This window comes from Salimicrobium halophilum, assembly GCF_900100295.1.
Taxonomy (GTDB): Bacteria; Bacillota; Bacilli; order Bacillales; family Halobacillaceae; genus Salimicrobium; species Salimicrobium halophilum.
Window position 1 is genome coordinate 115344 of the sequence record NZ_FNEV01000006.1, and the last position, 115343, is coordinate 230686.

106 protein-coding genes, 1 tRNA gene, 1 pseudogene and 3 riboswitches (2 of these 111 cut by a window edge) are annotated in these 115343 nt (G+C 48.2%); of the genes and pseudogenes, 28 read left to right on the top strand and 80 right to left on the bottom strand.

Annotation, left to right across the window (positions count from 1 at the left end):
• Together BLQ44_RS10675 and BLQ44_RS10680 are read left to right on the top strand one after the other, a co-directional pair.
• Positions 1 to 776, top strand: the 3' portion of a protein-coding gene (locus BLQ44_RS10675) for an alpha/beta hydrolase family protein (protein WP_093193887.1). It extends 25 nt beyond the left edge of the window; the window shows 776 of its 801 coding nt (coding positions 26-801); its start codon lies off the left edge, out of view; its stop codon occupies positions 774 to 776.
• Between the two features lie 12 nt (positions 777 to 788).
• Positions 789 to 1712, top strand: coding sequence for an AEC family transporter (locus BLQ44_RS10680; RefSeq protein WP_093193888.1), 924 nt, complete (start codon positions 789 to 791; stop codon positions 1710 to 1712).
• 405 nt (positions 1713 to 2117) lie between these two features.
• On the opposite strand, the gene BLQ44_RS10685 is transcribed toward BLQ44_RS10680, so the two are convergent.
• Complete coding sequence (locus BLQ44_RS10685) at positions 2118 to 2582, bottom strand: divergent PAP2 family protein (protein WP_093193889.1); 465 nt, start codon at positions 2580 to 2582, stop codon at positions 2118 to 2120.
• 141 nt (positions 2583 to 2723) lie between these two features.
• On the opposite strand from BLQ44_RS10685, the gene BLQ44_RS10690 reads away from it, so the two are divergent.
• Positions 2724 to 3125, top strand: coding sequence for an RDD family protein (locus BLQ44_RS10690; RefSeq protein WP_093193890.1), 402 nt, complete (start codon positions 2724 to 2726; stop codon positions 3123 to 3125).
• A 26-nt stretch (positions 3126 to 3151) separates the two neighbouring features.
• Here the strand turns inward: BLQ44_RS10690 and BLQ44_RS10695 are convergent, their stop codons facing one another.
• From BLQ44_RS10695 to BLQ44_RS10715, 5 genes are all read right to left on the bottom strand, one after another.
• Positions 3152 to 4252, bottom strand: coding sequence for an NADH:flavin oxidoreductase (locus BLQ44_RS10695; RefSeq protein ID WP_093193891.1), 1101 nt, complete (start codon positions 4250 to 4252; stop codon positions 3152 to 3154).
• 77 nt (positions 4253 to 4329) lie between these two features.
• A complete protein-coding gene (locus BLQ44_RS10700) occupies positions 4330 to 4920 on the bottom strand; it encodes a hypothetical protein (protein ID WP_093193892.1) in 591 nt (196 codons plus the stop codon).
• 68 nt (positions 4921 to 4988) lie between these two features.
• Positions 4989 to 7022, bottom strand: a complete 2034-nt coding sequence (locus BLQ44_RS10705) for a putative bifunctional diguanylate cyclase/phosphodiesterase (protein WP_093193893.1) — start codon at positions 7020 to 7022, stop codon at positions 4989 to 4991.
• A gap of 159 nt (positions 7023 to 7181) precedes the next feature.
• A complete protein-coding gene (locus BLQ44_RS10710; RefSeq protein WP_093193894.1) occupies positions 7182 to 7469 on the bottom strand; it encodes a hypothetical protein in 288 nt (95 codons plus the stop codon).
• A gap of 115 nt (positions 7470 to 7584) precedes the next feature.
• Entirely contained in the window at positions 7585 to 7950 is a 366-nt protein-coding gene (locus BLQ44_RS10715) for a VOC family protein (protein ID WP_093193895.1), read from the bottom strand.
• Positions 7951 to 8179: 229 nt separating this feature from the next.
• Here BLQ44_RS10715 and BLQ44_RS10720 point away from each other — a divergent pair, with 229 nt between their 5' ends.
• Complete coding sequence (locus BLQ44_RS10720; protein ID WP_093193896.1) at positions 8180 to 8908, top strand: hypothetical protein; 729 nt, start codon at positions 8180 to 8182, stop codon at positions 8906 to 8908.
• Positions 8909 to 9059: 151 nt separating this feature from the next.
• On the opposite strand, the gene BLQ44_RS16575 is transcribed toward BLQ44_RS10720, so the two are convergent.
• Both BLQ44_RS16575 and BLQ44_RS10725 read right to left on the bottom strand, forming a co-directional pair.
• Complete coding sequence (locus tag BLQ44_RS16575; protein WP_176757505.1) at positions 9060 to 9233, bottom strand: hypothetical protein; 174 nt, start codon at positions 9231 to 9233, stop codon at positions 9060 to 9062.
• Positions 9234 to 9397: 164 nt separating this feature from the next.
• A tRNA-Ala gene (locus BLQ44_RS10725) sits at positions 9398 to 9470 on the bottom strand.
• A 151-nt stretch (positions 9471 to 9621) separates the two neighbouring features.
• Between BLQ44_RS10725 and BLQ44_RS10730 the strand changes: the two genes are divergently transcribed.
• The 3 genes from BLQ44_RS10730 to BLQ44_RS10740 are packed head-to-tail and all read left to right on the top strand — an operon-like array spanning position 9622 to position 11263.
• Positions 9622 to 10047, top strand: coding sequence for a DMT family transporter (locus BLQ44_RS10730; RefSeq protein WP_093193897.1), 426 nt, complete (start codon positions 9622 to 9624; stop codon positions 10045 to 10047).
• A 15-nt stretch (positions 10048 to 10062) separates the two neighbouring features.
• The gene (locus tag BLQ44_RS10735) at positions 10063 to 10758 is read left to right on the top strand and encodes a Crp/Fnr family transcriptional regulator (RefSeq protein ID WP_093193898.1); all 696 of its coding nucleotides are present in this window, start codon (positions 10063 to 10065) and stop codon (positions 10756 to 10758) included.
• Positions 10759 to 10771: 13 nt separating this feature from the next.
• Positions 10772 to 11263: a DMT family transporter gene (locus BLQ44_RS10740; RefSeq protein WP_093193899.1), complete on the top strand. Its 492-nt coding sequence runs from the start codon at positions 10772 to 10774 to the stop codon at positions 11261 to 11263.
• Positions 11264 to 11269: 6 nt separating this feature from the next.
• On the opposite strand, the gene BLQ44_RS10745 is transcribed toward BLQ44_RS10740, so the two are convergent.
• Positions 11270 to 13432 (bottom strand): ATP-dependent helicase, encoded by a 2163-nt coding sequence (locus tag BLQ44_RS10745; protein WP_093193900.1) that lies wholly within the window; start codon positions 13430 to 13432, stop codon positions 11270 to 11272.
• A 409-nt stretch (positions 13433 to 13841) separates the two neighbouring features.
• On the opposite strand from BLQ44_RS10745, the gene katG reads away from it, so the two are divergent.
• Positions 13842 to 16058: a catalase/peroxidase HPI gene (gene katG, locus BLQ44_RS10750; protein WP_093193901.1), complete on the top strand. Its 2217-nt coding sequence runs from the start codon at positions 13842 to 13844 to the stop codon at positions 16056 to 16058.
• 49 nt (positions 16059 to 16107) lie between these two features.
• Here katG and BLQ44_RS10755 read toward each other — a convergent pair whose 3' ends face one another.
• Positions 16108 to 16842, bottom strand: a complete 735-nt coding sequence (locus tag BLQ44_RS10755; RefSeq protein ID WP_093193902.1) for a MerR family transcriptional regulator — start codon at positions 16840 to 16842, stop codon at positions 16108 to 16110.
• A 77-nt stretch (positions 16843 to 16919) separates the two neighbouring features.
• On the opposite strand from BLQ44_RS10755, the gene BLQ44_RS10760 reads away from it, so the two are divergent.
• From BLQ44_RS10760 to BLQ44_RS10770, 3 genes are all read left to right on the top strand, one after another.
• A complete protein-coding gene (locus BLQ44_RS10760; protein WP_093193903.1) occupies positions 16920 to 17600 on the top strand; it encodes a CPBP family intramembrane glutamic endopeptidase in 681 nt (226 codons plus the stop codon).
• A gap of 139 nt (positions 17601 to 17739) precedes the next feature.
• Complete coding sequence (locus BLQ44_RS10765; RefSeq protein ID WP_093193904.1) at positions 17740 to 18270, top strand: DUF420 domain-containing protein; 531 nt, start codon at positions 17740 to 17742, stop codon at positions 18268 to 18270.
• Between the two features lie 116 nt (positions 18271 to 18386).
• Positions 18387 to 18839 carry a staygreen family protein gene (locus BLQ44_RS10770; protein WP_093193905.1) on the top strand — a complete coding sequence of 151 codons (453 nt, stop codon included), beginning with the start codon at positions 18387 to 18389 and terminating at the stop codon, positions 18837 to 18839.
• A gap of 58 nt (positions 18840 to 18897) precedes the next feature.
• Here the strand turns inward: BLQ44_RS10770 and BLQ44_RS10775 are convergent, their stop codons facing one another.
• Positions 18898 to 19236, bottom strand: a complete 339-nt coding sequence (locus BLQ44_RS10775) for a hypothetical protein (protein WP_093193906.1) — start codon at positions 19234 to 19236, stop codon at positions 18898 to 18900.
• A 96-nt stretch (positions 19237 to 19332) separates the two neighbouring features.
• Positions 19333 to 19605: a hypothetical protein gene (locus BLQ44_RS10780; protein ID WP_093193907.1), complete on the bottom strand. Its 273-nt coding sequence runs from the start codon at positions 19603 to 19605 to the stop codon at positions 19333 to 19335.
• A gap of 123 nt (positions 19606 to 19728) precedes the next feature.
• Here BLQ44_RS10780 and BLQ44_RS10785 point away from each other — a divergent pair, with 123 nt between their 5' ends.
• The gene (locus BLQ44_RS10785) at positions 19729 to 20682 is read left to right on the top strand and encodes a calcium/sodium antiporter (RefSeq protein ID WP_093193908.1); all 954 of its coding nucleotides are present in this window, start codon (positions 19729 to 19731) and stop codon (positions 20680 to 20682) included.
• A gap of 182 nt (positions 20683 to 20864) precedes the next feature.
• Here BLQ44_RS10785 and BLQ44_RS10790 read toward each other — a convergent pair whose 3' ends face one another.
• The 3 genes from BLQ44_RS10790 to BLQ44_RS10800 all read right to left on the bottom strand — a co-directional run bounded on the left by BLQ44_RS10790 (position 20865) and on the right by BLQ44_RS10800 (position 23097).
• Positions 20865 to 21734 (bottom strand): hypothetical protein, encoded by an 870-nt coding sequence (locus tag BLQ44_RS10790; protein ID WP_093193909.1) that lies wholly within the window; start codon positions 21732 to 21734, stop codon positions 20865 to 20867.
• A gap of 184 nt (positions 21735 to 21918) precedes the next feature.
• Positions 21919 to 22593, bottom strand: coding sequence for a hypothetical protein (locus tag BLQ44_RS10795; protein ID WP_093193910.1), 675 nt, complete (start codon positions 22591 to 22593; stop codon positions 21919 to 21921).
• Between the two features lie 6 nt (positions 22594 to 22599).
• Positions 22600 to 23097: a hypothetical protein gene (locus tag BLQ44_RS10800; RefSeq protein ID WP_093193911.1), complete on the bottom strand. Its 498-nt coding sequence runs from the start codon at positions 23095 to 23097 to the stop codon at positions 22600 to 22602.
• Between the two features lie 322 nt (positions 23098 to 23419).
• Here BLQ44_RS10800 and BLQ44_RS10805 point away from each other — a divergent pair.
• Together BLQ44_RS10805 and BLQ44_RS10810 are read left to right on the top strand one after the other, a co-directional pair.
• Positions 23420 to 24543 (top strand): annotated as a pseudogene (locus BLQ44_RS10805) (IS3 family transposase).
• A 221-nt stretch (positions 24544 to 24764) separates the two neighbouring features.
• Positions 24765 to 26092, top strand: a protein-coding gene (locus tag BLQ44_RS10810; RefSeq protein ID WP_093193912.1) for an IS3 family transposase whose coding sequence is annotated in 2 segments (ribosomal slippage) — positions 24765 to 25137 and positions 25137 to 26092 — 1329 coding nt in all. Because the reading frame shifts where the segments join, the coding sequence is not laid out codon by codon here.
• A 144-nt stretch (positions 26093 to 26236) separates the two neighbouring features.
• Here the strand turns inward: BLQ44_RS10810 and rlmD are convergent.
• From rlmD to BLQ44_RS10870, 12 genes are all read right to left on the bottom strand, one after another.
• Complete coding sequence (gene rlmD / locus BLQ44_RS10815) at positions 26237 to 27619, bottom strand: 23S rRNA (uracil(1939)-C(5))-methyltransferase RlmD (protein ID WP_093193913.1); 1383 nt, start codon at positions 27617 to 27619, stop codon at positions 26237 to 26239.
• Positions 27620 to 27740: 121 nt separating this feature from the next.
• A complete protein-coding gene (locus tag BLQ44_RS10820; RefSeq protein ID WP_093193914.1) occupies positions 27741 to 28640 on the bottom strand; it encodes a diacylglycerol kinase in 900 nt (299 codons plus the stop codon).
• 110 nt (positions 28641 to 28750) lie between these two features.
• Complete coding sequence (gene gatB / locus BLQ44_RS10825) at positions 28751 to 30181, bottom strand: Asp-tRNA(Asn)/Glu-tRNA(Gln) amidotransferase subunit GatB (protein WP_093193915.1); 1431 nt, start codon at positions 30179 to 30181, stop codon at positions 28751 to 28753.
• Complete coding sequence (gene gatA / locus BLQ44_RS10830) at positions 30181 to 31647, bottom strand: Asp-tRNA(Asn)/Glu-tRNA(Gln) amidotransferase subunit GatA (RefSeq protein WP_093193916.1); 1467 nt, start codon at positions 31645 to 31647, stop codon at positions 30181 to 30183. The genes gatB and gatA overlap by 1 nt, the downstream gene beginning before the upstream one ends.
• A gap of 12 nt (positions 31648 to 31659) precedes the next feature.
• Positions 31660 to 31950 (bottom strand): Asp-tRNA(Asn)/Glu-tRNA(Gln) amidotransferase subunit GatC, encoded by a 291-nt coding sequence (gene gatC / locus BLQ44_RS10835; protein ID WP_093193917.1) that lies wholly within the window; start codon positions 31948 to 31950, stop codon positions 31660 to 31662.
• A gap of 680 nt (positions 31951 to 32630) precedes the next feature.
• Entirely contained in the window at positions 32631 to 34145 is a 1515-nt protein-coding gene (gene putP, locus BLQ44_RS10840) for a sodium/proline symporter PutP (RefSeq protein ID WP_093193918.1), read from the bottom strand.
• A gap of 875 nt (positions 34146 to 35020) precedes the next feature.
• Positions 35021 to 36160, bottom strand: a complete 1140-nt coding sequence (locus BLQ44_RS10845; protein ID WP_093193919.1) for a CamS family sex pheromone protein — start codon at positions 36158 to 36160, stop codon at positions 35021 to 35023.
• 10 nt (positions 36161 to 36170) lie between these two features.
• Positions 36171 to 38174: an NAD-dependent DNA ligase LigA gene (ligA, locus tag BLQ44_RS10850; protein ID WP_093193920.1), complete on the bottom strand. Its 2004-nt coding sequence runs from the start codon at positions 38172 to 38174 to the stop codon at positions 36171 to 36173.
• Between the two features lie 14 nt (positions 38175 to 38188).
• Complete coding sequence (pcrA, locus tag BLQ44_RS10855) at positions 38189 to 40402, bottom strand: DNA helicase PcrA (RefSeq protein WP_093193921.1); 2214 nt, start codon at positions 40400 to 40402, stop codon at positions 38189 to 38191.
• Between the two features lie 7 nt (positions 40403 to 40409).
• On the bottom strand, positions 40410 to 41087 hold the full coding sequence (gene pcrB, locus BLQ44_RS10860) for a heptaprenylglyceryl phosphate synthase (RefSeq protein ID WP_093193922.1): 678 nt from the start codon (positions 41085 to 41087) through the stop codon (positions 40410 to 40412).
• A gap of 169 nt (positions 41088 to 41256) precedes the next feature.
• Positions 41257 to 41559 carry a YerC/YecD family TrpR-related protein gene (locus tag BLQ44_RS10865; RefSeq protein WP_093193923.1) on the bottom strand — a complete coding sequence of 101 codons (303 nt, stop codon included), beginning with the start codon at positions 41557 to 41559 and terminating at the stop codon, positions 41257 to 41259.
• A 44-nt stretch (positions 41560 to 41603) separates the two neighbouring features.
• Positions 41604 to 43349 carry an adenine deaminase C-terminal domain-containing protein gene (locus BLQ44_RS10870; RefSeq protein WP_093193924.1) on the bottom strand — a complete coding sequence of 582 codons (1746 nt, stop codon included), beginning with the start codon at positions 43347 to 43349 and terminating at the stop codon, positions 41604 to 41606.
• Between the two features lie 76 nt (positions 43350 to 43425).
• On the opposite strand from BLQ44_RS10870, the gene BLQ44_RS10875 reads away from it, so the two are divergent.
• Positions 43426 to 43626: a YgaP family membrane protein gene (locus tag BLQ44_RS10875; protein ID WP_093193925.1), complete on the top strand. Its 201-nt coding sequence runs from the start codon at positions 43426 to 43428 to the stop codon at positions 43624 to 43626.
• A gap of 682 nt (positions 43627 to 44308) precedes the next feature.
• Here BLQ44_RS10875 and purD read toward each other — a convergent pair.
• The 19 genes from purD to BLQ44_RS10970 all read right to left on the bottom strand — a co-directional run bounded on the left by purD (position 44309) and on the right by BLQ44_RS10970 (position 66369).
• On the bottom strand, positions 44309 to 45547 hold the full coding sequence (gene purD, locus BLQ44_RS10880; protein ID WP_093193926.1) for a phosphoribosylamine--glycine ligase: 1239 nt from the start codon (positions 45545 to 45547) through the stop codon (positions 44309 to 44311).
• A gap of 11 nt (positions 45548 to 45558) precedes the next feature.
• The gene (gene purH, locus BLQ44_RS10885) at positions 45559 to 47091 is read right to left on the bottom strand and encodes a bifunctional phosphoribosylaminoimidazolecarboxamide formyltransferase/IMP cyclohydrolase (protein WP_093193927.1); all 1533 of its coding nucleotides are present in this window, start codon (positions 47089 to 47091) and stop codon (positions 45559 to 45561) included.
• Positions 47060 to 47668 (bottom strand): phosphoribosylglycinamide formyltransferase, encoded by a 609-nt coding sequence (purN, locus tag BLQ44_RS10890; protein WP_093193928.1) that lies wholly within the window; start codon positions 47666 to 47668, stop codon positions 47060 to 47062. Before purN ends, purH begins: the two co-directional genes overlap by 32 nt.
• A complete protein-coding gene (purM, locus tag BLQ44_RS10895; RefSeq protein WP_093193929.1) occupies positions 47665 to 48672 on the bottom strand; it encodes a phosphoribosylformylglycinamidine cyclo-ligase in 1008 nt (335 codons plus the stop codon). Before purM ends, purN begins: the two co-directional genes overlap by 4 nt.
• A 6-nt stretch (positions 48673 to 48678) precedes the next feature.
• Positions 48679 to 50091 (bottom strand): amidophosphoribosyltransferase, encoded by a 1413-nt coding sequence (purF, locus tag BLQ44_RS10900; RefSeq protein ID WP_093193930.1) that lies wholly within the window; start codon positions 50089 to 50091, stop codon positions 48679 to 48681.
• Positions 50067 to 52292 carry a phosphoribosylformylglycinamidine synthase subunit PurL gene (purL, locus tag BLQ44_RS10905; RefSeq protein ID WP_093193931.1) on the bottom strand — a complete coding sequence of 742 codons (2226 nt, stop codon included), beginning with the start codon at positions 52290 to 52292 and terminating at the stop codon, positions 50067 to 50069. Before purL ends, purF begins: the two co-directional genes overlap by 25 nt.
• Positions 52276 to 52959, bottom strand: a complete 684-nt coding sequence (purQ, locus tag BLQ44_RS10910) for a phosphoribosylformylglycinamidine synthase subunit PurQ (RefSeq protein ID WP_093193932.1) — start codon at positions 52957 to 52959, stop codon at positions 52276 to 52278. Before purQ ends, purL begins: the two co-directional genes overlap by 17 nt.
• Entirely contained in the window at positions 52960 to 53205 is a 246-nt protein-coding gene (gene purS / locus BLQ44_RS10915) for a phosphoribosylformylglycinamidine synthase subunit PurS (protein WP_093193933.1), read from the bottom strand.
• On the bottom strand, positions 53193 to 53909 hold the full coding sequence (purC, locus tag BLQ44_RS10920) for a phosphoribosylaminoimidazolesuccinocarboxamide synthase (protein WP_093193934.1): 717 nt from the start codon (positions 53907 to 53909) through the stop codon (positions 53193 to 53195). Before purC ends, purS begins: the two co-directional genes overlap by 13 nt.
• Before the next feature lie 66 nt (positions 53910 to 53975).
• Complete coding sequence (purB, locus tag BLQ44_RS10925; RefSeq protein WP_093193935.1) at positions 53976 to 55271, bottom strand: adenylosuccinate lyase; 1296 nt, start codon at positions 55269 to 55271, stop codon at positions 53976 to 53978.
• 12 nt (positions 55272 to 55283) lie between these two features.
• Positions 55284 to 56396 (bottom strand): 5-(carboxyamino)imidazole ribonucleotide synthase, encoded by a 1113-nt coding sequence (purK, locus tag BLQ44_RS10930; RefSeq protein ID WP_093193936.1) that lies wholly within the window; start codon positions 56394 to 56396, stop codon positions 55284 to 55286.
• Positions 56383 to 56877, bottom strand: coding sequence for a 5-(carboxyamino)imidazole ribonucleotide mutase (gene purE / locus BLQ44_RS10935; RefSeq protein WP_093193937.1), 495 nt, complete (start codon positions 56875 to 56877; stop codon positions 56383 to 56385). The genes purK and purE overlap by 14 nt, the downstream gene beginning before the upstream one ends.
• 71 nt (positions 56878 to 56948) lie before the next feature.
• A riboswitch (purine riboswitch) is annotated at positions 56949 to 57049 on the bottom strand.
• 83 nt (positions 57050 to 57132) lie between these two features.
• On the bottom strand, positions 57133 to 57330 hold the full coding sequence (locus BLQ44_RS10940; RefSeq protein ID WP_245688153.1) for an NETI motif-containing protein: 198 nt from the start codon (positions 57328 to 57330) through the stop codon (positions 57133 to 57135).
• A 51-nt stretch (positions 57331 to 57381) separates the two neighbouring features.
• Positions 57382 to 58716 (bottom strand): NCS2 family permease, encoded by a 1335-nt coding sequence (locus BLQ44_RS10945; RefSeq protein ID WP_093193939.1) that lies wholly within the window; start codon positions 58714 to 58716, stop codon positions 57382 to 57384.
• Between the two features lie 94 nt (positions 58717 to 58810).
• Positions 58811 to 58912, bottom strand: a riboswitch (purine riboswitch).
• A 1-nt stretch (position 58913) separates the two neighbouring features.
• Positions 58914 to 60452 carry a glutamine-hydrolyzing GMP synthase gene (gene guaA / locus BLQ44_RS10950; RefSeq protein ID WP_093193940.1) on the bottom strand — a complete coding sequence of 513 codons (1539 nt, stop codon included), beginning with the start codon at positions 60450 to 60452 and terminating at the stop codon, positions 58914 to 58916.
• A 101-nt stretch (positions 60453 to 60553) separates the two neighbouring features.
• A riboswitch (purine riboswitch) is annotated at positions 60554 to 60655 on the bottom strand.
• A gap of 26 nt (positions 60656 to 60681) precedes the next feature.
• Positions 60682 to 62883: a transglutaminase TgpA family protein gene (locus BLQ44_RS10955; protein WP_093193941.1), complete on the bottom strand. Its 2202-nt coding sequence runs from the start codon at positions 62881 to 62883 to the stop codon at positions 60682 to 60684.
• Positions 62880 to 64133: a DUF58 domain-containing protein gene (locus BLQ44_RS10960; protein ID WP_093193942.1), complete on the bottom strand. Its 1254-nt coding sequence runs from the start codon at positions 64131 to 64133 to the stop codon at positions 62880 to 62882. Before BLQ44_RS10960 ends, BLQ44_RS10955 begins: the two co-directional genes overlap by 4 nt.
• The gene (locus BLQ44_RS10965) at positions 64130 to 65095 is read right to left on the bottom strand and encodes an AAA family ATPase (protein WP_093193943.1); all 966 of its coding nucleotides are present in this window, start codon (positions 65093 to 65095) and stop codon (positions 64130 to 64132) included. Before BLQ44_RS10965 ends, BLQ44_RS10960 begins: the two co-directional genes overlap by 4 nt.
• Before the next feature lie 104 nt (positions 65096 to 65199).
• Positions 65200 to 66369, bottom strand: a complete 1170-nt coding sequence (locus BLQ44_RS10970; RefSeq protein WP_093193944.1) for a pyridoxal phosphate-dependent aminotransferase — start codon at positions 66367 to 66369, stop codon at positions 65200 to 65202.
• A gap of 114 nt (positions 66370 to 66483) precedes the next feature.
• Between BLQ44_RS10970 and BLQ44_RS10975 the strand changes: the two genes are divergently transcribed.
• Positions 66484 to 67260, top strand: a complete 777-nt coding sequence (locus BLQ44_RS10975; protein WP_093193945.1) for a carbon-nitrogen family hydrolase — start codon at positions 66484 to 66486, stop codon at positions 67258 to 67260.
• Positions 67261 to 67797: 537 nt separating this feature from the next.
• Here the strand turns inward: BLQ44_RS10975 and purU are convergent.
• The 8 genes from purU to BLQ44_RS11015 form a co-directional block, all read right to left on the bottom strand.
• Positions 67798 to 68700 carry a formyltetrahydrofolate deformylase gene (gene purU / locus BLQ44_RS10980; RefSeq protein ID WP_093193946.1) on the bottom strand — a complete coding sequence of 301 codons (903 nt, stop codon included), beginning with the start codon at positions 68698 to 68700 and terminating at the stop codon, positions 67798 to 67800.
• A 63-nt stretch (positions 68701 to 68763) separates the two neighbouring features.
• Positions 68764 to 70062, bottom strand: coding sequence for a methyl-accepting chemotaxis protein (locus tag BLQ44_RS10985; protein WP_093193947.1), 1299 nt, complete (start codon positions 70060 to 70062; stop codon positions 68764 to 68766).
• Between the two features lie 159 nt (positions 70063 to 70221).
• The gene (locus BLQ44_RS10990) at positions 70222 to 71208 is read right to left on the bottom strand and encodes a ring-cleaving dioxygenase (protein ID WP_093193948.1); all 987 of its coding nucleotides are present in this window, start codon (positions 71206 to 71208) and stop codon (positions 70222 to 70224) included.
• Positions 71209 to 71277: 69 nt separating this feature from the next.
• Positions 71278 to 71937, bottom strand: coding sequence for an SOS response-associated peptidase (locus BLQ44_RS10995; protein WP_093193949.1), 660 nt, complete (start codon positions 71935 to 71937; stop codon positions 71278 to 71280).
• 338 nt (positions 71938 to 72275) lie between these two features.
• A complete protein-coding gene (locus BLQ44_RS11000; protein WP_008588184.1) occupies positions 72276 to 72473 on the bottom strand; it encodes a cold-shock protein in 198 nt (65 codons plus the stop codon).
• 176 nt (positions 72474 to 72649) lie between these two features.
• Positions 72650 to 74011, bottom strand: coding sequence for a hypothetical protein (locus BLQ44_RS11005; RefSeq protein WP_093193950.1), 1362 nt, complete (start codon positions 74009 to 74011; stop codon positions 72650 to 72652).
• Positions 74012 to 74312: 301 nt separating this feature from the next.
• Positions 74313 to 74567 (bottom strand): hypothetical protein, encoded by a 255-nt coding sequence (locus BLQ44_RS11010; protein ID WP_093193951.1) that lies wholly within the window; start codon positions 74565 to 74567, stop codon positions 74313 to 74315.
• Positions 74568 to 74769: 202 nt separating this feature from the next.
• Entirely contained in the window at positions 74770 to 75966 is a 1197-nt protein-coding gene (locus BLQ44_RS11015) for an ornithine--oxo-acid transaminase (RefSeq protein WP_093193952.1), read from the bottom strand.
• A gap of 195 nt (positions 75967 to 76161) precedes the next feature.
• On the opposite strand from BLQ44_RS11015, the gene BLQ44_RS11020 reads away from it, so the two are divergent.
• Entirely contained in the window at positions 76162 to 77523 is a 1362-nt protein-coding gene (locus BLQ44_RS11020) for a sigma-54 interaction domain-containing protein (RefSeq protein WP_245688154.1), read from the top strand.
• 49 nt (positions 77524 to 77572) lie between these two features.
• On the opposite strand, the gene BLQ44_RS11025 is transcribed toward BLQ44_RS11020, so the two are convergent.
• The 4 genes from BLQ44_RS11025 to BLQ44_RS11040 all read right to left on the bottom strand — a co-directional run bounded on the left by BLQ44_RS11025 (position 77573) and on the right by BLQ44_RS11040 (position 80679).
• On the bottom strand, positions 77573 to 77923 hold the full coding sequence (locus BLQ44_RS11025; RefSeq protein WP_093193953.1) for a hypothetical protein: 351 nt from the start codon (positions 77921 to 77923) through the stop codon (positions 77573 to 77575).
• 128 nt (positions 77924 to 78051) lie between these two features.
• Complete coding sequence (locus BLQ44_RS11030) at positions 78052 to 79587, bottom strand: BCCT family transporter (protein ID WP_093193954.1); 1536 nt, start codon at positions 79585 to 79587, stop codon at positions 78052 to 78054.
• A gap of 177 nt (positions 79588 to 79764) precedes the next feature.
• Positions 79765 to 80064: a rhodanese-like domain-containing protein gene (locus tag BLQ44_RS11035; protein WP_093193955.1), complete on the bottom strand. Its 300-nt coding sequence runs from the start codon at positions 80062 to 80064 to the stop codon at positions 79765 to 79767.
• A gap of 75 nt (positions 80065 to 80139) precedes the next feature.
• Complete coding sequence (locus BLQ44_RS11040) at positions 80140 to 80679, bottom strand: 3-dehydroquinate synthase II (RefSeq protein ID WP_093193956.1); 540 nt, start codon at positions 80677 to 80679, stop codon at positions 80140 to 80142.
• 79 nt (positions 80680 to 80758) lie between these two features.
• Here BLQ44_RS11040 and BLQ44_RS11045 point away from each other — a divergent pair, with 79 nt between their 5' ends.
• Positions 80759 to 81433, top strand: a complete 675-nt coding sequence (locus BLQ44_RS11045; protein WP_093193957.1) for an HAD family hydrolase — start codon at positions 80759 to 80761, stop codon at positions 81431 to 81433.
• 79 nt (positions 81434 to 81512) lie between these two features.
• On the opposite strand, the gene BLQ44_RS11050 is transcribed toward BLQ44_RS11045, so the two are convergent.
• Complete coding sequence (locus BLQ44_RS11050) at positions 81513 to 82940, bottom strand: aldehyde dehydrogenase family protein (RefSeq protein ID WP_093193958.1); 1428 nt, start codon at positions 82938 to 82940, stop codon at positions 81513 to 81515.
• A 272-nt stretch (positions 82941 to 83212) separates the two neighbouring features.
• On the opposite strand from BLQ44_RS11050, the gene BLQ44_RS11055 reads away from it, so the two are divergent.
• A complete protein-coding gene (locus tag BLQ44_RS11055) occupies positions 83213 to 84178 on the top strand; it encodes an L-lactate dehydrogenase (RefSeq protein WP_093193959.1) in 966 nt (321 codons plus the stop codon).
• 78 nt (positions 84179 to 84256) lie between these two features.
• On the opposite strand, the gene BLQ44_RS11060 is transcribed toward BLQ44_RS11055, so the two are convergent.
• From BLQ44_RS11060 to BLQ44_RS11125, 13 genes are all read right to left on the bottom strand, one after another.
• Positions 84257 to 84862: a hypothetical protein gene (locus BLQ44_RS11060; RefSeq protein ID WP_093193960.1), complete on the bottom strand. Its 606-nt coding sequence runs from the start codon at positions 84860 to 84862 to the stop codon at positions 84257 to 84259.
• Between the two features lie 211 nt (positions 84863 to 85073).
• Positions 85074 to 86525 carry a UDP-N-acetylmuramoyl-L-alanyl-D-glutamate--2,6-diaminopimelate ligase gene (locus BLQ44_RS11065; RefSeq protein ID WP_093193961.1) on the bottom strand — a complete coding sequence of 484 codons (1452 nt, stop codon included), beginning with the start codon at positions 86523 to 86525 and terminating at the stop codon, positions 85074 to 85076.
• A gap of 365 nt (positions 86526 to 86890) precedes the next feature.
• Positions 86891 to 87112 carry a hypothetical protein gene (locus BLQ44_RS11075; protein ID WP_093193963.1) on the bottom strand — a complete coding sequence of 74 codons (222 nt, stop codon included), beginning with the start codon at positions 87110 to 87112 and terminating at the stop codon, positions 86891 to 86893.
• Between the two features lie 140 nt (positions 87113 to 87252).
• Positions 87253 to 88536, bottom strand: a complete 1284-nt coding sequence (locus BLQ44_RS11080; protein ID WP_176757506.1) for a CapA family protein — start codon at positions 88534 to 88536, stop codon at positions 87253 to 87255.
• A 26-nt stretch (positions 88537 to 88562) separates the two neighbouring features.
• A complete protein-coding gene (nfsA, locus tag BLQ44_RS11085) occupies positions 88563 to 89309 on the bottom strand; it encodes an oxygen-insensitive NADPH nitroreductase (protein WP_093193965.1) in 747 nt (248 codons plus the stop codon).
• The gene (allB, locus tag BLQ44_RS11090) at positions 89306 to 90724 is read right to left on the bottom strand and encodes an allantoinase AllB (RefSeq protein ID WP_093193966.1); all 1419 of its coding nucleotides are present in this window, start codon (positions 90722 to 90724) and stop codon (positions 89306 to 89308) included. Before allB ends, nfsA begins: the two co-directional genes overlap by 4 nt.
• A gap of 17 nt (positions 90725 to 90741) precedes the next feature.
• On the bottom strand, positions 90742 to 91656 hold the full coding sequence (locus BLQ44_RS11095) for a dihydroorotate dehydrogenase (protein ID WP_093193967.1): 915 nt from the start codon (positions 91654 to 91656) through the stop codon (positions 90742 to 90744).
• Positions 91653 to 92435, bottom strand: coding sequence for a dihydroorotate dehydrogenase electron transfer subunit (locus tag BLQ44_RS11100; RefSeq protein ID WP_093193968.1), 783 nt, complete (start codon positions 92433 to 92435; stop codon positions 91653 to 91655). Before BLQ44_RS11100 ends, BLQ44_RS11095 begins: the two co-directional genes overlap by 4 nt.
• Positions 92432 to 93685 carry a Zn-dependent hydrolase gene (locus BLQ44_RS11105; protein ID WP_093193969.1) on the bottom strand — a complete coding sequence of 418 codons (1254 nt, stop codon included), beginning with the start codon at positions 93683 to 93685 and terminating at the stop codon, positions 92432 to 92434. The genes BLQ44_RS11100 and BLQ44_RS11105 overlap by 4 nt, the downstream gene beginning before the upstream one ends.
• Before the next feature lie 99 nt (positions 93686 to 93784).
• Positions 93785 to 95395, bottom strand: a complete 1611-nt coding sequence (locus BLQ44_RS11110; RefSeq protein WP_093193970.1) for a PucR family transcriptional regulator — start codon at positions 95393 to 95395, stop codon at positions 93785 to 93787.
• A gap of 11 nt (positions 95396 to 95406) precedes the next feature.
• Positions 95407 to 96684 (bottom strand): TRAP transporter large permease, encoded by a 1278-nt coding sequence (locus BLQ44_RS11115; RefSeq protein ID WP_093193971.1) that lies wholly within the window; start codon positions 96682 to 96684, stop codon positions 95407 to 95409.
• 12 nt (positions 96685 to 96696) lie between these two features.
• Positions 96697 to 97194, bottom strand: a complete 498-nt coding sequence (locus tag BLQ44_RS11120) for a TRAP transporter small permease (protein WP_093193972.1) — start codon at positions 97192 to 97194, stop codon at positions 96697 to 96699.
• 85 nt (positions 97195 to 97279) lie between these two features.
• Entirely contained in the window at positions 97280 to 98344 is a 1065-nt protein-coding gene (locus BLQ44_RS11125; RefSeq protein ID WP_245688155.1) for a TRAP transporter substrate-binding protein, read from the bottom strand.
• Between the two features lie 435 nt (positions 98345 to 98779).
• On the opposite strand from BLQ44_RS11125, the gene BLQ44_RS11130 reads away from it, so the two are divergent.
• The gene (locus BLQ44_RS11130; protein WP_093193973.1) at positions 98780 to 98965 is read left to right on the top strand and encodes a hypothetical protein; all 186 of its coding nucleotides are present in this window, start codon (positions 98780 to 98782) and stop codon (positions 98963 to 98965) included.
• 73 nt (positions 98966 to 99038) lie between these two features.
• Here the strand turns inward: BLQ44_RS11130 and BLQ44_RS11135 are convergent, their stop codons facing one another.
• The 3 genes from BLQ44_RS11135 to BLQ44_RS11145 all read right to left on the bottom strand — a co-directional run bounded on the left by BLQ44_RS11135 (position 99039) and on the right by BLQ44_RS11145 (position 101841).
• Positions 99039 to 100127, bottom strand: coding sequence for a flavin monoamine oxidase family protein (locus BLQ44_RS11135; protein WP_093193974.1), 1089 nt, complete (start codon positions 100125 to 100127; stop codon positions 99039 to 99041).
• A gap of 95 nt (positions 100128 to 100222) precedes the next feature.
• Positions 100223 to 100888, bottom strand: coding sequence for a serine/threonine protein kinase (locus tag BLQ44_RS11140; RefSeq protein WP_093193975.1), 666 nt, complete (start codon positions 100886 to 100888; stop codon positions 100223 to 100225).
• Positions 100885 to 101841, bottom strand: a complete 957-nt coding sequence (locus BLQ44_RS11145) for a glycosyltransferase (RefSeq protein WP_093193976.1) — start codon at positions 101839 to 101841, stop codon at positions 100885 to 100887. Before BLQ44_RS11145 ends, BLQ44_RS11140 begins: the two co-directional genes overlap by 4 nt.
• 161 nt (positions 101842 to 102002) lie before the next feature.
• On the opposite strand from BLQ44_RS11145, the gene BLQ44_RS11150 reads away from it, so the two are divergent.
• The 4 genes from BLQ44_RS11150 (at position 102003) to BLQ44_RS11165 (ending at position 105365) form a co-directional block, all read left to right on the top strand.
• On the top strand, positions 102003 to 102968 hold the full coding sequence (locus BLQ44_RS11150; protein WP_093193977.1) for a glycosyltransferase family 4 protein: 966 nt from the start codon (positions 102003 to 102005) through the stop codon (positions 102966 to 102968).
• A gap of 70 nt (positions 102969 to 103038) precedes the next feature.
• Complete coding sequence (locus BLQ44_RS11155; protein WP_093193978.1) at positions 103039 to 103737, top strand: galactosyltransferase-related protein; 699 nt, start codon at positions 103039 to 103041, stop codon at positions 103735 to 103737.
• Positions 103734 to 104423, top strand: a complete 690-nt coding sequence (locus BLQ44_RS11160) for a glycosyltransferase family 2 protein (protein WP_093193979.1) — start codon at positions 103734 to 103736, stop codon at positions 104421 to 104423. The genes BLQ44_RS11155 and BLQ44_RS11160 overlap by 4 nt, the downstream gene beginning before the upstream one ends.
• 15 nt (positions 104424 to 104438) lie before the next feature.
• Positions 104439 to 105365: a GT-D fold domain-containing protein gene (locus tag BLQ44_RS11165; protein WP_093193980.1), complete on the top strand. Its 927-nt coding sequence runs from the start codon at positions 104439 to 104441 to the stop codon at positions 105363 to 105365.
• Between the two features lie 26 nt (positions 105366 to 105391).
• Here BLQ44_RS11165 and BLQ44_RS11170 read toward each other — a convergent pair whose 3' ends face one another.
• Together BLQ44_RS11170 and BLQ44_RS11175 are read right to left on the bottom strand one after the other, a co-directional pair.
• Positions 105392 to 106306, bottom strand: a complete 915-nt coding sequence (locus BLQ44_RS11170) for an NAD-dependent epimerase/dehydratase family protein (protein ID WP_093193981.1) — start codon at positions 106304 to 106306, stop codon at positions 105392 to 105394.
• 104 nt (positions 106307 to 106410) lie between these two features.
• Entirely contained in the window at positions 106411 to 106911 is a 501-nt protein-coding gene (locus BLQ44_RS11175) for a CotY/CotZ family spore coat protein (protein WP_093193982.1), read from the bottom strand.
• Between the two features lie 386 nt (positions 106912 to 107297).
• Between BLQ44_RS11175 and BLQ44_RS11180 the strand changes: the two genes are divergently transcribed.
• Entirely contained in the window at positions 107298 to 107711 is a 414-nt protein-coding gene (locus BLQ44_RS11180) for a hypothetical protein (protein WP_143004714.1), read from the top strand.
• A gap of 174 nt (positions 107712 to 107885) precedes the next feature.
• On the opposite strand, the gene BLQ44_RS11185 is transcribed toward BLQ44_RS11180, so the two are convergent.
• Complete coding sequence (locus BLQ44_RS11185; protein WP_245688156.1) at positions 107886 to 108719, bottom strand: DUF7164 domain-containing protein; 834 nt, start codon at positions 108717 to 108719, stop codon at positions 107886 to 107888.
• A 9-nt stretch (positions 108720 to 108728) separates the two neighbouring features.
• Positions 108729 to 109589, bottom strand: a complete 861-nt coding sequence (locus BLQ44_RS11190) for a glycosyltransferase (RefSeq protein WP_093193985.1) — start codon at positions 109587 to 109589, stop codon at positions 108729 to 108731.
• A 108-nt stretch (positions 109590 to 109697) separates the two neighbouring features.
• Here BLQ44_RS11190 and BLQ44_RS11195 point away from each other — a divergent pair, with 108 nt between their 5' ends.
• The 3 genes from BLQ44_RS11195 (at position 109698) to BLQ44_RS11205 (ending at position 113629) form a co-directional block, all read left to right on the top strand.
• The gene (locus tag BLQ44_RS11195; protein ID WP_093193986.1) at positions 109698 to 110684 is read left to right on the top strand and encodes a DUF3794 domain-containing protein; all 987 of its coding nucleotides are present in this window, start codon (positions 109698 to 109700) and stop codon (positions 110682 to 110684) included.
• Between the two features lie 112 nt (positions 110685 to 110796).
• Positions 110797 to 112341 (top strand): glycosyltransferase family 2 protein, encoded by a 1545-nt coding sequence (locus tag BLQ44_RS11200; RefSeq protein ID WP_093193987.1) that lies wholly within the window; start codon positions 110797 to 110799, stop codon positions 112339 to 112341.
• A 19-nt stretch (positions 112342 to 112360) separates the two neighbouring features.
• Positions 112361 to 113629 (top strand): nucleotide sugar dehydrogenase, encoded by a 1269-nt coding sequence (locus tag BLQ44_RS11205; protein WP_093193997.1) that lies wholly within the window; start codon positions 112361 to 112363, stop codon positions 113627 to 113629.
• A 110-nt stretch (positions 113630 to 113739) separates the two neighbouring features.
• Here the strand turns inward: BLQ44_RS11205 and BLQ44_RS11210 are convergent, their stop codons facing one another.
• Positions 113740 to 115343 carry the 3' portion of a restriction endonuclease gene (locus tag BLQ44_RS11210; protein ID WP_218119006.1) on the bottom strand. 70 nt of this gene lie beyond the right edge of the window, so the window shows 1604 of its 1674 coding nt (coding positions 71-1674); the start codon falls outside the window, past its right edge; the stop codon is at positions 113740 to 113742.

The following is a 115343-nucleotide window of genomic DNA, read 5'->3' on the forward strand; positions in this document are numbered from 1 at the left end:
AGAAAGACCACTTCGGAGAGCTTCGACTTCCCGACACAGAAGGACCTTATCCTGTAGCCATCGTCATCCACGGCGGCTTCTGGAAATCGGAATACGGACTCGAGGAGACGAGGGAAATCGCAGAAGATTTGACCGCGGACGGATGGGCGACGTGGAATATCGAATATAGCCGGGTCGGTCAGGATGCAGGAGGATGGCCAGGTACGTTTCTGGATGCGGCACAGGCTACCGACGCTCTTTTCGTTCTTCAGCATGATCATCCTTTGGACTTGAAACGGGTGGTCACCATCGGTCATTCAGCAGGAGGTCATCTTGCGCTCTGGCTCGCAGGAAGGAAAAATCTACCCGAAACGAGCTACCTCTATAAAAGGAGCCCGCTTCCTCTTGCTGCAGCCGTCAGTCTAGCAGGGGTGAACGAGTTGAAGACCATGCATGACGTGCACCGCTTCCGGGACGATACATTGAACAAATCTCCGGACAACCCTACAGCCGACTTGCTCGGAGGTAGCCCTGAAGAGGTGCCGGAACGGTTCAGAGATGGTTCGCCGAAGGAATTGCTTCCCCTTTCAACGATGCAAATCCTTGTCCACGGTGCGCTGGATATAAACGTTCCGGTCGGTATCAGTGATGATTACCAGGAATGGGCGGAAAATATGGGAGACCCGGTGAAGTATGTACGAATGAGCGACGCCGAACACTTTATGCTTACGGATACCTCCACACGGGCCTGGAAGAGAGTAAAAGAAGAAATGGATCTTTTGCTCCGCTATATGTAAGGAGGAATAACGTTGGCAGAACTCGCTACCATACTCGTCGACATTCTGCTCCCTGTCTTCATCATCATGGGGATCGGATTCGTTCTCGAGAAAAAATTCCAGCTCGATTTGAATACGCTGGCCAAACTCAATATTTATTTCGTCGTGCCGGGTTTCATTTTTGTGAAGCTTTACGAAACGGAGTTCGCGCCCGGTCGATTCCTGACCGTTATCGGCTTCATCGGCCTTTATGTGCTCCTCCTGTTTCTTCTTACCAAACTATGGAACGCATTAAGAGGGCTCGACGCCGCCAAAGGGACGACGGTCTCGAACAGCGTCATCTTCTTCAACTCCGGCAACTATGGGGTGCCGGTCAACGATCTCGTATTTAAAGGAGATCCGTTCGCGATGTCCATTCAGGTGGTCGTGCTTACGATGCAGAATATCCTGACATTTTCCTACGGCATTTTCGCCCTGCAATCGATACATATCGGAAAATGGCGCGCCATCGCCGGCTATTTCAAAATGCCAGTGCTGTACGCCCTGCTCGCCGGAATTTTATTGAATGCGGGCAACGTCGACGTTCCTTCGTTTCTTTGGGTTCCGTCCAACTATATCGCGGATGCGATGATCGCCATCGCCCTCCTGATGCTCGGGGCTCAGGTCGCCAAGATCGAATGGACGATGAATTTTTCCTCGGTGTATATGAGCCTGCTGCTTCGTCTGGTGATAGGACCGATGCTCGCGCTTGGAATGATTTTTGTGTTCGGTCTGGAAGGAACGACAGCTCAGGCGTTATTCATCGCTTCCGCCATGCCGACGGCCGTCAACAGTGCCGTCATCGCTCAGGAATACGACAACTACCCGGAGTTCGCGGCGCAGATCGTCCTGCTTTCCACCATCTTTTCCGCCGTGACGGTGACGCTGGTCATCTACTTTTCCCGGATCATTTTTTAAAGAGACGGAATCAGGCTTTATCCTTCAATGATTTTGTGAAAGTGTGAAAAAGTGTCTCATAACTAGTTGTATCACGTGTTTTCTCTAGCTCGCCCGAGAAAAACTGTCGCATACCGAATGTTATGAGGCACTATCTATCTCAACACTTATCAAAAGCACCTCATAATTCCTTAAACTCCCGAATACGACCCGGACGGTGTAATCATTCAATAATTTCATGAAATGATGGAAAAGTGTCTCATAATTTTTGTTATAGAATATTTTCTCCAGAGACTGCTCGGAAACTATCGCATACATAATTTTATGCGACACTTTTCGTCACCAGATCATTCAAAAGCATCCCATAAATTCAGGAACAGCCAGCAAAATAAAAACCCCGGTCGCCATACACGACCGGGATCACTCCTATTGTTCAATTCTTGCAGAACACACGCCAAGAACTCCTCCTAAAATCGCTCCTCCCAGCACTTCCATAGGCTGGTGACCGAGAAGCTCCTTCAACTCGTTCTCCCTCTCGACGAACGGAAGGCTCGGAAAGTCTACGGTCAGTTGAGCGACATTATCCTCGAGATCATTAACTAATTTCGCGATTTCTCCAGTATGTCGGCGAATCCCCTGAGCATCATACATGACGATCACACCGAACACTACTGCAAGGGCGGTCTCCGTGTGGCGTGAACCTTTGTTGGACGCTATGTAAGAAGCAAGAGACGCCACTCCTGCCGAATGGGAACTCGGCATTCCTCCGGTCGTAGCCAACTGTTTCACGTCCCACTTCCCTGTATTTCTGTGATGCGTCCATATTTTCGCTGCCTGGGCGATGCCAATGGAAGCAAGTGCTGTAATGATTCCTCTATTCATTTGCTGCATCGGTCCTCCACTCCTTTCTTATCATTTTTTACCCTTCCTCTGTATCGAGTATGCTTGTTTTTCACATATAGAAGAATGAAACCTTTTTCATATCCGTAACGTAGACCTTAATGTACTTATCACACTAAGGGAGGATTGCACATGAAGCCGATTACGAAGAAACGAACCTGGGCGGTGCTCATCGATATGGTCGCGTCCAGCCTGGTCACCAGCGCACTCGAACCGGTACTCCGGAAAAAAGTGAAAGACGAAACCTTGCGTTACATCGTCATTCCCACTTTCACTACATGGGGACTGGAGTATGCTCAGTTGAAATGCAGTGGTCAGACCATAGGATATAAAGCGATGGGACTGAAGCTTGAAAGCGAGGACGGAGCGCCGCTTACATCCAATCAAATTATCAAACGGATCGCCTACCGCGATTTTGCAAGTACCATCGCTTATATGAAAGATAAAGAGAATTTCTCCCAGCAGGATGGACGAAGTCTTGCCCAGGACCGCTTCTCCCATACTATCGTTACATCAAAAAAACAGGCGCCCTGATTCATAGGGCACCTGTTTTTCCATCTTTAATACAATTTCTTCAATGCTTCTTTATTAAACGCCAGCAGATCGTTCACTCTGCCTTCATGCACCTTCTTCACCCATGCCGGGTCCATCAATAGCGAACGGCCGATAGCTACAAGGTCGAACTCATCACGATCAAGCTTTTCCACCAGACCGTCCAAACTTGAGGTACCGGCGCCGGAGAAGTCCGTAAAGACACCATCAAGACCGACGGAACCGACGGAAATGACCGGTTTACCGGACAACTTTTTCGTCCAGCCGGCAAGATTCAAGTCGGATCCTTCGAACTCAGGCTCCCAGTATCTGCGGGTGGAGCAGTGGAAGATATCGACACCGACATCAATGAGCGGCTGCAGGAAGCGCTCCAACTCATCCGGAGTGGTCGCCAACTTCGCCTGGAAATCATTCATCTTCCATTGGGAGAAACGGAAAATGATCGGGAAATCTTCCCCGACTTCACGGCGGCACGCCTCAACGATCTCCACGGCAAACTGCGTACGCTCAACGAGATCCCCACCATAACGGTCGGTACGTTTATTCGTATTTTCCCAGAAGAACTGGTCGATCAGGTACCCATGAGCACCATGGATTTCAATCGCATCAAAACCGAGGCGCTTCGCATCTTTAGCTGCCTGGGCATAAGCTTCCACCAACGCTTCCACTTCTTCGGTAGACGGGGCTTCGTTCACTTTCTCTCCGTCCAGGCTCAGGCCTGAAGGACCCACGGGCTCGGCTTCCTCATTCGGAAGATCCCCTTTCTTGCGGGTCATTCCTACGTGCCATAGCTGAGGAGCTATTTTGCCGCCGGCTTCATGCACTTGTTCCACTACATCGGCCCAGCCTTCAAGCGCCTTCTCTCCATGAAACACAGGAATGCCCGCACCGGATACAGATGCCGGATGATTGATCCCTGTACCTTCTGTAATGATCAGCCCGACTTCATTCTCGGCACGTCTGCGGTAATACGCCGCCACGTCCTCATTCGGAACGTTCCCGGGTGAGAATCCGCGTGTCATCGGTGCCATAACGGTACGGTTCGGAAGTTGTAATTTATCCATACTAAAGGTTTCAAATAAAGGTTTGGTTGTTGTTTGATTCGTCATAAATCTGCCTCCCTTTTTCAACGATGTATGTAATTATTACAGATGAAAAAAGGAGATGAAAGAAATATGTTTGTGCCCTACCACAACTTCCGTACCATCCCTTCCACCGTCGGAGGGTCGACTTTGTGGTCGTGTTTTCCCCATGTGAAGAATACGACAACGAGCATGATTCCCCCGAGCACCGCGACGGACGTCGCATAGTTGGACAGTCCTTCCGACTCCCCGTACGCCCGCATGGCCATGGCATAAAGTCCCCATAGCGCCATGTGGATCAACAGATAGACAGAAGCCCTCCCGAAATGAATCCGGTAGAACCGCCGGAACCCTTTTTCAAGAAACATCCGCCAAAAGCAGAAGGACACGACGAACGCTACGGGGCTGACCAGAGAAAGAATCAGAAACGACGCTCCCTGAAGCCACAGGAGATCCACCCCCGCATTCACGGCAAAAAACAAGAGAAGAATGATCAGCGCATGCCGGTTCACATGATCGATTTTCCGGAACATATGGTGGAACCAATAGTCCCTGCGGTTGATCCATATCACGAGACCGAACGGTATTACGACCTGGAGAAAAGCTTTGCTGACAACGACGAACGCCGTACCGAACGCCCCCATCCCTCCGAGGAGAGCCACAAAAACGAGCAGCACCACAACGGTCCTTTTCATCCAATCCCTCCCGGCCTATGAGAATCTCTTGACTTCTACCTGTTTCTTCCTATTATATCCGACTTTCCCTATCCCTTCATCGATTTCGACATCAGCATATTGTTGATCTGATCGGCGTAGACGGGATGACTGAAATAGAATCCCTGGACTTCATCGACACCGATGACCCGCAGTACGTCCATCTCACTCTCTTCCTCGACCCCTTCCGCTACGACCGTCATGCCGAACGACTTACCGAGAGAAATCACCGCTTCCACGATTTCTTTATCATTCGATTCTTCAGAAATCCCCTGGATCAGCGAACGGTCCAGCTTAAGCACGTCTACGTTGAACTTCCGGAGGTAAGCGAGCGACGAATACCCGGTCCCGAAGTCATCCAGCGCGATCCGGAATCCTTCTTCCCGCAATCGACTGAGCAGGTTCTGGACCACAGATTCATTTTCAATCAGCATACTTTCCGTGATCTCAAGCTCAATCCAATCATGAGGAATATTGTAATCCCTGAAAATACCGAGCATCTTCGAAACGAAATTCGACTGAAGCAGCTGATTCGGCGACAGATTCACCGACACCGGCAACGGAGACAGCCCTTGCCACTTCCACTGTTGGAGCTGTTTGCTGACGGCACGAAGCACCCACTCCCCGATGGCGTTGATCATCCCCGTTTCTTCCGCAAGCGGAATGAACTCTCCAGGTGGAATATTGCCATGTTCCGGGTGGTTCCAGCGGATCAATGCTTCAAATCCTTCGATCTCCAGATCATCCGGACTCACTCTCGGTTGATACACCATGTGGAACTGATTCTTATCCAGCGCTTTCCGGAAACCATTCTGTATATCAAACAGTCGACCGGTACTTTCCTCTGTCTGTACGTTAAAGAAATGATAATGGTTCTTGTGAGCCCCCTTCACCCGGTACATTGCAAGGTCGGCATGCCGCATCATCGTCTCTGCGTCTTTTCCGGATTCCGGATACGTCGTGACTCCGATACTTCCGGTCACATGCAGTTCGTATTGATCAATGAGGAAAGAATGACGGAACCCTCTCAATATCTGCTCTGCCCGCTCTTTCATCTGTTCCGGGGCATCAATGTCACTGATGAGAATAGCGAACTCATCCCCGCCGATCCGGGAGACGATCCCGTCTTGTCCGATCATCGTCGCCAACCTGTTCCCGACTTCGACCAAAAGACGGTCCCCGATCAGGTGGCCCAGGGTATCATTGACGTACTTGAACCCGTCGAGGTCGATGAACATGACACCGAAACGCTTCGACGTCCCACCTGCTTCTTCTACAGCTGCCGTCAGCTGTTTGTCGAACATCCGTCGGTTGGGTAGACCGGTCAGATGGTCATAATAGGCCATATGTCTTATTTTCTCTTCGTTTCTTTTTTTATCCGTAATATCGTTACGAATCGCAAGGTACTGCACCGGCTTTCCCTCTTCATTGTGGAGAGGAACGATGGTCGTATCCACCCAGTAGTAAGTGCCATCCTTGGACTGGTTCCGCACCTCCCCTTTCCAGACCCCTCCGAACCCGATGGTCCTCCACATTTCCTTGAAAAACTCACGGGAATGATAGCCGGAATTCACGATGCGGTGGGTACCCCCGATCAACTCTTCTTCCTCGTACCCCGAAATTTCACAGAACTTATCGTTAATATATGTAATTCGTCCCTGACGATCGGTGATCGCTACAATCGAAGACTGATCCAGCGCATACTTCATATCCTCCAGATTTTTCAGGGTCCGGGACAGTTCCCGTTCTGTCTCCACTTTCCGTGTCCGATCTTCTACAATTCCGATGGCATACTCCGGAGACAATACGTCCACGTAAATCGTCAGGCGTGCGGCATCTCCATCCGGCGCCGCGATCGATGTCTCTATTTCTTTCTGACCGCTGCCTTCCCGCAACATTTCCCGCAACTCGTCGTAAAATTCGCCTCCGCCCATTTCTTCGAGAAAACAAAGCAGAGACGTCCCATTCAACTCTTCCGTATATACCCCCGTGAGATTCCCGTTCACACAGGAGACGATCCCCTTCTCCACTACGAACATGTCACGCTTCATGTCGGTGAATCCTTTCATTTCCGCCGCTTCCATCCCTGGTCCCACCTTTCTGATCTGATACTATTTTACTACTATCCTATGTCATTTGTAACCGTTCCCCTGAAGATTCTTCGACAATTTTCCCCAAAAAAAGATAGAAGTCCCCGACACATCAGAAACTTCTACCCTATCCATGGTATCCAGTAAAAACCCTTACACGAGAGCAGGCTCTCTCACATAATAGAAACTCTCTTTCCGTTCCGAAGACATATCGAAAATCCCTTCCTCAATCGCAACGATCCGATTCATGAGAAAAGAACGCGTCGGATCATCCAGTCTCAGAATCTCGGACTGTTTCACGATTCTGTAGTGGGACACCCCCTCTTCCTCATAGCACATATGTATATGACGTTCCCCATAAGAATCGATACAGGCAAAAGCGATCGTCGACGGCCTCTCAGGATAATTCCACTTGAACCCGTAACCGGAATCTACGTACATGTATTACTGCCTCCTTTTCTACTACATTTCTACACGTTACCATTAATTCCTTCTACAAAAATCGATATTACTAAAAAAAGACCGGGCCACCCAGGACAGTCCTTCTCCTCCTTATTCACGCACAGATCATCAACTTATTCCCATTTAAGTCCTTGATCACAAAAAAATGACCATGCTGGATTTCTGTCACCAGCTCCACCTCATTTTCCTTCATAAAGGCATAAGACGCCTCGATATCATCGGTACCGAACTGGATGACCGGAGCTTCCAGAACAGGAAGATTCCCCTGGTCATCCCGCCAGAGGGGCATGGAATCAAGAATCACTCCAGCCTCCCCTTCCATATCGGCAATAAACAGGTGTTCATTATGGGTTTCTCCTTTGATTCCCAGTATGTTCTGATACCACTGCGCGGATTGTTCCAAATCATTCACAGGAATGAAGACAGTGTTCACTTTGCTTTTTACCGGGCTTTGGGTCATATGCGTGTCCTCCTTGTGTATGGCTACTTACCATTTTCTACAAAAGGAGAAGATTTCCTTCCTGAAGCAAGTTAAGGTGACATAAGGGAGCAAATGATTAGTTTTTAAAAAGATGAATATCTTTTTATATGATGCAGGAAATATATTCAATCGATGCGACTTTTGGTGTAGAATTATGTTGTAATCGACCTAATATTTACAAAAAATAAATGAACGAGGAGGAACGGACATGAAGAAGTACGTAATGATTTTGATCGCTTCATTCGCAATCATTTTATCGGCGTGTGGTGGAAATGGAGAGGAATCCGAAACATCCGGAGACGGTACAGAGGATAATCAGGCGGAGGAGACCGAACAAAACGAAGAAACCACTTCGGAAGAGACGGAACCTGCGGAGGATGAAGAAAGTGAGCAAGATATGGAAGAAGAGTCACCCAGCGAAGAGGACGGCACGTTAACAGAGGTTGGCGAATCAATCGAAGAAACGAATTACACCGTAGAACTCATGAAAATAAATGATGAAACGACCACACTCACTCAGGGACCTCTGGAAATCACCATCGATAGTGCCAAAGTATTGAAAATATCCGATATGTCTGATGGCTTCAAAGAAGAGACAAGCATGTACGCCCAGCAGGAAATTGGAGACGAATACCAGTACCTGCAGCTCGTATACAGCGTGGAAAACACCGAAGATAAAGACATTATGTGGAACGGTCTAAAAGATATCGTGACCGACCAGAAAGAACAAGTCAGTGTCCAAATGAATGATATGTTAGTCGATGATTCGGACATGGAATCTGATTTTCTCGGAAAAGTAAAAAGAGATTACCTGGACGGGGTGATCCTTGAGAATCCTGATATCAGCAACCTGCGTATTATTTTCGGCAATGTCATGAATGCGGACTCCTATGAAACGATAAGCGAGGAAGTAGAACACGAAATGACTTTTGAATGATTGACCCAAAGGCTGCCGAACATCGGTGGTCTTTTTTGTCTTGAAAGAAAACAACTGACCTTCTGTTTGCCAAGTTTAAATTCGGTGAAACCTCGTCGACCAGATTCTTCAAAAGAAGAGCAGCCCCCTTGGTGACTGCTCTGTACCTCTATCAGATGAAGCTGATGATTTCCACTTCTTCTTCGTTGATATTCAATTTTTCACATAGCATCGTTTTGATTTCCTCGTGATTATCCGACTCTGTATCGAGATCGATTTTCCTCTCTACAGTATCTATCGGCTCTTCACTCACTTCATTCTTCTTGTGGAAACGGACTCTTCTCAATCTATAAGCCTCCTTTTGTAAAGAGATTCGACAAAAGGGAAAGATTTCCTGCTAATTCCTGAGAAGAATTTTAGCGTTGAAGTAAGCTTGTACTGTTTGAAAAGGATAAGTCGGTCACAATAAACCATAAAAAACCCTCTTGCTATGCAAGAGGGTTGAAGTAGTGGAGCATGCCGGGCTCGAACCGGCGACCTCATGGCTGCCAGCCATGCGCTCTCCCAACTGAGCTAATGCCCCGTAATTAAAATTTCCGACAAGTAATATTATAATGGTCGATCCTCCCTTTGACAAGGAAAAATTTCTACCCATTTTCCTATTTAAGGACATATGTCCTTTTCTCTTCTCGGCATTTATTATTCAATGGTATAAGATAAGGATGAACGCCGTTATGAAAGGAATATTATTCGCTATAATCGCAGGCTTCTGCATCACGCTGCAGGGTATCTTCAACTCCAGTATGAACCAGGTGCTCAGTGGCTGGCATACGACCGTCATCGTCCATCTCCTCGGCTTCACGATCGCCCTCGTGATTTACCTCATTACAAGAGATGGAGATATGAGACAGATTACTTCCATTCGCCCCCTGTACCTTACAGGTGGAACGTTCGGAGTGATCGTCATCTTCTCGGAACTGGTCGCTTTCAATGAACTGGGACCCGCTTCCGCTATCGCTATTCTTCTCACCGCTCAATTGCTCGGAGCGTTCATCGTAGAAATCAAAGGATGGTTCGAAGAGAAGAAACGGCCGATCAAAGGCTACCAGCTCGTCGGCGTTACGCTCATGATCGCGGGCGTCGTTTTATTCAAAATGTAAGAACGGAGGACCATTATGAAAACCGTAAGAGATCCTGAACGATTCCAGACGTATTTGTCCCGCTTTCTGAACGATACGTTTTCTCCTGCATCGATAGAAACGATGACCCTGCTGAAAATGGATCAGGGCCAAGTGCTATGGGAAAAAGGAGATGAATTGGATCACCTCTACTTTCTCGTCGAAGGGAAAATCAAAATCCATACAAGCTCCGCCGAAGGAAAAGGACTCATCCTCCGCTTCAAAAATCCGCTTGCGGTCATCGGCGACGTGGAGTATGTCAAAGGGACGGAAGTCTTCCATACCGTAGAAGCTGTGACGGACGGGTACTTTCTCGCGATCCCTTTTCAGCAGCTGAAACAGGAAGAACAAGAGAACCGCTCGTTTCTCCACTTCCTGCTCGACGTCATCACCCATAAATTCTATACGGAGGCCCATGCTTCGACGCTCAACATGCTTTATGACGTCGATGTACGTCTTGCCAGCTACCTTCTCAGTCTCACCGATGACGGGAAGGGATCGATGTTCCATGAAGAGATGCGCACCAAGACGCTGAAAGAAACGGCGGAAGTCATCGGCACGAGCTATCGCCATTTGAACCGCGTGCTCCGGGAATTCCAGAACGAAGGCATCCTCGACAAACAGCGCGGCACGATAAAAATCAAAGATATCGACCTGCTCCGCGAGAAAGCGGAAGGCAACATCTACGAATAAGGAGGAACCACCCATGATCGGCATTTTCTTTTCTATCATCGCAGGGGTCCTGATCAGCACCCAGAACATTTTCAATACACGCATGAGCATGAAAATAGGCTCGTGGGGAACGACGACGGTCGTCCTCGGTCTCGGACTCATCGCTTCACTAATCGTATTCTTCTCGGTTGAAAACACACCACTATTCGCATTCGGCGACCTGAATAAAATCTATCTTATCAGCGGCGTCTTCGGCGTATCGCTCGTCTACTGCCTGATGCGTGGAATGGCTATTCTCGGCCCGGCTTACACCGTCTCGATCACGATGGTCTCTCAGCTCGCCCTAGCTTCTGTCGTCGACACCTTTGGCCTGTTCCACTTCGAGGCGGTCCCTTTCACTTGGAACAAAGCTGTCGGACTTTCTATGCTCGTAGGAGGAATTCTCGTATTCAAACTCGGTCACCGCATCCCTTTCTTCCAGGAGAAAAAAGCTCCACAAACGGAATACGTTCGTGAAGCCAAATAAGGAGCACTACGCTCCATCTTCTTTTTGCAGCAGCCCGTTTTCGATACACGTATCCAAAAGCAGCTGCTTCTCTCCCGCCTTCTCGAAACGGATGTGAATCAAGTCTCCCCCATACTCCTTGATCACGCCGCGTCCGAAGGTATCATGGACGACGCGGGTGCCGGGTTCCATGTCTTTGATCTCCGGCGTCGGGCTGTACGTCTTCCCTTTTCGGTGCTTCACTTTTTTCACCGCTCCGGTAATATTCCGGACATTCGTGACGAACATTGATTCCGTCACGCGTTCATTCCCGAGATAATGGTACGTCAATAGCTCCAGACGGGACCTTGCTCTCGTCATCCCTACATAAAACAGGCGCACCGCTTCTTCCATCGTTTCGCCCTTGCCGTTCTGGTAGTCTTCGATGTCTTCCCTGGAAGGCACTACACCGTTGATCAGATCGATCATGTAGACGGAGTCGAATTCCAGTCCTTTGGCGCTGTGGAACGTCGTCAGCGTAAGCGTGCTTTCATTCGACCTCGAACTCTTCACAAGCTCCTCCAGTTCCTTCAGGCGCCCAGCGAACCCTCGCAGTGAATCACACCCCTCTGCAATCCTCTCCAATACATCGAGCGTTCCGAATAGCTGATCGGAGCGGAATCCGAAGTTATCCACCATTTTTCTAAGAACCCTGTCATACCCGAGCGTATCCCGGATCGTCCGTATCGCTTGCGCCGGAGGCATCTGATTGATCTCCTGGAACGTCTTCTTCGCTTTCGGGATCGTCTTCTTCTGGTAATCTTTGATATCGAGCTCCAACAACTGATCGAACAACGACTCTCCCGTGTGCCGGGCTTTCAGCATCGTCATCTGTTTCTTGGAAATATAGGCGTTGAACTTCATATGGATCTTCTCGAGGATATCGATCCGCGAATCTTTATAGGAAAAACGCAGGAAGTTCAGCATATCTTCGACGATCCAATGCCTGAAAAATTTCGCCTCCATATCCTTCATATAGAAGTCGACACCTCCGCGGTCGAGCTGATCGACCAGAGGGATGACCGAGGAATTGTTCCGGTACAGCACAGCAACCTCTTCGCCGGGAGCTTTCTTCTTAATTTGATCCACGACGTAATCGAGTTGCTTCTCATCATTAGAGAACGTGTGGATTTCAACCGGAGCATGCGCATCGTTCCCTGTCGTCATCTCTTTTTCATAACGATCGTTATTCCGTTTGATGAAGCGATTCGCAGCTTCCACGATTTCTTTCGACGATCGGTAATTCTCCGTCATCGTAAGGACCGTCGCATTCGCGTACGTCTGTTCAAACTCCAGCAGCTTCTCCACATCCGACCCGCGCCAGCGGAAGATCGACTGATCATCATCTGCCACCAGACACAGGTTATGGTCAGGAGCCGAGAGCATCTCCATGATTTCGTGCTGCACGATTGAGTTATCCTGGCTTTCATCGGTCAGGATATATTTGTATTGCTGTTGGTACTTGTTCAGAATATCTTCATTCTCCCGGAGAATCTCGTGGGCGAAGGTTAGCATATCGTCAAAGTCGAGCAACAGGGCTTCTACGTAGGTTTGTTTGAACGATTCATAAGCCCGGTACACTTCAGGAGCATTCGGCACCTGACAGTTCTGTTTCGTCAGCTCATTCCCCTCTAATAAGCGGTTCTTCGCAAAACTGATGAACGTCGTCAGCTCGTCCATCTCTTCTTCCGTGGGCTGTGCTTTATTGATATCTTCGAAGACTTTTTTCAAAATGAACGTCTTATGCAGCGGCATGCCCGTCTGAGGGTCCTGCTTGTGACCGCCTCCTTCGATAAGCTGATAAGGAAGACTCTCCCTCCCCATGAACTCCCGCACCACTTTGAAGGCGAAGCTGTGGATGGTGGAGAAATGGATATTCTCGTCGCCCCATCCTGAAAAGAATTCGGCGAAACGCTTCGACATATCCTGGGCTGACGCCTTACTGAACGTCACCGCCATGATCTCATCGGGGCTGATCTGTTTCTCGAACATCAGGTAGGCGATTTTCATCGTAAGGGTCGTCGTCTTGCCGGCTCCCGGGGAAGCTAGCAGAAGCAGAGGACCACTCGTATGCAGGACCGCCTGCTTCTGTTCCTCATTCAGTTCGACTCCGGTCTGCTCCTTCATTGCTTGAAAAAACTGTTCAGACATACGCGTTCTCCTTTATGTTGAAAAGCGGAAGCGCCTTGACCTCTTCCGCCTACGTTTATTTATCCATCGTGAAAAAAGTGCATCAGAAAGAATTTCATCTCTCTGACACACCGTTATCGTCCGTCTTTTTACCATCATACCATGGATGACAGACGTATACATATCCCGTCTATCCGTAGCGTGTAAAAATTTCCGGGGCTGAAATTATCTTATTTGTCCAAGGTTTGTTAGAATGGAAGATGGAAAACCTCGCAAGTTATTATTTTTTAATCATCCTCGTCAGAATATTCTAACCCTTCCATCTCAGAAAAAAGATATAGTTATCGCTTTCCTTTTCTATTTTTATTTATTATAATTATAATCTAAGAGTTGTTATAATTTCTTAATCCTACCTAAGGGGGAAAAACATATGGACAAGAATGAAATCAATGAAACCCAGGCTGCTGGCGGTCAATGCCCAGTAACCGGCAAGACTTCAGAAGGTAACGCCGTTACGACGACCAAAGTCGGAACGAAGAACAAAGACTGGTGGCCGAACCAGCTGAACCTGGACATTCTTCACCAGCATGATAAGAAGCCGAATCCGATGGGGGAAGACTTCGATTACCGCGAAGAGTTCCAGAAACTCGACTATGATGCACTCAAACAAGACTTACATGAACTGATGACAGATAGCCAGGAATGGTGGCCTGCCGATTACGGCCATTATGGACCGATGTTCATCCGTATGTCCTGGCACGCAGCAGGTACGTACCGTACAGGAGATGGCCGTGGTGGCGGCGCAACGGGTAACCAGCGTTTCGCTCCACTGAACAGCTGGCCGGATAACGTCAACCTCGATAAAGCACGTCGCCTGCTTTGGCCGATCAAACAGAAGTACGGAAACAAGATTTCCTGGGCGGATCTGCTTGTACTTACAGGAAACGTAGCGCTTGAATCCATGGGCGTGAAGACATTCGGTTTCGCCGGTGGTCGTGAAGACATCTGGCATCCGGAAGAAGACGTCTATTGGGGTAACGAGAAAGAATGGCTCGAAGACAACCGCTATTCCGGAGACCGCGAGCTAGAGAACCCGCTTGCGGCTGTGCAGATGGGACTTATCTATGTAAACCCTGAAGGCCCGAATGGTAAGCCGGATCCTCTTGCAAGTGCGCAGGACATCCGTGAAACATTCGCCCGCATGGGAATGAACGACGAAGAAACTGTAGCGCTCGTTGCCGGTGGTCACACTTTCGGTAAAGGACACGGAGCCGGAGATGCAGAAGCTCACGTCGGCGAAGCACCGGAAGCTGCGGACATCGAAGACCAGGGGCTAGGCTGGAAGAGTACACACGGAAGCGGAAAAGGCCGCGACACGATCTCCAGTGGTGTCGATGGTGCCTGGACAGCTACTCCTACTCAGTGGGACAACGGCTACTACGACCTGCTACTCGGCTATGACTGGGAACTTACAGAAAGCCGCGCAGGTGCGTACCAATGGAGACCAGTGAACCCGAGAGAAGAAGATCTCGCACCGGATGCGGAAGATTCCAGTATCAAAGTGGAAACGATGATGACGACAGCGGACATGGCGCTGCGTGAAGATCCTTCGTATGCGAAGATCTCCCGTTACTATCACGAGAATCTTCAGGAATTTCATGACGCTTTCTCCCGTGCATGGTTCAAGCTGCTTCACCGTGACATGGGTCCTAAGACAAGATACCTCGGACCGGAAGTACCGGACGAAGACTTGATCTGGCAGGATCCTGTACCGTATGGCAACTATGACCTGACGGATGCAGATATCGAAGACGTGAAAGCGAAGATCCTCGATACAGAACTGACAACGAGCGAACTCGTGAAAACGGCATGGGCAGCAGCAAGCACGTACCGCGGTTCTGACATGCGTGGTGGCGCGAACGGCGCTCACATCCGCCTCTCTCCTCAGAAAGACTGGGAAGTGAACGAGCCGGAGAAACTTCAGAAAGTATTGGCTGTCTACGAAGACCTTCGTAAGGATCTAAGCAAAGACGTAAGCCTTGCTGACCTGATCGTTCTCGGTGGTAGCGCAGCTGTGGAGAAAGCAGCGCAAGACGCTGGTGTCGATGTGAAAGTTCCATTCGCACCAGGACGCGGCGATGCATCTCAGGAACAGACGGACGAAAACAGCTTCGACGTTCTGGAACCGATGGCAGACGGCTTCCGTAACTACGAGAAGAAAGCTTACACGCTGAGCCCGGAAGAACTTCTCGTGGACAAGTCCCAGCTTCTCGGCCTTACAGCGCCAGAGATGACGGTACTCGTCGGTGGTATGCGTGCCCTCGGAGCGAACTACGAAGACACGAACCACGGCGTATTCACAGACCGCGTCGGTACCCTGACGAACGACTTCTTCGTCAACCTTCTTGATATGAACATCAAGTGGGAACCGGTCAACTTCAACGAATACCAGGGACTGGATCGTAAGACAGGCGAACACGTATACGATGCGACGCGCGTTGATCTCGTATTCGGTTCCAACTCGGTTCTACGTTCCTACGGAGAAGTTTATGCTCAAGCGGATAACCACGAGAAATTCGTGCGCGACTTCGTCGATGCATGGGTGAAGGTTATGAACGCTGACCGTTTCGACCTTGAAAATAAATAAGTAATACAGAACCCTCCTGCCTTTTAAGCGGGAGGGTTTTTTACGTTTTCTATGTAGGCTCGCCACTCACCTTAAACGCTTCCTCTAAAAACTGTAACACTTCTTGGGACACAGGATACAAACCCGCCTGTTCCGAACTCTCTTCCGATTTACGAACCTCCCAGAACTTCGCCGCAAGCTCTTCGTCTCCCCCGAACATCTGCTTCGACAACAGCTGGACATCCGAAGCGATCAACTGCGCCTCCTGATCGGACGGCTGAATCCCTTTTGCGATGCATAGTTCAATCCGTTTAATCACGTTCCCCCATATCATCGTCTGCTCTTCTTCCATTTTTGGAACGCCCGCTGCAAGCCGTTCCCCTTCATCTCCTGAGAAAAATTCCTGCCATACATCTTCATGATCCCTGTCTTCAAAGGATTGGATCAGAGCATTGATCTCCTTCCAGTCAATCTTCCCATGAAGCTTATGAAGCTGCAGCAATCGTTGCGTCTGCTCCATGGATTGAGTCATCTTCTGCTGCTCTTCCTTCAGCATACGATAGTGCAACGTCAAGAGGTGATCCACTGTCATTTGATCGATGATATCCGCGATTTTCGATAGCGGCAGCGCCAGGGATTTCAACCAGGTAATACGCGTCAACTTCTCAACGTCATCCTCAGAATACAACCTTTTTCCAGAAGAACTCTTCTTCTCAGGCGTAAGCAACTCAATCTGGTCATAATACCGAATCGTCCGAACCGAGATACCCAGCTTTTCTGCTACTTCCCCTGTCGTCCAATACATGCCATCCCACCTTTTTTCAAATTAATCCTTGCAGGTTACGCCACGTCACCTTCTACACTAAGTATCGAGGTGATGATATGGAAACGTTACAGAAATGGTCCTTGAAAGAATTGATTTACTTACTCATTCTGACATTAGTGCTCTGCCCTATCCTGATCGAAACCTATGCCCAAAGCCTGCTTCAAGATCTATTCCAAAACAAACTCTACAGCGGTACCGCAACCGGTGCCCTCCTGGCCATCGTATTCACCACAGGAGTCTATCTGATCGCACTGAAACCCCATGGTTATACATTCCAGGGTCTCGGCCTCCGTTCCCCCACTAAACCCTATTACCTGCAGACAATCGGTTGGATTTTCGTCTCCATTACCGCAAGCATCCTGCTCGTCGTCATATTGGAAATCATCGGGGTCGGCGCTGATAATGAAAAAACCGAGAGTCTCAACAACAATATGAGCACCTCTTCGCTGCTAATCGGACTGATATCTGCTGCTGTGGTCTCTCCTGTGTATGAAGAAATTTTCTATAGAGGGTTCCTATACCGATGGTTCCGTAGGTATGGGGTGGGCATAGCGATGATAGTGAGTTCGACGATTTTTATGATTGTTCATATTCCGACTTACAGTGTGCTGCCGCTCACTTTTGTGAATGGTCTGATCTATAGTTGGATGTATGAGAGGACAGGGTCGATTGTACCCGCTATGATTGTTCATGGTGGGGTCAATGGCATCGGAGTGCTTGTCAGTGCTTTAATCTAATAAAATTTTTCTATTATCATAGTAATGGAAAACGAATTCCATTTACAAGATTCCCAGTTCTGTCACGACATCTTAGTGCACTGCCCTTCCTCTTCTACTATACTGAAATAGAACCGTTTCAGAGAGATGGAGGATTAATGTGACTACCAAAAAAGAATTCAACTATGTACCATGGGTGATCGGCTTATCGATTGCTATCAATGCTATCATCGCTATCCTTTTATTCACCCCTGAATTTGGAACACAGGCCGAATTCGATGTAACAATCTTACCGTTGCTGAACGCCGTACTGAACTCGTTTACGTTCGTATTCCTCTTAGCAGCGCTCTATATGATCTTGAGAAAAAACATCACCTGGCACAAACGCTTCATCTTTGCTGCCTTCACAACAACATTCTTATTTCTCATCTCATACTTAACCTATCATTCTATGGCATCCTCCACATCCTACGGCGGAGAAGGTATCCTGCAGATGATCTACTACTTCATCCTGATCACTCACATTGTACTCGCAGCCGTAATAGTTCCGCTTGCCCTGTTAACATTCGCCCGCGGAATCACCATGAAAGTGGAGAAACACAGGAAAATCGCCCGCTGGACTATGCCGCTTTGGCTGTATGTGAGTTTAACCGGAGTCATCGTGTACTTGATGATCTCCCCTTATTATTGATGAAAAAGACTTTCCACTGGTATTGGGAAGTCTTTTTTTAGATGATGAACAAAATCAGAGAAAGGTCATAACTTACAATAATACAGGTTTCGAAGCTTCAGGAAGAGGTGAAGGATATGACGTTCGATCCGCAAAAATTATCGGTGACCCTCGTGCCTTCCGTAACGGAATCCCAGCCTATTGAGAATAGAAAATATACCCTTACCCACTCGGACATTACAGGGGAACTGTTCCTGACTGTAGGCACGGAATTTGATATAGCGGCCATCGATCCCGTTATGCGGGACGAAGTGATTGCAGAGTGGAACAAAGATAACCAGAATCGCTACGTTCTGGCAGGAAACGTACACGTGGATGGCAGCAACATGACCAAAGCATCCTCGATGGTCCGCTTTAACATCTTTCAAAGAGAAATGGATACGGCACTTAAGGGAATCATTTATGGGGATAGGGCTTTTTTCGCTGAACATCCTTACCTCCTGGACGCTCCTATCTTTATTCAGTTCGATTCGGTATACCCGGAATTCAACCGTATTCTCTACTTTGGTACGCCGAGACAATACCTGTGAGAGATTAATCCACAGTAAGAAAAGCCATCCCTTTTTAGTGAGATGACTTTTCTACCTTTCATTCTTCGATTTTTCCGAGCTTCACAAGTCTCGCTTTGATTGATGCTTTCGTTCTACCATGCGCTTCGCACAATTCATGGATGGATCGTCCTTGATCAAACCCTTCAGCGAGCAGCCCGTCTTCTTTCTTCTTCCACGCCTTCCCTGCATTCTCAGGCAGGGCTTCCTTCCGCTGCTCATACTTCTCCATCCGTTCCAACCCTTTCACCGCCAAAAATAATGCTCTTACCGTGTCTGGATGCTGGTAGGGGCTATCTGCGGAGAACACTTCTCCTGTATGCGGATCAACACCATCGCTCAGTAATGTGACGATTTCATTCGCTCTTCTCGTTTCCATTTCTCCATTCCCTTCATGAGGAAGATAAGTGGGGGGGGATTTTTGGTGGGGTACGTTATTATTATTCGACAAACCCTGGAGAAACCCTCTTTTTCCCTACCACACAGTAGGATCCAACAGGAAACTGACTGCAACAATCACGAGTATAATACAACTTCCCGCAACAAACGTCTTCCCCGCAGCCTTGTGAGAGCCGTCCTGTCTCTCATGCCTTCTCAGATAACTCCACAGGAAGTTCAGGAACAAAATAATCACCACAGCGGCCCCAGCGTAAGGAATGTCGTTGAATGCAAAAACAAGAACAACGATCAAAGCTGCTAATCCTGCAATCGTATCCTGCCTCTCTTGCTTGTCTTCACTTTCACTCACGCAGACTCCCACCTTTCTACAGTCCGATAAAAATTTTTCTCATTGGTTCTTATTTCCCCCAAAACGGGTATATAACAGCATAGATAACCCAGTTAAAATTACAAAGGAGTTTGAGGATCACTTATGTCATACGTCTTATTGCTCGTCGGCTTCGCTTTATTGATCAAAGGAGCCGATCTATTCGTCGATGGAGCTTCAAATATCGCCAGGCTACTACGCGTCCCCCCTATTCTGATAGGACTGACGATCGTCGCATTCGGGACAAGTTCGCCGGAAGCAACCGTCAGCATCATCGCCGCCTTGCAGGACAACGCGGCCGTATCCCTCGGGAACGTGGTAGGAAGTAATGTTTTCAACGTCACGCTAGTGGTAGGCGCCGCAGCCTTCCTCTATCCACTGGTGGTAGAGAGTGAAACCATCAAAAAAGAAATCCCCTTCACCCTGCTGGCAAGCGTAGCTCTGCTCGTACTGATCAGTGATATGGCATTACAGGGAGTAAATGATAACCTACTAACCCGCAGCGACGGCATCATCTTCTTATTGTTTTTGTCCATTTTTATGTATTATGTGATTGAAATCGGTTTGAAAAGCCGGAAAGAAACCGCCCATGAACTCAGCACTTCCTCTATTAAGCGAGGCAAGAACATCGCTCTGACATTAGCCGGCTTAGCAGCCATCATTTTCGGCGGAGACCTGGTAGTAGATAACGGAAAAGAGATCGCCTATAGTCTTGGCATGAGTGAAACATTAGTTGGACTGACCATCATCGCAATCGGCACTTCCCTCCCTGAACTCGTAACCTCCATCTCCGCTGCATTGAAAAAAGAAAGCGGCATCGCGCTCGGGAACATTGTGGGGAGTAATATCTTCAATATTTTATTCGTTCTTGGTGCTTCAGCTGTCATCACGCCTTTATCTGTAAACGGAAAGATTTTCACTGATGTACTGATCATGATTGCACTGAGTTTGCTGTTGTTTGTCTTTTCAAGAACGAATCATACGGTTGGGAAAAAAGAAGGTTTGTTTCTTGTGGTGTTGTATGTCGTTTATCTTGTTTATATTATTTTGAGGAACTGAATTATATTAAAGCAGGGCTTCTCACCTGCTTTTTCACTGGGGAAAAATTTTCGAATTTAAATTAATGTTTTGTAAGGTCCAAGATTTTTATTCTCTTTGACAGGTAAGTTGTAATAGTTTCTATATAAAGATTTACGTTACATCTCCTATATTAATGGGATAGACTGCTAAAGGATAAACTTTCAGCCAGCTAAATCTTTTCCCTTTAATTTCTGTGAAAGTACTTCATTTAAATCTCGAAACGACGTGGCACGTTTTTGCTTAAGTATAGATAAAGCTATTTCCAGTTTCTCTGTATTTAGAAAGCAATTTTTAAAAATAATCATTAACACAATTGATTTCTTAAAAGAATTACTTGCTAGGTTAGACTTCATTTTTATCCAAACAAGAACATTGTTGTAATATATAGCATATTTAATAAACAATAGTACTGGAATATGTGCAAGCAAAAGCAGTTCCAAAAACATTTTTTTCCAAAAAATCACCTGTTTTATGTCGTTAATGTTGTAAAAGAAAATTGTAAATGCATGGAAAGCTATATAAATACCTATTAGCGACACCATCCAACTAACTAGTTTTTCAACTTGAAAGTATTTCTGTTTTGTACCAGCAACTGCTAATAGTACACCCAAGAAGGATAAAACCGGTACTAGAATTAGTTCGATATACAAATTAAATGTATACTCATTAATGATAAACATTGGTATTATGCTGAATTTAATCAATCCCGTGGCCATATTAGTTATATTTATTTCACGGTAATTATTTACTACCGTATTAACCATGGGCATAAAACCAAACAGTATCATCTTTATGTAATCTTTAATTAGATTACTACCTATAACTTCTAGATACCAAAGCAAAGCAGATATAGCTACTAAAAAGATCAAGATGATTATTGCAAGCGGTGTCTTAAGCAAATTTAAAAAAGCACTCACTACATTTTTTAGTACTTTTTCATTACCTTCCCTCTTCAAATAAAAGTATAAAAAAATAATCGTAATGACTGTCCATACAATAATTGCAATTTCTCTGTTATTTAAATCAAACATATCATGAATACTTCCTTTTATTAATGGTAATCATAAATATATTTTTGCCCTAATAAGAGTAATCTTTGACATACGAGTCATTGTTCCTACCCATTTGTCTAAATGATCACTTGGAGGTCCTAAATCACGACTAACTTGCTTTTCACTATACTTAGAAGTCTTATGATGATGGTTTTATTAACAATTAACCCAACCATTTTTTTAAATCGTCCATAAGTGCATGTACAAACAACTCTTCTTCTTGACTCTTAGGAAGCAAACCACCATTGAATCTGGGTCGATTATCCTTACCTGAACAATACTTACTTATATTTTCAGCTTCTTTGTTAGCAAGAAACCTTGATATATGTAAAGAACCCATGTCATCTTTCAATCCAACAAATGTTCTTATTAGTGCTGTACCTAAGTGTGTTGAATAATACTTACATTCGAATATTGATTTTGTATATTGGGCTTTAGGATTAATAAGATTAACTCTACAATTCTTGCAATGCGAATGTTCTATGATAGATACATCAACTTCGTGCCTTACATTTGAGGTACCATCATGGAAAACACCTAAATGAACTTCGTAAGATTTCTCGTTGTAATGTACCTCTGCATGGCCGAAGTCGTATGTCCTCGAATGAATATTTCCAGGACTACCTCTAAATAAAAACGTGGTAGGAGATTTACCGTTTGTATTATTAATAGATCTTAAATATACTTTTCCTCCTATGCGGGAAAAAGCCTTTAAGATTAGAGAGAAAATAAAAGCTTCATAAACTGAATCTTCTACGTTTCTTCTATAATCTATTTTAGTCTTCATAGTTGTATTTATTAGTTTATCCACGGATTTCTTAAGCTCTGACTTACTCATAAATTATTACTCTCCCTTCAACTCTATATTATCTAATTGTTTTTCAATTTCATTAATTATTTCTTTGATTTCGACTAAGTCTTTTGGAAATAAATCTCCAGTATCAGCTTTTTTAAACTCCAGTCTCAACTGAGCCGCCGTTTCATCCCCTTCAATATTGGAAGGGGGTAAAAGGATTTTTGGTTTTATATTTTCGTTATCAATATCCATTAGGTTTTTCTTTGTATAATCCCAACACTCAGGTAAATAAACTAAAAAGTCTTTTAATACCTGAATGTACAATTTCAAAGCATCTAATTGAGTTTGTTTTTCATCAATAGAAAGGTTAAATTCAAATGAAATTTGTGTATGATGTTTGTTTTTATTATTTGTTTGTTGCAATACATTTTCTTCTACTTCTTTATCTACAATATCTATAATTCTCTTCCCAAAACCCTCTTGTTTAAGTAACCAGACTCTTAAGCTTTCGATAATATCAACATAATTTACATTAGAATTTGACATAAGACACACCTTTGTTAACTTAGTTTACACTTAGCGCCTGAATTACGATAATTCACTCCTTTAAATGACAGCTCCCTTCATTTTTCAAAATTTATGCATATTGGATAAATTCTACTAGAGCGATTTCTTTCTAATCCATACTACTTAAGTACATATATTTAATTATAGTAACAAAACCGACTACTTTCTACATAAATATATACAATTTTTAGATTTGAAAGTACTAATAGGATAAAGCATTAGATAGGCTACACTTGATTGGAAAATTTCGTTAAGGTCCCTTTACACTTTACGAAAATCGAACGTCGAAGAGTGCCAAACCATGACCAAACGAAATCATCGTAGCTTTACCCCTGAATTCAAAAAAGAGATTGTCCAGCTTTACGAAGGTAAAAAGCCAAGACAGGAAATTATCCGAGAGTATGAGTTGACGTCTTCTTCTTTCGACCTTTGGGTGAGCCAATATCATGATTCCGGTTCGTTCAAGGAAGAAGATAATCGTTCGCCGGAAGAGAAGGAATTGATCAAGCTTAAAGAGAATCAACGGCTCAACATGAAGAACGATATTTTAAAGCAAGCGGCGCTGATCATGGGACGAAAGTAGATGTAAGCCGGGAAACCGTCACAACTACTCGGTATCAGCAATGTGTGCCATCCTGCAACTTCAGAAGAGTTCGTATTATTATGAATCGAAAATAAAAGATACGTCCGTAGAAGATAGGCTGACAGCCAAGAATTTAGATATCTTTCACCGAAGTAGAAAGAACTTTGGAACCCGGAAAATCAAGCATGAGATTCAAATAGAAGGACGTAAGGTGTCTCGTCGCCGGATCGGCCGCATCATGAAAGAGCAGGGGCTGGTGTCCAAGTATACGATGGTTCAGTTCAAGCCGATGAAAAGCACATGCAACGAGTCAGATCAGGGAAACACGTTGAATCTTCACTTTGACCAGGATCAGGCTCGCAGGGTTGTCGTCAGTGACCTGACGTATGTTCGCGCAGGCACCAAATGGATCTATATCTGTGCCATCCTCGATTTGTATAACCGGGAAATCATCGGTTACACGGTGCCGGTGCTAAAAAAGATGCAGCCCTTGTCCAGAAAGCGTTCGCTTCCATCCAGGGCGACTTGAAGGACATTCAACACTTTTATACCGAGAGAGGCAACGAGTTTAAAAACCAGCCATCGAAGAACTGCTTGAAACCTTTAATATTGACCGTTCCCTGAGTGAAAAAGAATGCCCTTATGATAATGCCGTTGCGGAAGCTACTTATAAGGTCCTGAATACGGAATTCATCTATGGCTAAACATTCGAGACGCTTCAGGAGTTGGAGCTCGCCTTATTCGATTATGTCCGCTGGTACGATAATATCCTCATTTACGGGGCATTAGACCACCTTATCCCGGTCGCTTATCGCCGGAAACACCTTAACAAACTTGTCTAGTTTTGTGTTGAAGATCCATATTAACTTTCATCAATATAAGCATATGCCATAAAAAAATCTCTAATAAAAGTCATCAAATAAAACCACACTTTTCTTACAATGAACTATACCCCGAATAATGGACACGAATAAAATAGTGTCCATTATTCGGGGTTTTTTGTGTTTTATGACCTCGGATAACCTTTATAATTAAGATAACTACGAAGAGCGAGGTTATAACCATGTCCAAAATAATGTTTACGGAAGCACAAAGAAAAGAATTGGAAACCAACCCGAACGTCATCAAAGTTTCTGATCGTTCCATTACGTATGCGCCGGAATTCAAAGTACAGGCTGTGAAAGAAAATGAAGAAGGAAAAAGCCCGTACCACATTTTTGTGGATCATGGATTTGATATGGCTCTAATCGGTTCGAAAAAACCTAAACAGTGCGTGAGGCGTTGGCGGGAGACATTCAAAAAATATGGAGAAGACGGGTTTTATACGGAGAGACGGGGAAAAGGTTCCACAAGACGACCTTCCTCAAAAGATCTATCTTCCGAAGATCAATTGAAAAAGGCAGAAGCACGGATTGCGTATTTGGAGGCAGAATTGGACTTCGTAAAAAAGCTCGACGAACGCGAAAGGCAGGCGAAGAAGAAGAAATAACGACATCAGAGAGATTTCAGATCATTGAACACGTGGTGCGAACGCATGGATTCCCACATTTAATCCAGTATTTCTGTGCCATCGCTAAGGTAAGTCGGTCGGGGTATTATAACTGGTTGAATGCAGAGGATGCCCGTCAAAAGAGAGAACGAAAAGATGAGGCAGACTATGAAACCATCAAGAAAGTATTCGATAAACACCAGGGAAAAGTCGGAGCTCTTCAAATTAAGATGATCATAGAGAACACCGAACACATCGTGATGAACCACAAACGCATCCGACGTATTATGAAGAAATATAACCTGGTGTGTAAGATTCGCAGAATCAACCCTTATAAACAAATGGCTCAAGCGACGAAGGAACATCAAACGTGCGAGAACAAACTGGAGCGTCACTTCGATCACCAGGAACCACAACGAGTCCTCTTGACGGATATCACATACATCTATTATGCGAAGGGGCAGAAAGCTTATCTCTCAGCCATCAAAGATGGAGCGACCCGTGAGATTCTGGCTTATTACCTTTCAACATCTTTACAGATGGACCTTGTATACACCACGCTTGATAAGCTGATGGCACGAGAAGATTTCATTTCTCACCCGGACTGTTTAATTCACTCGGATCAGGGTGTGCACTATACCCACCCTGAATTTCAGAAGAAAGTGAGGGAACTTGGCTTGGATCAATCGATGTCCAGACGTGGTAACTGTTGGGATAACGCACCGATGGAATCTTTCTTCGGCCATATGAAAGATGGTATCGACTTCAAAGCTTGTGCCTCCCTAGCTGACGTCGAACAAGCAATTGAAGCCTATATGGAGTATTACAATAACAATCGATACCAGTGGTCCTTAAAAAAGATGACCCCGGCCCAATACCGAGGTCATCTCATAGCAGCTTAGCACTTTCTATTAAACTGTCCATTTTTGGGGTTACAGTTCATACAAAGAGGTAGTCCCCTCGGAAGTTAGAGCGAAAAATGCTAACTTCCGAGGGGACTACTTCTTTGTCACTCAAATGCCTGCTCTTTTAAATACACATAAGACTTACCTTTCTTTCTTATCCAACCACGTAACACACTCTACATGGTTAGTCTGTGGAAACTGATCCACCGGCTGAACTTCCTGTGTCTCATATCCTCCATCTTCAAGAATCCGAAGATCACGGGCGAGGGTGGATGGATTACAGGAAACATACACGATCCGCTCCGGTTCCATCTCAAGCATCGACGTAAGTAACGCTTCGTCACAGCCTTTTCTCGGTGGATCCACGACAATTACGTCCGGGCGAAGCCCTTGCTTGCGCCACCATGGCATGATTTCTTCCGCTTGTCCTACATAAAACTCTGCGTTGTCGATGTTATTTAGGCGAGCGTTCTTCTTCGCGTCTTTTACTGCATCCGGTACAATTTCCACGCCGTACACTTTCTTCGCCGCTTCCGCCAAAAATAGCGAGATGGTTCCGATGCCACAATACGCATCGATGACCGTTTCTCCTCCGCGCAGATCCGCGTATTCCAGCGCTTTGTCATACAGCGCCTTCGTCTGGGTCGGGTTGACCTGGTAGAACGATTTGGCGGAGATCATGAATTTGATGTCGCCGATGGTATCGTAAATGTACTGGTCGCCGTAGATGACGTTCGTTTCTTTTCCGAGGATGACGTTCGTCTTGTCCTTGTTCACGTTGTGGACGATAGATTTCACGTTCGGGTAGGCTTCCGTGATCCGTTCGATCAGTTTGTCCTGATGCGGAAGCTTTTTCGTACGTGTTACGAGTACGACCATGATGTCTCCTGTTTGCTGGCCGGTCCGGACCATGATGTGGCGCAGCACTCCACGGTGGGACTCTTCATGGTAGGCATCGATGCCGAGCTCCGTAGCAATGCGGCGCACCGCTTCCACCATGCGGTCATTCGGTTCGTCCTGGATGAGGCACGTGTCCATGTCGATGATGTTGTGGGTGCGTTTCTGGTAGAAGCCTGTCTTGAGCTCCCCGTTTTCTTTTTCGCCGACAGGGATCTGGATTTTGTTCCGGTATCTCCATGGGTCGTTCATACCGATCGGGTCATGGACAGGAACGTGTTCCAGGTGTCCGATTTTCTTCATGACGTTTTCGACCTGGCCCTTCTTCATCGAAAGTTGACGGCTGTAGCTCATATGCTGAAGCTGGCACCCGCCGCACTGGTAGTAGACGTCACACGGTGGCGTTACACGGTCGTCGCTTTCCTCTTCCACTTCAATGAGTTTGCCGAAGCCGAAGTTCTTCTTCACTTTGATGACTTTCACCTGGGCTTTTTCGCCGGGGAGGCCGTACGGGACGAATAGCGGGTAGCCATCCACTTTCCCTACGCCGTTTCCTTCGTGGGTCAAATCTTCGAATGTCAGCGTGATCGTTTCGTTTTTCTGTACGGGCGGTTGTGGTTTCGGCATTGGTCAGCTCTCCTTTTTTTATAAAAGTGACTCCATGCGCATAAGTAGGACTACGGATACGGGCCGTAATGCTACTTATAGGCAAGGAGTCAGAAAAAGCCGCTCCCGTTCAAGAAGCAGCTTATTTCTCTTTTTCCTTGGGCATGAAGAATTCGATGTGGCGATACAGGTTCATGAACTCCCCGGGCAGGAGTCCTCCGTATTCCCCGTCGATATTCAACTGCATTTTCTCTTGGGTCTTCACTTTGACGTGACTCGCTGTCATGTGAAGGAATTTCGGATGATCGAGATGCGTCCCCTGGATCGCCATCGTCGCGAGGCGTACGAATTCAGCGATGTTCATCTTCTCGATGATCATCAGGTTGAAGACCCCATCATCCATGCGGGCGTCGGGCGCCAGCTTCTCGAGTCCTCCGACAGAGTTCGTGTTCGACACGAGAAATAACATGATCTCCCCTTCGTACACTTTGCCGTCGTATTCAATCTCGACGTAGGTCGGGCGGAAAGAAGGAAGCATTTCGATTCCCTTCAAGTAATAAGCCAGTTGACCGATCATCGTCTTCATTTTACTCGGTACTTCATACGTAAGCTCGGTGATTTTTCCGCCACCGGCGATATTGATGAAATACTTGTTGTTCACTCGTCCGATATCAAGCGGTGCCGCTTCATGGTTCAAAATGATATCGACGGCTTTATGGATATTGTTCCGCGGAATGTGAAGCGCACGTGCAAAGTCATTGGTCGTCCCCGTCGGAATAATCCCGACTTTCGGACGGTGCGGTTGTTCCGCGAGACCTGCGACTACTTCATTAATGGTACCGTCCCCGCCGGCAGCGACGACGACATCGAATTTACGCTCAGAAGCGATTTTGGCCGCTTCCGTCGCGTCCCCGGCACAAGTCGTTGCGTGCGTCGAGGTTTCGTATCCCGCTTTTTCAAAACGCTGCAGGATGTCCGGCAGCATCTTCCTTATCAATTCTCTTCCAGAGGTCGGGTTGTAAATGATTCGGGCCCGTTGCATCAGGATCCCCTCCATCCTATCGTTCGCTTAGACATTTAAGATTCTCTCTGTAATTATAATAACTCATTTTCAGAGAGAAAAGCACGCAAGACCTGCGTGCTTCCTCATGTTTATCGCTTATTGATCTCTTCGATTAACAGTTCGTTGACCATTTTCGGATTGGCCTGTCCTTTGGTTTCTTTCATGATCTGGCCGACGAGGAAGCCGATCGCTTTATCTTTTCCGTTTTTGTAGTCCGTAATAGACTGCTCGTTCTGATCGAGGATATTCGTCACGATTTCACGTAGCTGTCCTTCATCGGAAATCTGGACGAGACCACGATCTTTGACGATTTTCTCAGGGTCTCCACCTTTTTCTACAAGATCCGGGAGAATCTTCTTCGCGATTTTCGAAGAAATTGTCTCTTCTTCAAGCAGCTTGGTAAGCTTCGCAAGCGCATCCGGTGTCAGCGCAAGGTCGCCGATCTCTTTCTGGTTCTTGTTCATGTAGGCGGAAATGTCACCCATGAGCAAGTTGGACGCTTGTTTGATATCGCCGCCCTGATTGATCGTTTCCTCGAAGAAGTCGGACAGGTCCTTGTTGCTCGTGAGAACGCCTGCATCATATTCCGGCAGACCGAGTTCTTCGATGTAGCGCTTCTTACGGGCAGCCGGCAATTCTGGGATATCCGCTTTGATGCGCTCTTTCCACGCTTCATCGATGTGAAGGGGAACGAGGTCCGGTTCCGGGAAGTAACGGTAATCGTCGGAGCCTTCTTTGACACGCATGAGAACCGTTTCTTTCGTCTTCTCATCGAAACGACGCGTTTCCTGAAGGATTTCGCCGCCTTCTTTGAGTACTTCTTCCTGACGCTTCTCTTCATACTCGAGACCTTTTTGGACGAAGGAGAAGGAGTTGAGGTTCTTCAGTTCCGTCTTCACTCCGAATTCTTCCTGTCCTACCGGGCGGATGGAAAGGTTGGCGTCACAACGGAGCGAGCCTTCTTCCATCTTACAGTCGGATACTTCCGTGTACTGGATGATATTTTTCAGCGCTTCAAGGTAAGCATATGCTTCTTTCGGCGTACGGATGTCCGGCTCGGATACAATCTCAACAAGAGGAGTCCCCTGGCGGTTGTAGTCGACGAGGGAATAGCCGTCATCTTTGTGCGTCAGTTTCCCTGCATCTTCTTCCATGTGGAGACGGGTGATGCCGATACGCTTCGTCTCCCCGTCCACTTCGATGTCGATGTAGCCATTTTCCCCGATCGGCTGGTCGAACTGGGAAATCTGGTACGCTTTCGGGTTGTCCGGATAGAAATAGTTCTTACGGTCGAACTTCGTATGGCTCGCGATATCACAGTTCAACGCGAGCGCCGCTTTCATGGAATAGTTGACCGCTTCTTCGTTCAGCACGGGAAGAACGCCCGGGTACCCGAGGTCGATCGGGTTGACGTTCGAGTTCGGTTCATCCCCGAACATGTTCGGAGACGGGCTGAAGATCTTCGACTTTGTTTTCAATTCGACGTGGACTTCAAGTCCGATGACTGTTTCGAAATTCATTATGCGTTCCCTCCCAACTGAGGACGTTTCTTATGGTGATCGGTCGCCTGTTCGAAGGCGTGAGCCGCACGGTAAACGGTGGACTCATCGAAGTGTTTCCCGATGATTTGAAGTCCGATCGGCAGACCGTTTTCTGCAAAGCCGCATGGTACAGAGATTCCCGGTACACCTGCAAGGTTTACAGGGATGGTCAGGATATCGTTCGCGTACATCGTCAGCGGGTTGTCCATCTGTTCTCCCACTTTGAAGGCAGGTGTCGGAGCTGTAGGACCGATAACAACATCATAATCTTCGAAGATTTTATCGAAATCGTTCTTGATCAGCGTACGGACCTGCTGGGCTTTTTTATAATAAGCATCGTAATACCCGGAACTGAGGGCGAACGTTCCAAGCATGATACGGCGTTTCACTTCGTCACCGAACCCTTCGGAACGGGATTGCTTGAACATATCGATCATCGTCTCCGCGTTGTCCGCGCGACGTCCGTAACGCACGCCGTCGAAACGGGCAAGGTTGGCGGATGCTTCGGATGACGAAATCAGGTAATACGTAGATAGCGCGTACTTGGAGTGAGGCAGGGATACTTCTTCCCATGTAGCTCCGAGTTCTTCGTACTTCTTAAGAGCTGCGCGTACAGAGGCCTTCACTTCTTCGTCGACACCTTCCGCGAAATACTCTTTCGGCACGGCGATTTTCAGATCGCTCACATCTCCTGTGAGGGCATCTGTATAGGAAGGAACTTCTACATTGGCAGAAGTCGAATCCATCTTGTCGTGACCGGCGATTGTCTCGAGGACATAGGCGTTGTCTTCGACGCTTTTCGTAAGAGGTCCGATCTGGTCCAGAGAGGAAGCGAAAGCGATAAGACCGAAACGGGATACACGGCCATATGTAGGTTTCAACCCTACAACACCGCAGTAGGAAGCCGGCTGGCGGATGGAGCCACCAGTATCGGTACCAAGAGAGAATGGTACTTCGCCTGCTGCTACAGCCGCTGCAGAACCACCACTGGAGCCACCTGGTACGTGATCCGTGTTCCACGGGTTACGTGTCGCCTGGAAGCTGGAGTTCTCGTTGGAGGAGCCCATCGCGAACTCGTCCATGTTGATTTTACCGATTGTGACTGCTTTTTCGTTCTGGAGCTTCTGAACGACTGTCGCATCATAAAGCGGGTCCTCGAGATTGCTGAGGAGCTGACTCGCTGCTGTCGTACGAAGGCCTTTCGTCACGATGTTGTCTTTGATACCGATCGGCAGGCCGAAGAGTTTTGCCTCGGCATCCGCGTTAGCTTCAAGCTCTTTCGCCTGCGTGCGCGCACCTTCTTCATTAAGGGTAAGGAAAGCCTGGACTTCCCCGTCCACTTCTTTGATGCGGGCGTAGGATTCTTCTACAAGGTCGGTGACGGTGATTTCTTTGTCATTCAGCTTTTGGGTGAGTTCTTTTAACGAGTGTTCAAACAAAGACACGGGCGGTCCCTCCTATTCCAAGATTGATGGCACTTTGAACTGACCGTCCTGCTGCTCGGGAGCGTTCTTCAGTGCGTCTTCTTTTTTGATCCAGTTCTTAGGTTCGTCTTTTCTCATGACATTCTTCAAGTCAAGGACGTGGGTCGTCGGCTCCACACCTTCCGTGTCAAGTTCATTCAACTGCTCGGCATATGTAATGATATCGTCGAGCTGCTTCGTGAAGGTCTGCGCTTCCTCTTCTGTAATAGAAAGGCGTGCCAGATTCGCCACGTGTTTTACCTGATCTTCACTGATTCTGGACATAACCGTTCCTCCTCTATGAATTAGCATATTTATTTATCATATCAAACATTTAATGTACGTACCACACAAAGTCCATCATAGCATAAAACCCGTGGAGAGCGGAAGCGTCCGCTTAGAAATACTGGCAAAAGCAGACCGGTCTGACAAAGGTGCTCTTTCCTTTTTCTGATCCGGTCTGCTTATGGCACGAATTTCTGGACGCTGCAGCTGGATCACGAACGGAAAAGCGGAAGGACCCCGCAGCACTTTGCGCGACGTTCACGAAAGAAAAAGCCGCTCGAGTGTCCCGCAAACTACACAGCCACCCACTCAGAAACAATCGACGCCCTGAGTGTCCACGTACGAAATTAGCGCGACACTCAAGATCAGAAAGAGATCACGAGTGTGTGGCAACCAACGACTCTTTCCCTAAGCCCTTCCCTGCCCCGCTCTCCGGGCAGGGAAGCAAGGGCATTATAATCATTTTGCACCGTTCACTAGAAGAGAACCTCTTCCGAGTGTACCGCAAATTCAGAAAGGCACCACTCACTACCTAAAACAGACGCGCGAACGGCGCAATCCAGCAAAAACGAACCACTCACCCAAGAATCAGAGCCACGAATGTACCATAACCCGCCAAAATGAACCCACAAAAAAAACATCCTCTCCCAAAAAGGAAGAGGATGCTTTCGTATAAGTTATTATTTTTTAGCTGCCGCTTCAAATTCAGCTTTCACTTCCGGAGAAGGTTTGCCGAACATACTGAACACGACAATCAGAATCGTACTGATGATGAAACCAGGAACGATTTCATACAGGTCGAAAATTCCGCCGGAGAGGAAGTCTCCCCAGATAACAACCGTCACGGCACCGGATACAAGACCGGCAACGGCACCTGCAGTTGTAACGCCTCTCCAGAAAAGGGAAAGGATCATGATCGGACCGAATGCTGCACCGAACCCTGCCCATGCATAGGATACAAGTTCAAGCACGGAGCTTTCCGGGTTCTGTGCGATCAGAACAGCGATCAGGGCGATGCCTGCCACTGCGAAACGGCCGACCCATACCAATTCTTTCTCCGAAGCATTACGACGGAAAATCGCTTTGTAGAAGTCCTCTGCCAGTGCAGAAGAAGATACAAGAAGCTGGGAGTCGATCGTACTCATGATTGCAGACAGGATCGCTGCCAGCAAGATACCCGCGATGATCGGGTGGAACAGAATCTGAGACAAGGAGATGAAGATCTTCTCTCCATCTGCCAGCATCTGCATGCCACCATCTGTCGTATTTACAACGGCACCGATGGAATCAAGCGTAGCTGTGTCCGCAGCGTTAATGTATGCAAGACCGAAAAGACCTGTAAAAATCGCGCCGTACAGACCGACGATCATCCAGCCCATACCGATGAAACGGGCTTTCGGTACATCCTTCGCAGAACGAAGCGCCATAAAACGGACAAGGATATGTGGCTGACCAAAATAACCTAGACCCCAGGCGAGCGAGGATATGATCGAGATCACTCCTACTCCCTGAACCATGTTCAAGTAGGATGGGTCGATGTTTCCGACTGCATCTACAGCTGAGTTCCAACCACCAAGTTCACTTACCGCTACTACAGGAACAGCAATCAGAGCAAGGAACATTAGAATACCCTGAACAAAGTCTGTCCAGCTTACGGCCAGGAACCCGCCGAGGAACGTATAGGAAATCGTTACAATCGCACCGATCCAAAGTGCTGTAGAGTAACTTAGGTCGAACGAGGATTCAAATAGCTTTGCGCCTCCGACCATTCCTGAGGAGGTATAGAAGGTAAAGAATAAAAGAATTACTATTGCGGATACTACGCGCAGCACGCGTGATTTGTCATGAAAACGGTTCTCCAGATAGTCCGGAATCGTGATGGAATCATTCGCCACTTCCGTGTAATTACGAAGACGGCGTGCTACAAATTGCCAGTTCAGGTAAGCACCGACAGCGAGACCTACCCCGATCCATGCTCCTCCGAAACCACCGGCATAAATCGCACCAGGAAGACCGAGCAATAACCAACTACTCATATCGGAAGCTCCGGCACTAAGTGCAGCGACTCCCGGGCCGAGACGGCGTCCTCCTAATACATAATCGGATAAATTACTGGTTAGGCGGTATGCTGCTACCCCGATACCGAGCATACCGATCAAATAAACAATGAACGTTATTAACGTCGTTGTACCCATGTCAGTTAATTACTCCTCTCTGTGAATAAAGTGATAATTGATAAGATAATCAGGATTGGCATCGGAACAAACATCCAAAACCACGTTGCTCCTGACAGACTGTGGGATGAAGCTGTTAAAAGCACATCTAACAATCTTTCCACCTCCAATGAATGAAATATGCACCTACTATACACTTCTCTTTCCCTACTCGTTTTATGCTTTCATGTAAAAATCAATGAAACATTTCTGGAGAGGAGCGAATCCTGACGAATGCCGTAGAATCCTTCTCCGCTCCCGAGCGGCAAAAGAATTGATATAGAACACAGGTGCAACTATATCATACAATATTGTTACGAACATTACAAAGTTTCTGACAACTATTTTCACATGTATTTTTATTCATATCCTATTCAAATAATTCGTATATAGCGAAAATTTCGTGATATCTATTCACTATAAAGAATAAAAAAAAGTTTCACTGATTTGTCACAATGACTCTTTACCCCTTACTTTCGGATCAAAGATGCGTCATAGCAAGAAGGTCAGGAAGAATCCCCTTTTCCACCCCATCCGCGATGGAATATGTCTCATCAGCGTCTCTCTATGGGGAAATAGCCCCACTCGGAAGCTACCAATGGTTTTGAGTGGGTGGGAACCTGTTTTGCGGGACACTCAGGCGCTTCTTTCACCATGAGTGTCCATCAAACGAAAAAAACCCGCTCAGAGTGAGGGGGTTCCTCTTCTGAACGGGCTTCTCCGCTTTTATTCGATCTAGCTGCATCACCCAGAAACCCGAGCCATAAGCAACCCGGATCAGAGAAAGGTTAGAGCGCCTTTCATCTGACCGGCCCACTTATGCCAGTATTTCTAAACGGAAACTGCCGCTTTTCTATTTAATCATAAACATAAACGTAAGGTTCTTCTTCCCCTCGTTCTCTTACAATCAGGCTTTCCTGGCGGTTGAGGCTGTGGATCCGTACTTCTACGCCGTAGTGGTCGGAGAACATTTCTCTGACCAGGCTGTGTACGTATTGGGTGAAGCCGTCGATTTCCGCCTGGGAATTGAACTCTACCGGGATTTCCATCTTGATGTTCCTCAGTTCGTCATTCACATAGAATCCCTGACCGATCACTCCCACGAAATCGGGGAAGTAATCGGAGATTTTCGTGCGGAACTCAGAGAAGACTTGAGCGTCATCGAAATGATTCTCTGTCGCTTCTTCCGACGGGAATAGTACATAGTCCTCTTTCACTCTTTCAAAGTTTCCGAGGGTGTTCCCTTCCGCATAGGATTTCGCGATGAAGTTCCCCGGTACCTGGGACTCATTTCTTTCTTCTTCGTAAAGTGCAAACATGATCGGTACATCAGGGACCTCTTCCATTTCGCGGAGACGGTTCAGAATCGTTTCTGCGTATTGCTTCCCTTTTTGAAGAAGCTCCTTCGTCGTGTGATTCTCCGTCATTTCCCGGTTATCCACCGTGAAATTATATTCAGAACGAAGCGCGATACCGATGGTGATCCCTCTCGTTTCCACAACGTCCTCTCCGTTCCGTACGAGGTAATCCTGTTCCACGATATTGGAAATATATCGCGGGGCGTTCCGAAAGTCTTCCTCGGTCGCCGCTTCTTCATCCAATTCCGGGTTCAGGCCTTCTTCGTTCGATTCAGACGAACGGCTGAGCCACTCGTAAAGAACCCCGCTCGTCAGAAACTGTCCCTGCTGGAAGAAATATTCGTCCGCCGGGAAATATTCTTTCGAGTGACGCTTCAGTCCGTTTTCGAATTCAGCGATATCCATGCGATTATTCATCTGGTTCGTCGTTACCCCGCGACTGGCAGAAGTCTTCGGAGCATCTTCCGTCAAAATCACCCTGTAATCCGTTCCGGATCCGCTGAAGCTAGGGATGATCGCTGTATCCTGATTGGTTTCATCCGTCGTCTCCCGGACCACTTCATCGGTACGCTCATACACAGGCGTGCAGGCCGTCATCAGAACGAGCATCACTCCTGTAAACGCCAACCATTTTTTCATTGTGTCACTCCTACTCCTGTAAGGCTTCCGCAAACTGTTGTTCATTCCATATCTCCACGCCGAGCTCTTCGGCTTTCGTATACTTCGAGCCGGCTTCTGCTCCGGCGATCAGGAGGTCCGTGTTTTTGCTGACGCTGCCGGTCACTTTCCCGCCAAGGGCTTCCACGTGCTTCTTGGCTTCAGACCGGGAATAGATCTCCATTTTCCCGGTAAGTACGATCGTTTTTCCGGAAAATAAGGAATCCGATGCCTGTTCGGATTTCTTCATGCCTTTGTACTCCATATTCAGACCGAGGTCCGATAGTTCCGATAGAAGCCGGGTGACTTCTTCCCGCTGGAAATACCGGTGGATGGAGTCCGCCATCTTCTCTCCGATTTCAGGAATGGCTTCGAGTTCCTCCGCCGAAGCTTTCTGCAGGCGGTCCATGTCTCCGAAATGCTCGGATAGCGTTTTGGCCGCTTTCGTTCCGACGTAGCGTACCCCCAGGCCGAAGAGCAATTTCTCCATCGAGTTCTCTTTCGACTGTTCGATTGCTGTAAGAAGGTTGTTCACGGACTTCTCTCCCATACGATCGAGCTCCAGCAGGTCTTCCTTCTTCAGTTTATACAAGTCGGCAATATTGTGGATCAGCTCTTCATGGAAAAGGTGGGCAATCACTTTCTCCCCGAGTCCTTCGATATCCATCGCGTTTCTCGAAACGAAGTGGATCAGTGCTTCTCTCAGCTGAGCCGGACAGTTCGGGTTGATGCAGCGTAGCGCTACCTCTTCCTCGAGACGGACGAGGTCACTGCCACATTCCGGGCACGTCTCCGGCATGGAGAACGGCTCCTCGCCTCCGGAGCGCTCATCTTCGACGACACGTAGCACTTCCGGGATGATGTCTCCGGCTTTTTTAATGACCACGGTGTCTCCGATACGGATGTCGCGTTCTTTGATCAGGTCTTCATTGTGCAGCGACGCACGCTGGACCGTCGTTCCCGCCACACGGACAGGGTCCAGAATCGCTGTCGGCGTGACGACACCGGTTCGTCCGACAGTGAGGTGGATGTCTCTCAGCTTTGTCACTACCTCTTCAGCCGGAAACTTATATGCCGTTGCCCACCGCGGGCTTTTCGCCGTGAAGCCGAGGGTTTCCTGCTGATCCAGCTGATCGACTTTAACGACGATGCCGTCGATTTCGTAATCGAGGTCCTGACGGCGGTCTACCCAGCTCGTCACGTAATCGATCACTTCTTCGATATCCTTCAGGCGGCGCCATTCCGGGTTCGTTTTGAGCCCCAGTTCTTCCAGATAGTCGAGACGGTCACTATGCGTTTCTTTCCATTCATCTTCCCACAGGCCGACACCATACAGGAAGATATCCAGATTCCGGCTGGCGGCGATCTTCGGGTCGAGCTGACGAAGCGACCCCGCCGCTGCGTTTCTCGGATTGGCGAACGGAGCTTCTTCTTTCTTCTCTTTCTCTTCGTTGAGCGCATTGAATGATTTCTTCGGCATGAACGCCTCTCCCCGGACTTCGATCGTTTCCGGATGCGTCAGCCGGAGGGGGATACTGCGGATGGTACGCAGGTTGCTCGTGATGTCTTCTCCGACCGTACCGTCTCCGCGTGTAGCTCCACGCACGAGAATACCGTCTTCATAAAGAAGGGATACCGCGAGTCCGTCGATTTTCAATTCGCATACGTACGAGATGTCCCCGTCCGCGCCTTCCCGGACCCGCCGGTCGAAGTCTCTCAGTTCCTGCTCGTTGAACGCGTTGCCGAGACTGAGCATCGGGATTTCGTGCTGCACTTTTTCGAACTGATCGAGAGGTTCTGCACCTACGCGCTGAGTAGGAGAGTCCGGCGTCACAAGCTCCGGATGCTCCTCTTCGATATTTATCAGTTCCCTGAGCTTCTCGTCGTATTCCGAATCCGGAACGGTGGGTTTATCGAGTACATAATATTCATAGCTGTATTTCTCGAGCAGCTTCTTCAGCTCATCATGACGCTGGTTCGCTTGTTCTTTATCCAATCGTCGTCACCTCTTTACGCCTTTGTGATCGGCGCAAATCGTGCCAATACACGCTTCACACCTTCAGGGGCCGGGAAGGCGATGTCGAGTTCCATGTCCTTCCCTTCTCCCTGTACTTTCACGACGGTTCCTTCGCCCCATTTCTTATGGACAGCTTTGTCTCCCGGTTTCCAGGATTCACTCTCTGCACCAGAAGCGCCGGTCGTCTTCTTCGCTCTCCGTTTCTGAACAGGGCGGTCCGGTTCGATCGCCTGCTTCTTCTTCTGAAAAGGAAACGGTTCTGCTTCCGCTTTCCCTTCCAGGAAGTCATCCGGAATTTCACCGATGAAGCGGCTCACCGGGTTCATATTCGTCTTTCCGAATAGTGTACGCATTTTTGCATTCGTCATAAACAGTTTCTTCTCCGCTCTCGTAATCCCTACGTACGCAAGGCGCCGTTCTTCCTCCATCTCCTCTTCATCCATGATGGAACGGCTGTGAGGGAAAATGTTCTCCTCCAGCCCGATGAGGAAGACGACCGGGAATTCAAGCCCTTTGGCGGAGTGTAGCGTCATCATCGTTACGGCTTTGTCATTCTGTTCTTCGTCCACTTTATCGATATCCGCTACAAGCGCAAGATCTGTAAGGAAAGCGACAAGCGTCTTGTCCTCACTTTCCTGCTCGAAGTTCATCGTCACCGACTTGAATTCCTCGATGTTCTCGAGGCGTGACTGGGCTTCAAGCGTCTTATCATTCCGGAGCATCTCCTCGTAGCCGGTCGTCTGAAGCACTTCTTCGACGAGGTCCGTAGCAGAAAGGAATTCCTGCTGCTTTGTCCAGTTGTCGATCATCGTCCGGAAGTTCATGATCGCTTTCGCCGCCTTGGTACTCACCCCGACGAAGTCGATTTCCGCTGCCGTATCGAAAAGGGAGATATCATTCGCTGCAGCGTAAGCCTGCATCTTCTCCACGCTCGTTTTCCCGATGCCGCGTTTCGGTTCATTGACGACGCGTTCGAAACTCAGGTCGTCATTCGGATTGGAAATCAGTCTGAGGTATGCAAGCAGGTCCTTGATTTCTCTGCGGTCGTAGAACTTCGTACCGCCGATCATCTGGTACGGGATGTTCGCCTTCATGAATGTTTCCTCGACCGTACGGGACTGGGCATTCGTCCGGTACAAAATAGCGACATCATCATATCCGAAGTCCCCGTTGTTTACGAGGGATTCGATTTTATCCGCGATGAAGAAACTCTCTTCCCGCTCGGTGCCCGCTTCGTGGTAATGGATCTTCTCGCCGCCGTAGTTATCCGTCCACAACCGCTTCGGCTTCCGTCCGCTGTTGTTATCGATGACGCTGTTCGCTGCATCGAGAATGACTTCTGTCGAGCGGTAGTTCTGTTCGAGGAGAATCGTCGTCGCATCCGGATAGTCTTCCTCGAACGATAGGATATTCGTAATATCCGCTCCGCGCCAGCGGTAGATCGACTGATCGGAGTCGCCGACGACGCACAGATTCTTGAATTTGTTCGCCAGCTTCTGCACGAGCAGGTACTGCGCATGGTTCGTATCCTGGTACTCATCGACGTGGATGTACTGGAACCGACGCTGGTAATATTCGAGCACTTCCGGCATCTGCTCGAACAGCACCAGTGTTTTCATGATCAGATCGTCGAAGTCGAGCGACTGGTTCTTCGATAACTTCTTCTGATAGCCTTTGTAGATTGCAGCCACCTGTTCCTCACGGTAACCTGCCGCATTCTTCTCGAATTCTTCCGGCGATAGCAGTTCGTTCTTCGCGTTACTGATCGCTCCGAGCATAGCGCGTGGATTCCAGTTCTTAGGGTCAAGTTCCAGATCCTTCACCACCTGCTTGATGACTGTCAGCTGATCACTCGAATCCAGAATCGAGAAGTTCCGGTCCATGCCGATACGGTCGATATCCCTTCTCAGGATCCGCACACACATGGAGTGGAACGTAGACATCCAGATACTCTCCGCTTCCGGTCCAACGAGAACGTGGACCCTCTCTTTCATTTCACGGGCCGCTTTGTTCGTGAAAGTGATCGCAAGGATGTTCCAGGGGTTCACCCCTTTTTCCTGAATCAGATATGCGATGCGGTGCGTAAGAACACGCGTCTTCCCACTCCCGGCTCCCGCCATGACGAGAAGCGGTCCTTCCGTATGTGCTACCGCTTTCTGCTGCGGTTCGTTCATTCCTTTCAACAACGCATGTGTCGACTGCGTCATAGACCTATCATCCTTTCTTCGAACCCGGAACGGTCTGAAGCGCCGTTTCCAGGTCCTCATAAATAATGTTACCGACTACCATCGTATCCACGAATCCTTCGAGGGCTTCCGCTTCTTCTTTCGACTGGATGCCCCCGCCGTAGAAGAACTGTGTCCGTGACAATTCCTCGGACACCTTCCGGATCAGTGCTTCGTCTCCCATCTTGCCGCTGTACTCGAGATAAAAAATCGGCAGCGGAAAGAGATGCTCCACCAGACGGGCATAGGCAAGAATATCTTCTTCCGTCACCGGAAAACAGTTCGTTTTCTGGAAAGCTTTCGCTTCTTCGTTCACGATGCAATAGCCTTCCGATACGATCAACTGTTCTTCGACCATATCCCCGTACGTCTTCATCGCCTGATGCTGCATATCGAGCACCCACGTCTTATCTTTGCTGTTCAGAACAGAAGGTACGAAGTAATAATCGAAGCCCGGAACGACCGCTTCCATATCAGAAACCTCCAGCACGAGAGGTACATCATAAGGTTCTATTTTTTCGAAAAGCTCCCACACGTTATCAAAGGTGACCCCGTCCGAACCGCCGACGATGACAGCGTCCGTCCCCGATTCACAGACGGCGCGGATCCCCTCTTCCGATAAGTATTTATTGGGATCGAGCTTAAATGCATGCTTCCATTGTTTCATTCATTCCACCTCTTTAATCCATTATATTATTATACCAAAAAAACAAACCTCCAGCTATGCTTTCCCGGGGGTCTGACATAAGTACCTTTTATCCTCTTTCCCGTGTACGGTCTGCTCTTATCCTTTTCCATGAAAAAAAGCGCCCCAGAAACCCGAGGCGCTTTCTCTCTCAATCCATTTTATAGCTTTGTACCCGGTCGAGCACTTCCGTGTACATATCGTTTCCGTAATTCAGGGCACGTTTCACTCTGGAAATCGTCGCCGTGGAAGCTCCGGTATCCGCTTCGATCTTCTGGTACGTATGCCCTTCCTCCAGCATCCGAGCCACTTCCAGGCGCTGAGCCAGAGATTGGACTTCGTTCATCGTAGCCAAATCGTCGAAAAATCGATAGCACTCTTCTACATCCTGCAGGGACAGAATCGCCTCGAATAATTGATCCAGCGTCTTCCCTCTTAGTTTATCTATCTGCATTACCAGTAGTCCCTCCTATAAAATATAGAGCTCTTTTCACTATTTTAACGCATTATTGCAGGAAAGAGTACCTCTTTATTTTTCACTTCCATCAATCCCAGTGGCGTAACCCGTACGTAAGGCAGATGCGTCGATGATAAGAAGAGAAGCGTATAGACGGGGTCCCCGAAGCAATACCCGTGCTCACAGAGCTTTTTCTTAAGCACCGATTCTTTTTCCATCAACTTATTCAGCGGCTCCTCAGACATCATGCCTCCATGAGCAAGCGGAATCTCGAAGATGATCTCACCTTCATGTACGAGCACGATTCCACCGCCTATTTCCTTCATACGGTTAAATGCCTGAAGCATATCTTCCTTCTTCTTTCCGAGAAGAATGATATCCCCCGTCGAAGAAAACGAGCTGCACAAAGCACCCAGGCTCGTTGTGAAGCCTCTGAGAAGGGTGTTCACTTTCCACGTGCCTTCGCGGTCCACGAGGGTAAGAAATGCTTCATTCGTTTCTTCCGGTAGCTGATCGACGGTCGTATTCGTTTCTACGGCATACGGTTTCATGATCACATCGTTCACCATGTCCATTCCGACCGGCATCGAGAACTGAAGCTCCTCTGCATCAAGCGACCAGTCCAGTTCAAGAGGCTTGATACCGGCTCCGTTCCAGTCTATGTTCACTTCTGAACGGACATCTTCATAATTCTTCTTCACCCATTCTCCTTTGGCGATCACAGAATGAGGCGTCGGTTTCCTTTTATCCTCTAACAGGTTGATGTGCGCGATATGACCAGGCGCAATCGCCCCGAGTCGTTCTCCGATCCAGAAGTGTTGAGCCGGGTATCTCGATGCCATCAGGTACGCTTCGATTTCCGGAACACCGGCTTCGAGAGCGATCTCTATACAGGAATCGATGACTCCGTCTTTGTAGAAACCGGGCGTAGAGCCATCCGTCGTGTACATCAGGCGGTCGTAAGCCTGGAAGTCCTGCTCGACGAGCCCTTTCATGATATTCGGAAGATCCGGTCTGATCGAAGAATGACGGACACCCGTCTGATATCCGAGTTCCACCCGCTTCATGACTTCTTCGGCTGTCATTCCCTCATGATCCCCGTCGAGACCGAGCAGCTTCATCTTCGTCAGCGTGTTCTCAGAGGCTCCTGGAAGGTGACCCTCGACACGCTTTCTCGCCTTCCTTACTTCCTGCATCCAGTGCAGAATCTGGTCATCCTTTTCATGAAGGACTTCCGGCCACGCCGTCAGTTCTCCTCCCTGGATCACTGCATCATGCGTGAACCATTCCGGCAACTGCTTTTCAAGCTCTCGCTGCTTCTCATCCCGGAGTGACGTCTGGGCATCGAACCGTCCCCACCAGAACATGGAGACCGGAAGCTTCATGAATTCTTCAAGTAAAGAAAACGCTTTCTTTTTCTCCGTTAAAAATAACCACATCAAATTATCGTTGATAATCGTGGTCGTTCCGCCCCAGGATGCATACTCCGCAAACGATTGGGGATTATATAACTGAAACGGATGGGCATGAGGTTCAATGTATCCAGGAACAGCATATTCTCCTTTTCCTTCTACGATTTCCGTACCATACAGGTTCTCGGGCATCTCCGGACCCACGTACACGATTCGATCGTCCTGTATCCAAATGTTCCCTGTCATCCATTGTTTAAGAAAGACATTCAGATACGTTATATGTTTAAGCACTTTGCTTGGTGCAATCTTTCCATCTATGACATCCGCATGGTCGCGTAATTGTTTATTTCTCCAGCGGAAACGTTGTTCGTTCATTTACCATCGCCCCCTGTTATTTTTTTCATGATAACACACACTTCTACACATTTACGAAAAGAAAGGTGACGAAACATTGAAAAATATAGGTACCTGGAATTCACTAGCTCGTATTACTGCCGGTCTCACTATGCTTACGTACGCTGCACGACAAGAGAAAGAGCCTTCCTTCCTGTTCGTTCTGCTCGGGTCGATGAAGGTTGCGGAAGGCATTACTCAGTATTGTCCTATGACCGATGCGTATAAACAAATTAAAGATGAGGGGACTTCGGTTTAAGTTTTTCCGTAGTCTGATGACCCTTGGGCGACGTTCAGAAGGACTCTGCTGCGCTGAGTGTCCCGCAAATCCCTTTTGCCTCCCACTCACCGAAGGGCCGGCTTCCTGAACGTCGCCGTATGCAATTACAGCGACACTCACACGTGACTCCCTGGCTTGAATGGGGCGCAATGAAGACCCTAAGCCAGAACGACAGGATCTTTCTTATACTCCTTCCCCGCCTGCGGGGAAGGACAGGCATTCGAATGTCTTGGGCGACGTTCAGAAGGACTCTGCTGTGCTGAGTGTCCCGCAAATCCCTTTGCCTCCCACTCACCGAAGGGCCGGCTTCCTGAACGTCGCCGTATGCGATTACAGCGACACTCACACGTGACTCCCTGGCTTGAATGGGGCGCAATGAAGACCCTAAGCCAGAACGACAGGTCTTTCTTATACTCCTTCCCCGCCTGCGGGGAAGGACAGGCATTCCAATGTCTTGGGCGACGTTCAGAAGGACTCTGCTGCGCTGAGTGTCCCGCGAATCCCTTTGCCTCCCACTCACCGAAGGGCCGGCTTACTGAACGTCGCCGTATGCAATTACAGCGACACTCACGCGTGAATCCCTGGCTTGAGTGGCGCGCAAAGAGCCTGAAAACAAAACAAGCCACCCGGAATCCCCAAAGGATTCAAGGTGACTTGTTTTTCATATATCTTTTGCAATATCGGTTCTGAAGAAGAAATCGGTACTCCCTGCAAAAGGCTTGAGCTCCTGGTAAACGGTTCGCCTCGCTTCTTCATGGGAGGCACCCGTCGCTCCGGCCATCAGCACGCGACCTCCATTCCCGGTAAAAGCACCGTCCACCTTTTTCACCCCGGCATACGCAAAGAAGCCGGACGTAGCACGGTGAGCAGGCAGCAAGTTGCCTTTTTCATAGGAACCCGGATAGCCGGAAGAAGCAAGGACTACTCCGACACATGCTTCGTCTTTCCACTGAAGGTGAGGGTCCCGGTCATTGGTGAGATCTTCGATGACCTGGATGAGATCATTCTTGAGGAGCGGCAGGACGACCTGCGTCTCGGGATCGCCGAAGCGCGCGTTGAATTCGATGACCTCCACGCCCCGCTTCGTTTCAATCAGACCGGCATATAGGATGCCCTGGAACGGTCGACCCTCTTCCTGCATCGCTTTCGCCACTGGAAAGAGAATCTCATCCACAGCGAAACGCACTTTTTCCTCTGCCAAATCAGGGACAGGGGCAAAGGCTCCCATGCCGCCTGTGTTCGGCCCTTTGTCCCCGTCGAAAGCGCGCTTGTGATCACGGGCCGGCATCATCGGATAGACATGCTCCCCGTCCACAAATGCCATGAGCGAGAATTCTTTTCCGTCGAGAAACTCTTCGATCACGACTTCATGGCCGGCTGAGCCGAAGCGATTGCCTTCGAGCATGCCCGAAACCGCGGTCTTCGCTTCTTCCACTGTAGCGGCGACGACGACGCCTTTCCCCGCAGCAAGACCGTCCGCTTTCACGACAATAGGCGCTCCTTTTTCATCGATGAACGCATGAGCTTCCTCTACATCTGTGAACGCTTCATAATCGGCAGTCGGAATCTCGTATTCTTTCATCAACCGCTTGGCGAATCGTTTACTGCCTTCGATGCGCGCAGCCGCTTCGTCCGGACCGAACACTTTCAGTCCCTTTTCCCGAAAAACATCGACGATGCCTCCGGATAAAGGATTCTCCGGTCCGATGATGGTCCAATCGATCTGCTGTTCCTTCGCATAAAGGGCGAGACGTTCGAACTCTGTCTCCGGTATGTCCACGACGACCGCTTCTTCCATCCCGTCGTTGCCGGGTGCGACGTGTACGTCATGATGGTGTTGGTTCAATTTCTGGACGAGGCTGTGCTCCCGTCCCCCGCTGCCGATAATGAGAACGTTCATAGAATCCTCCTTTAGTGTTTGAAGTGACGCATCTTCGTAAATACCATCGCGATGCCATGTTCGTTACACGCATCGATGGAATCCTGATCGCGCTTCGAGCCTCCGGGCTGGATGATCGCTTTGATTCCGGCTTCAGCTGCAGCCTCTACCGTGTCCGGCATCGGGAAGAACGCATCGGATGCCATTACAGCACCCTGCGCCTTGTCTCCGGCCTGTTCAAAAGCGATACCGGCTGCGCCGACGCGGTTCATCTGTCCGGCACCTACGCCGAGGGTCCGGTCTTCTTTCGCTACGACGATCGCATTGGATTTCACGTGCTTCACGACGCTCCAGGCAAGCTTCAAGTCTTCAAGCTCCGCTTCGGATGGAGCTCGGTCCGTCGCCGTCTCGAGTTCCACCTGATCGATCGTGCCTTTATCCTTATCCTGGATAAGCAGTCCGCCGCGGACGCTGACGAGCTTCTGTTCCGTAGCGTCTTCGAGGGACGGATCCACTTTCAGGATGCGGACGTTTTTCTTCTTCGTAAGGATGTCGAACGCTTCCTCCTCGTATTCAGGTGCCATGATGATTTCGAGGAAAATACCGCTGAGCTGTTCTGCCGTTTCCTTGTCCACTTTCCGGTTCAAAGCGACGATGCCACCGAAAATCGATACAGGATCCGCTTCGTAAGCTTTCTCAAAAGCTTCGGAGATCGCATCCGCTTTTCCGACACCACAAGGGTTCATATGCTTCACGGCCACCGCCGCAGGGCTCGTGAATTCCGCTACGACTTCAAGCGCCGCGTTGGCGTCCTGGATGTTGTTGTAGGAAAGTTCTTTGCCATGGAGTTGCTCCGCATAGGCAAGCGAGCCTTTATCTTCTTTTACTTCTTTATAGAAAGATGCGGACTGGTGCGGGTTCTCTCCGTATCTCAGACTTTGCACGTGTTCATATGTCTTCGTCACTGTCTCCGGATTCTCTTCACCTGTAAGGCCTGTGAAATACTCCGCAATCAGTGCGTCGTAGTGAGCCGTATGACGGAAGACTTTCGCCGCGAGCTCCCGGCGTGTCTCGTAGGAGAGGTTTCCCTCTTTCAAGCCTTCTATGACGGTGCCGTAGTCCGATGGATTGACGACGACAGCTACATCTTCAAAATTCTTCGCTGCCGCCCTCAGCATCGTCGGACCACCGATATCGATATTTTCAATCGCTTCTTTTTCTGTTACTCCCGATTTCGCAATCGTTTCTTTGAACGGATACAGATTGACCGCGACAAGATCGATCGTCTTAAGATCAAGCTCATCCATCTGTTTCCTATGATCCTCATTGTCACGTTTGGCTAACAAACCGCTATGTACTGCAGGATGCAGCGTCTTCACACGTCCATCCATAATTTCCGGGAATTCGGTCACATCAGAAATCGACCGGACGTCGATGCCGGCCTCTTCGATAGCTTTCTTCGTTCCTCCCGTGGATACAAGTTCATACCCAAGGCTAGAGAGTTCTCTTGCGAAAGACTCCAGTCCCTGTTTATCAGAAACGCTCAGTAATGCCCGCTTTGTCATGTTTCGTCGCCTCTCCTTTCACGAGCCGCCCTACCACTTCGGGGTACAGGACATGCTCTACCTGTTGGATTCGTTGCTGCACGTCTTCCTCTGTATCTTCCTCTTCTATACGGATCGCCTGCTGGTCGATAATCGGGCCGGTGTCCATGCCTTCATCGACGAGATGAACGGTGACGCCGGTGACTTTCACTCCTGCTTCTAAGGCCTGTCCGACGGCATTTTTTCCTGGAAAGGCCGGCAGTAGTGACGGGTGGATATTGATGATCCGTCCCTCAAACGGCGTAAGCAGAGTAGTTCCGACGAGTCTCATATATCCGGCCAGCACAATCCATTCGATATTATGCTCCTGGCATGCCCCGAGAATCACCTGCTCATACCCGGCCTTGCCGTTGAAATCCCCCGGATGGAATGAAAGGACTTCGATGCCGCGTTCTTTCGCTTTATCGACCACTTTCGACGAAGGTTTGTCGCTGACGAGAAGAGAAATTTCGGCATCTACCTCATTCCGATCGATAGCCTCCGCCAGTGCGTCGAAGTTCGATCCGGTTCCGGAAGCGAATACTGCGATGTTCGTCATATCAACTCGACTCCTTCCGTTCCGGTCACCTCTCCGATCCTGACCGCTTTTCCGACGATCTCCAGTGCCTTTTCTGCGTCACTCTCCGAGACAGCGACCACCATACCGATACCCATGTTGAACGTTCCGTACATATCCTCATCCGACAAATCCCCGTGCTGCTTCAGAAACGGGAAGATTTCAGGTTGCTTGAATCGTGCTGTGTCTATTTTAGCACCAAGTCCCTGCGGCATCATCCGCGGGATATTTTCATAAAATCCGCCACCGGTGATGTGAGCGATGCCATGAATGTCCAATTCCTTCTTCAAGCCTTGAATGTCTTTCACATAAATCTCCGTAGGAGCCATAAGTACCTCTCCGAGCGGAGCCTGCAGAGAATACGTCTCCTCGAGAGAAAGTCCCTTCTTCTCCATCACTGCTCTCACAAGGGAAAAGCCGTTCGAATGGACGCCGGAGGAAGGAAGACCGATCAACACATCCCCCTCTTGCACGTTCTCTCCGGTAATCAACTTCCGCTTATCCGCCATTCCTACGGTGAAACCGGCGAGATCATATTCCGTAGGCTGATACATACCAGGCATTTCTGCCGTTTCCCCGCCTACGAGGGCAGCCCCGGAGGCTTTGCATCCTTCGGAAATCCCCTTCACGATCGCTTCGATCATGGCAGGATCGTTTTTCCCACATGCAATGTAATCGAGGAATAGCAAGGGATCTGCTCCCTGTGCTACGATGTCGTTCACGCACATAGCGACGAGATCGATGCCGACCGTGTCGTGCTTCCCGGTTTCAAAAGCGAGCTTCAGCTTCGTTCCGACGCCGTCCGTGCCCGTGACGAGAACAGGTTCCTGATAACTCATCCCGCTGATATCGAATAGTCCTCCGAAAGAACCGAGTCCCCCCATCACTTCCGGACGCATGGTGGAAGCTACGTGTTTCTTCATCCGTTCTACTGCTTCATAACCGGCTTCGACGTCGACGCCGGCCTGTTTGTATGCTTCACTCATAGCTACCTACTCCTTTTCATATGGGGGTATCGTCGATGGGAAGATTTCCGTCGGGTAATTACCGGTAAAGCAAGCTTGACAGCTCCCGTGCTCAAGCGATTGCTCTCCGTCATGAATGGCCGCTTCCAGCCCGTCTGTACTGAGGAACGACAGAGAATCCGCTCCGATCTGTTCCCGTATTTCTTCGATTGACTTATTCGATGCGATCAGCTCTCCGGACGTCGACGTGTCGATGCCGTAATAGCACGGGTTCTTGATCGGTGGAGAAGCGATACGTACGTGCACTTCGGTCGCTCCCGCTTCCTTCAGCATCGTCACAATCCTCCGGCTCGTCGTACCGCGGACGATGGAGTCATCCACCATAACGACCCGTTTCCCGTCGACGATTCCGCGGACGGCGGACAGCTTCATCTTCACACCCTGCTCCCTCAACTCCTGGGATGGCTGGATAAAAGTACGTCCGACGTATCTGTTCTTAATCAATCCGAGCTCATAGGGAATGGACGAAGCTTCGGCATACCCGATGGCTGCCGAAATGCTTGAATCCGGCACTCCCGTCACGACGTCCGCTTCGACGAATGACTCTTCGGCGAGCTTTTTGCCCATCGTCTTTCTGGAAGCATGAACATTCTTTCCATCAAGGTTACTGTCCGGCCGGGAGAAATACACGTACTCCATCGAGCAGAGCGTACGCTGGATCGGCTCAGAGAAACGTGTAGCCTGAAGGCCGTTGTCATCGATGATGATCAATTCGCCGGGTTTCACTTCCCGGACGTGGGTCGCACCGATGACATCGAAGGCGCAGGTTTCCGAAGAGACGATATACGCATCTCCCAGCTTTCCGATAGATAGAGGACGGAGGCCACGCGGATCCATTGCTACATACATACGCTTTTCAGTGAGAATAGCAAGCGAGTACGCTCCCTTGATCATCGTCAGTGCCTGGGAGATCGCTTCTTCTTTGTTCATGTGCCCGGCCCGTTGGATCAGGTGAGCGATCACTTCGGTATCCGACGTCGTCTGCAGGATACTCCCCTGTGCTTCGAGCTGTCTTTTCAGCCCTTGCGCATTCACAAGATTCCCGTTATGGGCAAGCGCCATACTTTCCGTCTGCGTACGGAAGAGAAGCGGCTGGATATTTTCGTAGCCGCCGTCTCCTGCCGTTGCGTAACGGACGTGACCGACACTCGCATGACCGGTCAGTTCCTCGAGTTGATTCTGGGAAAATACATCGTTGATCAGCCCGTGTCCTTTCGCTGCATGAACTTGTTCCCCGTCCGTCGTAACGATGCCGGCTCCTTCCTGCCCCCGGTGCTGAAGCGCATGAAGTCCGTAATAAGTCAGTTGTGCTGCATCCGGATGTCCGAACACTCCGAATACGCCGCATTCTTCGTTCAGCCCTCTGATTTCACCAAGCATGGAATAGCTCCTTTCCAGTCTGCCTTCAGCATTTGTATCGGTTCGTCGATGACAGACGCGCCGTTTCTTATGATGTGGAATCTTTCATTGTTCGTCGCTTTTCCTAAAAAGGAGGCTTCCGGGATCTGTGCTTCGAATTCCTCGGCCTTCTCCGGCTTCACGGAAACGAGAAAACGGGACTGCGTTTCTGCAAACAGTTCTGTCACCTCGTCTCCTTCGATCTCCACTTCACAGCCGAGCTCTTCTTTGAACAGGCTCTCTGCCAGAGCGACCGCGAGGCCACCTTCTGCGATATCGTGCGCCGATGAGACAAGCCCGTTGCGGATGGCACTGAGAAGCTCTTTCTGTCTGCGCTCTTCTGTTTCAAGGTCGAGAGCAGGTGCCTGTCCGAAGTGTTTTCCTTCGAGCATGCCCTGAAGTTCACTTCCTCCGAATTCCGGACTCGCCTCCCCGATGACGTAAAGAAGATCTCCTTCCTGTTTCACATCAGATGTGGTAATATGAGCCGTTTCTTGGACAAGCCCGACCATGCCGACGACTGGAGTCGGGTAAATCGCATGGCCTCCGAATGCTTCGTTGTAAAGAGAAACGTTCCCGCTGATGACAGGCGTTTCCAGAGACGTGCAGGCTGCGCTCATCCCTTTGACCGCTCCTTCCATCTGCCAGTACACTTCCGGGTTCTCCGGCGACCCGAAGTTCAGTCCGTCTGTAATCGCAAGCGGTTCCCCTCCTGAGCAGACGATATTACGGGCCGCTTCTGCAACGGCGATTTTCCCGCCCGTCTGAGGATCTAGGTAAATGTATCTCGAGTTGCCGTCGGTCGTCATCGCAACGGCTTTGTCCGTCCCTTTGATGCGGAGAACCGCTGCATCAGACCCTGGTCTCACGACGGTATTCGTCTGCACCATGGAATCGTATTGATCGTACACCCACTCTTTGCTCGCGATCGTCGGCTGCTGAAGCAGCGACCTTAGAACGTTCCGCGGATTACGGATTTCCGGTGTGTACGTCTGGTTCTGGAATTCTTCAAAGTAGGCAGGCGTGCGGGAATCCGGCTGATAGACCGGCGCGTCTTCCGCCAGCCCGTCGACGGGAACATCCGCGACGATTTCGCCTTTATGCTCGAGGACGAATTGCTGATCATCGGTCACTTCGCCGACCGCAACAGCTTCAAGTCCGTACCTTTCAAAAACAGATGCGATTTCTTTCTCGCGGCCTTTCTCTACGACGAGAAGCATGCGTTCCTGGGATTCCGATAGCATCATTTCATACGGTGTCATGCCCGTTTCCCGTTGAGGAATCAGATCGAGATTCATCTTCAGGCCGGTTCCGGCTTTGCTCGCCATTTCACTCGCAGAAGAGGTTAGACCGGCCGCTCCCATGTCCTGGATGCCGACGAGTGCATCGTGGTGGATGACGTCGAGACAGGCTTCGATCAGAAGCTTCTCCATAAACGGATCCCCGACCTGTACGGATGGACGCTTCGATTCGCTGTCCTCACTCAGTTCTTCGGATGCGAACGTCGCGCCGTGGATGCCGTCTCTCCCTGTTTTGGCTCCGGCATACATGACCGTGTTCCCAACGCCTTTCGCGATTCCCTGCTGCACGTCTTTGTGATTGATGAGACCCACACACATCGCATTCACAAGAGGGTTTCCGTTATACGCATCATCGAATTGGACTTCACCGCCGACGGTAGGGACACCGACGCAGTTCCCGTAACCGGAGATGCCGTGCACCACTTCTTTGAACAGGTACTTCACCCGGGAATTCTGAAGCGATCCGAAGCGGAGGGAGTTCAGAATAGCGATCGGTTTCGCTCCCATGGAAAATACGTCACGCAAAATCCCGCCGACGCCAGTCGCAGCTCCCTGATAAGGCTCGACCGCAGACGGGTGGTTGTGACTTTCGATTTTGAAGACGACCGCCTGCTCATCGCCGATATCTACAACTCCCGCTCCTTCACCAGGACCTTGCAACACGTGTTTTCCTTCCGTCGGAAACTGTTTCAACAGCGTTTTCGAATGTTTGTAGCTGCAATGTTCCGACCACATCACAGAGAAGATGCCGAGTTCCGTGTAGTTCGGATTCCTGCCGAGAAGCTTCTTGATGTGATGGAACTCTCCGTCTGTGACACCCATTTCTTTATACAGCTGATCCATTTCGATTTTCTCCGGTGTAATTTCAGTTACCAACGGCATGTGTCTCCCTCCAGTGTTTCAGAATCGATTCGAAAATACGTAGTCCATCGTCGTTTCCAAGCAGTTTCTCTACCGCCCGTTCCGGGTGCGGCATCATGCCGAGTACGTTCCCCTCTTTGTTGGTGATTCCGGCAATATCCGCTGTGGATCCATTAGGGTTATTCTTATAAGTGAAAGCGATCTGATTGTTCCGTTTCAGTTCCTCCAGCGTCTGGTTGTCGCAGTAGTAATTCCCTTCGCCGTGAGCGATCGGTAAGGAAATCGTCTCTTTCTCGTCATAAAAGGCAGTGAACATCGTTCCGTTATTTTTGACGATCAGTTCTTCCTCATGGCACATGAATGTAAGATTCTTGTTCCGAAGCATCGCTCCCGGCAACTCTCCCATTTCGAGAAGCACCTGGAATCCGTTGCAGACGCCGAGAACCGGCTTTCCGTCTTTGATGGCTTCTTTCACCTGTTCGATTACGCCGGAGACAGATGCAATAGCGCCTGAGCGTAGATAGTCTCCGTAAGAGAAACCTCCCGGGAGCAGCACTCCGTCGTACTTTTTGAGGTCCGCCTCTTCGAACCAGACCATGTCCGCTTCTTCTCCGAGTACTTCGGAAGCCGCATGATACATATCTTCATCGCAATTCGATCCGGGAAACACAATGACCGCAAATTTCACTTAGACGACCTCCTCAATGGTGTACGTATAATCTTCGATGACCGGATTCGCAAGCAGTCGCTTGCACATCTCTTCAATCTGTTCCTCCATGTTATCCGTCTGTTCCATTTCCATCTGCAGGTACTTTCCGACGCGCACGTCCCCTACCCCTTCATACTTCAGATCCTTGAGGGAATCGGAAATCGCTTTGCCCTGCGGATCAAGAACCGCTTCTTTCAGTGTAATGTAAATATTCACTTTGCACATGTGGCATCCTCCAGTCGTTGTAGAATTTTTTCGTACACAGGCACGAGTTCACCTGTACCTTCACGAAATACGTCTTTGTCCATCTTCTCGCCGGTCTGCTTGTCCCATAGTCTGCACGTATCCGGGGATACTTCATCCGAAAGAAGAATGCTTCCCTCAGTGTTCCGTCCGAACTCAAGCTTGAAATCGACCAGATCCAAGTCGCAATCTTCGAAAATTTCAATCAATACGTCGTTCACTTCAAGGGCTTTCTCCTTGATCTTCATCAGTTCTTCATATGTTAAGTCCGAAAGCATCAGTGCGTGACGATCATTGATCAACGGGTCATCGAGCTCATCGTTTTTATAAAACAGTTCAATCAGTGGTGGAGTGAGAGGCGTCTTTTCCTCAATTCCTATTCTTCGTACCAGACTTCCGGTCGCAAGGTTACGGACGACCACCTCGAGCGGTATGATTTCGGTCTTCCTCACAAGTTGTTCCGTATCGCTGAGTCTCTCTAGAAAATGAGAGGGGACCCCTTTTTCTTCGAGTTTCCGGAACACCTCGGAAGAAATCCGGTTGTTCAGTTCTCCTTTGCCTCTGAACGACTCCTTCTTCTTCCCGTTGAAAGCCGTCGCGTCATCTTTATATTCAAGCAAAAGCTTCTCCGGGTCATCGGTGCGGAACACCCGCTTCGCTTTTCCTTCGTACAATAGTTCGTTCATCCTCTCACCCCTGTTTATAAGTAATGGAAGGAAAGGCACCCGGGTTCTCCGAATGCCCGTCCCTTCTTAAGAAAGGCCGATACGTTCAAAAATACGGTCGACGTTTTTCAGATGGTGCGTGTAGTCGAAACATGCTTCGAGTTGTTCCGCTGATAGCACGGAAGTGATCCGTTCATCCGCTTCGATCAGATCTCTGAACGGTACGCCGCGCTCCCAGGCATCCATCGCTTTCGGCTGCACGAGGTCATACGCTTCTTCGCGGACCATCCCTTCATCGATCAGCGTAAGCAATACACGCTGGGAGAAAATCAGGCCATATGTCTTCTCCATGTTCTCCTTCATCCGCTCCGGGAACACCGTCAGATTCTTCACGATATTGCTGAAACGGTTGAGCATGTAGTTGAGACCGATCGTCACATCCGGAAGAATGATCCGCTCCGCAGACGAATGGGAAATATCCCTCTCGTGCCATAGAGCCACGTTTTCATGAGCGGTCACCATATCGCCACGCAATACGCGCGCCATCCCAGTCATGTTCTCCGATCCGATCGGATTCCGTTTGTGTGGCATAGCGGAAGATCCTTTCTGACCTTTGGCGAAATACTCTTCGACTTCGCGTGTTTCCGTCTTCTGAAGGCCTCGGATTTCCACGGAGATTTTCTCGATGGAAGCGGCGATGAGAGCCAGTGTCGATACGTAGTTCGCATGACGGTCTCTCTGCAATGTCTGTGTGGATACCGGGGCTGCTTCGAGTCCGAGCTTCTCGCAGACGTACTCTTCGACGTATGGATCGATGTTGGCATACGTTCCGACAGCTCCGGACAATTTACCGACTTCGATCTGCTTCACAGCCAGGTCGAAACGCTCCAGGTGACGCTTCATTTCTTCATAGTAAAGGGCCATCTTCAAGCCGAAGGTCGTCGGTTCCGCATGCACGCCGTGCGTACGTCCCATCATGACCGTGTGTTTATGTTCTTTCGCTTTCTCTCCCAGTATGTCGATGAAGTTCACGATATCTTTGCGCAAGATGTCGTTCGCCTGCTTCAACACGTAGGAAAGCGCCGTATCTACGACGTCTGTCGAAGTAAGACCGTAGTGGACCCACTTTCTCTCTTCTCCGAGGGTTTCTGAGACCGCACGCGTGAAAGCGACGACGTCGTGTCTCGTTTCCGCTTCTATTTCTTGGATGCGAGAAACGTCGAATCCTGCGTTCTCACGGATTTTCTTCACGTCTTCTTTCGGGATGACGCCGAGTTCACTCCAGGCTTCACAGGCGAGGATCTCCACCTCGAGCCAGGCGTTGAAGCGATTCTCTTCTTCCCAGATACTTCCCATTTCTTCTCTCGTATACCGTTCAATCATTCCTTTTCCTCCTTACCAATCCCTCATCCAGGCCGGTTCTTTTTTCGCTATGTCATCGAGCGATGACCCTATTATCGTAACATGCCCCATTTTCCTTTGGGAGCGCGCTTCTTTTTTCCCGTAGTCATGCAGGTGAACCTCTTCTTTATCCAGAGATTGAAGTAGAGCATCACGGTGTCTGCCGAGCACGTTGATCATCTTCGCTGCCGGGAAAGCGTGGACCGGGAGAAGCGGAAGGCCGGCGATTGCTCTGATATGCTGTTCGAACTGGGAGACGTTACATGCTTCGATGGTGTAATGTCCTGAGTTATGAGGGCGAGGTGCCATCTCGTTGAAGTATACCTGCCCCTCACTTACGAACCATTCGACAGCAAACGTGCCGACAACTCCGAGTTCTTCCGCAAGGACTTCGGTGTGCTTCCTGATTTCCGCTTTGCCATCTTCCTCGAGAGAAGCAGGTATGGTCGTCGTGAACAGCACCTGATCCCGGTGGACGTTCTCAGCGACCGGGAAAAAGGAGATCTTTCCTTGCTGGTCTCTTGTGAACACCTGGGATACTTCTTTGTCGATCGTCAGCCACTGCTCGACGATGTAATGCCCGTCTGCCATCTCTTTTTCCGTGTCCGCGAGATCCGCTTCATTTCTCAGAAGGAATTGACCTTTGCCGTCGTAGCCCCCGCTGATCGTTTTCATTACCGCAGGGTACCCGATGTCGTCTATAGCCGCCTTAACTTCTTCATACGTTTGAACAATTCTATATGCCGGGACGGGAATATCCGCTTTTTCAGCAAAACCTTTCTCCTTTTCGCGGTTTTGTGACACCGCGAGAGATAGCGACCCTTGCGGCAATTTATCCTGACTTTCGAAAAAACGGGAAACTTCTGCATCGACGTTTTCAAATTCGTAAGTGATGACGTCCGAATAAGAGCCTAGCTCTTCCGCCGCTTTCATATCATCGTAGGCTGCTTGAATGTGTACATCCGCAACCTGTGCTGTGGGGCAATCAGCTGCAGGATCGAGAACGGCGATCCGATAGCCCATATGCTTGGCGGCTGTCGCCATCATACGTCCGAGCTGTCCGCCTCCGAGAATGCCTATCGTCTGTCCCGGTTTAATCACATTCATGCAGATCCCTCCTCATCTCTTCCACTTTTTCTTTCAACTGATTTTTGTATTCATGGAGGGAGGCGGCAACCGTCTCATCAAAACTTCCGATGATTTCAGCTGCTAGGATCCCTGCGTTCTTCGCTCCGGCTTTTCCGATCGACACGGTCGCGACTGGTACACCACCAGGCATTTGAGCGATGGAAAGGAGGGAGTCCATTCCGTTCAATGCTTTCGACTCGACAGGGACGCCGATGACAGGAAGCGTCGTTTTGGAAGCTACCATGCCCGGAAGATGAGCGGCACCCCCGGCTCCTGCAACGATGATATTCAACCCTCTTGCTCTCGCATGTTCCGCATACTCGAACATATCTTCCGGAGTACGGTGAGCGGAGATGATTTCTTTCTCATAATCGACTCCGAGGTCCTCCAGTACCGAACAGGTCTCTTCCATCACCGACCAGTCCGAAATGCTACCCATGATTACTCCGACTTTTGCCATCACCAGTCATCCCTTCTATAAAAAAATCCTGTGGACCACCCCTCATGAGAGGAGGATCCACAGGATATACGTCGCCCGGGGTCTCCCCTCATAGTCCGGTCATTTACGGCGACCAGGTAGAGACGAACGATCCATATCATCGTTCTATATGAGGTTCGGTTATCCGTTTTTCTATTCAAAGCATAACAAGCCCCGAAAGCAAATGTCAACAAAATACGAATTATATTTGCATCCATTTTTTATAATGTTCGTGTTTTACATCTTTTTCGCTTCAAAAACGATTTTCCGGTCCACCGGCTTCATTTCCCCGTCCACTTCCTCGAAGACGGGTTCTTCGTTCCGCCTTACCGGCATGAACCCTTCTGCCTTTATACGGTCGAGACACTCATCAATCGTTTCTCCTGTCCCGACTTCAAATCGCTTCTTGTTGCTTTCTTTCTTCTTTTTGGCCACAGTTATCTTCTCCTTCTTCATTCATCTTCCTTCCAGTATACCGGAAAGAACCTACGCCAAAAAGATGAAGTAAAGAATGAAGATGACGAACAGTCCGTACATGATCGGATGAATCTCTTTCACTCTTCCTTTCAAAAGCATGGTGATCGGATAGAAAATGAAGCCCATCGCGATTCCGGTAGCGATACTGTACGTAAGCGGCATCGCCGTGATGACGAGGAACGAAGGGACAGCGATCTCGAACTGATCCCATTCGATGGCTCTCAAAGAAGATGCCATGAGCACGCCGACGATGATCAGTGCCGGAGCCGTAACCTCTGCCGTGATGATACCGAGAAGCGGAGAGAAGAAGAGCGCCAGCAGGAAGAAGAGCGCTGTAACGACAGAGGTGAACCCTGTCCGTCCTCCGGCTCCTACCCCGGCGGTCGACTCGATATAGGACGTGGTCGTAGACGTCCCCATCACGGCACCAGCAACGGTAGCTGCCGAGTCGGAGAAGAGAGCTCTTCCGGCACGCGGCAACTTGTTATCTTTCATGAATCCTGCCTGAGAAGCTACAGCGACGAGCGTTCCAGCTGTATCAAAGAAATCGACGAATAGGAACGTCAGGATGACTCCGAGCATCTGCATCGTGAAAATATCATCCAAGTGGGTGAAAGCTTCTCCGAAGGTAGGAGCCATGCTCGGAGCAGCGCTCACCACATCTCCCATCGATGTCGGTGCTGCGATAAGACCCGTGATCATCCCTACGATTGATGTCAGAATCATGCCGTAGAAAATTCCTCCGTGGTACCCGAGCGCAAGAAAAATGACGGAAATGAAGATTCCGAAGACCGCAAGTAACGTAGTAGGTTCCAGGATATTCCCCAGCTGCACGAGGGTCGCGTCACTGTTCTCGACGATCCCCGCATTCTGGAAGCCGATGAAGGCGATGTACAAGCCGATCCCGGCACCGACCGCAAGCTTCAGGTTGGGTGGAATGGCGTTGATGATCGTCTGGCGCAGGCCGGTGACTGTCAATACGATAAAAATGAGTCCGGAAGCAAGAACACCCGCAAGCGCCGTTTCCCATGGGATACCAAAGCCCAGAACGACCGTGTAAGCGAAGAACGCATTCAATCCCATGCCGGGAGCAAGTGCAATCGGGTATCGTGCGAACACACCCATAATCAGCGTACCGAGAGCAGCCGACAAGGCGGTAGCTGTAAACACAGCACCTTTATCGATCCGGTCCACTCCTTCCGGCAACTGCTCAATTCCATCAAGCGCTAAGGTCGAAGGGTTGACGAACAGGATGTATGCCATCGCTAAGAATGTCGTCAGTCCGGCGATGAATTCCTGCCTGTAATTCGTTTTATTCTTTTCAAATTGGAAAAATTTCTTCATGATGTATTTCCCTCCATTTTCTACATTTTATAGGAGCAAATAAAAAACCCCCGGTATAACCGAGGGTTTCGCTAGCTCCGGAAAAGAACGACGAACGTCTCCTTTCCCAAAACGTAGTCGGACAATTTACGGTCGTCCGGTAGAAACTTATGGGCCTTATCCCCAAGATTATACGTCAGTATCTTTCTATTCAGTTCTTATTCCCATTCGATTGTTGCAGGTGGCTTACTTGTCACATCATACACGACACGGTTGATGTGATCGACTTCGTTCACGAGTCTCGTCGATACTTTCTCAAGGACGTGCCACGGGATTCGCGCCCAATCCGATGTCATACCGTCGATGGACGTCACTGCACGGATGCCGATCGTATGATCATACGTCCGCTCATCTCCCATGACTCCGACCGACTTGATGTTCGGAAGTACGGTGAAATACTGCCAGATATCGCGGTCGAGTCCCGCTTCCTTTATTTCTTCCCGTAGAATCGCATCGGATTCACGGACGATTTCAAGCTTCTCTTCATCAAGCGCTCCGAGAATACGGATGGAGAGCCCAGGTCCCGGGAAAGGCTGACGCCAAACGATATGTTCCGGTACTCCGAGCTCTGTTCCTAGCTCACGGACTTCATCTTTGAAAAGCGTATTGAGCGGCTCGATCAGCTTGAGTTCCATATCTTCCGGCAGACCACCGACGTTATGGTGGGACTTGATCGTCTGAGCCGTTTCCGTTCCGCTTTCGATGATGTCCGTATAGAGGGTCCCCTGCGCTAGATAGTCGACGTCTTTGATCTTAGCCGCTTCTTCGTCGAAGACCTGGATGAATTCGTTGCCGATGATTTTCCGTTTCTCTTCCGGGTCGTCCACGCCGTCGAGTTTACCGAGGAAACGGTCTTTGGCATCGACGCGGACGATATTCATATTGAATCCGTCCCCGAGGAAACGCATGACGTCGTCCCCTTCATTCTTCCTCAAAAGTCCGTGATCGACGAAGATGCACGTAAGCTGATCGCCGATCGCTCGGTGAATGAGTGCGGCCACGACGGAAGAATCGACCCCGCCGCTCAATCCGCACAAGACATTGCGATCGCCGACTTCCGCACGGATTTTCTCCACTTCGAGATCGATGAAGTGTTCCATCGTCCAGTCCGCCGTCGCGTCACATACGTCAAACACGAAGCTGCGAAGCAAGTCATTGCCGTATTCGGAGTGGCGGACTTCCGGGTGGAACTGGACCCCGTACAATTTACGATCCTTATCGCTGATCGCCGCTACCGGGCAGGAAGCACTCGTAGCGTCTACCTGGAACCCTTCCGGCGCTTCGATCACTTTGTCGCTGTGACTCATCCATACGACCTGCTCGACAGGTGTCTTCTGGAAAAGTAGCGAATCATTCTTCACGGTGATGTCCGCTTTTCCGTATTCACGCTCATTGGCCCGCTCGACGCGCCCTTCGAAGTGATGGGTCATCAGCTGCATGCCGTAACAGATCCCGAGAATCGGGATATCCAGGTCGAAAATCGCCTCATCACAGCGGAAGCTCTCCTCCCCGTATACACTGTTCGGCCCACCGGAGAGCACGATCCCACTAGGGTTCAGCTCTTTGATTTCTTCTGCCGTCATTTTATGAGAATGCAGTTCACTGTAAACGCCGAATTCACGGATCCGTCTCGTGATCAGCTGATTGTATTGACTTCCGAAATCCAGAACGAGAATCATTCCTTCAACCTTTTCCATATCTGTCCCTCTTTCCTTATCTATGACTTCGCTCAGCCTATCCCCGATACTATAAAAAAATCTGCCTACTCTAAACAGGAGAAGGCAGAAATGGACATACACGTCGCGATTCCTGCCTTCATAGTCAGAACATTTACGGTGTTCCGGTAGAGACTTTCGGTCCTTATTACCGAGGATATATGAAGGCTTATTCGATTGTTACCCATTCTAACAATCGAATTTTGCAGAATCAAGACAATGCTTTTTTAATTAAATTTTCCCATAATTCAGATATATCGTTTCTCTGCAGGCGGTCTTCTTTCCGGTACACAAGACGTTCGTACTGATTCGTAAGACGCTGCATATCATTACCTTCAAAACGATGGTCGATCGCTTTCGCATAAGCACGCAACGTTTCATCGGATCTGCGCTTCGCGATTCTTTTATCCAGAACGTTGAGCAGATGACGATAAGAGGACTGGAACGCATCTGCATCTCCCTGTCTCCGGAAGCGTCTTCCGTAATACCAGGAGAGCCAGCGAAGTCTTGTCAGGTAAAGAGCGATCCCGATAACACTCAGGACGCCGAGCGCTGAAAGCAGGATGGTCGTCCCGGAGATTCCGTCGTTCCCGCCTGAAGCAGTTCCGGCTGTTTCTTCCTCTTCCTCACCGATCTGCTGTGGGTTCCCCTGTTCTTCCTGTTCCGGGGTATCCACTTCCGGACTTTCCGTTTCATCTTGACCGGATTCGGATGGGTCTGTGTCCACTTCCGTATAGAAGTCCGCATTGTTCGTGAATCCTTGCGTAGGTTCAAATGGCACCCAGCCGACATCCGGGAAGTACACTTCCACCCAGGAATGGGCGTTGGCACTGGTGACATCATAAGAATTCATCGTCGTATCGAACAGTTCCGTATCCGTATCCGTCAGCTCTCCGCCCGTGAATCCTTTCACCCAGCGGGCAGGGATCCCCTCGGCACGAAGCATGACAATCATGGACGTCGAGTAGTTATCACAATACCCCTGTTGCGTCTCGAACACGAATTGATCGACGTAGTCTTCGTCTTCTTCTGGGACGGCGACATCGGTCGTCGTATATTCGAACCCGTTGCTGCTGAAATACGACTCGACGGCTTTCGCTTTATCATAGCGGTTATCGTGCTCTGCGGTAATTTCGGCAGCAAGCTCTCTCGTTCTTTGTGTAACGGATGATGGAAGCTGCAGATATTTCTCCTGGATGGAGGCAGGGTCTCCCCCCGTCACGTCCCGGAGAGTATTCAACTCGAACGAAGGAGCATCATAGTTGAGAGAATACCGTTCCGGCTGTACCGAATCGTTACCTGCTCTCGTTTCCATCTCTCCGGTCTGTGTGTGCAACGCGATATCTATCGGACGTTCCAGGTTCCCTAAAGATGTCACGCCATAAGGATAGACGAGCTTCCGGAAATTCGCTTGATCTGTGAAATCAAGGAAGCCCCGGGAAGGTTCCGCTTCCACATCGTCTTCAAACGTGGAATATTCGAGCTCATCAGGACCAACGGATGTGACCGGCTGTTCCAGTGTGTCTTCCCACCCTTTTCCGGTATAGCGGTCCTTCGACTCGATTCTCCAGTACTGACGGTCCCGGACGACGGCCTGGAACACAAGCGTGTCATCCTGGACAAACGAACCGCCGAGCCTGGAATCATTCTCTCCATACCCGACCTTCTGCACGACATTCCCATTTCCTCCAGGGCCTATCCCTCCGGTAGCACTTTGAAGATAAGGGACCGGATCCGGCCACTGAGGTGCGAATTTCGGCAGAATCGTAGCTCCTACAGCAGCGATAAGAATCACGGTGATCAAAGGAATAGCGGAAAACAGGGGATTCCGGGAGCGGCGTCCCACATCTTCTCCTCCGAATTCCCGCTGCACATGAAGGAGCCCGAGCACGACCATCGCGATGATGAACGTCCGGATGATCGAAGCCTGCCCTTCATATGGCGTGAACGTATCGATGATCGTAATATAAACGAACGTCAGCACAATAAAGAAAAAGGCCTTTCTCGCTATGACTAACCAGAAATGCAGCAGATAACTGACCAGCCACAATAACACAAGGAACAAGAAACTCCGGAAAAAGGCGGTCAGCTCCCACCACTCTTGAGCTGTCACAGCCTGCAAGTTATAGGAAAGCTGATTATATACGATGAGCCACCATGCTTCGCTGAAAATCCGTTCTCCGATGAAAAGCCCGTCCAGAATGAACAGAAGCCCCAGTAACTTCAAGGGGACAGCGAAATACCACGGCACTTGCATAAACGTCAAAAAGAAACAAAACGCGGCGTATAAATAAAAAATACTCACGCTCTGTGTATCGGTCAGTATGTCGAGCGGCCATAGCCACTCCAGCAGAAGGAGAAACCCTCCGGCATATACAAGAAACAACAACAGCGAGGAGGATTTTTCCTTCATGCTTTCACCTCCATTTCCGCATGCGCCCATTCTTTCTCCGTCAGCGCCTTCACATACACACCCCGGTCCCGCAATTCTTTTGCAAGTTTCTGATTTTCGAAGGTCCACTCCTCTTCAGGAGTGACGACGAAGAATAGCAGCTGCTTGCAGTAAGGTGCCAGACGCAGCAGACTTTCCTTGATTCCGGAATCGAAGGTCGCACTGACGATCATCAGAACAGCCTGTTTCGGCAGAGAGGTGTGTTCTTTCGCTATCTCTTTCGGGAAATCTCCCGTTTCATCCGGTTGAAGTTTGGCAAGATGATAGCGGATCATCTCCCGCTGGCGTTCAGAGTGGATGGCAGGCACGAGTCTCCGTTCGTTTCCGATAGACAGGAAAGAAAGATCCTGCGACTGACGGGACAGCGTATGAAGAAGGGAGTAGGCGAACTCGATCGCTCCTTCGAACTTTACGGAGGGGCCTTCATTTGTGATACCGTTCAGAATCAGAAAAGATTCGGAGCTTTTCTCCTGCTCGAACTCTTTGGTCATCATTTTGTTCTTACGGGCCGTGGCTTTCCAGTCTACCCAGGACATCCGGTCTCCTGGTGCGTACTCTCTGAGCCCAGCAACCATGTTCGACTGTTTTTCTTTGAAACTTCTGGAAGCGGTCGCTCCCTGTTCGAAGGCACGGGAATGAAGAGAAAAGGAAACCTTCCGTTTGGAGGGATATACCAGAAACTGTCCTTCGGAATCGATCTCCCATTCTTTACGCACGAACCCGAAGAAATCTCCGGTGCGGACCCGTACCGAGCCGAAATGATGATCTCCACGCGGGACATGTTCCAGACGATAACGGAGCCGGAACGTCTTTTGGAACCACGGGAAAAGCACCTGCTTCATCGTCCGTTCCACCACAGGCTCGTCCCAGGATACGAATTTCTCCCGGGCTCTGTCCTCCCTTTGCAGCGTATCAGGAAAAGATTCCTCTATCGTCATGTAATACAAAGGGAACGGAAAGGAACGGTGGGCCTCCAGTTCGATGACCACCGAGTCTCCAGCCTCCACCAATCTCTTCGAAGGGCGCCTGGTCACTTTCCAGTCCGACAAAGGATATAACAGAAGAGCTGTCATGTAGATGAGGAAAGGAAGAAAAGCGTAGAAGAGGAACCAGCTTACGAATCCTCCCTGGAACATCGCATAGGAAAAAAGAATGGCAAACAGCAGGATCAGAAACAGGAACTTCCCTACGTATAGCAACTTCTCTTTCATTCACTGACATTCCTCTTCACCGGAACGTTCGTCGCTTCAATCAGCTGATGGACGATATCCTCCGGTGCAATCCCTTCGAAATTGGCCTCCGAGGTCAAGATAAGACGGTGAGGCAGCACGAACTTCGCAACGTATTGGACGTCATCAGGCACTACGTAGTCCCGATCATAAATGAAGGCATAAGCCTTGGCAGCTTTCATAAGTGCCATCGAGCCACGAGGGCTGACCCCGAGGTAGACACTCTCATGATCACGGGTAGCCGAAGTCAGGGAGACGATATACTGCTGCACGGTCTGATCGATATAGACATCATCCACCTCTTCCTGGAGCTGCACCAGTTCTTCAAGCGTCATGACCGGCTCTACAGAGTGGATCGGATGCCCTCCCGACGTACGCTCGAGCATCTCCATCTCTTCCTGATACGTCGGATATCCCATTTTCAATTTAAGCAGAAACCGGTCCAATTGGGCTTCCGGAAGCGGATAAGTCCCTTCATACTCGATCGGGTTCTGCGTGGCCATGACGAAAAACGGCTTCTTCAAAGCTACACTCTGTCCGTCTACGGTAATACTCGATTCTTCCATCCCTTCGAGCAACGAAGACTGGGTCTTAGGCGACGTACGGTTGATCTCATCCGCCAGTACGATGTTTCCGAGAATCGGTCCCGGTCTGAATTCGAAATCGGTGGTTTTCGGGTTATAGATCGAGACGCCTGTGACATCAGACGGCAGTAAGTCCGGGGTGAACTGGATCCGCTTGAATTCACAGTTCAACGACTTGGCGAGCGTACGGACGAGCATCGTTTTCCCTACACCCGGCACGTCCTCGAGAAGTACGTGACCTCTAGCAAGCAGGGTAACCAGACTCAAAATAGCCGCTTCTTCTTTCCCGACCATGACCTGATTGATATTACGGATGACATCGGAGATTTTACTATGAAGCATAAAGGATGACTGCGACATCTTGTGCTACTCCTCTCTATAATGACAAACTTTTTCGACAATGATGATTTCCTCTTAACTATACTACAAGCAAAGAGCGAGAGCCAAACAGAAGGCTAAGTAACTCAGTACTCGAGACGTCCGAGACGTTCTGCAGCCTCACGCAGCACCTCTTCGTCAGCGAGAAGACCTACGCGGACGTACCCTTCCCCTTCTTTCCCGAACCCGTTCCCGGGAGCTGTGACGACACCTGCCTGTTCAATCGCGTAGTCCGCAAACCCTTCAGACGAATATCCTTCCGGTACCGGGATCCAGCAGAAGAACGTTCCCTTCGGGGTGATGGTGCGGAACCCGTGCTTTTCGAGCGTCCCGATGAAAACATCCCGCCGGCGTTCATACATCCGGACGAGCTCTCTCACTTTTGACTGATCTCCGCTCAAGGCTTCGATCGCCGCTTCCTGGACAGCTCCGAACAGACTCACATACATGTGATCCTGCAGTTTATTGATCTGCTCGATGACTTCGCGGTTGCCGGCGACAAAGCCGATCCGCCACCCGGCCATATTATAGCTTTTACTCAGCGTAAAGATTTCCACCCCTGCCTCTTTCGCTCCTTCTGTTTCGAGGAAGCTCACGGGTTTCTCCCCGTCATACCCGATGGCACCGTAAGCGAAATCATGGATCACCCCGATGTCATGTTTCCTCGCAATGTCCACGGTCTCTTCGAAAAAGGAAGAAGTAGCCGTCCCCGCTGTCGGATTGTTCGGGTAGTTGAGAAACATAAGCTTCGCCTCGTCCAAATCCTTCTCATCCATTTCCGAATAGTCAGGCCGGAATCCGTTCTCTTCCCTGAGTGGCATGAATACATCTTCCGCTCCCGCGAGAGCCGTACCGGACATATAATCCGGGTAACCCGGATCAGGAAGAAGCGCCTTATCGCCAGGGTTCAGAAAACACTGACTCATCTCGACGAGCCCGGCCTTTGCTCCGAATAAAATCGCAATCTCCTCCTCGGAATCGAGATCCACACCATGCTCCCGCTTATAATAATCCGCCGCAGCCTGCTTGAATTCAGGCAGACCTCTGAAGTTTATGTATCCATGATTCCGCGGGTCTCGGGCGGCACTCTCCAATTTCCGTACAATATGTTCAGGAGTGGGCTGGTCAGGATTGCCCTGGCCAAGGTTGATGATATCTCTGCCTTCTTTTTTCAGCCTGCTCACCTTCTTCGTCAGCTTGGCGAAGAATTGCTCAGGCAGTCTCTCCATTGCTTCTGATGGCTCAAATATACTCATTGTTCGTTCCTCCTGATTTCCTAAGTTCCCCCTATTGTAAATAATTTTCGGAAGATTGACAAAGTGAACGTGCGACCAGATAATGGGATCAGAGCAAGGAAAGGAGCGGTGACGATGAAACTGGCTTTATTACAGATAGATGTCGCTTTCGGTGATCCGGAGGCGAACGAAAGGAAAGTGGAAGAATTCTTCCGCAACCTCGATGCTTCCGTCGATGTCGTCGTCCTTCCGGAATTATGGACGACAGGATATGATCTTTCCCGTCTCGAGACGATCGCAGATGAAGAAGGGCAGAAAGCGAAGCGATTTTTGAGTGATCTGGCTGAACGATACGATGTTCACCTGGTCGGAGGATCAATCGCCAAAAAGACATCGGATGGCGTGTTGAATACAATGTATGTCTTTGACAACAAAGGGAGCTTACTTAAAGAATACAGCAAAGCCCATCTTTTTAAACTCATGAATGAAGAAAAATATCTCATTGATGATACGATGGATGGAAAATTCGAGCTGATGGGCGAAAAAAGCGCCGGCCTCATCTGTTACGACATCCGTTTCCCCGAGTGGGTACGTACTCAAATGCTTGAGGGCACAACGGTTCTTTATGTCGTAGCCGAATGGCCAGCCCCGCGGATCGACCACTGGAAGACCCTCCTCAAAGCTCGCGCCATCGAGAATCAGTGCTACGTGGTGGCCTGTAACCGTGTGGGCGCCGATCCGAAGAATGAATTCGGCGGCCATTCCATCATTTATGGACCATGGGGAGATGTGCTGGCAGAAGGTAGTGAGCAGGAGGAGATCGTGTACGGGGAGATCGACACGTCGAACGTCGAAGAGATCCGTACGCAGATCCCGATTTTTCAGGACCGCCGCCCGGAACTATATAAATAATGCTTGGACCCTCGCCGGTTGCGCGAGGGTTTTTTTATTTTGGAGGAGGTTGACTGAGGGAGTGTTATGCGCACGCTTGTGGCTTTATGCGATGATTTTTGCCCGATTCATGGCAAAAACGGGCCATAAAAAAGGGTATCCGATAGTTTTGCTCCTCCCCCCTTAAAAAACATCCCATAACTTTTGTTATGAGGCAGTTTTTCAATTTGCATGGTTAAAACCGTCTTATATACACAAAAACCCTTCAGACATCCGGGGATGTCCGAAGGGTTTTAAATAGAAAGGCCGCGACTTTTCCTGTCTAGTTTCAGCCTATCCAAGGTCGTATCATAAGCGGGAGGCTGCCACTTTTCTTGTCTAGCTGTGCCACCCAGAAACTCGAGCCATAAGCAAGGTGTCTCCGCTTTTCATGTCCAGCTACGAAGCCCAGAAACCCCGAGCCATAAGGGGAACAGATCAGAAAAAAAGAAAGATCACTTTTTGTCTGACAGTTCCCCTTATGACTGAGGTTTCTAAGCAGGGCTTCTCCGCTTTCCCTTATGAAAACACAATAGTTTTGTTCTGATGAACAAGAATGCGGTCGGCTAGGTGCCATTTGACGGCGCGGGCCAGGACGCTCCGTTCGATCGTCTGACCGATTTTCTTCATGTCCTCCACGTGATCGCGGTGGTCCACGCGTCCGATGTCCTGTTCGATAATCGGGCCTTCGTCCAGGTCGTTCGTGACATAGTGGGACGTAGCTCCGATCATCTTCACTCCCCGCTCATACGCTCTCTCGTAAGGACGAGCTCCTACGAACGCCGGCAGGAAGGAGTGGTGGATGTTGATGATGCGATTGCGGTAAGATTCCACGAATTCCGGAGTGAGAATCTGCATGTATCTCGCCAGTACGACCAGGTCGGTGTCATGCTCATCCAGAATTTCTTTGTGGCGGGCTTCCGCTTCATGACGGATGTCTTTGTTCGACGGCACGTGATAAAAAGGAATTCCGAGAGATTCTACCATCTCCCTCGTATCTTCATGGTTACTGATCACGACGGCAAGATTGGCCATCAAATCGCTACTCTGCCACTCCCACAGCAACTCAAGCAGACAATGCGGCTGTTTCGATACGAAAATCGCTACGTTTTTAAGCTCACGGACGGCCGTCAGTTTCCAGTCCATATTGAACTCCGCGGCAATCGGCTGAAAATCGACTTCGATCTGTTCGAATTTCGCTTCAAGCTCCGGACAGTCGAATTCCAGACGGATGAAGAACTCTCCACCTTCCGGATCCGTCGAATACTGATGAGAAGCGACAATATTCGCATCATGGCTAAACAGGAACTCGGAAATCCGCGAAATGATCCCCGGCTGGTCCGGACAGTGGATCAATAGCCTCGCCCGATTTTTGTTCTTTTCTTTATAATGCTGCAATTTTTCTTCGTTATAGCTGGTCATAACTGTTACATCTCCATTCAAAATAATGACTAGCTATTACTTTATGTCATTTATCCTCATTGTTCAAGATACTTCTTTCAATTTCACCGTCTCCGTATCCTTTTCCTTACCAGCAAGATCGGAGAACGAATCATTCAATGCGGATACCGCTTCACGAATACGGTCGGTATTCATCAATTGCTCGTCCGTCGATTCCCCGATTTCTACGAGAGAATGAGAAAGCGTCTCCGTCCGTTTCGTCTCATGTTCCATCGAAACGGAAATTTCCCGGCTCGCTCCTTCGAGTTCTTCAAGGTTGCTGTACACCTTATGGATATTGTTCGTATTCTCTTCGATTTTTTGGAGGACGGTGTCGAATCGCTCGTCCATAAGAGAAATCATCTCAGAAGCCTCAGAAGCATGATCAGCATTCTCTTCCGCTCGCTTCACCTGGTTCTGGACCTTTCCTTTCATGCGCTCCACCGTTTTCGTTACTTCACTGGTAGCCTCTAACGAACGTTCTGCAAGCTTCCGGACTTCCCCTGCCACTACCGCAAAACCTTTCCCATGTTCCCCGGCTCGTGCGGCCTCAATGGAGGCGTTCAATGCAAGAAGGTTGGTCTGCTCGGCAATATCATCAATCAATCCGACGACATCGGTGATATTGTTCATCTCTTCCGCCAGTTCTTCTATCTCCTGTCTCGAAGACAAAGAGCTCTCTTTCAGTTCGGTGATTTTCTCAACAGAAGAAGTGACTTCCTTCTTCCCTTCATCCGCTGAATTCCGCATGTCTTCAAGGGAAGCGGACGTTCCGGAAAGGAAATCGGAAACTTCTTTCATTCCTCTGGCTAGTTCATCCGAAGACGCGGAAGTCTCCTCGAACGTAGCTGTCGTATCCTGCGATTGAGCGGCTATCTGTTTGATCGATTCATTGACACTGTCCACTTGCCCTTTCAAGTTATCGAGGTAGCCGTTGATGTTCCTTGACTCCTCCGAAATCGTCCGGATCTTCTCGTTTTGAGCTTTTTCAAGATCCTCCATATTCTCAAAAAAATTCGCAACATATACGCCGAGGGAGGATACCTCATCCTTATCCTTCATGGGAATCTCCACATTTCTTTCTCCCCGTTCAAACGCTTCCATTTTATTCCTTATAGACGCTATTGGACGAAGGATAAAGTAGTTCAACAGAAGGATGATAATAGCCGTCCCGATCACGATGTTCAACCCCGTCGATACCATGACCCCCAGCTCCCCGCTGAATTCGATCCCCGCATACTGAAGAGCATTCAGCACGATTCCTACAATCGTTGAATTCAATAATAATACCGCTCCGATAATAAGTGCGAACTTCACTTTCAGACTGGAAAAAAATCTTCCCATACCATTCCGCCTCTCTGTGTTTATTATAAAGAACGATACCCCAATCTTTATTACCTAAACCGAAAGGACCTGTAAAACAGGCCGCCCCTACTCCCACAAAATATAAATAACCCCTGAACAACCGGGATCACCGGCCGTTCAAGGGCTTCTTCACTCTACTCAATTAAAATATTCTTTTTTTATATCTTTCGTACTACGAACCGTGTCGATAGAACGGACCATGTCTTCGATCTGATTACGCTTCGGCTCTAGCATCGGCGGGAGAGCCAGGTTCTCCCCGAGGGTTTCATATGGTTCGTCATCCATGAACCCTGGGCCGTCCGTCGCAAATTCGAATAGGATCTGCGGAGCTACCTGGACGTAGAGCGATTGGAAATAGAAGCGGTTCACATAGCCCGACGTGCGGAATCCGAATTTCGGCATACGATCGATCCAGTGCTCAAGCGCGTCCCTATCTTCTACGCGGAAAGCGGCGTGATGGACCGTTCCATACCCTTGACGTGCCGGAGGAAGGATATTGTTGAACTCGACGATCACTTGAGCTCCATTCCCTCCCTCTCCGACTTCAAATAAATGAAATGCCCCGTCTTTGTCAATTTCCGTGAACTCCAGGACCTTCTCCATCATTTCTTTGAAATACTCGATATTATCCACCCGTACATGCAACGGACCAAGCCCGGTGATGCCATATTCGTTCGGCACCGGCCCTTTCTGCCAAGGGACGCCTGCAGGCACGCCATCGATTCCTTCATCGGACACCAGTTCATAAGCCTGATCATCAAAATCGGTGAACGGAAGCACCTTCTTCCCGAACCGTTCCTGAATGCCTTTGTGGCTGATATCATAGTGATCGAATCGCTTCACCCAGTATTCGAGCGCCTCATCGCTTGGCACACGGAAAGATGTTTTCGAGATTTCGTTCGTGCCGTGGGAACCTTTCGGAATTCCCGGAAAATCGAAGAACGTCATATCCGTCCCTGGATTCCCTTCATCATCTGCGAAGAATAAATGATACGTCTTGATATCATCCTGGTTGACGGTTTTCTTCACTAGTCTCATCCCTAATATATACGTAAAAAATTCATAGTTCTTCTCTGCACTGCTTGTAATCGCAGTTACATGGTGCACTCCCTTGATTCCATTCATATAACATTTCACCTCATTAAAAAAATATCTTTAATTCAAGATAACACACTCACAACCATTTATCGAATTTCATGCTTCTTCGAGCAGAGCGGCATCATTATTCCGGGGCGTGTTCACTCGTTTGGAGACCGGATACATGGCAAGAGTACCGTCCGGTAGAGGACGCAACAAATTCCGCGCTTCCTCTTCACTATCCAGCCAAGCCCCGTACTCTTCCTGTCGAAGAATCACCGGCATCCGGTGGTGGATACCGCTCATCTCCCGGTTCGCTTCTGTCGTCAGAATGGTACAAGTGAAAACAGGCTCGCCCTTTTCGTTCTCCCATTTCTCCCACAACCCGGCAAAACCGAAGAGATTCTTCCCCTTCACCTGAATACGATACGGTTGCTTCTCTCCCAGGTCGTCTTTTTTCCATTCGAAAAAACTGTCCGCCGGTATAATGCATCGCTGCTGCTTGAACGGCTTACGGAAACTCTTCTTCTCTTCCACCGTCTCCGAGCGAGCGTTGATCATTTTGAATCCGATCTTTTCGTCCTCGGCCCACGGCGGAATAAGACCCCATCGCAAATACCCCATCCTTCTATCTTCCGCGCCTGCTATAACTGCCGGAATATTCTGGGAAGGAGCGACGTTATAATTATTCTGCCACTGATCGATCCGTATCTGATCAACTCCGTACTCTGTTCGCATGTCTTCCAGTTCCGCAATTAAAGTGAATCTTCCGCACATTTTCCGCGCCTCCTTATATCATTCATTATTCCTGTATGGCGACGTTTGAAACCTGCTCTACCTGAACATTTACATAAATAAAAACTGAATGATCCAATCCCAGCCCCGGCCAACTATAAGGTGTTTTTTCATAATGTGCTTTCCAAAAATATCGCATAAAAAACGATATCAGGTACTTTGCGCTCCCATTCACCAAATGCCATCGAATAAAATCATTTTTGCAACGTTATCTCAGATCTCTTCCATGAAAACTGTCGCAAACACGACCATCCATCTAAAAAACCATAAAAAAATCCCGTGTTCGTAATGAACACGGGATTCTTTATTGCAACGGGCAATTATTTTTGAACGTTAGCAGCTTGTGGGCCACGGTTTCCTTCGACGATTTCGAAAGATACTGTTTGACCTTCTTCAAGTGTTTTGAAACCTTCGTCTTGAATAGCAGAGAAGTGAACGAAAACATCGTCTTGACCTTCTACTTCGATGAAGCCATAACCTTTTTCTGCGTTGAACCATTTCACGTTACCTTGTAACATATTGTTTCCTCCTGCGGTGATTCGCGATCACCATTGAATTACTATTCTTGCTCACGACGTGCATTCAAGACGACAAGCTTTCACACTCATGCTCGTTGCTTTCGTACCGAACAACAATAAGTTAATACCTACTATACCACCGTATCCTTACCTTGGCAAGTCTTTTTGAATATTTGTCAGTAAATGATCAGCGTTGTCAGAGAAACAGCCACTCCGAGAAACCCACAAACCAGGGTGTAAGGCAGGTTCTTCCACACAATTTTATAAGGATTCATCCCGAAGTTCACCGAAGTTATGGTGACAATCAATCCATAAGGAGCAGAAGGCACCGTCGCAATAGCCGTACTCGAAAGCAGAACAGCGAGGGTAACCGCCGGCAGAGCTTCCATCAGCAATCCACTCACTCCTCCGAAGATACCCATGGTCGCCAATGGGTGGACGCCAAGCAGCGTCATGATCAGAAATCCGAACTGGATCAGCAACATGATCACTAGGGGAGAATCACTATAGGCGATGATCGGCTCCTGCAATAACTCCAAGTACGGAGAAGCATTCAATGTCTCCGTCAAAAAGGAGAGGCTCAACAGCAATACGATGAAATTATCGAGATGGTTCGTGTGATGCTTCCACGTCGGAACCCCGATCTTCCAGAAGCTTCTGTACCGCTTCCGCACCAGACTCCACAACAAAGCAAACGGAAAAATGGCGATGGTGACAGCGAAAAGGAATTCGAAATTCACAACGTTAGCCAGAAACACGACAGTACTCAGGAACAGTACCAAAGCCAGAATGAATCCCTTCAATCTCCCTTTCTTCGACGCACCGCTTCCTCCTTTTTTCTCGGGGAGCTCTATGTTCCCAAAGAGAAGCCGTCCTGTGAACGTATCGATGACAAAACCGAGTAGTGCAATGATAAGCATCCACGGCAGGACTTCCAGGTAATTGGCACCGGTGATGAAGATCGAAGTCGCCAGCAATATCTCGAGCGGACTCCACAACAGAGCCAGGGAGTATCCACGAAGCGTCGCCATCGAAACGAAACTGTTCCTGACTTTGGTGTCCACTTTCTTCAATTGTTCTTTCAACAGATCCTGGGAGATCGTGGCCGAAGACAGGTTCAGAAACGCTGCCAGGGACACCATCGTCGCCTCACTCCGCCCGTAGAGGCCGCCGAGCGTCTGCACTCTCGCTTCCAGTAAGTCCTTCAACAATCGGTTGTAACGCCCGGCCTTCACCGCACTGTTCATCCAGGGAAGCATGGACAAGAGAAGCAGCAATCCGACGTTACCGGCGAATAATCCCGGTATGTCCCCGAGTGTCATGGATCCTGATAAAAAGAAGAAAGAACCTGCAGCCATCAACACGATTCCGAGAATTTTGAACACGCGTCCCGCTCTCGGAAACGCCACCACCATCATGATCATCGCAAGGAGTCCGATTACCGAATAGAGCGTCTCATTTTTCCAGAACGTATAGATGATATTAAGGAGAAATACGAAAGAATAGAATATGTATAAATGTCTGTAGATCCCTGTCATGCTCCCCCTCCTTCCGTGCGAACAAACTTAGAAACCATACTACGCTTCCGTAGAACATTTTTCAAAGGTCTTGCACCCCGAGTGATAGGGGGCGGGAGGTCTTATGGTACAGGTTTCTGCGATATCCCGACCTGAATCGTCTCAAAAATACATATATGGTTCATTTTCTTCCATCATTCTGTCAAAAAGTGAACCATATCCTTCGTTTTGAAACGTTATTCACCGGAAAGCATCACGAAAATGTCTCATACCATAGAAAAAACCTCCGGCCAGGCCGGAGGTTAGTTCCGCAGGAAGCGTCTCAGTCACTTCCTGTAATGATGAAATCGTCACGCAGAGAGATGATCGTTGAACCGGCAGACACCGTATCGCCTTCTGCCACGTCTACAGAAACGACCTCACCGCTGATACCAAGCGCTACTTTTTCGACGGTTCCGTCTTCGGTAGCCACTTTCATCAATGGTTCCCATTCATGGATCGTTTCATTCTTTTCGACCAGGATCTCTGTCACTTTACCGGAAAAAGGACTGTTGATGCGTTCGAGCATTGCTCTCATTTTCATTCTCTCCTTAGTAGTTTTATTTATAGCACGGGAGAACCGCTGACATTTCTTTGATTTCTAAACTACAACAAAATAACACGAGAATTCTCTGATTATCAACCGTTTTTCTTACCGAATTACAACCATATTTCCTCCCTATCCGAGAGGAGGCTGATAGAACGCCTCATCCTTCCAATTTCCGGAGCAGGAGCGGCTTTTACTCGGAAAGGACGCCGACCACTTTTTCGATCGCCCAGTCGAGATCCTTCTCGCTGATGACGAGAGGCGGAGCAAAGCGGATTACGTTCTCATGCGTCTCTTTACAGAGCAGTCCCTGTTCTTTCAACTGCTCACAGTACTTACGTGCCGGCTCATTCAGTTCGACGCCGACGAACAGCCCTTTCCCTCGGACTTCTTTGATCATCGGGTTCTTGATCTTCTTCAATTCGGCCTGGAAATAATCGCCCAACTTGCGGGAACGCTCTGCCAGATTCTCTTCCTCGATCACTTCAAGGGAGGCAACCGCTACGGCACTCGCCAGCGGATTCCCGCCGAACGTGGAACCGTGGGAACCGGGAGTGAAGACTCCGAGAACCTCTTCATCCGCTGCCACACAGGAAATCGGCATCACTCCACCGCCGAGGGCTTTCCCGAGAATGTACATGTCTGGAGAAACATCTTCCCAGTCACAGGCGAACATTTTCCCGGAACGACCGAGCCCGGCTTGGATTTCATCCGCTACGAAAAGGACATTGTTCTCTTTACACACATCATACGCCTCTTTCAGGAACCCTTCCGGCGGCATGACAATCCCTGCTTCTCCCTGGATCGGTTCGAGCAGAAAGCCTGCTGTGTTTTCCGTGATCGCTTCCTTCAACGCTTCCACATCTCCGTAAGGAACCACTTTGATCCCCGGAAGAATAGGTCCGAAGCTCTTACGGTTGTCTTCATCTGTCGACAGCGATACCGCCGTCATTGTACGTCCGTGGAAGTTCCCTTCACATGCGATGATTTCAGCTTTGTCCTGCGGGACACCTTTTCTATCATAAGCCCAGCGTCGGATCGCCTTGACTGCTGTCTCCACTGCTTCTGCCCCAGTGTTCATCGGCAGGACGAGATCTTTCCCTGTAAGCTTGGATACTTTCTCATAAAATGGTGCCAGCTGATCGTTATGAAAAGCACGGGACGTAAGGGTCACCCGGTCCGCCTGATCCTTCAGCGCCTGGATGATCTTCGGATGACGATGCCCCTGGTTCACGGCCGAGTAGGCACTGAGCATATCCATATATTCTTTGCCTTCCGGATCTTTCACCCATACGCCGTCCGCTTCCGAAATTACGATCGGCAGAGGGACATAGTTTTTCGCTCCATATTGATCGGTCTGTTCGATAATCGTTTCTGTGCTTGCTGTCATAAAGTAGTTCCTCCTTTGAATGTTTACATCTACCCTTTATTATGCAAGATTCGTGCCAACATGAAAATCCCTGATATATCAGCATTCCCCTCCCAAAACCGCAAACAATCATTGCACTTGTGCACACACTATGAAAAATCATTTTGCACAAACATGAGAATTTCTATACGCTAATAATATAAGGAGGCGACGCCCGTGGAGACCTATGACATTCACAACATACCGAACGACATCTTCATCAAACTGCTTAATGAACTCGACGTGGGCATCCATGTCATTGATCGTAGCGGAAAAACGATCATCTATAACAAGAAAATGAGGGAAATCGAAGCCATGGCCGGAGAAGAAGTGATGGCGAAAGACCTGCTCGACGTGTTCAGTTTTGAAAAAAGCGGGAGCAGCACCCTGGTCGACGCGTTACGCGAAGGAAAAACGACCAAGCACTTGAAACAGACCTACTTCAACAACAAAGGGAGGGAAATCACCACGATCAATGACTCCTTTCCCATCCATAAAGACGGCGAAGTTATCGGCGCGATGGAAATAACGAAAGACGTGACCCGCTTCGAACAGGTCATCAAAGAAAACGTCCTGCAAAAACAACACACGACATTCACTTTTGAGAAAATCATCGGAGAAAGCGAACCGATCACCCGGGTCATCGAAGAAGCGAAACGCGCAACGAGAACGTCTTCTTCCGTATTGATCGTCGGCGAGACCGGAACCGGTAAAGAGTTGTTCGCTCAAAGTATCCATAACGGAAGCAGCCGTGCCGAGGGTCCTTTCGTCTCCCAGAACTGCGCCGCGATTCCCGATACATTGATGGAAAGTGTCCTGTTCGGAACGAAAAAAGGAGCTTTCACAGGAGCGGTGGACCGCCCCGGGTTATTCGAACAAGCGGACGGCGGCACCTTGCTCCTCGACGAAATAAATTCACTTGATTCCTCGTTGCAGGCGAAACTGCTCAGGGTCCTTCAGGAGAGACAGGTCCGCCGTGTCGGCGATACCAAGGATAAGAAAGTGGACGTGCGTATCATGGCGACGACGAACGAAGACCCGCTCGATGCCATAGCGGAAACACGCCTGCGCAAAGACTTGTACTATCGTCTCAGCGTCGTCACTCTCTTCATCCCTCCACTCAGGCACCGGATCGACGACCTTCCACTCTTGCTTCAGCATTTCTTTGATAAGTACAATACGCTGTTCCACATGAACGTAAAAGGTATTACGCCGGAAGCTTCCGCCATCCTCCGACAACACGAATGGGCAGGGAACGTACGCGAACTCGAGCATACGATCGAAGGAACGATGAACCTGATGGTGGACGAAGAAATCGTAACACCGGAACACCTGCCTATGCGTTTCCGGAAAAAGTACAGTTTTCCTGAGTCCCAGGCGTCCGACAACACCCTGGAGGAGACGGTGAACAATTTCGAGAAAAGATATATCGAACAGAAGTTGAAAGAAAACGACGGAAACATTTCCCGCACTGCAAAAAATCTTGGCATCAGCAGACAAAGCCTGCAATACCGATTGAAAAAACACCAGTTATCCTAAAAAAACCTGCATCCTACCTCTGATCAGAGATAGGATGCAGGTTTTGTCGTCACTTATCAGTTCGCGCCTCTAATTCTTCAGACACCTGAATCACGGGCTCGTCCCACGGATGATTCGGATAGATCCCTTCTTCGATGACCTGGCGCAGTAATGCCTCGTCTCTTTTGATAGAGAACTCGAGGCGCACGGATTCCACTTCTGTGGCTTCTCCCGCCTCGCCTTCTGTAGGAACGGCGCCGGAAGTCGGAACGAAATGCTCAATGCCGGGCTGAGATCTCCAGCATACATTTTCATAATTCCCGACCTGGAGCTGATCGACCGTCAATACTCCGTTCCTCACTTTTTCTACGTAGTCAGGTACTACGAACACTTTCACGCGATAGATTTCTTTCAACTTCATAATCAGACCCTCCTGCTAAGCTAATTCCCGTATTTAAGAGTACCACAAAATCCGGAGAAAAGGAGATTACATAAAGAAACCCCGCTACCGTCATATCATCGATCGGCATCGGGGTTAATCTTATCGCGTTATTTTCTGATGTTATATTTCCACGCTTCGTCTTTATTCATCATCTTGATCGCAGCCCAGATCAGAATGAACTGCAGAACGATAATCGGCAGTCCCATAAGTCCGCTAACTACGGAGAGCGGCGGGAGCCCACCGATCCGCATCAATACAAGAGCGACACCCGTAATAATCGCAGCGATGATGATGCGCAATGTTTTCGGAGGCTCGAATTTACTCATATCCCGCGTACTTGTATAAGCAGCAACGGTATATGTCGTAGAATCCAGCGTCGTCGTAAGGAAAATCAGAGCTACTATCATGAAAATGATGATAGCGAGCCAACCGAAAGGCAATGTTGATAAAATCTCAGGAATAGCAGCCATTCGTGCTTCATTCTCCACAAGATTCAAGATGCCCATGTCTTCTTTCAAATAGTGATATACTCCCAGACCACCAAGCACGCCTGTAGCTATCCAGGAAATGAGCGTCGGTGCAAGGAAATATGTCAGAATCATTTCTTTGATGGTACGTCCCCGGGAAATCTTTGCAGCGAATACACCATGCAACATTGCCCAGGTGGCACTGTAAGCAAACCAGAATACCGTATTACTCTGTACGTGAGACATGCCTCCTTCATAAACGGAGTCCGTATTCAGCGACATATTCACATAATTAGAAATCAGGAACGACACGCTATCCGAAAAATAGTTAAGAATGAATACGCCGGGTCCAGCAAGCAGAATGAACATCGCAAAGAATCCTGCGATATACATGTTCCACGTACTCAGTCTCTTGATTCCTTTCTCGATACCTGCATAGGCACTGAGGGAAAAGAGGAACACCCAAACGATGGTAACGATGATGGTCAGGGTGAAATTCACTTCCGTCCCCATCAGAAATGCCAGGTTATGCGTAACGATCGGTGCACCTAACCCGAGCGTGACAGCGGCACCCGAGAGAATACTTACGAGAAACAGCACATCCAGAAACTTCCCGCCTAAACCGTCCGTGAACTTATCTCCGAACAGCACGCGGCAGGCTTCTGAAATACGCATAAGCGGACGCTTCTTGACGTGCAGAATGTACCCCATCGCAGGGGCGATCAGCACGAAAATCGCGAATACCTGAAATCCCCATAGAAACATACTATAGGCATTCCCCCAAAGAACAGCTTCAGGGGAGCCTGCTTCCACACCAGCCGGTGGATCATTCGCAACTGATGTCCACTGAAGCATCCCGGTACGCATGATGGTAGAACCTACCCCCATCGCAATCAGAATGGAAGCGTACTCGAACATGGAAAATCTCGGCTTTTCTTTCGGATCCCCTAGTACGACCTTCCCGTATTTCGAGAATGATAAATATAATCCTGCTACTACTAAAATAATGCCATACCACAGATATCCCCACGTAAATGATTCTACTATAGAATTAAATATCGAGTTCAATACCTCTAAGGATTCTGATTCGTACATGGCAAATGGAATGCTGATCGCGATAATGATCAGCAACGCTGGAATAAAAATCTTGAAATCAATAAGATTCTTGTTCCCCATTTGAATCCTCCTATCTATGAATCTTCGTTAGTTTTGTCCGAACTACAGTTGTGTCCCCTTTTATTTACTCCGTTAAACATTTTTAGAAAAAATGGGATTATTATCTTTATTTTTCGATAATTCAGGGACAAAAAAATCCCCAGGTCTCCCTGGGGCTGACTCATGCTTTCCACACCTTTATTTCGTTACACTTCCATCCCATCCAAGCATACCGCCTTCAAGCGACTGCGCCTGGATATCATTCTCCGTAAGAATATCGGCTGCCTGGGCACTGCGCCCTCCTGATCTGCATACCGTAATGTATTCTTTGTCTTTGTCCAGTTCGTCGACTCTATTCCCGAGTTCGCCGAGAGGAATGTGGATCGCTCCAGGAATCATCCCTTCTTCCACTTCTTCCTGCATCCGCACGTCCAACATTTCCACATTCTTGTGATTATGTTTCTGTTTTGCTGCTTCTTTGCCGATTTCTACTGCCATTTCAAACTCCTCCTTCTTAAAAGATTCGTCTCCCTTCATGTACCTCGTGAGGTAATGTAAAAAACATGAAATCCTTCATTTCTCTACGATAATTTCATCGATCTTCTCTCCCAGGTGCCGACCTGGTTCATCCGGTAATACTAGGATTCTTTGACCGGGCTTCAGTTCAAGGATCGGACATTCCCCTTCCTTTTCTTCAACGACATAGACACTCGTCGATTTCTGGAACGTAGCAGAAATGACCCTTTCCCCGTCCGTACATTCCACACGGACAAAGGGACGCTTCTCCATCTTCACCCGGCCGAGCGCGATAGACCTTTCCCTCTCTTCATCTGTTACCATCACTTCATCTCCTGCGTTCAATTCATGCAGGTACTTCGTGCTGCCGTCCTGGTACATGTATTGATGAAAAGCACCTACATTGATCCGGAAGGGACGGGCAGGATACCCTTCTGAAGCCCGGTTCTCAGCAAGTACCTTAATATATCCATGCCCGGTGTTTCCTATGTACAACCCGTCCATCGGGCCCAGCACGTCTACGAAGTCGAGACACACCCTCATTCCTTCTCCGATTTCTTCGATATTCGTCACTTCCATGAATTCATTTTTGCTCATTATGTTTCCCCCTTGGTTGATTTTCCCATCGCCTTTCTTCTATACTATTACCATTACTATACACGAAAAGGAGATCCTTATGAGAGTAGCCATTTTCGATTTCGACCGCACCTTATTTCCTGAAGAAACCTTTCCGCTCATGATGAATCACCTGAAGACCCACCCGATGCACCATAAGAAATACAGCACCTTCATGAGAAAAATTTTACCGATGTATGTCGCTTACAAACTGAAACTGTTCCCTGAGAAAAAAATGAGGGAAGGCTCCATGCAAAGTTACATCTCCGCTTTCAACAAGTCTTCCCGGGAAGATGTGGAGAAATTCTTCGCTCAGCTTGCGAATACGATGAAAAAGAGACTGAATCAGGAAGTGCTTCATCGACTAGAATGGCATAAAGCCCGTGGGGACTACACCATCCTCGTCTCCGGTGCCTTCCAGCCGATGCTTGAAACCATCACCCGCGATCTGCCTTTCGACCTGGTCCTCGGAACCGAGGTCCCTTATGATAAGGATATCATCGATTCGAAAAAGCGTGTCCACCATGTCAACGGTGACAGGAAAATGCGGAAAGTGAAAGAGCACCTGGATCCTTCGGACGTCGATTGGACAAACAGCTACGCATATGGAGACAGTTACTCCGACCTCGATGTCCTGGAAGCGGTGGGAAATCCGGTAGCCGTTCAACCGGAACCACGCCTCGAACAAGTAGCGGAGAAACAAGCCTGGGAAATCATCACCCCTGTAAGAGCGTAAATATTTCCCCGGAAATAATCATATGTTGTCATAAAAAAACTCACGCCTCTTCCTTACAGAAGAAGCGTGAGTTTTCTTATTATCTGCTCGGATAGCCGAGAATCGTTTTGACTTCCAGGTATTCTTCGATCCCGTAGTCGCCCCATTCTCTTCCGATTCCTGACTGTTTGTACCCACCGAATGGTGCAGCAAAGTCCGCAGGTGTATCGTTCACTTTTACACGTCCGGCACGAATGCCTGAAGCTGCTTTCCTGAGATTCTCTTCGTCCTTCCCGTACACATAGCCGGCGAGCCCATAATCGGTGTCGTTGGAGATGGTGATCGCTTCATCCAGAGAATCATACGTGATGACACACATCACGGGGCCGAAGATTTCTTCCTGGGCAATAACCATACCATTGTCTACATCCGTGAATACCGTAGGCTTTGCATAATACCCTTTCTCCAGTCCTTCCGGTTTTCCGGGACCACCGACGAGCAGCGTAGCACCTTCTTCTTTTCCTTTTTCCATGTAGGATTGAACCGTATCCCACTGTTTCTCTGAGATGAGTGGTCCCATATGATTTCCTTCACGAGGATCTCCTACTTTGAATTCCGGCAGCACTTCTTTGATTGCCGCTTCGAATTCGTCTTTCATCGAAGAAGGAATCAAGGTACGGGTAGCTGCAGAACAAACCTGCCCGGTGTTATTCGTGATATGGGTCAGTGCTGCGCGCGCCGCATCTTTCACGTCCGCATCATCAAGCACGATGAGAGGGGATTTTCCGCCGAGTTCAAGCGCTACGTTCGTAATATTCTCCGCCGCATTCTTCATGATCTTCTCCCCGGTAGCTCCGGAGCCCGTGAAGGAAACGAAGTCGATATCTTCGTGTGAGCTGATCCCATCTCCGATCACTTCTCCCGTTCCATTCACCAGGTTGAAAGCACCCTTCGGAACACCGACCTTATCGAAGATTTCCGTAAGAATGAACGCGGCAAATGGTGTCTGTTCCGCAGGTTTCAAAATGACGGGACTACCTGCAGCGAATGCACTGGCAATCTTCGTCGATGTCTGATTCGTCGGGAAGTTCCACGGAGTGATCAGTCCACTTACACCCATCGTTTCTTTCACTCTCGTATGTCCTTCGAATTCTTCATGGAAAGAGAAATTCTTCAGCGATTCCGCTGCCTGGGAAAAGTGATTATACCCCATCATGAAGTGTACCTTCTCAGACACCTCAAGCGGCGAACCCAGCTCATCGGTGATCGTTTCGATGATATCGTCTTTCCGATTTTCGTACTCCTCCGCAATATCTTCAAGCATCTTCACTCTGTCTTCCTTCGACATCTGAGAAAAGTGAGGAAACGCATCGCGCGCCGCCTGTACAGCTTTATCCAGATCTTCTTTCGTTCCTAAGCTGATTTCTCCGATCTGTTCTTCCGTTGCCGGATTGATGACTGCTTCCGTTTCGGAGCCGGTGGATGCCACCCATTCTCCGTTGATGTAATGGTTCAGATAACGTTTCATGTAGAAAGTCTCCTTTATATTGAATTGAAAGTATTGGTTCAACCGTTAGAGGAGACTATATCCTTTATCTGGGAGACTCAAACATCGAACGGGAATGTAACACCTCACCCAACCACATAATTGTGAATGAATCGTGAACAATAAAACGCTTACTCCTAAAAAGAAAATAATTATTGTGAAGTATTTCACAAATACTATTGATTTACCGAGAAGAATATTAGACAATAAGTATGTGATAAGATTCACAAAGTTAGAACTTAGGAGGATTTTCCATGAAAAAAGAAAATGTAAATCGTGTTGTACTTATCGGCGCAGGAGCCGTAGGAAGCAGTTATGCATTCGCTATGCTAAACCAGGCTGTCGCTGAAGAATTCGTCATTATCGATTTGAATGAAGATAAAGCTACGGGCGACGCCATGGACTTGAATCATGGAAAGGTATTCGCTCCGAACCCTACCAGAACATGGGCCGGCACTTATCAGGACTGCAAAGATGCTGAAATCGTCTGTATCAGTGCAGGTGCCAATCAACAGCCGGGAGAAACCAGACTGGACCTTGTGAAAAAGAATCTGGCCATTTTTCAGAAGATCGTATCCGAAGTTATGGCAAGTGGCTTCAATGGAATCTTCATCGTAGCGACGAATCCTGTAGATATCCTTACGTATGCGACCTGGAAATTCAGCGGACTTCCCAAAGAACGGGTCATCGGGAGTGGAACGATCCTCGACTCCAGCCGCTTCCGCTATCTGCTCGGAGAGTATTTCGATGTGACGCCTTCTAATATCCACGCTAATATCATCGGAGAACATGGAGATACAGAATTACCTGTATGGAGTCACGCAACCGTCGGAGGAGTCCCTATCCTTGAACTGGTGGAACGTCATGAAGAATATAAAGTGGAAGACCTTGAGGAGATTTTCATAAATGTGCGGGATGCGGCGTATCACATCATCGAGAAAAAAGGCGCCACCTATTACGGAATCGCAATGGGGCTCACTCGTATGACGAAAGCGATCCTCAATAATGAAAACGTCATTCTGACCGTGAGTGCTTACCTGAACGGCGAGTATGGAACAGAAGATGTATATATGGGAGTTCCCGCAATTGTTAACCGGAAAGGTATCCGTGACATCGTAGAAGTAAGCCTCAATGAAAAGGAACAACAACTTTTCGACCACAGTGCTGCCGTGCTTAAAGACATCCTGACTGCCAACTTTGAAAACCTGCCGACATCTTAACGCACACTACCGGATCCTCATAAGCAATGGAAAGACACGCTGGTTCCCGCAAAGAAACCAGCGTGTCTGCTATGTTCGTCAGCTTAAATCGAACCACAATTCCCCGTTCACAGCCGTATCCATGACTCCATGCACTTCTTCCGTTTCCCCATCAATCTCGTAAATCACCTGGTGCTCCTGCGATTCACCCGTTTTCAATGTTTCTTCTCCTTCAGTCAGCACATATCCCGGGGACCGTCCCTGTTTCTCCGGATTCACTTCCATGATTGAAGGTCCATAATCCTCTATCCTCGCATCTCCGGTGTCAAACGCGTATGTCTTGAATTGTACCAATAACAGCTCTTTCCCCTCTGCAGGGTCCCAGGTCACTCCTTCTTCTTCCGCTATTCCCTCGGCTTCCTCTCCTCGCGTTACTTCTGTAACGCTCACCCCAATGTCGGCTTCGTCACTATTCGTGTAAATAATGATGTCACCGACTTGAGCAGGATTTCCACGACTTGCATACCCGTCCTTTTCCGTGACACTCTTCCCTTCAAGCAGTTCTGAAGTGATGGGCTCAGGGCTGTAATTGTCCCCCACCGAAGACTCTTTGTTCCGGACATCATATACTCCGTCCCCTTCTTCCGGGGTAGAACAACCGACAAGCAGAGCGAACAACGATCCAACCAGTAGATGCTTCAGCATCCAAGACCTCCTTATTATGTATTAATTTCATTATAATGGTAGTTACCGGCAATTAAAATACTCTGATGTATCTATGTTCGTACTATATCAAGAGTGGACAAACCGATTTCAAAAAAGCCACCATTCGACAGATGAATGATGGCTTGATGGTTTTAATTCTTTTTTCTTCCGTTCTCGCGCCGGATAAACGGTTCATATGTTTTCTTCTGCATCACTTCTCGTCCAAGAACGAAACGGCTTCTCCATCGTTTTCCACAGGATAATGATAGCTTTGCTGATACGTTTCATGCCCTTTTCCTGTAATCAGAACCCAGTCATTTTCGCCGGTACTGGCCAAAGCCTCTTCGATAGCCCTGGTACGATCCAAGATGACACGTCCGTTTCTGTTCCCGTACTTTTCCTGAAGATCGATCAGAATATCTTTCATCTCCTCCGATGTCACAGAGTTCAGATCATCGGATGTAAGAATGTACTGATCGCTCAGTTCAGAAGAGATTGATATCATTTCTTTCCGCTTGCTTCCATCCCTATCTCCCCTGAAACCGAAGAGGTGAATGAGCTTCCCGGCACACAGTTCTCTTGTTGTATTCAAACAATGAAACAGCGCATCAGGGGTGTGAGAATAATCGATAGCCACCGCTGTCCCGCTCTTCAATTCCATAACCGTGAATCTGCCTTCGACGCCCTCGAATCGTTCAATGGAAAAGACTGCGTCTTCTGCCTTCACCCCTATCTGTACAACGGTAGCATAAGCCATCGCTATGTTGTACATGTTGTGAAGTCCATACAGGGAAGGTCTCATCGAAAGAGTACCATCCCCATCTTTCAATAGCAGGCTATTCGGATTTGAGGTATACCTGTCTACTTTGACATCGTCCATGTCCTTCTCACCGATCGATATGACAGGTTGGCCCTGCCCGCGAAGTTGCTCGGCTAATAGCGCTCCCCAATGATTGTCCGTATTGATAATAGCTTTGCCACTCTTCTTCAGCATTCCGAACAGTTTCTTCTTTGCCTGAAAATAATTCTCCATGGATCCATGATAATCCAAATGATCATGAGAAAGATTAGTGAACAAGGCATAATCGAAGGCCACCCCTTCCACTCTATGCTGCGTCAGAGCATGGGAGGATACTTCGATAACTACGACATCATCGTTACTTCCATATAACCTTCTATTGATTTCCAACAAGGTCGGGGTCGTGTTCCCCGTTGTATACACTTCTCCATTGATAACGTTGTTGGTACTGCCGAAAAAAGCACAGGACCATCCGTTATCTTCCAGTATATTTCTTATAAGAGAACCCGTAGTCGTCTTCCCGTTTGTACCTGTCACGCCGATGAGTATCTTATCGGCAGTCGGGAAATGATAGTAATGATCACTGATCAGACTCAAGGCTTTCCTGCTGTTCTCCACTTGAAAATAAGGAACCTCCAAGCCTCTTTCCACCTCTTCACCGATTACAGCACAAGCACCATTTTCAATAGCCTCATCGATATAGTGATGCCCATTCTGCTTATGCCCTTTGATAGCAACGAACAGATATCCTTCTTCCACCTCTTGAGATTTATAAGAAATACCCCTGATGACCACTTCGGGATGTGGCATAGACCTTTCTGGATTCACGTCTTTCAAAACATGTGCTAATTCATGCAGTTTCATCCTTGTACTCCTTTAAAATCGTGGTCTTACCTTCCTCTATCTTGCGCGCTCACTCTTCCCCGACAAGGAGAGAAGAGACCCGTAAGCCCTACTTTCTTTAACTTCCCTCCGGAAGTCCATCCCTATTCCTGAGCTCACAAGGGAGACTCTTTTTATGTAACTTAACCTTGAACGTGGGATATCCGGTATTATCAACTTTTTGCGTACCTATTATATTATACGTCTGAAACATGCAAATTCTGTGCAGGTCGATCAAAGAAATTACGAAAAGTGGATGTATTTCCTGTAAAAAAGAAAAACACGCCCTCCTCCATGGATAAGCGTGTTCACCAGTACTTCTATCAACTTCAACCACCATTCACCTTTCAGAGTGCCATTCCTTTTCGTTCCTCCACCGGATATACGGACAAAATGTTGTCCCGCTTGAAGGACCTGACCTGCTTGCGCCAATAGCAATACCCGAGAATCGTTTCCTCACGCACAGCGACGACTCGCACGATCCTTTGAGTCATCCGCCCCTTTCCGTCCATGTACACCATTTCAAGATTCTGCTTCTCACCTGCGGCCCGTTCAAGTATTCCATTCATGTTCATCCCTCCCGATACATTATACGAACATTTGTTCTTATTATACCATGGATGAAGGGATTTCAAACATTAAAGTTTTTCACAAAAAAAGCCTGTCCGTTTGGAACAAGCTTTTAAACCGGTAGAATTCAAACCCCATTCTATAAATAGATGAAGCCCTTTCCATCTTCAATTCTAATATCTGTGTCGAAAGGTTCGGATAATTTCTGAAGCCTTTGCAGGACACGTTCATCCTCAGATAACTCCGGCCAGCCTTTACGATATCTCGGCTTATTAAAGCCCAAGTCTATGGGTTGCAGTTCAATCTTAGCAGGGTACCCACCCGTCCATTCCACCTTCGCCATCACTGATTCCCATACGAATGGATTCACACCAAGACCTTTCGTTCCACCAGCGCTCCGTTTGTCATACCCGTCGGCAGCAGAGGCTTTCTCATCAAGGTCATATTTCTCGTAGAAATCACGAGGCAAATGTCTGACCGAATCGTTTTGAAAGATAAAATTACCCAAGCTGTAAAATATCGGTCTTCCCCGGTAAATCTCAATACCGCGGATCACATGTGGCCCATGGCCGATTATGCAATGAGCACCGGCATCAATCATTCGTCTTGAAGCTTCCTTAAAAAAATCGGCGGGTGTGTTTTTATCTAATCCAGTCATCTCATGTGAATGGAAGCTCACAAGAACATAATCCGCCTGACGCTTCGCTTCTTCGACCTTATTTATAAGTCTATCCATGTCACCCTGATGAGGTTTCCTCTCTTTATATGCCTCATCAGCGATTTTGAACTTTCTTCCGGCGAATAAGAACTCGTCCTCTGAACCGCTGTTTGAGAACCCTTCAATCCGATTCAATTCCTCCGCTGCATCCAGGTTCGTCTGGCTGGATATAGACCTCAATGCCTCAAGCTCCTCTTTCGTGACATGGATGATTTCTTCGCACCGGAGAGGGTTCACACCCGGCCTCCCACCAATATGACCATTCCCATTCCCTGCAATCCAAAAATCATGAAAAGTGGAAGTGACCCCAATCAATGCGATCCTCCCATTCTCTGTTTCTATATAGCTGGCTTCAGCGGCAGACGCCAGTGTTTTTCCTGCACCGGCATGAATCATATCGCGGTCATCCAATTCCTTTTCGGTAGCTATCAATCCCCCATACAAATAGTCCATCGTATGGTTATTCGCCCAATTAAACAAATTGAACCCGTAGTACCGAAGATCATCCAGCACAGCAGGTTCTGCCATCGCCCAGGTGCCTCCACTGAAGGGAGAAGGGTATCCTTTGCCTTCATGCGCAGTTATCTCCAGATTGGTGAAGCGGGCATTACTGTCCGCCATCCACCCCTTTACTTTCTCGGCTCTTCCATCTCCACAAGGCAAACGGCGGGAGATGAAACTGTCGCCGGTCATTACCATCTTCATGTTCCTGCCTCCCTCTGTTCTAACCTTCATTTAAGTGGAAAGCCCTGTTTTTTGATAAAGTCCGTCAACTCGGCCCTTCTCTTCACGGCGAAATAAGAAGCCATCTGACTGCTCCAGCTGTCTATTCGTTGCCCATTTGTCCGTTTCCAATAATACTCGGCTGACGTTTTTTCATATGCCTCCAGATGCTGTTCGAGGTTATGAGTCTCGTAATGTTCTTCATGATAAATAGCTTCTCTGCCGATTCTCGGTTTTTGCCACGGATCCTGACCAGGATAGCCTATACACATCCCCATAACCGGCACCGTCCACTCGGGCAGTTTCAACAAACGGGCAACCTCAGCAGCCTGATTACGAATTCCGCCAATCATTACGCCCCCAAGCCCGTAAGACCTGGCAGCAAGCAGGAAATTCTCCGAAGCTAAAGCAGTATCCACCGCACCCACAAGCAGATTCTCCACCTCTTCCACTTCAAAAGCAGAGTCATGCCGTTCACTGACTAATGCGTGACGATAAAAATCCATTACAAAAACGAAGAATACCGGACACTGACCGATATAGCTCTGATTCCCGCATAATTCCTGGAGATTCTTCTTCGTATCCTGATCCCGAATGCAAATGATGCTGTACGCCTGAACGTTGTGTGAAGATGGTGCCCAGCGTGCGGATTCTACCAGGTCATCAATGATATACTGAGGGACCGGTTCACTTTTGAAACGTCTTATAGATCGGTGACTCTGGATTAATGTTCTGATTACTTCCCCGTCACTCATAATTGAACCTGGCCTTCTTCTGCCTCAGGCTTGACCAGTTCTCCACTCCCCTGTTCCCCTGTGATTTTCCCGTCCTGCATAATGATTTTCCCACGGACGATCGTCTCTGTCGGTACACCTTTCACAGCAAAACCGTCGAACGCCGTCACTTTGCTTTTGCTGTGCAGTTCTTCCCGTTTGATAACCATTTCCTGATCCATATCGACAATAGTGATATCAGCATCCGTCCCGACCTGCAACGATCCTTTTTGCGGATAAATACCAAACAGCCTGGCTGGTTCTTCCGCCATAAGTCTGACGAAATCTGATATAGAAATTCTATCCTCGTTGACTGCATTCAGCATTAGTGGCGCCATGGATTCGACTCCACACATGCCGGCCGGGATGGACCATAGATCTCCATCTTTCTCCTCTTCAGTGTGAGGGGCATGATCCGAACAGACGTGGGAGATGGTTCCATCCACCATTGCCTCCCATATCGCGTGCTGGTCCTTTTCATATTTGACCGGCGGATAAACTTTCATTTTTGGACCAATTTCCTGGTAATCCTCCTTTGATAAGAACAAGTAATGCGGACAAGTTTCAACCGTAACCGGATATCCATCGGCCTGCGCTTTCCGGACAGATTCCACTGCTTCTGCAGAGCTGACGTGCAGGACATGGAACCGTACTCCAGTCGCTTTCGCCATCTCTATTCCTGAATTGACTGTCAACAATTCTGCCAGGTTCGGCCGTCCAGCTATTAAATCTTCGTAGGTGCGTCCGCCTTCATTTTCGACACGAGTGGTGAGTTTTTGTATTAAATCATTATTTTCAGCGTGTACGGCAAACAATTTACCGGTTTTAGACACTTCCTCCATCATTTCGTAGACATCTCCGTCGTTGAATGGCGGAATCACGTTTTCCATTCCAGGCTTGTAGTTGTACATCAATTGATACGTTTCTTTATGGACGGCATAACCCCAGAAGAACTTGAATCCGATCACACCCTTTTCATTCAATGCGCCGATCTGATCCAGGTTCAAAGGACCAAGGCAGATTCCCCATAATCCGAAATCGACATATGCTTTCTGCTGAAGGTTTTGTTTTTGGAGTTCAAAATTCTCTGCATTGTTCACAGGAGGAGTCGTGTTTGGCATTTCAAACACCGAGGTTATTCCACCTGCTGCCGCCGCACGGGTGGAATGAGCGAAGTCTTCTTTGTAGGTTGGGCCGGGGTCCCGTGAGTGCACGTGAGTATCGATCAATCCGGGCATTACGTATTTACCCGCTGCATCAAGCACTGTCACTGCGTCTTCTTCGAGCTTCCCATCCGTAACCGCACCTACTTTTCCATCCTTCACGAAGATGTCTGCTCTTTTCACTTGTCCATGGTCCACTACGTTTCCGTTGATGATTTTCAGATCCCACTTCATCGAATTCCCTCCCACTTTTATATTTCGATCGAACCGATCAGGTCGTGGATGTCATCTATGCCGTGCTTCTCCATATACTCCTGCATTTCTGAAAGAATATCAGTCAAAGCCGTCGGCTGAATAAAACTCGCAGTCCCTACCTGAACTGCACTCGCTCCGGCGATGATCATCTCGATAGCATCCTTTCCATTCATGATACCTCCGCACCCGATAATAGGAAGCGAACTGACTTGTGACACCTGATAAATCATCCGTACGATAACCGGTTTAACCGCCGGTCCTGACAAACCACCCATTACATTACCTATACGAGGCTTCCTCGTTTCCACGTCGATAGACATTGCAAGTAGCGTATTTGCGACATTGAGACCATCAGCTCCACCCGCTTCTGCTGCGATTGCGATTTCCTGGATATCGGTAACATTCGGTGTCAGTTTGGCAATCAAAGGTCGATCCGTCACTTTCCTGGCTTTAGATATCAAAGCAAAAGTGTCTTCTGGATCCATGCCGAACGCCTGGCCATTCCCCTTCAGGTTAGGGCAGGAAATGTTCAATTCCAGGGCCGACACACTTTTGTGATTTCCGAGCACAGAAGCCATTTCTGCGAATTCTTCAACTGACTCAGCAGAAATGCTGGCAATCAGTGGGGAATCATAAGTTTCGAATTGGGGAATTGTATGCTCGAGGTAATAGTCCAAGCCCTTACTTTGAATACCGATGGAATTGATCATACCGGCATTCGTTTCACAGACTCTCGGCTTGGCATTTCCGGGCTGGGGATGCTTGGTGATGCTTTTCGGAACGATAGCGCCCAACTTGTTGAAATCAATGGCCTGCTCCATTTCGGCTCCGAAAGCTCCGGAAGCAGGCATGACTGGATTCTTAAGAGTAAGTCCACCTATCTTCACTTCTGTATTCTTATACTGAATCATTCGATCACCACCTTGTTAAGGGGAAAAACCGGTCCATCGATACAAACACGCACCGATTTGAGAGTATCGGCTTCCCTTATATCGCAAACACAAGCAAAACACGCTCCCATGGCACAGCCCATATGCTCTTCGAGCGCAATTTCTCCGGGGATCCCAAAGGTAGATGAGATACTCTGTGACAGTTTCGAAAGCCTCCTGGAACCGCAGGTGTAGATGCTGTCGATCGTATGTCTGGCCATAATATCCGTCTCAATGATGTCCCGTACGTTCCCGACGTCACTTGTTCCATCTTCTTCTGTCACCTTGTGAACTTCTGCTCCGAAGTCTTCGAGGTATTCAGCAGCCAGCAGATCTTCATTCGTCCTGGCTGACAGAACAGCTACACATCGACTCCCCTGGATGAACGCAGCCTGAGCTACTGCCGCCAATGTAGCGATTCCCACTCCGCGAGCAACCAGCAGAACTGTCTCCGATTGTTTATAGAGTTCAAAACCCTTGCCGAGAGGCCCGAGCACATCCAGAGTTTCCCCTTCCCTGATGCGGGTCATTTCGGTAGTTCCCTTTCCTTTCACTAAATACAAGAACTCAATCGTGTTTTCATGGATCTGATAGACGCTCAATGGTCGTCGTAAGAAAGGACTGTCAACATCCGCACATCGGACATGGAAGAACTGGCCTGGTTCCACGGCTTCATGCATCATAGAAGTATCTATAGCTATGTGCCAGTAACGTTCGCTTACCTGTCTATTGAAAAGCACCGGCGCTTCGTATTGTTTCATTTGCTGACTTTCACCTCTTTCGTAACGGCCAACTTCATGACGGCCTGCTCTAATACATCTGCTCCAGTGACAAAATCTTCAATAGGAGTGAACTCTTCAGGATTGTGACTGATGCCGTTGCGGGAGGGTACAAACAATAAGCCTGTCGGACAGATCTTCGCCATATTCATTGCATCATGGCCGGCTCCGCTAGGAATGTATAACGGGTCGATGTCCACACTTGCACAAGCACCTTTCAGCACTTCCTGGATTTCCGAATCCAATAGAATAGGCTCCTCATCGCTCAATACCTCCATCGATATGGTCATTCCTTTTTCTGATTCAAGAACGCTACTCTCGGATTCGATTGCAGCAATGACCCGCTGTTTCGATGCGATATCCAACCCCCGGATGTCGACTTTAAAGGCTACTTCTCCAGGGACTACGTTCATCGCTCCCGACGATACATCCAACACCCCTACAGTAGCGACCGTTTTGTGCGAGCTTTCCTGTTTCGCCGCTTCCTCGATTTTCAAAACCAGACGAGAAGCTGCGGACAACGCATCCTTCCGTATATCCATGGACGTCGTACCGGAATGAGCGGATCTCCCCTGCACTATTACCTCTAGTCTTGTGGGAGCCGCAACACCAGTCGCTATCGCAACCTTTTTACCAGTCCGTTCGAGTTCTTGCCCCTGCTCTATATGCAACTCCAGAAATGCTTGCATCGCTCCTTCTTCGCGTTTCGCTTCAGCTATATCCGCACCAGGGAAGCCTGCCCTTTCCATGGCTTGCTTAAGGCTGATGCCCTCTTTATCTTTAGCCTTTTCCGTAGAATCTTCAGACAGCAACCCCGCCATCGCTTTGCTTCCGATGGTGGACATACCGAACCTGGAAGATTCTTCAGCGACGAAAGCGATAAGTTCAATCGGATGATCCGTCATCACTTGCTTTTCGTTCAAACGTCGGACGACTTCGAGCCCGACAACCACACCGCCAGTACCATCATATTTTCCGCCTGTATATACCGTGTCCAAATGGGAACCGATGGCTACCGGTGACGCTTCTTTGATCCGTCCTTCTTTCCGCGCTATAACGTTGCCGACTTCATCCACTCTTACCTGCATACCTGCTTTGGCACAAAGTTCCGCAAACATATCGTGGACTTGTCTTTCTTCCATTGTATAGGCCAACCGCTGCATTCCTTCCGGTCTCTCCCCTATAGAATTGAACGTATCAAGCGTTTCCTGAATCCTTTCCTTCGAATTCATGCACCTCATCCTTTTTCGTTTTTTATGCATCTTTCTTTCATTCTCCCAAAGAAAAAGGTGAATTTCTTTATCCGAAAGGACATAAAGCAGGAGCTTATTTCATCTAAATCGATAATCATTTTTAGAAAAATTATGAATTTTCAATCCTATATGAAGGTTCAGTTTGTCTTCCGTGTTTTTTACATCGAGGTTCGTTATCGTTTTGATTCTTTGAAGGCGATACTTCATGGTGTTGATATGGACATACAATTCATTTGCCGTTTTCGACAGCGATTCATTGTTTTGAAAATACGTTGTCAACGAATGGACCAGTTCCAAATCATGCGTTTTATCATATTCGATGAGACTACCTATCGATTCATTGTAAAATTTCTTTATTTCGTTGATGTTGTCGATTTCTGCAAGCAGTCGATAAAAACCGAGTTCTTCATAGTAGATGATATGCCTGCTCTGATACAGGTTACGTCCGAGTATCACAGCCTGCTGAGCCTGTTCATATCCATCCCGTATTTCACCGATATCTTTCGTCGCCCTGCTGACACCTATATAAACATCCCCAGCCGCTGCAGATTGCATCTCACTCAAGATGGACTGCAAGTCAGCATCAATTCTTTCAGGCTTTTTTCCTGCTGAAGGGTAAAGAAGGTAAAGGCCATTTTGTACAGCACCAATTATGATGTCTTCATCAATATGAGCACATATCAGTTCAAGCCTATTCACAATATCAGAAATGAAAGTGATTCCTTTCTCTCTATTTGTGAACTCTACCGTTGTAAAGATATAGCGCTTCTCAACGTCGAATCCATACATTTTCCCTTTTTCCAACATGGCTGCCTCGTATTGGATTTTAGAAAACAACAAGTCTTTGAAGAAATGACTCTTATACTGTTGCTCAAGTTCGTAGGCTGCTTTTTTTCTCATGAATTCTAACGAGAGTATCGTATTCGCCCGCTCTAAAATCGCAAGGTCCACTTCCAGGAAATCCGCGGCTATGCCTATACTGGTAATTGCACCCAGCATTTGCCCTTCGATGATGACAGGAGCAATCAGGCACTCTTGATATTCATTCGTATCCTCGTTCCACCTGGTCATTCTTACTGGCCGCTGGATCAACTCTAGTTCCTTTTTCTGGTTACCATTAAGAGGGGCAAGCCCATCCTGGTCAAAGGGTATGTTCAGGTAAGGAACGAAACTTTCTATTCTTATTTCGTGCTTCATCAAGTGCGCAAGCGTTTCCGTCAGTTGTCTTATGCCACCTTTAGAGTTCTTGATTTCATCGAGGAGACGGTATGCCAACTCCAGATCTTCCTGAATGACTACTCTCTCATCAAAAATGACATTCATCACAGGGGAAAGGATATCTAAATAACTGATATGTTCCGGTATTGCGAGGATGGGAAATCCATATTTATTTGCTTCATCCAAGATGACGTCCGGTATTTCTTCAATAAACCTGTGAGGTTTTATTGCAAGTGCCGAAGTGCCTTTGTCATGTAATTCCCTGACCAGGTTGTCCACTGCTTCTTTGTCATCTTTGATAGGATAAAGACTGGTCAACAGCAATTCCTTCCCTTTTAGCCATCGAACAATATCCGGTACTTCCATAATCGTCACATAGTCCAGTGGACGATCGAGTCCCTCTCCACCTGCTACGACTTCACAATGCTTCAATCCTCCAATTTTCAGTGCCTGTTTTAGAGTAATCGCCATTTACGTCCCACCTAATCTTGAAGTAAATCCACCAGGAACAGGGAACTTTGAGGTACATATGTGATTATTAAAAGTGCAATCACATTTACTACAAAGAATCGCATTAAACCTGGAAGCATTTCGACCATATTCAATTTGGTAATCGTCTGTGTGACGAATATGTTGATTCCGAATGGAGGTGTGTACATACCGACTGCCAGGTTAGCGATCATAATCACTCCAAGGTGTACAGGGTCGACCCCCATAGATAAAGCAGAGGGATAAATCAGTGGTGCTAAGATCGTAATTGCTGCCACTCCCTCCATAAACATTCCCAACACAAGTAGCACAACGTTGATCAACAGAAGGAAAATAATGACTGAATCGATATTTTCAGCAATGTATCCGGCAATCTGCTGCGGGACACCTCCGCGTGTCAAAATCCAACCGAGAACTTGCGCTGCAGCTACGAGCACCAGCACTTGAGCTGTAGTGATGGCCGAATCGACAAGCGTACGGTAAAAGCTTTTCCAGTCCATTTCCTTGTAAATGAAGACACTTACGAATAAAGCGTAAACAGCTGACACCCCTGCAGCCTCTGTAGGAGTGAAAATGCCGGAATAAATACCTCCCAGAATGATGACCGGTATCAACAGAGCCCAGAAAGCCTTACCAGTTGCAGTGAATACCTCTTTAAGAGAAGCCCGCTTATCTCTTGGAAGATTGTTCTTTTTGGCGTAGAAATAAATATAAGCTATCGAAGAAAAGCCATAAATGATACCTGCGCCGATCCCTGCGATAAATAGGCTACCCACTGAAACGCCTGTCACCGATCCGAATATGATCAGGGTAATACTCGGAGGGATGATTAACGATACAGCTCCGGAAGATGCCAGTAACCCGGAAGCAAACGATTTATCATATTTTTTACGCAGCAATTCGGGATACATGATTTTCCCTATAGCAATGACTGTGGCCGGGCTCGAACCGGATAAAGCTCCGAAGAACATACTGGAAACTTGAGTAGTCATCGCTACCCCACCCGTAATATGACCGACCATGGCACGGGACCACCGGAGAATACGTTTGGACAAACCACCGACGTCCATGATATTGGCCGCCAGGATGAAAAAAGGAAGAGCCATCAAAGCGAACTGATCCAGACCACCGAATAACCGCTGAATTAAAATCATCGGCTGGATATCACTCATGAAAACAACCGATAGAAACGAAGATAATCCTAAAGCAACGAAAATCGGGGTGCTTGAAAATAGAAAAATGATAATCAGAATCAAAAGTAAACTAACCATTATCGATAACCCCTATTCTTGTAAAATGTCTTCCGGCGTTTCTTCTATGTGCGGCTTATTTCTTAATATGTTTACAATTCTTATACTCAAATGCAGTAAAGACAATGCCGCTCCTACAGGAATAGCCAAATAAATATAATAGAGAGGGATTTGCAAAGACGGAGTGATTTGTCCAGTCTGTCTCGTGAACGAAACCAACTGGATGCTATACCAAACCAGAAGAACCATAAATATTACAGAAGCTAATGCAATAAACAGTTCCAAACCTTTTTTCGCTTTCCCTTTCAATAGATCCAGCACAAAATCGACTCCTACATGTAACCCCTTCCGGAAACAAACACCAGCTCCTATGAACGTGATCCAGATCATCACATAACGTATGAATTCTTCCGCCCAGGTCGTGTTCGCTGAAAACACGTAACGGAGAATGATATTCACGAACAATAGAGCCGTCACTGCTAATAACCCGAGAGCAATCGTACTTTCTTCTATTTTCTTCAATATTTTCATATGTACCACGCCCTTTCCTTTTCAGCCATGACAAGATTGGTTTAAGGGACCACCTTAAAGGTTGGTCCCTCACCAGATAACTCTATTATTGATTGTTCACTTCCTCGACTTTGTCATAGATCTTCTGCAACAACTCCTGCTGTTCAGGTGTATTGTAATGCTCTTCGTGAATTGGAAGGGATGCTTCCTTGAAGGCACTTATTTCTTCATCAGTCAGTTCATAATAATTGACACCTGAATCAATGATATTTTGACGGTATTCGTCTTCTGTCTCAGCAAGCGTTTCTCTCGCTGTGGTCCGACCAGCTTCCTCGGCAGCAACAATAGTTTCCTGCACGGAAGAAGGAAGTTCATTGAACCAGGATTGATTTGTCAGAAGCACATAAGACATCAATCCATGATGACTTTCAACAATTGTATCCTGGACCTCGTGGTAGTTATTAAGGAAAATCGTCTGTAATGGATTCTCTTGTCCGTCTACCACACCTTGCTGCAGAGAGTTATAAAGCTCTGCATAAGGGACAGGAATAGGATTCCCTCCCCATTCTTCATACTGAGCAAGTAAGATCGGAGATTCCATCGTTCTCATCGCTACACCTTCAAAATCCGTTGGCTGGTGAATTTCTGTTCCATTTGTGGTGAACAGTTTATACCCTCCAGGCCAGAAACCAAGCCCTTCAAATCCACCCTGTTTAAGCGTTCCGAGTAATTCATCCCCTACCTCGCTATCAAGCACTTGGTACATCTTTTCTGTTTCAGTCGGGAAGAGATAAGGCAGGTCCACCGCTTTGATATCGTCGACAAAAGGAGAAACAACAGCTGTAGGCTGCATGGTGATATCAATTTCCCCAAGTTGCGTTCCTTCGACTTGTTCTCGGAGACTTCCCAGTTGCAATGCTGGATAGAGTTCCACTGTAACTTGACCATCTGTCTCTTCTTCAACCACTTCTTTGAATTTCAACGCTCCCTCGTGTTCGGGGCTATCTACTGGTTGGTTGTGACTGAAAGTGATAGTTATTGGATCATAGCTTCCTTCTTCTCCTTCACTCGATCCCTGTGCCTCGCCGGAACCTGTGTCACCCCCACCACAAGCTGCCAAAACCAGAAGTAACAGTACAGAAAAAACAGACATCGTTAACTTGTTCTTCAACACTTCGCATTCTCCCCTTCTGAATAATTGTTTGAATTTAATTCTTGTTTTCTATTTTATCGAAAAATTCAGACGTTTTCTTTGTCTGTTTGGACCAAAAGTACCTAAGTAATTTCATTAAAAATGATGATGTTTTTTGAATGTTTTACATTTTTTCCTTGTTAAATAAGCTTACATATTAAGATATATAATATCACAACTCTGTCATATCAACATTTATAATGCACTAAATATAAAAAGAAAGTGTCGGATTGTGACAAAAATGATGTGTGCTTTCAAAAAACAAACAAAAATCTTATTGTCTTAATTGACAATGAATTTTCACCAAATTCAAAAATATAACTTTGCAGCCCGGCTTCTTTTTGAGTTATACTCTTATCCACATAGTAAGACGAAATATTTCCCTAACCCTATTAAGAAAGAGGAATGATGAAAATGGCACAATTAACCAATGTACAGGCTTTCAAGGAGTTATTTAGTTTAATTGATTACTATTCGGAAAATCGTGACCAGCCAGCTGATCCTGATTTCGATTTTTTCGAACATGTTAAAAATTACTGCGATCAATTAGATTTGGATTACGAGGAATTCAAACAGGTATTCGGCTTACAGCAGTTTTGATCCTTATGTACCTAAGAATGCCCGTGCGGGAAACTTATCCCGCACGGGCATCTTTTTTCTTAACACTTAATGGTCAACGTCTCAGGTCTCGAACAACGCGTTCCGCTGCCTGAAGTGCTCCTTCGAGATGTCCACCGAACTGTGGGTCCGCTTCGGTTCCGGCAAAATATACTTTCTTCTCCCATGTACCCAAATCACCAGGAGGCCCGTACACCGGAAAATCCTGGAGCGGAACGGAATCTGCTGCGACGGCTGTCTCCGCATCCTCAGTCCAATCTTTATAAAGAATAGTTTCCATCTCCCGCGCACGGCTTCCGAATAACCGGACAAGCTGATTCTCCACTAGTTTCAAAACTTCGTCTTCCCCAAGCTCCCGACGAGATTCCGCTGGCATTCCGAAAAATCCGAACAGAGCTCCGGAACCTTTTTCCGGAGAAGCATCGTGAATTTCCTGCAGCGGACCTGCCCAGCTCATCGCGAACCCGGACAATCCTTCTTCTCTCCAGAAGGGGCGGTCATAGACAGCGATCGCTTTCGCCTGACCGGCCATCCATGTCGGTTTACTCTCTAAACCGGTGACCAAAGAGGAAGGGAGATCAGGAGAAAATTCAATCGTGGCAGCCAGTCGCGGTGGCAGAGCCAGAATGACCGAACTCGCTGCTATCGAGTCTTTCTCTCCGTTATCTTTTTCCGCTTCCACCGTGATTTTCTCATCCACTTCCATCCGAATCCTTGTTACACGCTTGCCGAACTCGACCATTTCATCCGGGAGGGTAGTTGCTACAGCATCCACCAGTGCCTGTACTCCTCCTGTGAATCGCATCGACTCCATTCCTGCGTCTGCCGGAAGCATATTATGTGCCGGAGCTTCCTCCCTGGATCTTTCCACCAGCATAGCCCCCTGGTTATACTGGACGAAAGTGTCCAACTTCATCTCTTCCGCCACCTCAGCAATCTTCCGTTCATATGCCGGCCAGAACCATGTAGGTCCGAGATCGAACTTTCCTAAGTCAGGCCTGTTCTCTACCCTCTCCGTCATCACCCTTCCTCCGATTCTGTCTCTCGCCTCCAGCACCCTACATTCTATCCCTTCAGCAGCCAGCAAAGATGCCGCCCGCAGACCGCTCAATCCAGCTCCTATTATAACTACCGGGTTGTCCATCGTCCCGCCTCCTCTAACACGTTCGTTTCCATCCACTGTAAACAAATTCCGCGCGAAAAGAAAGAGAACGCTCTCTGCACGAGAAGCATCCTCGGTTACTCTTCCTTCAAAGCTTCTATCATTCCTCTTGCAGATGAATAGGGCAACGGATCTTTATTTTCCAATATGGATTCCAACGTCGTCCTCACCCGCTCGTTCCTGAATTCGACATTGTCCAAGGAATCTGGCAAGCATCCATGTATCAAAAATACGCATAAACGAGCCGCATCCTGTAAATCTCTCCCGACCGTAAATCTCTCACTGATTCTCTTCGCCAATGTAAAGTCGATTACTTTCACGGTAGCTGGGTCCTCGCCCTTGATCATGATGTTTTTCGGACGGACGTCGTAATGAATGTAGCCACTTTCATGAATAGCGGCCAGGGCTTCCAGGACGTGAATAGTAACCTGAACGCTCCATTCCTCCTCCCTCTTCTCGGCTTCGCGGTGGAAATCCCCTTTGCCGACAGGATGCCCCTCCACGTATTCCATCACAATAAAGGACGATCCGTCGTAAGCAAAGGAATCATACAACTCAGGCAAAAAGGGCGAGGAGCCGTAACTTTTCATGACCATGGCTTCGTGTCTGGCATCTTTCTCCCGTTTCACAGCTTCTTTAATGGCGACCCACCTGTCATGAACCGGGTCATAAGCTTTGAACACTCTTCCATGAGAACCTCTTCCTATCTGCTTCACATGTTCGTACGGTTTCCAATCTTTCATGGACCGGATCCTCTCCTCCCCTGCTCCTCTGCAATGATCTGATCGATGATGTCCACAAATTCCTGCACACGCCTCTTGGTAGAATGACGTTCACGGACCATGTTCATGCCGTTTCTGGCTATCTCTTCCCGCTCTTTTTCGTGCGTCACATAGTACTCCGCTTTCTCTTCAAAATCTTCTTCATTGATCGGGACATAATGGACGCCAGGGATGAACCCCAAGTCCGTCAGTTCATCCGACGGTGGTGCCAGTAAAAGTGTATTACAGGCCAGTACCTCGAAATTTTTCTTCAAAGGATAGTTGTATTTGGAATTACCGGTCAGAAACACCTTGGCCTTGTTGATCTCTTTGGCATAAGCTTCTCTGACAAAAGCCCCTTTTTCCCCGTCTTCAATATTTCTGTAGCCCGGATGCTGATGATGGACGAATCCGGGTTTGTCTTTCATTCGTTCCACGATTGTATTCCTTAACGGGTACGTACGTCTCGACATCGCCCCCATGACCAGATAATCGTACTCTTTCGGAAGCCCATAATCTTTGAACACGCCTGAGTTCACGTGGTGAGGCAGCCAATACATGTGATCACGGAAATTTTTATACCAATGCTGAAAGGCATCCCGATACACGGTGAAAATATGCTTCACCTTTTCTTCCCGGAGCATTTCTTTCCGCTTGCTGATCCGGTGATGCAAGTCATGCAACTGAACGGCATAGGGAATTCCTGAAGATTTTAACCCTGTGACGATAGGAGAGTACTTTTCCCCGAACTCATGGTGATAAATAAAATCCGGGGGTTTTTCCAACCGGGCCAAGATAGTATGAATCTCCCCTGACTCATGCCACACCGTGAGATCCGTCAGTTTTTCAAGCTCTGATAGAAAATAATGCGTCGCCGTATCCAAATGGTTGCGGAAATCTCCCGCGAACACCAACAGCTTCACTTTTCTGTTCATCCATACATCGCCCCTTCTTCTTCCAGTGTATGACCAGCTATCCATTACGTAGCTTTCACCCGCCCATACGATGACAATAGTAAGGCAGGAAGCCAAACGAGCTTTTCCCTGGCGGCATACAATACCTGACACAAGAGATTTACAAGGAGAGTGTGTATCCCATGTCGAAAGTTAAGATCGGCTTGATTACGGATAGAGATAATTGGGCATTCGCCAATCATGCCAAGCAGTTGAAGAAACATCTGGGGGAGGATTTCGACTTTACCATCGTAAGCTTCGATGGATGTAATAAAAACGCCGACGAACTGCATACGCATATAAAGGATTGCGACATCCTGCATTTCTTCTGGCGAGAGATCATCCCTTATATTCCTCTCGACCGTTATAAAGATAAACTGTTATCGACCGCCGTCTACGATCATTTATTCCTCGGGGAACGGTCGATCAAAAAACGGAAGCCTATCTTCCATAACTTCCATTACTATGTCTGCTCAGAAAGGCTATATGAGATCTATAAACAAATAGATGCCTACCCCGATCCCATAATGATCATTGAAGACGGCGTGGATCCAGACCTGTTCTATCCACAGAACATGGAACGGTTCGAGCGCCAGGACCGTCCTTTGAAAGTCGGCTGGGTCGGCAATAGTAAATGGAGCATCAGCATCGAGGACTTCAAAGGATTCCGGACGTTCGTCCAACCAGTCGTCAGCGAGTTGATGAAGGAAGGTCATCCTGTCGAAGGAATCTACGCGGACCGCGTCAAGAAGATGATCCCTCACGAAGAAATGGTAGATTATTATGCCACTATCGACGTCCTGATCTGCATGTCGAAAATCGAGGGGACCCCGGACCCTGTCCTGGAAGCGATGGCCTGTGGTGTCCCGGTCATTTCCACCGATGTGGGCGTCGTGCCCCAGGTGTTGGGGGAGAAACAGAAGGAATTTGTATTGAAATCAAGAGATGAGAAGGCTTTAAGAGACGCGATTATATCCCTTACCAACAACCGCGAGAAACTCCATGAGCTTTCCATGGAAAACATGGAGCGAATCAAAGATTGGTACTGGGCGAAACAATCCCGGAAGTTCAAGACATACTTCGACCAGCTTATCGACGAACACCGATGATCCCCAGCCTACGCACCCCTATTTCCCGGACATATACTAATCCATCTTGATAAAAACAGGGATGATTCATATGAAACATATTTCCGTACTTTTTCCTTATAAAGCCGATCACGGACCAAGGGATCGGCTTTTCGAGTGGGTACTCGCTTTCTACAAAAACATGATGCCGGATGCTGAACTCTGTATCGGAGAAGGCCTATGCCAGGGGGACCTATTCTCGCGCTCCAAGGCTATCAACCATGCAGCAAATCAGGCCACAAGGGACGTATTCGTCATAGCGGATACCGATATATTCTACGATCCGGCCATCATCCAGGAAGCCTCAGCTCTTTTAGAAGAACGTGCATGGGTGATCCCTTATTATAAGATCCATAAATTGAAAGAAACTTCCACAACAAAAATTCTGGAGGAACAACCTGCCTGGCCGATTTCGACGGACATGACGGACGCCCACATCGTGAAGCAGGCAAGAGTTGGTGGATTGAACGTCATACCGAGAAAAAATTTCGAAGCTGTAAGTGGATTCGATGAACGCTTCTGCGGCTGGGGCGGCGAAGATGATGCTTTCGGAATCGCAGTGAACACCCTATGCGGAAAATACAAACGGACAGGTGGAGAGATATTCCACCTTCATCACCCGACCAGGAAACGAAAAGGGAATCCGGACTACTATGCGAACAGAAATCTTACCGAAGCTTATCGTGCGAATAAAGGAAACAAAGAAGCGATCAAGAACATCATCCACGGGAATGGAGGTGAAACGAAGTGAAGAAAGTATCTGTCCTCTTCCCCTTCCTGTCTGAGGACAGGAATAGATCAGAAGGGTTCCGCTGGGTCAAAGCCTTTTATAAAAAGATGATTCCTGAGGCGGAGCTCTGTATCGGAGAAGGGCGCTGCCAATCCGACCTTTTCTCTAAAGCGAAAGCCATCAATCATGCTGCGGAACAAGCCACCGGAGATATTTACGTGATCGCTGATTCCGATATCGTGTATGATCCGGCATTGCTTCCAAAAGCCGTCGCTCTTCTCGAAGACCATCCATGGGTCATCCCTTATCACCGCATCCATTACCTGAGTAAACGCTGCACGAAAGAACTTCTTCAAGAAGCGCCGGCCTGGCCGCTTCCGACAGACGTAGATGCCCACACACCGAATAAACGGAAACAGGGCGGCATCAATATCGTAAGGAAAGAATGCTTCGATAGGGTCCTGGGATTCGACGAACGCTTCTGTGGATGGGGCGGCGAAGATGAAGCCTTCGTCCACGCCATGAATGCCGTTTGGGGGAAGTACGTGAGAGTGGATGCAGACATCTATCACTTGTGGCACTCACGTGGAAAAACGGCAAGCGGCAATCCTTATTATCAGGAAAACAAATTACTCCATGCCAGGTACCGCTCCGCCCGAAAAGACAAAGAGGCTATGATGAAGCTGATCAAGGAACAAGACAGATAGAAGGAGGTGATACGTATGCAGAAACTCTCGAGAGATGAATGGGACCGATTGAAAAGAATGGGCTACCCGGATGTCAGCGGCCATGAAGGCATCGCTGTCGAATCCATGTACCGCGGCGGGGATAGCTATATCAAAGATCAGCTCGGAGAACACGGGTACTTGCCCCACCATGTCAGAGACGTCATAAAGATGGGTATCAAAGCCATGGAGAAGGACATCATTCCTCTTCATGATCAGGAACACATTGCGGGTGAAATCAGGAAGGCTTTGCACGAACAGAAAGGTTACTCCGTCATCAGTCTCGGCGACGGCGAAATGGTGGCAATGGCTCATGATCTTCTGTTACCTGTAGAAGAACTGGTGAAAAATCCACGCTTCGTCTACCCTGATTTACTGAAAAACAGTCCTGAAGGCCATTATCCTCTCCTCCGTACCGGAATCACGATTCCGAATCACAACGTCCGCGACCTTTTGACCGCAAACGTACTAAAAGCAGACACGGTAGGCATTCCGGTCGCCCGCTACCCGACGTATCAAACCTTATTCAATCAGTTGGCGGCTCATCATAACTGGCCGTTGAAAGATATGACGCTGACCACTTCAGCCATCGGTTATCGCCTCAATGACACCCCTATCTACCACGAACTCCTCGAGGGGCATAAGGTGCTTTTGATCGGGAACGTAATGAAGCAGGCGGAAGATTACTTCAAAGCGCAAGGGTATACGCAGATCGTCGGCTCCATCCCCGTCCCCGGGTTCGACTCCTATACGGCTGTTCTGGAAAAAACGAAAGACTATGACTTCGATGTTGCCCTGGTAGCGGGCGGCGTCGCCTCCAATATCATCAGCGTGGAATTAGCCGACCAACGAAAAATCGCCATCGATATCGGCCGCCTCATTGATGAATGGTTATCCGGACAAAAAACGATTCAAAAGAAATAACCCTTACGACTTGAATGTCGTAAGGGCTATTTTCGCTTCGAAAAGTCTTCGATAACTTCTTTTATACCTGCTTCCAGAGAAATGACTGGCTTCCACTTCAATTCCTTCCTGGCTTTGGCATTCTGGAGGCGGCTTCTTCTGATATCCCCCGATTGTTCCTGTCGATAGATACAATCCGACTGCTTCTTCGCATACTTTCTAATGGTATCAAAGACTTGATTAATCGAAACTTCTTTATCGGTACTGATGTTGTAGATTCCGTTATCTCCCGCATGGATAGAAGCGATATTGGCATTGACTACATCTCTTACATAAATGAAATCCCTCGTCTGCTTTCCATCCCCGTAGATGATGATTTGTTCCTCATTCAATAAGCGGTCGGTGAATAACGCAATAACCCCCGCTTCTCCTTTCGTATTCTGTCTCGGCCCATAAATATTCGCATAGCGCAGGATGGTGAATTTCAGATGGTAAAGCAGGGAATATAATCGTATATATTGCTCCGCCGTCCACTTCGACAACCCGTAAAAAGACATCGGAGAAACAGAATCGTCTTCCCTGACAGGCAGTTGCTCAGGTGGACCATAGACCGCAGCCGAAGAAGCATAAATCACTTTTCCCACGTTATGTTTCACACAACAATCCAGGACATTCACGGTGCCCATGACATTCAAATGACAGTCCCGAAGCGGAGCACGAATCGACTCCTGAACAGACACTTGGGCAGCCTGGTGAATGACGACATCCGGCTTTTCCAACTGAAAGACGTGATCCAGTTCCGGACTCCGTATATCCATCGGATAAAAAGAAACATCTGATCTATGAACATAGCTTCCCGTCGCTAAATTATCTATGACAACCACTTCATACGCGAGGTCGAGCAATCGATCGACGATGTGTGAACCGATGAACCCGGCTCCTCCTGTCACCAGTACTTTCATGAGAGTCCCTCCCTCCCTTTTTCGATTACTTCACCTTATGTACATCAGAAAGAGATGAGCGGGCGGGTTTCTTCTATGAAAAAAACAGCATAGAGGAGTACGTACTAATCCCCTACACCGTAGTCTTCCTTTTCCCATTTCCCTTCTCCCTCTTCTTTGACGAAGGAAGGTTTGAGACATTTGATTGCACTGAAACACTTCAACGAGAGCGTAATGCATTCAGACGTTTTCGTAACGAAATCCACGTCACATACTTTATCGATCTCTACACTGCCTGTATCCGGATCTGTGATCGGTTTATTCGGTTTCAGCAATTCCAGTTTGGCACAGCACGTGTCATGGTTGATCGAAATCACTTTGAAGAACACCGTGATAAAACAATCTCCCGCCCCCACATCCCCGAACGTGAAGAAGGGATTGCCATAAGGGGTCTGCAGGATGAACGGAACGGTGTCCAACTTTTGGTGCTCCCCGTCACCCAAAGTGCAGTCCGATTTCTCCGGCTTCCTGTTTTCTACAATCTCCTGCGCTTTTTGTATTTCCACCAATTCCTTGCAGACGCAATGGTTACACTTCAACGTCGGCTTCTTCTTCTCCCATTCCATGATCGATCCACGTCCTTCCCACCGAGCATCTTACTTATAGGATATATTCCGGTTGAAGAATGTGTGTTAGACATCCGTCCAAAGCGAAGAGAATTCCGCAGAATAACGTCCTTCCCGTCGTTACATAGAATAGTAAAAATGAGTGCAGAAGTAGGTGACAGAAGATGTCATGGGAGAAAGATAAACATTGCGACTGCGAACATGAATGCAATTGCGTCGGCCCGCCTGGTCCCCGGGGCCCCAGAGGAAAACCAGGGGAGCAAGGACCTGCTGGCCCGAAAGGAAGAAGAGGAGCTCCCGGACCTAAAGGGGACACAGGCCCCCAAGGCCCACAGGGTCCCCCGGGGCCGCCTGGACCTCCAGCCGAACAGGACCTTTGTTGCCGCGTGATTCTGGAACAGAGCACCCAGCTCGTCCCTCCCGCGAAACCGGGATCGACACACGTAGAAAAAGAAGTTCTCGCCGAAATCGAGAAGGTCTGTGACGGATTCATCGTGATCGGCGGACTTCTAAGAAAATGGATCAGCTACACCGCATTCGAGGACTGCAGGTGTTTCACCCAAAGATCCATCATTGATGAAAAACCTTTTCAATGTTTGATCGAACGAAAGGATATCAAGGAGGGAGATTCTTTTTCTATCAAAAAAGCGGACATAGCCTGCGAAGTCAGTAGCGAGGAGGCGAACTTCGGAGAGTGCTCCAAAAGTTCAGGGGTTTTGGCATATAGCTTCAAAGAGAAAGATGTCATCCACATATGTGTCGAAGATCAGCGGGAGGAATACAAAAATCAATCTCACTAAAAAAGCATCGAACTATTGAAAAGATAGTCAAAGAAAAACAAGTCGCTTTCCGCGGGCACGGCTTAAGCTAACTTGATCAGGAAGCACACCTGACCAAGTGGATCTTAAGCTGGTGCTGTTCCCGCAGGAGTCGACTCGTTTTTCTCTGAATGAACACTTGCCCTGGACACGTAATTAACTACGGGAAACCAGGGCGTGATACAGGCAATAATCTTTGACCTGATCCAAATCTAAAGCATCACGTTCCCTGTCATCGTACTCACCTTGGAGAAAAGCGAATTTGGAAAATATCTCTTTCGTGTGCCAGCAGTGGATATGAGGGTGATCCTGCACGGATTGCCCGGAGGTGCTTGGATAATCCAGATGGTCGGCAGAAACAGAAAAATCATCCACATGGTGATTGACGGCTATTTCCCTTGCATACAAGCTGCTCACCCCGCGATACCACCCGGGCCACGTTCCTTCCCTGTCTTTGAATTCGTGCCTCAACAGATATTTGGTCACTTCGGTAGCCGTTTTAGCCACTTCCAGCACATCTCCACTTCCCCCGTAATGAGTCGATCCCACGTTAAACTGACCCTGATGGCGAAAGTTGAACAAGTCGGAGGTTCGCCTGATTTTATTTTTCACCTCATAGGTGTGGGCATAGGCACCTTTACCCGTGGTATAGCGCATCGGATGAAAATCATTCCATGCCGGGGTCAGGAAAGTATCGACATCCGTGTGGAGCACCCAGTCGAAGTCCAACAATACGACCGCTTCTTTTTTCGTAAGACAGGCGAGCGAATAAAGATACGGGTAGCTCCCGTAGGCCTCCTCTTCTTTTTCCATAGAAACGGGGACCTGCACACATTCCTTCGGGACCCACTTCATCACGGACGGCTCCCCGAACACCACCAATGACGTATCTTCGGCCTCAATGTACTTAAATGAAGCGTACAAGCACCGGAACATCCTGAGCTGCGCAGGCGAAGCATCCAGATATACAACGACCGCTCTCTTCATCATCGATAACCCCTAAAACGGAATTTGAAAAGTGGACATGAACCAATCATCATCGAACTTCCTCGTTTGCTCATATAATTTTCTTGTCTGTAAAACGTCTCCAGCCAGAAGCTCCTTTTCCACTTGAGCGACCTCTATGTTTTTGACCAGGTGGCGACATTTCTCAATCCTCTCTTCTTTGAAATGCAGGTGAGCCATACGCAAGAAGTTGTAGCCTACGTCTTCCCAAGCCAGCTCGAAGGGAGGAGTATGGCGGAACACATGAAGGATTCTCACCGTGGGAACAGCGTAGCATGTGTAACCGAACAGCCACAGTTTCAAAGAAAACTCTTCATCTTCTCGTCCCCACGTCCGGAACCCGTGATCGAACCCTCCCACTTCTTCAAACGCTCGTCGCGCCACTGCCAAACAGCCCCCGGCCAGCAGAGAGACGGATTGCTGTTTCGTCACTGCGAGGTTCCACTCGGCTTCCAATGCCCGATTCCAGCGATAGCCGTAACCGATATGACTTCGGTCATAGACATCAGCGATTCCGGGATTGACCGCATCAGCGGTACCGCTTCTTATAGGAGCCATCAACCGATCCAGCCAGTAATCCTGGAAGAATACATGCCCGTCACAAAATACGAAAACATCCCCCTCTGCATGCTCGGTACCCACGTTTCGAGCCATAGCCGCTCCTACCCCTTCCGTTCTCACCAGATGAACATCCTCCCTGGAATGGATGAAGTCACAGCACCCATCCGTCGACTGATCATCCACGACAATCACTTCGTACGAAGTATCTGTTTGCACACTCTGGAGTGATCGGAGCGTGTTATAAACCGAGACTCCTTCGTTCCTGACCGGAATAATGATGGTTGCTTCGATCAGCCTTCCCTCCTCCCTTCATCAATCAGCCATGTCGCGGGTCTATACAAGCCGGATTTCTGAACATACAATGCTGTATAATCTTATGTTGATCAAAAGGAGAGAAGAACATTGGCGCTATATTCACAATTATTAGGAATCGGAGCTGGAGGTGAAGTGCTGACGGCTCTGGTCGATGTTGATTGGAATCCGAAGAGTAAGGAAGCGACGTTCAAAATCAAGAACACCAGCCCTGCAACGCATCCGTCTTACTGTATCCACCAGGTCGCTTTCAACCTATCAGCGGAGAATTGCGAAGTGACTGAGGTGTCTCCGTCGAACTTCCAGGTACATCATAAGGAAGGTTTCCATTATGTATTGGAGGACAGCACAGGCAAAGGCCTGCACAACGGGGAGAAGTTAACGTGCAAAGTCGTATACAAAAAAGGATGGGAGGAAGCACACTGGCTCGACGCTCCTATGACTTCCATCAATGAAGGGTTGGGTGTGCATGTAGCAGCATCGTTCAAAAATGAAACGGATCCGTACACTGAACGGATCGGCGGTCACTTCAAGAGTGATAAACCGAAGCACAAATGCCCGAAACCCACTCCTCCTGTAACCACAACACCCGCACCGCCACGATGTCCGATTGCCAACCCACAATCCTGTTGTCAAATCGTCATCGAGGGGAAAACCCAACTCGTCCCTCCCGCTTTATTCAACCCGGTCCAACCGGAGCAGTACCCGGTCACGCATCACAAAACGTTCGACGTCGCTATCGAAAAAGTATGCCCGGAGAAAGTCGTCATCTGCGGCACCGTGCATAAAACCATTTCCTACAAGACCCTGGAGAAAGACTACGGCTCTGTGAAAACCGTCGATCATTACGTCAAAGACGCTATCCCTTTCCAATGTGTCATCGACCGGGAAGATGCCAACGAAAACGATGAATTCGAAATAGTCGGAGCTGCTTTCATGTGTGACGTCTTCGCGGAACCGAAAAATTTCGGAGCGCATCCGGACTTTCCCTATTACCCTGTCGCATGGAAATTCGTAGAGAAAGAAATCCTGAAAGTTTGTATCCGGAAAGTGGACGCCTCACCGAAACCATGGTGATTTTATGGCGGGGCCACCCCAGGTCCCGCTCTTTTTTTCACAGAAACCCCTCTGCCTATACACCCCTCCCCTTCTATACATACGTTATTTCTGAAAGGAGTTTTAGAGAAGCATGAGCAGATTATCCGTCATCCTCCCCATAAGAAATGAAGAAGAGACGCTCGCTTACGTTCTTCAGGAAGTCCTGAAGCTGAACCCGTTCGAGATCATTACCGTCATCAACGGCTCTACAGACACCTCGAGAGACATCGCGGAACGTCACCACTGCGTCGTCTATGAATATACAGAACCACTCGGCCATGATACCGGCCGGGCGATAGGAGCTCACTTCTCGGAAGGGGACATCCTGTTATTCCTGGACGGGGACATGGTCATTCCTTACCAGGAGTTACTCCCCTTCATTCAGGTGATCGAGCAGGGAGCGGACATAGCTCTTAATGACCTGAAAAGCCTTTTGGATCAACCACACCGCCCTCATTCCGTATCTATCCTGAAGAAATCGCTGAATGACATCTTCCGCTACGGCGGGTTATCGATCAATTCGATGGTCGCGATCCCCCATGCGATCAGCAGGAAGGCCCTGGAGGAGATCGGATGGTTCAACCTCTCCATCCCTCCGCTGGCTCAGGGAATAGCGATGAAGAAACAGTTAGAGATAGTATCTCCTGCTTTCGTCGATGTCGTCACCTTGAATAAAATACGTCCGGAACTCCACCTGGACATCGATGCCGAGAGCACCTACGTGCTTCTCGAAAACATCATTATCGGAGACCATCTCAACGCCATCCACCATTTAATCCAGGAAGAAGGTTCCCGGGGAGGCTTCCCTGACTCCCGTCATCGCGCGTTCCTCCATCACTTGAAGAAACGAAGCAAGGCCCCTCCTGTAGATAAAAGTGCCATCATCTGTGATGAAGGGAAATCCCCTTTGCCGCAAGTACTAAAACAAACTCAGAACCTGCAGCAAGCCGGAGTGGAGGAAGTGATCGTCGTCACGTACGATCAGGACGAAGAAAAAATTACGATTCTTTCAGATGAAGGTATCCCTGTTATCCCGCTGCATGACAACCTCGGCAGCTGCATTACACGAGCGGTCGGAGCTTTTTATTCACGCGGGGATAAAGTCCTTCTGACCACTGCCGATCAGCCTCTATCCCCGGATGAATATCAGGTGTTTTTCAACCAGCTCGAAGAGGATACAGACATTGTCCTCCCCGATCAAAGCTCTCTGTTGGATGACGTCCATCCTATCGATGAGCAGCAAACGTTGCGCTATTTGTTGAACCTCCTCCTCCGCATCCCTCACCAATGGAACAACTCACTCTACGCTTTTCCTCATGCGATGAAGCGTGGCGTCATAGATGACATCGGTTATTCTTCCCTGCTGACCCCTCCGCTGGCCCAGGTCAAAGCCTTGATGAACAACTATAGGATTCTCTCAGTACCATCCCCTGTCTTTTTCCAAAAGGAAGAAGCTGAGGTATTCATAGGGGATCACTTAGAAGCCATTCACTGGTTCTTACAGATGACGGATGCACGCGGCACGTTTTCCTCCGGAGATAAAGACTACAAAGCCTTCCAGCACTTAGTGAACACCTCCTCGCTTCCGCCATCCGTGATGTCTGACATACGAACGTATTTTGATTTTCATGAATAGAAAGTGTGGGATGATCATCATGACACAACCATGGACCATCGGAATAGTAGGCTTAGGGTATGTCGGACTCCCACTGGCCCAACTATTCCTCGAACAGGGCCATACCGTTTACGGAATCGACACGGATCAGACGAAACTGAGCCGACTCGAACAGGGCACCAGCTACCTGGCAGATTTCTCTGACCAGGTGATCAAGGAATTGTTTCAGAATGGAACGTTTGCCGTAAGCTCTTCTTATGCATTATTGGAAAACGTCGACGCCATCATTCTTTGTGTCCCTACCCCTCTTGATACGTCCGGGGAACCTGATCTGCAATATGTACGAAAAGCACTCCAAAGCACGTTGCCTCACCTTCAGAAAGGGCAGCTGCTCGTTTTGGAAAGCTCCACCTACCCGGGAACGACCGAAGAAGAAATTGCTCCTCAGGTTAAGGAGAAAGGCTGGAACATCGGGCAGGATATTCACGTCGCATACTCCCCGGAACGCATCAATCCTGGTCAAAGCACTTACAAACTGGCTTCGATACCCAAAGTAGTCGGTGGCGAGACGCCTTCCTGCACGAAGCGCGCCAAAGGGGTGTATGCCTCTGTTTTTGATGAAGTGGTGGAAGTCTCTTCTTCAAAAGTCGCGGAAGTCAGCAAGCTGGTCGAAAACGCACAGCGCCTGATCAACATTTCCTTCATGAACGAAGTAGCAATGTTATGTGACTCGCTGCATGTGAACATATGGGAAGTCATCGACGCCTGCAGCACCAAACCATTCGGATTCACCCCGTACACCCCTGGACCGGGAGTTGGCGGCCATTGCATTCCTGTCGATCCTCTTTATTTGAATTGGAAAGCCAATCAACAGGGCATGGACCTTTCGTTGATTCAGGCAGCCAAATCCGTCAATGCGCGGATGCCCCGGTTCGTTATTGAAAAAGTGAAAGCACATCTAGGAGTACCGTTGGAACAGAGTAACCTTCTGATGCTAGGAGTCACCTATAAAAAGAATGTGAATGACATAAGAGAATCACCAGCTCTTCAAATTTTTGAACACCTTTTAGATGTAGGCGCGAATGTAAGCTATCATGATCCTTATGTTCCTTCTTTGACGATAGACTCAAGCGACTACGAATCCCGGACGATTACGAAAGAAATGCTGGAAAACCAGCACGGCGTCCTCATTCTCACCGATCATTCCTGTCTTCCTTATCAAATGATCCTCGACCATTCCGCATTGATTGTGGATACAAGGAATGTATTGAAAGGCTATGAGAATAAAAATAATGTTGTTCTTCTATAAAAAAATCTCCTTTCGCACCATGACGAAAGGAGATTTTAATAGGTTAAACGTTTTGATATTATAAGTAATTTTTTCTCTATCGATAGAATATAGGAAACCCCTATTTTTCTTTAGAGTTCTTTTTCTTTTAACTCTTTCTTGGCTTCTTGTAAATCAATCTTTGCTTTTTGGCCATGTTTTTGTAGAAGGTGAAGAAGATTATTTCCGTTCAAAAGAGTCAATGGCTTATCTTTAGCAAAATTATAAGCGTCTGGACCATAATCAGCTGTAGAAACAAGTATACCTTTTGTTGCTCCTTCATTCATCACTGTGCCGTATAAGTCACGCACTGCGGATACTCCAACAACATTGGTATAACGCTTTGCTTGAATCACCATTTTTCCTCCTCTTAAAGGATCTGGGTCAAATGCAACGGCATCAACCCCTCCATCTCGGCTGGCTCTTGTGATATTCACTTCGCCACCTGCTTGATTAAATTCTTTTTCAAAAAGTTCTCTTATTAGATTCTCAAAATCCTGCCAATCCATTGCAGCAATATTCATGTTTTCATCTATACCTTCGGACACAGCATAAGAGGAGACGAATCTGGGATCATCCCGATCAATTTTAATAATGGGCGCCACGGGAGATAGACTGTGAAGCTTACTACTACCAACTCCTTTAAGATTTTTAAAGCACAGTTTTGGATCAACTTGCTCCAGATTGATTTCTTCGAATTCTTCCTTGTTGGCCTGGATAGATAAAACACATGCGTTAACTTCTTGGCCAGTCGCTTTATCAATGGAATTCACCCATCCATTAAATACAACAGCTTCTAAAGCGTTCACCGTATCCGCTTCAAACAATTCATGCAGAGAACGCAACGTAATATTGTACAGTAACCTATCATACATTTTCTTTTGTGCTGCCTCAGACAAATATACTTTCTTAAATTCGTCTCGTGCCTGAACATATTTAACTTCTTTCAATGTAGACATATCTTCCGGAGAAGGAAGGGAATAATCTACAATCAAAATCTTCGTTTCAGGGTTATAATCAATGTCGAACTCTTGAGGGAATTCATCCGGGTATTCTGAATTAGATAAAACCATATCACAATAATCTATGATAGCTGTCGGGTCTTTCTCCAGATAATTCCTTCTCTGTTCTTCAATAGCTTCATTCGTTTCCTTCTGATAGGCTTCAAACTCTTTCTTTTCCGCCTTCCACTCTTTCAACTCTTGCTCATATTCTTTATTATTATTCTGATTTTCTTTTTCGATATTTTCTACTTCTTCTTTCCATCTCTCTTTTTCTTCCAGGTATTTCTCTTCCATTTCTTTTTCTTTCTTTTCTCGCATTGAAGAAATCATTTTTTCCAAGAGGTTTAATTGGGGCTGGAATTTCTGATCATTTTCGTCTGGTTCTGGAGGGTGAGTGATATTTTCAGGTGCTTTAGGTTTCGGTTTGTCGAATTTCCTTTTGTCTTTCAAATCTTCCCAATCAATGGTGTCGTCTACATCTAATGTATGCTTCAATATATCTTCTATTTGTTGCAGCTGGTTCTCAGCTTCTTCCGTTTGTTGAAAGGCATACTGCTTCTTCTCCTCTTTCTCCTGAGCTTTTCTTTCCCTAGCAGCTCTCTTTTCTTCTGCTTCTACTTTCTTTTTCCACATTTCATCCCATTGGTTTAATTGTGTTTGTGCTTTTTGTTCAACAACGTGGCGTTCAGCGC

Excerpts from the sequence above, each read along its gene's own strand:
- purK (WP_093193936.1), bottom strand. The coding sequence starts at position 56,396 with ATGAATGTGATTAAACCGGGACAGACGATAGGCATTCTCGGAGGCGGA.
- BLQ44_RS10735 (WP_093193898.1), top strand. The coding sequence starts at position 10,063 with ATGAAAACCGTAAGAGATCCTGAACGATTCCAGACGTATTTGTCCCGC.
- BLQ44_RS10995 (WP_093193949.1), bottom strand. The coding sequence starts at position 71,937 with ATGTGCGGAAGATTCACTTTAATTGCGGAACTGGAAGACATGCGAACA.
- BLQ44_RS11170 (WP_093193981.1), bottom strand. The coding sequence starts at position 106,306 with ATGAAAGTACTGGTGACAGGAGGAGCCGGGTTCATCGGTTCACACATC.
- allB (WP_093193966.1), bottom strand. The coding sequence starts at position 90,724 with ATGAAGTGGGATCTGAAAATCATCAACGGAAACGTAGTGGACCATGGA.
- BLQ44_RS11115 (WP_093193971.1), bottom strand. The coding sequence starts at position 96,684 with ATGGTTAGTTTACTTTTGATTCTGATTATCATTTTTCTATTTTCAAGC.
- BLQ44_RS10790 (WP_093193909.1), bottom strand. The coding sequence starts at position 21,734 with ATGTTTGATTTAAATAACAGAGAAATTGCAATTATTGTATGGACAGTC.
- purN (WP_093193928.1), bottom strand. The coding sequence starts at position 47,668 with ATGACGAACATCGCAGTATTCGCTTCCGGAACCGGATCGAACTTCGAC.
- BLQ44_RS11120 (WP_093193972.1), bottom strand. The coding sequence starts at position 97,194 with ATGAAAATATTGAAGAAAATAGAAGAAAGTACGATTGCTCTCGGGTTA.
- purC (WP_093193934.1), bottom strand. The coding sequence starts at position 53,909 with ATGAACGAACTATTGTACGAAGGAAAAGCGAAGCGGGTGTTCCGCACC.
- BLQ44_RS11000 (WP_008588184.1), bottom strand. The coding sequence starts at position 72,473 with ATGTTACAAGGTAACGTGAAATGGTTCAACGCAGAAAAAGGTTATGGC.
- BLQ44_RS10965 (WP_093193943.1), bottom strand. The coding sequence starts at position 65,095 with ATGTCGCAGTCATCCTTTATGCTTCATAGTAAAATCTCCGATGTCATC.
- BLQ44_RS11045 (WP_093193957.1), top strand. The coding sequence starts at position 80,759 with ATGAGAGTAGCCATTTTCGATTTCGACCGCACCTTATTTCCTGAAGAA.
- gatC (WP_093193917.1), bottom strand. The coding sequence starts at position 31,950 with ATGTCCAGAATCAGTGAAGATCAGGTAAAACACGTGGCGAATCTGGCA.
- BLQ44_RS10975 (WP_093193945.1), top strand. The coding sequence starts at position 66,484 with ATGAAACTGGCTTTATTACAGATAGATGTCGCTTTCGGTGATCCGGAG.
- BLQ44_RS11175 (WP_093193982.1), bottom strand. The coding sequence starts at position 106,911 with ATGGAATGGGAGAAGAAGAAGCCGACGTTGAAGTGTAACCATTGCGTC.
- BLQ44_RS10845 (WP_093193919.1), bottom strand. The coding sequence starts at position 36,160 with ATGAAAAAATGGTTGGCGTTTACAGGAGTGATGCTCGTTCTGATGACG.
- BLQ44_RS11025 (WP_093193953.1), bottom strand. The coding sequence starts at position 77,923 with ATGAAGTTGAAAGAAATCTATCGCGTGAAAGTGTTCGTAGTACCTGAC.
- BLQ44_RS11015 (WP_093193952.1), bottom strand. The coding sequence starts at position 75,966 with ATGACAGCAAGCACAGAAACGATTATCGAACAGACCGATCAATATGGA.
- BLQ44_RS11150 (WP_093193977.1), top strand. The coding sequence starts at position 102,003 with ATGTCGAAAGTTAAGATCGGCTTGATTACGGATAGAGATAATTGGGCA.
- BLQ44_RS10710 (WP_093193894.1), bottom strand. The coding sequence starts at position 7,469 with ATGTACGTAGATTCCGGTTACGGGTTCAAGTGGAATTATCCTGAGAGG.
- pcrB (WP_093193922.1), bottom strand. The coding sequence starts at position 41,087 with ATGAAACAATGGAAGCATGCATTTAAGCTCGATCCCAATAAATACTTA.
- rlmD (WP_093193913.1), bottom strand. The coding sequence starts at position 27,619 with ATGCCGAAACCACAACCGCCCGTACAGAAAAACGAAACGATCACGCTG.
- BLQ44_RS11165 (WP_093193980.1), top strand. The coding sequence starts at position 104,439 with ATGCAGAAACTCTCGAGAGATGAATGGGACCGATTGAAAAGAATGGGC.
- purL (WP_093193931.1), bottom strand. The coding sequence starts at position 52,292 with ATGCCGTTGGTAACTGAAATTACACCGGAGAAAATCGAAATGGATCAG.
- BLQ44_RS10945 (WP_093193939.1), bottom strand. The coding sequence starts at position 58,716 with ATGAAGAAATTTTTCCAATTTGAAAAGAATAAAACGAATTACAGGCAG.
- BLQ44_RS11040 (WP_093193956.1), bottom strand. The coding sequence starts at position 80,679 with ATGAGCAAAAATGAATTCATGGAAGTGACGAATATCGAAGAAATCGGA.
- purS (WP_093193933.1), bottom strand. The coding sequence starts at position 53,205 with ATGTGCAAAGTGAATATTTACATTACACTGAAAGAAGCGGTTCTTGAT.
- BLQ44_RS10755 (WP_093193902.1), bottom strand. The coding sequence starts at position 16,842 with ATGTATTGGACGACAGGGGAAGTAGCAGAAAAGCTGGGTATCTCGGTT.
- BLQ44_RS11140 (WP_093193975.1), bottom strand. The coding sequence starts at position 100,888 with ATGAAAGATTGGAAACCGTACGAACATGTGAAGCAGATAGGAAGAGGT.
- BLQ44_RS10770 (WP_093193905.1), top strand. The coding sequence starts at position 18,387 with ATGACGTTCGATCCGCAAAAATTATCGGTGACCCTCGTGCCTTCCGTA.
- BLQ44_RS10870 (WP_093193924.1), bottom strand. The coding sequence starts at position 43,349 with ATGAACGAACAACGTTTCCGCTGGAGAAATAAACAATTACGCGACCAT.
- BLQ44_RS10685 (WP_093193889.1), bottom strand. The coding sequence starts at position 2,582 with ATGCAGCAAATGAATAGAGGAATCATTACAGCACTTGCTTCCATTGGC.
- BLQ44_RS11080 (WP_176757506.1), bottom strand. The coding sequence starts at position 88,536 with ATGAAGATGGTAATGACCGGCGACAGTTTCATCTCCCGCCGTTTGCCT.
- BLQ44_RS10800 (WP_093193911.1), bottom strand. The coding sequence starts at position 23,097 with ATGTCAAATTCTAATGTAAATTATGTTGATATTATCGAAAGCTTAAGA.
- BLQ44_RS11205 (WP_093193997.1), top strand. The coding sequence starts at position 112,361 with ATGACACAACCATGGACCATCGGAATAGTAGGCTTAGGGTATGTCGGA.
- BLQ44_RS11130 (WP_093193973.1), top strand. The coding sequence starts at position 98,780 with ATGGCACAATTAACCAATGTACAGGCTTTCAAGGAGTTATTTAGTTTA.
- BLQ44_RS11095 (WP_093193967.1), bottom strand. The coding sequence starts at position 91,656 with ATGATTCAGTATAAGAATACAGAAGTGAAGATAGGTGGACTTACTCTT.
- BLQ44_RS11110 (WP_093193970.1), bottom strand. The coding sequence starts at position 95,395 with ATGGCGATTACTCTAAAACAGGCACTGAAAATTGGAGGATTGAAGCAT.
- BLQ44_RS11010 (WP_093193951.1), bottom strand. The coding sequence starts at position 74,567 with ATGAGAGCAATGCTCGAACGCATCAACAGTCCTTTTTCCGGTAAAGTG.
- BLQ44_RS11060 (WP_093193960.1), bottom strand. The coding sequence starts at position 84,862 with ATGCTGAAGCATCTACTGGTTGGATCGTTGTTCGCTCTGCTTGTCGGT.
- BLQ44_RS10715 (WP_093193895.1), bottom strand. The coding sequence starts at position 7,950 with ATGACCCAAAGCCCGGTAAAAAGCAAAGTGAACACTGTCTTCATTCCT.
- purB (WP_093193935.1), bottom strand. The coding sequence starts at position 55,271 with ATGATTGAACGGTATACGAGAGAAGAAATGGGAAGTATCTGGGAAGAA.
- BLQ44_RS11145 (WP_093193976.1), bottom strand. The coding sequence starts at position 101,841 with ATGAACAGAAAAGTGAAGCTGTTGGTGTTCGCGGGAGATTTCCGCAAC.
- BLQ44_RS11035 (WP_093193955.1), bottom strand. The coding sequence starts at position 80,064 with ATGGCAGTAGAAATCGGCAAAGAAGCAGCAAAACAGAAACATAATCAC.
- BLQ44_RS10705 (WP_093193893.1), bottom strand. The coding sequence starts at position 7,022 with ATGGAAGCGGCGGAAATGAAAGGATTCACCGACATGAAGCGTGACATG.
- guaA (WP_093193940.1), bottom strand. The coding sequence starts at position 60,452 with ATGGAAAAGGTTGAAGGAATGATTCTCGTTCTGGATTTCGGAAGTCAA.
- BLQ44_RS10695 (WP_093193891.1), bottom strand. The coding sequence starts at position 4,252 with ATGACGAATCAAACAACAACCAAACCTTTATTTGAAACCTTTAGTATG.
- katG (WP_093193901.1), top strand. The coding sequence starts at position 13,842 with ATGGACAAGAATGAAATCAATGAAACCCAGGCTGCTGGCGGTCAATGC.
- BLQ44_RS11050 (WP_093193958.1), bottom strand. The coding sequence starts at position 82,940 with ATGAAACGTTATCTGAACCATTACATCAACGGAGAATGGGTGGCATCC.
- BLQ44_RS11065 (WP_093193961.1), bottom strand. The coding sequence starts at position 86,525 with ATGAAACTGCATGAATTAGCACATGTTTTGAAAGACGTGAATCCAGAA.
- BLQ44_RS11055 (WP_093193959.1), top strand. The coding sequence starts at position 83,213 with ATGAAAAAAGAAAATGTAAATCGTGTTGTACTTATCGGCGCAGGAGCC.
- BLQ44_RS10700 (WP_093193892.1), bottom strand. The coding sequence starts at position 4,920 with ATGAAAAGGACCGTTGTGGTGCTGCTCGTTTTTGTGGCTCTCCTCGGA.
- BLQ44_RS11155 (WP_093193978.1), top strand. The coding sequence starts at position 103,039 with ATGAAACATATTTCCGTACTTTTTCCTTATAAAGCCGATCACGGACCA.
- BLQ44_RS11005 (WP_093193950.1), bottom strand. The coding sequence starts at position 74,011 with ATGACAGGGATCTACAGACATTTATACATATTCTATTCTTTCGTATTT.
- purD (WP_093193926.1), bottom strand. The coding sequence starts at position 45,547 with ATGAACGTTCTCATTATCGGCAGCGGGGGACGGGAGCACAGCCTCGTC.
- BLQ44_RS10785 (WP_093193908.1), top strand. The coding sequence starts at position 19,729 with ATGTCATACGTCTTATTGCTCGTCGGCTTCGCTTTATTGATCAAAGGA.
- BLQ44_RS10775 (WP_093193906.1), bottom strand. The coding sequence starts at position 19,236 with ATGGAAACGAGAAGAGCGAATGAAATCGTCACATTACTGAGCGATGGT.
- BLQ44_RS11100 (WP_093193968.1), bottom strand. The coding sequence starts at position 92,435 with ATGAAACAATACGAAGCGCCGGTGCTTTTCAATAGACAGGTAAGCGAA.
- BLQ44_RS10985 (WP_093193947.1), bottom strand. The coding sequence starts at position 70,062 with ATGGGAAGATTTTTTTCCAGTCTGAAAGTGAAGTTCGCACTTATTATC.
- BLQ44_RS11185 (WP_245688156.1), bottom strand. The coding sequence starts at position 108,719 with ATGATGAAGAGAGCGGTCGTTGTATATCTGGATGCTTCGCCTGCGCAG.
- putP (WP_093193918.1), bottom strand. The coding sequence starts at position 34,145 with ATGGGTACAACGACGTTAATAACGTTCATTGTTTATTTGATCGGTATG.
- purH (WP_093193927.1), bottom strand. The coding sequence starts at position 47,091 with ATGACAAAGCGGGCATTACTGAGCGTTTCTGATAAACAGGGACTGGAG.
- BLQ44_RS11105 (WP_093193969.1), bottom strand. The coding sequence starts at position 93,685 with ATGAATTCGAAGGAAAGGATTCAGGAAACGCTTGATACGTTCAATTCT.
- purF (WP_093193930.1), bottom strand. The coding sequence starts at position 50,091 with ATGCTTGGTGAAATCAGAGGGCTGAACGAAGAATGCGGCGTATTCGGA.
- nfsA (WP_093193965.1), bottom strand. The coding sequence starts at position 89,309 with ATGAGTGACGGGGAAGTAATCAGAACATTAATCCAGAGTCACCGATCT.
- BLQ44_RS10970 (WP_093193944.1), bottom strand. The coding sequence starts at position 66,369 with ATGAGTATATTTGAGCCATCAGAAGCAATGGAGAGACTGCCTGAGCAA.
- purU (WP_093193946.1), bottom strand. The coding sequence starts at position 68,700 with ATGACCAGCTATAACGAAGAAAAATTGCAGCATTATAAAGAAAAGAAC.
- BLQ44_RS10760 (WP_093193903.1), top strand. The coding sequence starts at position 16,920 with ATGGAAACGTTACAGAAATGGTCCTTGAAAGAATTGATTTACTTACTC.
- BLQ44_RS11200 (WP_093193987.1), top strand. The coding sequence starts at position 110,797 with ATGAGCAGATTATCCGTCATCCTCCCCATAAGAAATGAAGAAGAGACG.
- pcrA (WP_093193921.1), bottom strand. The coding sequence starts at position 40,402 with ATGACGCAGTCGACACATGCGTTGTTGAAAGGAATGAACGAACCGCAG.
- BLQ44_RS10960 (WP_093193942.1), bottom strand. The coding sequence starts at position 64,133 with ATGAAAGAGAAGTTGCTATACGTAGGGAAGTTCCTGTTTCTGATCCTG.
- BLQ44_RS10820 (WP_093193914.1), bottom strand. The coding sequence starts at position 28,640 with ATGCAACGGGCCCGAATCATTTACAACCCGACCTCTGGAAGAGAATTG.
- BLQ44_RS10865 (WP_093193923.1), bottom strand. The coding sequence starts at position 41,559 with ATGCAGATAGATAAACTAAGAGGGAAGACGCTGGATCAATTATTCGAG.
- purE (WP_093193937.1), bottom strand. The coding sequence starts at position 56,877 with ATGGCAAAAGTCGGAGTAATCATGGGTAGCATTTCGGACTGGTCGGTG.
- BLQ44_RS10740 (WP_093193899.1), top strand. The coding sequence starts at position 10,772 with ATGATCGGCATTTTCTTTTCTATCATCGCAGGGGTCCTGATCAGCACC.
- BLQ44_RS10990 (WP_093193948.1), bottom strand. The coding sequence starts at position 71,208 with ATGAATGGAATCAAGGGAGTGCACCATGTAACTGCGATTACAAGCAGT.
- BLQ44_RS10795 (WP_093193910.1), bottom strand. The coding sequence starts at position 22,593 with ATGAGTAAGTCAGAGCTTAAGAAATCCGTGGATAAACTAATAAATACA.
- gatB (WP_093193915.1), bottom strand. The coding sequence starts at position 30,181 with ATGAATTTCGAAACAGTCATCGGACTTGAAGTCCACGTCGAATTGAAA.
- BLQ44_RS10730 (WP_093193897.1), top strand. The coding sequence starts at position 9,622 with ATGAAAGGAATATTATTCGCTATAATCGCAGGCTTCTGCATCACGCTG.
- BLQ44_RS10720 (WP_093193896.1), top strand. The coding sequence starts at position 8,180 with ATGAAGAAGTACGTAATGATTTTGATCGCTTCATTCGCAATCATTTTA.
- BLQ44_RS11030 (WP_093193954.1), bottom strand. The coding sequence starts at position 79,587 with ATGGGGAACAAGAATCTTATTGATTTCAAGATTTTTATTCCAGCGTTG.
- BLQ44_RS10955 (WP_093193941.1), bottom strand. The coding sequence starts at position 62,883 with ATGAAGGAAAAATCCTCCTCGCTGTTGTTGTTTCTTGTATATGCCGGA.
- BLQ44_RS11075 (WP_093193963.1), bottom strand. The coding sequence starts at position 87,112 with ATGAATGGAATACTTGAACGGGCCGCAGGTGAGAAGCAGAATCTTGAA.
- BLQ44_RS11135 (WP_093193974.1), bottom strand. The coding sequence starts at position 100,127 with ATGGACAACCCGGTAGTTATAATAGGAGCTGGATTGAGCGGTCTGCGG.
- purM (WP_093193929.1), bottom strand. The coding sequence starts at position 48,672 with ATGAGTGAAGCATACAAACAGGCCGGCGTCGACGTCGAAGCCGGTTAT.
- BLQ44_RS10690 (WP_093193890.1), top strand. The coding sequence starts at position 2,724 with ATGAAGCCGATTACGAAGAAACGAACCTGGGCGGTGCTCATCGATATG.
- BLQ44_RS10745 (WP_093193900.1), bottom strand. The coding sequence starts at position 13,432 with ATGTCTGAACAGTTTTTTCAAGCAATGAAGGAGCAGACCGGAGTCGAA.